Raw genomic sequence first — 113,590 nt, 5'->3', positions numbered from 1 at the left:
CCCTTGAAGTACGGACCCTTGTCGTTGGCCGTGGCGTCCGCCGACGACTTGATCATGGTGGCGGTGGCCGCCACGCGGTCGGCGGCCTTCCCCTTGTACGTCGCCTTGACCTCGACCTGGTCGGCGAACTCTCCGCCCGGCGCGCAGGTCAGCGCCTTGTCGCTGGTCCTGGCCAGGGCGTCGGCCTGACGCGCGGTGACCGTCGCCGTGTAGGCGAGGCCGGGCAGCGAGCGGCCGACGACCGTCGCCCGGACCTTGAAGTCACCGGTCCTCTCGCCCGACTTGAGCGCCGGGGCCGTGGCCTTGCCCGAGGCGCTCGTGGTGACCGTCGCGCTGGTGGCGCCGCCCGGGAAACGCGCGTCGGTGTCGCCGACGATCGTGAACCTCACCTTGGCCTTGGCCACTCCCGCGCCGGACGTGGACTGCGCACGCACCTCGACACGTTCGGCGAAGGCGTCGCCCGCCGTCGCGGTGAGCTTGCCGGTGCCGGCGTCCTTCAGACTCGCGACCCGGTCGGTGGCCGAGGGGGGCTTGGGAGTCTCCGTGCCGCCGTCGCCGCCCGACGGAGGCGTGGTCGGACTGCCACTGCCGTTGCCGGGCTTGGAGGGCTTCGAGGGCTTGGAGGGCTTGTGGTCGCCGGGCTTGGGCGGCTTCGGCGAGGGCGAACCGGACGCCGGGGGCGTGGGCGTGGGGCTCGGGCTCGCACCCGGGCCGTTGCCGTCGCTGCGGTCGCCCGGCAGGTCACCCGTGCCGTCGGGGATCTCGTGGGTGCCCTTGCGGAAGTGCTCCAGCCACGACAGGACCGTGTTCAGGTAGTCCGTCGAGTGGTTGTAGCTGAGGATCGCCTTGTGCAGCTCGGCCTCGACGGACAGATCGCGGTCGCTCGCGCAGAGGTAACTGCCCGCGGCGAGCGCGGCATCGTAGATGTTGTTCGGGTCCTTCTTGCCGTCCGCGTTGCCGTCCTGCGCCCAGGTGTCCCACGTCGAGGGAATGAACTGCATGGGGCCGACCGCGCGGTCGTGCGTCTTGTCGCCGTCGTACGCGCCGCCGTCGGTGTCGGTGATCTTGGCGAAGCCGTCGCCGTTCAGGACCGGGCCGAGGATCCGGGCGTTCGTCGTGCCGTTCGCGTCCACGCGACCGCCACGCGCCTGGCCGGACTCGACCTGGCCTATCGCGGCGAGCAGCTCCCAGGGGAGCTTGCAGCCGGGCTTGGAGGTGGCCAGGGACGCCTCGGCCTTCTTGTACGCGTCCAGGACGGTGGCCGGGAGTCCCGCGTCGGTCTTCTCGTCGCCGCCGGTGGGCGCTCCGGTCGGCGGGACCGGGGTCTTCAGGGGCGGCAGGTCGGTGTAGTAGGGGGAGTTGCCGGTCGCGGAGTCCTCCGGTGGCGGCGTGGAGCCGGACGCCCCCGTCCGCTCGTCGCGAGGGACGTCCGTCACGCCCGGGGCCTGGGACGCCGCGAGCGCGGCCACCGCTGCCGCGGCCACCGCGGTGGTCACCGCTCCCCTGCGCAACCGCCTGCCGAATACCGGCGCCATGACCGTGATCCCCTCCCCTTGACGACTGTGCGTGTCGCCGCCCGCTCTGCTGTGTTCCCCGTTGTGCTCCCCAGCGGGCCGACTCAGGCGACACTACGACAACTTCCGGCGCCCAGACACCCGTTCGTGCCCGTTTTTCACCGGTTGGCCGTGTCCTGTTCGGGTGGGGCCTCGGGCGGGGCGTCGGCCGGGGCCGAGCCGTCGGGCACTTCGCTGATCTCGTTCTCCGGGGTGAGCTCCTGCCCTGCCGCACGCCCCTTGTTGAGGGCGCGGTGCACGGCTTGGGCAACGCGTTCGATGGTACGGACTCCGTACTTCATCGTGGGGTTGTCGTGCGAAAGAACAACGATGCGGTACGTGCGGTCGCGGTCGCGGCTGCTCGCCGCGCCGGCCCCGGAGTTGGCCCCCGCCTTGGTGAACGCGCCGATGCTGTGCACCCGCCAGCCGTGCGTGGAGCGGGGCAGCCAGCCGTTCTTGATGTACGCCTTGGTGCCACGCGGCATTCCCGCGGGCACGCCTCAGCGCTGGTCGCGCCGCACCTCGTTCAGCTGCTTCAGGCCGTACGCGCGTGACGTCGGGCCGAGCGGCTGACCGTACGGATTGAGTGTGGTGGCGGCGGCGCCCGCGCGGCTCAGGAACCGGGCGATGCAGGGCCGGCCAAGGTCGTCCCAGAGGCGCCGGGCCGCGGTGTTGTCCGACCGGGTGATCATGGGATGGATCCAGCGGCGCTCCCAGGCGGTCAGCCCGCGGCCCCAGTCCTGTGCGCGGCGGAGGGTGGCCTCCATGATCATGACCTTGGCGATGCTGGCGGTGTCGTAGCGGTAGCTGCTGCCGAGGGCGCAGCTGAGGCCCGTGGCGGGGTCGTGGAGGGCCACGGCGACGGTGCCCCGCCGGGCGGTGAGGACGGCGCGGATGTCGCGGGAGAGCTGGGCGGCGAGGGGCGAGTCGCTGCGGGCCGTGCAGAAGGCCGCGCGTTGGGCCGTGCTTGCTCTGGCGGCGGTTACGCGGAGGGGGCTGAGGAGGGTGCTGACCAGTGCCGTGGCTATCGCTATTCGGCACTTTCGCAGGTGAAGGGCCATGCGGTCATCGTGGCCGGGGCGCCTTGGCGGGGCCCGGGGGCGGGGGCCACGTGGGTGAGGGGGCTGGCCGGGGGCCTGCCGGGGGGGCTTGTGCGGGCGCCCTCCCGGGGCTGCGCCCCAGACCCCGCTCCTCAAACGCCGGAGGGGCTGAAATACAGAACGCCGGAGGGGCTGAGATGCACCGCGGGCCCGGGGCTGCCGCGGCAGCCCCGGGCCCGCGGTGGATGGGTCAGTGCGCGGCCGACTCCCAGTCCGGGCCCACGCCCACCGAGACGTCCAGCGGTGCCCGCAGCGACGCCGCGCCCGCCATTTCGCGGCGGACGAGCTCCTCCACCTTGGCGCGCTCGCCCGGAGCGATCTCCAGGACGATTTCGTCGTGGACCTGGAGCAGCATGCGGGAGTCGAGCTTCGCCTCCGTCAGAGCGCGGTGCACGTTCAGCATGGCGATCTTGACGATGTCCGCGGCCGTGCCCTGGATGGGCGCGTTCAGGGCCATCCGCTCAGCCATCTCGCGACGCTGGCGGTTGTCGCTGTTGAGGTCGGGGAGATACCGGCGGCGGCCCAGCATCGTCTCCGTGTAGCCCGTGGCGCGGGCCTCGTCGACGGCTCGGCGCAGATAGTCGCGTACACCGCCGAACCGCTCGAAGTACGTGTCCATCAGCGCACGGGCCTCGCCCGCCTCGATGTTCAGCTGCTGGGAGAGGCCGAACGCGGAGAGGCCGTACGCCAAGCCGTACGACATGGCCTTGATCTTGCGGCGCATCTCGGCGTCGACGGCGGAGCCCTCCACGCCGAACACCTGCGAGGCGACCGTGGTGTGCAGGTCCTCGCCCGAGCCGAACGCCTCCAGGAGGCCCTCGTCCTCGGAGAGGTGGGCCATCACCCGCAGCTCGATCTGGCTGTAGTCCGCGGTCATCAGGGACTCGAAGCCCTCGCCGACCACGAAGCCGCGGCGGATCGCCCGGCCCTCGTCCGTACGGACGGGGATGTTCTGGAGGTTCGGGTCGGTGGAGGACAGGCGGCCCGTCGCCGCGACCGTCTGGTTGAAGGTCGTGTGGATGCGGTTGTCCGCGGCGATCGACTTGATCAGGCCCTCGACCGTGACGCGGAGCTTCGCCTGCTCGCGGTGGCGCAGCATGATGACCGGCAGTTCGTTCTCGGTCTGGGCCGCGAGCCAGGCCAGGGCGTCCGCGTCCGTGGTGTAGCCGGTCTTGGTCTTCTTCGTCTTGGGGAGGTTCAGCTCGCCGAAGAGGACTTCCTGGAGCTGCTTGGGCGAGCCGAGGTTGAACTCGTGTCCTGCCGCCTCGTGCGCCTCCTTCACGGCCTGCTGCACCGCGCCCGCGAACTGCTGCTCCATCGCCTGGAGATGGGCGCGGTCCGCCGCGATGCCGTGCCGCTCCAGGCGGGCCAGGAGGGTGGACGTCGGCAGTTCGATGTCCGTCAGGAGATCGCCCGCGCCGACCTCCGGCAGCTTCTCGCCGAAGGCCGTGCCGAGGTCGAGGATCGTGCGGGCCTGCGACATCAGCGCGTCGGCCTCGGCCTGGTCGTCCTCCTCCGTACCGAAGGCGAGCTGGCCCTCGGCCGCCGACGCGGGCGCCAGCTCCCGGCCGAGGTACTCCAGGGACAGGGCGTCCAGGGCGAAGGAGCGGCGGCCGGGCTTGACCAGGTACGCGGCGAGCGCCGTGTCCATGGCGACGCCGTCCACCGTCCAGCCGTGCTCGGGGAAGACCCGCATCGTCGCCTTGGCGTTGTGCAGGACCTTGGGCTTCTTCGGGTCGGCGACCCAGGCCGCGAAGGCGTTCTCGTCCGACTCGTCCAGGCGGGACGGGTCGAACCAGGCCGCCGCTCCCCCGGCCGCCGCGAGGGCCACCTCGGTCACCGAGCCCGTGCCGAGCTGCCAGGTGTCGACCGTGGCCATGCCGAGGACCGCCTTGCCGTGCTCGGCGAGCCACGGGCCGAGCTCGCCCGCGCCGATCACCGTGCCGTCCAGCTCGACGCCGGGCTCCGCCGGGGTCTCCTCGGCCTCCTCCGCGCCGGGGTCGACGGCGAGGAGACGCTCGCGCAGCGAGGGGTTACGGATCTCCAGGGTGTCCAGGACCATGGCGAGGGCCGTGCGGTCGTACGGAGCGCGCTCGAGGTCGGTGACCTCCTTGGGGAGCTCCACGTCGCGCACCATCTCCGTGAGGCGGCGGTTCAGCTTCACCGCGTCCAGGTGGTCGCGGAAGTTCTGCCCGGCCTTGCCCTTGACCTCTTCGGCGCGCTCGACGAGGTCCGCGAAGGAGCCGAACTGGTTGATCCACTTCGCGGCGGTCTTCTCGCCGACTCCGGGGATGCCGGGGAGGTTGTCCGACGGGTCGCCGCGCAGGGCGGCGAAGTCCGGATACTGGCTGGGCGTGAGGCCGTACTTCTCCTCGACCTTCTCCGGGGTGAAGCGCGTCAGCTCCGATACGCCCTTGGTCGGGTACAGCACGGTCACGTGGTCGGTGATCAGCTGGAAGGAGTCACGGTCACCGGTGACGATCAGGACGTCGAATCCGGCCGCCTCCGCCTGGGTGGCGAGCGTGGCGATGACGTCGTCCGCCTCGAAGCCGTCCACCGCGAAGCGCACCGCGTTCATCGCGTCGAGCACCTCGCCGATCAGCTCGACCTGGCCCTTGAACTCGTCCGGGGTCTTGGAACGGTTCGCCTTGTACTCCGGGAACTCCGAGGAGCGCCACGTCTTGCGCGAGACGTCGAAGGCGACCGCGAAGTGCGTGGGCGCCTCGTCGCGCAGGGTGTTCGCCAGCATCGACGCGAAGCCGTAGATCGCGTTCGTCGGCTGGCCCGTCGCGGTCGTGAAGTTCTCCGCGGGCAGCGCGAAGAACGCCCGGTAGGCCAGGGAGTGCCCGTCCATGAGGAGCAGGCGCGGACGCTGCTCGCCACTGGGCTTCGTCGCGGTCTGGGACTTCTTCTGCGCTGCTTTTTCTGCCACGTCCCCGATCCTGCCACGCCCCACTGACACTCAGGCCCAACCCTCACCCGCGACCGCGCCGTCACCGGCACGTGGGAGGATCGGAGACATAGCTCACGCACGTGCTCGAAGGGGAGCCGACCATGGCAAGGAAGTCGCCCAAGGGTGATCCGGTCCAGGACGCGCCGCAGGTCGCGGAGGTCCAGCACGCCGCGGCGGGCATCCCCGCCATCGGGCATTCGCTGCGCATGGCCCAGCAGCAGATGGGTGTGCGACGCACGGCGCTGACCCTGCTGCGGGTCAACCAGAAGGACGGCTTCGACTGCCCCGGCTGCGCCTGGCCCGAGCCGGAGCACCGGCACACGGCGGAGTTCTGCGAGAACGGCGCGAAGGCGGTCGCCGAGGAGGCCACGCTGCGGCGCGTCACGCCCGGCTTCTTCGCCGCGCACCCCGTGGCCGATCTCGCCACCCGCAGTGGGTACTGGCTTGGCCAGCAGGGCCGCCTCACCCACCCCATGTATCTGGCGGAGGGCGCCGAGCGCTATGAACCCGTCTCCTGGGAGCGGGCCTTCGACATCGTCGGCGAGGAACTGGCCGCCCTGGACAGCCCGGACGAGTCCGTCTACTACACGTCGGGGCGCACCAGCAACGAAGCGGCGTTCCTGTACCAGCTGTTCGCCCGCGAGCTGGGCACGAACAACCTCCCCGACTGTTCGAACATGTGCCACGAGTCGTCCGGCTCCGCGCTCACGGAGACCATCGGGGTCGGCAAGGGCAGCGTCCTCCTGGAGGACCTCTACAAGTCGGATCTGATCATCGTCGCGGGGCAGAACCCGGGCACGAACCATCCGCGCATGCTCTCCGCCCTGGAGAAGGCGAAGAACAACGGCGCGAAGATCATCACGGTCAATCCGCTGCCCGAGGCGGGCCTGGAGCGCTTCAAGAACCCGCAGACCCCGCAGGGCATGCTCAAGGGCACCGCCCTCACCGACCTCTTCCTGCAGATCCGCCTCGGCGGCGACCAGGCCCTCTTCCGCCTCCTGAACAAGCTCATCCTGGAGACGGAGGGCGCGGTCGACGAGGAGTTCATCGGCGAACACACCCATGGGTACGAGGAGTTCACCGAGGCCGCGCGCGGCGCCGACTGGGACGAGACCCTCGCCGCGACCGGCCTGACGCGCGAGCGCATCGAGGAGGCGCTCGCCATGGTGCTCGCCTCGAAGCGCACCGTCGTGTGCTGGGCGATGGGCCTGACGCAGCACAAGCACGCCGTGCCGACCATCCGCGAGGTCGTCAACTTCCTTCTGCTGCGCGGCAACATCGGCCGTCCGGGCGCGGGCGTGTGCCCGGTGCGCGGACATTCGAACGTGCAGGGCGACCGGACGATGGGCATCTTCGAGCGGCCCGCGCCGGCCTTCCTCGACGCCCTGGAGAAGGAGTTCGGTTTCGCGCCGCCGCGCGAGCACGGCCTGGACGTCGTCCGGGCGATCGAGGCGCTGCGCGACGGCAAGGCGAAGGTGTTCTTCGCGATGGGCGGCAACTTCGTGGCGGCGTCGCCCGACACGGAGGTGACGGAGGCGGCGATGCGCAAGGCGCGGCTGACCGTCCATGTGTCGACGAAGCTGAACCGCTCGCACGTCGTCACGGGCGCGCGTGCGCTGATCCTGCCCACGCTCGGGCGCACCGAGCGGGACCTCCAGGGCAGTGGCGAGCAGTTCGTGACCGTCGAGGACTCCATGGGCATGGTGCACGCCTCGCGCGGCCGTCTGGAGCCCGCGAGCCCGCAGCTGCTCTCCGAGCCGGCCATCGTGTGCCGCCTGGCCCGCCGCGTCCTCGGCGCCGGTTCGGCCACGCCCTGGGAGGAGTTCGAGAAGGACTACGCCACGGTGCGCGACCGCATCGCGCGCGTGATCCCCGGCTTCGAGGACTTCAACGCCAAGGTGGCCGACCCCGCGGGCTTCGCCCTGCCGCACGCCCCACGCGACGAGCGCCGCTTCCCCACGGCCACCGGCAAGGCGAACTTCACCGCGGCGCCGGTCGAGTTCCCCGACCTGCCGAAGGGGCGTCTTCTGCTGCAGACGCTGCGCTCGCACGACCAGTACAACACCACTATCTACGGCCTCGACGACCGCTACCGAGGCATCAAGAACGGCCGCCGGGTCGTCCTGGTCAACCCCGATGACGCCCGTGAGCTGAACCTCGCCGACGGGTCGTACGCCGACCTCGTGAGTGAGTGGCGGGACGGCGTCGAGCGGCGCGCTCCCGGCTTCAGGATCGTGCACTATCCGACGGCCCGGGGCTGCGCGGCGGCGTACTACCCGGAGACGAACGTACTGATCCCGCTGGACGCGACCGCCGACACCAGCAACACCCCCGCCAGCAAGTCCGTCGTCGTGCGCCTGGAACAATCGGGCACCGACTGAGCGTTCGCTCAGCGACTGGTGAGGACGACGAACGGAGCCGGGCCCGATGGGTGAGCAGCACAGCGTGAAGTTCCCGCAAGAGGTCATCGACGAGTACGCCGCGCTGGGCGTGGACCTGCCCGCCCTCTTCTCCGCGGGCGACCTGGGCAACCGGATGGGCGTCGAGATCGTCGAGGCCTCCGCCGAGCGTGTCGTGGGCACCATGCCGGTCGAGGGCAACACCCAGCCGTACGGCCTGCTGCACGGCGGCGCGTCCGCGGTGCTCGCCGAGACCCTCGGCTCGGTCGGCTCGATGCTGCACGGCGGGAGCACGAAGCTCGCCGTCGGCGTCGACCTGAACTGCACGCACCACCGCGGCGCGCGTTCGGGCCTGGTCACCGGCGTGGCGACGCCCGTGCACCGGGGCCGCTCCACGGCCACGTACGAGATCGTCATCACCGACGAGCAGGACAAGCGGGTGTGCACCGCGCGGCTCACCTGCCTGCTGCGCGACGTGGAGCCCAACGGCTCTGCCGGATAAGGCGGTTGAGGGCGGGAGCCCTACGCATTGTCGGAGCGTGGGGCGCCGGTCTAGCGTCAGTGCATGAGGCACCGGAAACCGCTCTGTGCGCTCGCCTTCGCCGCCCTCGTCGCCGCCGGATGCGGGAGCCCACCTCCCGCCGACTCCCCCGACCCCTCCCCCGCCACGACCTCCCCCAAGGACCTCTGCACGGCCCTGATCACCAAGTGGGGGCGGCAGATCTACGACTCGGGCAAGGAGACCTACGGCGACTACCAGTCGATGGGTCTCTCCAACGGGCAGTACCTGATCCTGCGGGACACCCTCGACCTGGCCCGCGCCGAGCGCAGGCGCCACGGAGCCGACGCGGGACGGAAGTTGCTCACCCGGGAGGCCCGTGAGCGGTGCGCGAAGCGCTACCGCCACGGGCAGCCGAGCGGCGGGCCGTGGGTGTGAACGCCATCGGCCCCATCGAGCCCGGCGACAACACCTACGACACCGGCGCCGCCGCCACGGACCAGAGTCGGGGCCAGGGCCAGGATCTGGACCAGGTCGCCGTCCACCCCATACGGCCCCGTCCGCTGCTCACCCGGCACCGCCGCACCGCCCTGGCCGTCGCCACGGCCGTGGTCGTCGGGGCCGCCGGGCTCAGCCTCTATCTGACCCGCCCCCGGCCTCCGGCGCCGCCGCCACCGCTCTACCCGTCGCAGACCGTGGCCGTGACCTACAGGGGCGACATGACGCACCCACGGGCCGGCGACGGCACGTTCAGCTTCACGGTCTCCGTCAGCCAGGACTCGGGGCCGCCCGTCTCCGTCAGACGGATCACGCAGCCGTCGGAGGCGCTGTCGGTCACCGTCGCCCCCCATACCCCATTCGACGTGAAAACGGGAAGCCCTCGTACGGCACGAATCACGATGCACATTCGCGAATGCCGAAATGTGCAACGGAATGCCGGACTCCCTTTCCTGGCCGTAACACTGCGTAATGTGCGCGCAAAGCAGCTGCAGAGCTTCATCCTCGGTGAGAGGTATGCAAAAGATCTTTCCAGGGCCCTGACAGCCGCATGCCCCCCGAACACTGATGTCATGAGTAAAACACCCTGACAGTCCTGCAAGTTCTCAGCATGCGGGATGCACCGAAGATGGCCTATTCCGCCCCAACCGCCCCCTGAGTTCCAGCCCGGAATACTCCGTGGCATAACAAGAGCGTCACACCTTTGGCCTGACCACTCCACCAGGAACAAAGCGCCCCTTAGAGTCACGGCCAGTCACCGCGCCCACCGGATTCCTGTCAGTTCGGTTCTGCGCTCGACTCGGCCACCCAACAGGGGACGGCCGTGCCAGGGGAAAGGACTGATCGTGCGTCAACGTTCGCTCATAGCCATCACCGCTGCACTCACCGCGGGGGCACTCACCCTCACCGCCTGTGGCTCACGCGACGACAAGGACAAGGATGACGCCGGGGGCGGCGGCACCACCGTGGTCATCGGCGTCGACGCGCCACTGACCGGCGACCTGTCCGCGCTGGGCCTCGGCATCCGCAACTCCGTGCAGCTCGCCGCCAAACAGGCCAACGAGAAAGAGGTCGTCGACGGCATCACCTTCAAGGTGGAGGCCGCAGACGACCAGGGGCAGCCCGCCTCCGGCCAGACCAACGCCACCAAGTTCGTCGCCAACAAGGAAATCCTCGGCGCCGTCGGCCCCCTGAACTCCTCCGTCGGCGAGTCGATGCAGAAGGTCTTCGACGACGCGAAGCTCGTCCAGGTCTCCCCCGCCAACACCAACCCGGCCATGACCCAGGGCCAGGACTGGAACGGCGGCAAGAAGGTGCGCCCGTACAAGGCCTACTTCCGTACGGCCACCACGGACGCCATCCAGGGCCCGTTCGCCGCGCAGTACCTGTACAACAAGGCGAAGAAGAAGAAGGTCTTCGTCGTCGACGACAAGAAGACCTACGGTGCCGGCCTCGCCGCCACCTTCAAGGACGAGTTCACCAAGCTCGGCGGCAAGGTCGCAGGCACCGAGCACGTGAACCCGGACACGAAGGACTTCGGCGCCGTCGCCACCAAGATCAAGAACTCTGACGCGGACGTCGTCTACTACGGCGGCGAGTACCCCGCGGCAGGCCCGCTCAGCAAGCAGATGAAGAAGGCCGGGGCCAAGATCCCGCTCGTCGGCGGCGACGGCATCTACAGCGCCGACTTCGTCAAGCTCGCCGGCAAGGAAGGCAAGGGCGACTACGCCACCTCCGTCGGCCAGCCCGTCGAGGAACTGCCGTCCGCCAAGGAGTTCATCGCGAACTACAAGAAGGCCGGCTACAAGGAGGCCTACGAGGCCTACGGCGGCTACTCCTACGACTCCGCCTGGGCGATCATCGAAGCGGTCAAGAAGGTCGTCGACGACAACGACGGCAAGCTGCCCGACGACGCCCGCGCCAAGATCGTCGACGCCATGCAGGGCGTCTCGTTCGACGGCGTGACCGGCAAGGTCTCCTTCGACAAGTACGGCGACGCCACCAACAAGCAACTCACCGTGTACCAGGTGAAGTCCACCGAGGACCCGGCCAAGGGCTGGAAGCCGGTCGAATCCGGCACGTTCACCGGCTGATCCACCCCGCAGCCCACGACACCACCGCGCGGGGCGCTGCCTCTTGCAGCGCCCCGCGCGGCGTCGCATCCGTCACCTAAGCCGTACGGCCAGCGAGGCCCACCGCCACCGCACGCAGGCCGAACGACACCGAAAGACTCGGAGGACCTGCGGTGCACGAACTGCCGCAACAGCTGGTCAACGGCCTGCTACTGGGATCCATGTACGGCCTGATCGCCATCGGCTACACAATGGTCTACGGCATCGTCCAGCTCATCAACTTCGCCCACGGCGAGATCTTCATGGTCGGCGGCTTCGGCGCCCTCACCGTCTGGCTGTGGCTGCCCGGCGGAACCAGCATGTGGCTCGCACTGCCACTGATGCTCATAGGCGCCGTCGTCGTCTCCACCCTCATAGCGGTCGGAGCCGAACGCTTCGCCTACCGCCCCCTGCGCGGCGCACCCCGCCTCGCACCCCTCATCACCGCCATCGGCCTCTCGCTCGCGCTGCAGCAGGCCGTCTGGGCCTGGTACCCCAACGCGAAATCGTCCCGCACCTTCCCCGAGATGCCCGGCGACTCCATCCACCTCGGGTCCATCACCATCCAGCCCGGCGACATCTTCCTGCTGATCACCGCCCCGATCTGCATGTTCGCCCTCGGCTGGTTCGTGATGAAAACCCGCGTCGGACGCGGCATGCAGGCCACCGCACAGGACCCCGACACCGCCAAGCTCATGGGCGTCAACACCGACCGCGTCATCGTCGTGGCCTTCGCCATCGGCGCCGCCTTCGCCGGCATCGCCGCCGTCGCCTACGGATTCCGCTACGGAGAAGTCCAGTTCCGCATGGGCTTCCTCTGGGGCCTCAAGGCCTTCACCGCCGCCGTACTCGGAGGCATCGGCAACATCTACGGCGCCATGATCGGCGGCCTCGTCCTCGGCATCGCCGAAGCCATGGCCACCGCCTACATGAACGACATCCCCGGCATGAGCCAGCTCGGCGGGCAGTCCTGGGCCGACGTCTGGGCCTTCGTACTCCTCATCGTCGTACTCCTCGTCAGGCCACAAGGTCTCCTTGGCGAGCGCGTCGCGGACAGGGCGTGACAACCATGACCACACAGACCACCGCGGCCGACGCGCCCACCCCCAAGCAGAACCACACCACCACCGGCCTCATCGCCATCCCCGAGGGCCCCGCCCGCGCACTGGCCACCGGCGGCGGCATCCTCACCATCGTCTCCACGTTCATGGCATGGACCTGGACCGCCGCGTTCCCCGGCGACCTCACCGTCTACGGCTACCCCGGCGGCCTCCAGGTGCTCGTCCTGATCGCCGGCATCCTCACCACGGTCTTCGGCCTCGCCTCCTACGGCATCAAGGGTGTACGGGCGCTCGCCCCCGCCGGAGCCGACGCCGCCCTGAAATACGCGGCACTCGCCGCCTTCGCCACCACCTGGTACACGATCATCTCGATCAGCTACCAGCTCGGCGGACTCGCCAACCTGGAACCCGGCGGCTGGGTCGCCGCCATCGCCACCCTCGGCGCCTTCGTCGGCGCCCTCGCCCTGCCCTTCAAACGACCGCACACCTACGCGGTCGACAGCGAGGACAGCGGCAGCGAGCAGTTCAAGCACCGCATGCGCAACGGCATGACCATCTTCAAGGGCGCCTTCGCCGCCGAAGCCCCGCACACCGCGCGCAAGCTCCCCAACTACGTCGAGATCCTGGTCATCGTCGCCGCGCTCGCCGTGGGCCTGCTGGTCTTCACCTACGGCATCGGCACCGAGTACGACGAACTCTTCATCGGCTTCCTGGTCACCGTCGCGTTCAGCTTCGCCGCACTGTCCAAGGCGGGCCTCGTCGCACAGGTCTCCACGTACACCGCACGGCACCGACACGTCACACTCACCGGCGCCTTCCTCGCCGCCGCGGCCTTCCCGTTCACCCAGAGCGACGACCAATACGCCACCATCGGCGTCTACATCCTCATCTTCGCCACCGTCGCACTCGGCCTGAACATCGTCGTCGGCCTCGCCGGCCTCCTCGACCTCGGATACGTCGCCTTCCTCGGCGTCGGCGCCTACGCGGCATCCATGGTCTCCGGCTCACCGTCCTCGCCCTTCGACGTCCACCTGCCGTTCTGGGGCGCGATCCTCGTCGGCGCCGGCGCATCACTGGTCTTCGGCGTGCTCATCGGCGCACCGACCCTGCGACTGCGCGGCGACTACCTCGCCATCGTCACCCTCGGCTTCGGAGAGATCTTCCGGCTCGTCGCCATGAACTCCGACGGCACCTCGGGCCCGGACATCACCAACGGCTCCAACGGCATCTCCTCGATCCCGAACCTGAAGATCCTCGGCTTCGACCTCGGCGTCGAGCACACCATCGCCGGCTTCACCATCGGGCGCTTCGCGAACTACTTCTTCCTGATGCTGCTCATCACCCTCGTCGTCGTGCTCGTCTTCAAGCGCAGCGAGGACTCCCGCATCGGGCGCGCCTGGGTCGCCATCCGCGAGGACGAGACCGCCGCGCTAGCCATGGGCATCAACGGCTTCCGCGTGAAGCTCATCGCCTTCGCGCTCGGCGCCTCGCTCGCCGGACTCGCAGGCACCGTGCAGGCACACGTGACGTACACGGTCACACCCGAGCAGTACCAATTCGCCAACACCGTCCCGCCCAACTCCGCCTTCCTGCTCGCCGCCGTCGTCCTCGGCGGCATGGGCACCATCAGCGGACCCCTGGTCGGCGCGGCACTGCTCTACCTCATCCCGAGCAAGCTGTCGTTCCTCGGCGACTACCAGCTCTTCGCCTTCGGCCTCGCACTCGTACTGCTCATGCGCTTCCGCCCCGAAGGCCTCATCCCCAACCGCCGCCGCCAGCTCGAATTCCACGAGGCCGAACTGGCCCCAGGCGACACGCCGCCACCCACAGTCCTCAGCAAGACAGGGGCCTGAGCCATGACCACCGACACCACCACCAGCAAGGACAGCCCCGCCGCGACACCCGCCGGGGAGACCGTCCTGGACGCCAAGGGCGTCACGATGCGGTTCGGCGGCCTCACCGCCGTACGCTCCGTCGACCTCACCGTCAACAGCGGCGAGATCGTCGGCCTCATCGGCCCCAACGGCGCGGGCAAGACCACCTTCTTCAACTGCCTCACCGGCCTCTACATCCCCACCGAGGGAGAGGTCCGGTACAAGGGCAAGGTCCTGCCCAGCAAATCCTTCAAGGTCACCGCGGCCGGCGTGGCCCGCACCTTCCAGAACATCCGCCTCTTCGCCAACATGACGGTCCTCGAGAACGTCCTCGTCGGCCGCCACACACGGACCAAGGAAGGCCTCTGGTCCGCCCTCCTGCGCGGCCCCGGCTTCCACAAGGCCGAGGCCAAGTCCAAAGCCCGCGCCCTGGAACTCCTGGAGTTCGTCGGCCTCGCCGAGAAGGCGGAACACCTCTCCCGCAACCTCCCCTACGGCGAACAGCGCAAGCTGGAGATCGCCAGGGCACTCGCGAGCGAGCCCGGCCTGCTCCTCCTGGACGAGCCCACCGCCGGCATGAACCCGCAGGAGACCCGCGCCACCGAGGAACTCGTCCTCGCCATCCGGGACATGGGCATCGCCGTCCTCGTCATCGAGCACGACATGCGCTTCATCTTCAACCTGTGCGACCGCGTGGCCGTACTCGTCCAAGGCGAGAAACTCGTCGAGGGCGACAGTGAAACCGTCCAACAGGACGACCGCGTCATCGCCGCCTACCTGGGCGAACCCTTCGAAGGTGCCCCCGGCAGCACGGAAGCCGACGCGACGGGCGACGAGGAGACCAGCCGATGACCGCACTGCTCGAAGTCGAGGACCTCAAGGTCGCCTACGGCAAGATCGAAGCCGTCAAGGGCATCTCCTTCAAGGTCGAGGCCGGCGAGGTCGTCACGCTGATCGGCACGAACGGCGCAGGCAAGACCACCACACTGCGCACGCTCTCCGGACTGCTCAAGCCAGTCGGCGGCTCCATCAAATTCAACGGGAAAGCACTGCGGAAATACCGCGCCGACCAGATTGTCGCCCTCGGCCTCGCACACTCCCCCGAGGGCCGCCACATCTTCCCGCGCATGACGATCGAGAACAATCTGCGCCTCGGCGCATACCTGCGCAGCGACAAGGCCGCCATCGAAAAGGACATCGCGCGCGCCTACGAGCTCTTCCCCATTCTCGGGGAACGCAGAAAGCAGGCGGCAGGCACACTCTCCGGCGGCGAGCAGCAAATGCTCGCCATGGGGCGCGCCCTCATGTCCCAGCCGAAACTGCTCATGCTCGACGAACCCTCCATGGGCCTTTCGCCGATCATGATGCAGAAGATCATGGCGACCATCGCCGAGCTGAAATCCCAGGGCACCACGATTCTGCTCGTCGAACAGAACGCCCAGGCGGCGCTCTCGCTCGCCGACCACGGTCATGTCATGGAAGTCGGCAAGATCGTCCTCTCCGGCACGGGGAACGACCTGCTGCACGACGAGTCCGTGCGCAAGGCGTACCTCGGCGAGGACTAGGACTCCGTCCCGGTATACGAGAAGGCCCGCACCCCCAAGCCGGGGTGCGGGCCTTCTCGTACGTCTACGCTCGGGACCTGGAGCTACTGCCCCTTCGCCGCCTTCTTCTCGTCGGCGTCCTCGATGACCGCCTCCGCTACCTGCTGCATCGACAGACGCCGGTCCATCGACGTCTTCTGGATCCACCGGAACGCGGCGGGCTCCGTCAGGCCGTACTCCGTCTGCAGAATCGACTTCGCACGGTCCACCAGCTTCCGCGTCTCCAGCCGCAGCGTGAGGTCCGCGACCTCACTCTCCAGCGTCTTCAGCTCCGCGAAACGCGAGACGGCCATCTCGATCGCCGGCACCACGTCGGTCTTGCTGAAGGGCTTCACGAGGTACGCCATCGCGCCCGCGTCCCTGGCCCGCTCGACCAGGTCACGCTGCGAGAACGCGGTCAGCATCAGCACCGGGGCAATGGACTCCTCAGCGATCTTCTCGGCCGCCGAGATGCCGTCCATGACGGGCATCTTCACGTCAAGGATCACCAGGTCCGGCTTGTGCTCGCGGGCCAGCTCGACGGCCTTCTCGCCGTCACCGGCCTCGCCGACGACGGTGTAACCCTCCTCCTCGAGCATCTCCTTGAGGTCGAGCCGGATGAGAGCCTCGTCCTCGGCGATGACGACACGGGTCGTCAGCGGAGGCACGTGCGACTTGTCGTCGTCATCGGCTACGGGCTGGGGCGACTCGGGGGAAGTCACGGGGGCTCCTAGGTGCGGGGCAGGCTACTGCTTGCCTTGAGCCTACCTAGCTCCTGTATGTTTGAGACACGGCGGGTCACCGCCGACCTTCGTTCTGAAGGATGCCCCGGTAGCCCAGCGGTAGAGGCAGTGGTCTCAAACACCATCCAGCGTGGGTTCGAATCCCACCCGGGGCACTTTACCTTCGAATCGAAGGCTCCCTAGTAGGTTGGCGATCTTCACTCGTCGCAGTGAACGCACCTACGAATCCCCACAGGGTCAGCAAGATCCAGCGACGCTCAGCCATATGTACGACATCGGCATGCGAAAGCGAGCCCTGGTGCTGGTCGGGCAAGGCCGCAGCCTGAACTCCGTCAGCAAGGAAACCGGCATATCGCGCGCTGCGATCCGCTCCTGGCAGACCCGCGTCGAACCGCTCGACTGGATGAATCGGGCGGCTCCGTGTCCGAGGTGCTGCGACGTTCCCAGAAAGCCCGAAGACTCGGCCGCCTACTCCTACTTGCTCGGCCTCTACCTCGGCGACGGCTGCATCAGCTTCCAGAGGCGAGGTGTCCACTCCCTGCGGATCGCGTGCGCCGACGCGTGGCCCGGTCTCATCGAAGCCTGCGCCAGCGCCATCCAGTCAGTACGTCCGGACAACCAGGTCTGCCGCGTCCAGAGCGAGGGCTGCCAGTACGTCACCTGCTGGAGCAAGCACTGGCCCTGTCTCTTCCCCCAACACGGACCCGGCAAGAAGCACGAGCGCGTCATCGCCCTCGAACTGTGGCAGCAGGAGATCGTCGACGCCCACCCCTGGGAGTTCATCCGCGGCCTCATCCACTCCGACGGCTGCCGGATCACCAACTGGACCACCCGCATCGTCGCCGGTGAGCGCAAGCGCTACGAGTATCCCCGGTACTTCTTCACCAATCTGTCAGGCGACATCATCCAGCTCTTCACCGACACCCTGGACAGGGTCAGCGTCGAATGGAAGGCGGCGAACCACCGCAACATCTCCGTCGCCCGCAAAGCCTCAGTAGCCCTCATGGACACCCACGTAGGCCCCAAGTACTGACCGGAGTACTAACCCCACCCCGCCCGCGCAATATGACGCGTCACTCCCCTCCCCCGCCCTCCCTGGGAGCTGCCCCAAATCCGCGGCGAACCCTTGCCCCGCCCCATACCCCGCTGCGATCTTCGGCCGCATGACTCCCTTGAACCGGCGCAGCTTCGTCGCCGCTGCCGCGGGTGCTGCCGCGGCAGCCGTGGCCATGAACCCGCACACCGCTTCCGCAGTCGACCGCGACGGCACCAGCAAGGGCGGGGACGACTTCGCCGATGCCGACAAGGGGTTCATCGCCGCCCTCGCCCCTGGGGTCGTGAAGAATGCCAAGGGGCAGGTCGTCTGGGACGCCGACGCGTATGACTTCCTCAAGAAGGACGCACCCAGGTCCGCGCACAAGAGTCTGTGGCGGCAGTCGCAGCTCGTGTCGAAGCAGGGGCTCTACAAGGTCACTGAGCGTGTCTATCAGGTGCGTGGGCTTGATCTGTCGAACATGACGATCATCGAGGGCGACACCGGTGTCGTCGTCATCGATCCGCTGATTTCCGCGGAGACCGCGGCCGCCGCGCTCAAGCTGTACCGCGCGCACCGTGGCGACAAGAAGGTCACCGGGCTCGTCTACACCCATCCGCACGTCGATCACTTCGGCGGCTGCCGCGGCGTGCTACCGGACGGGGCCGAGGACGGCGTACCGATCCTCGCGCCCGACGGGTTCATGGAGCACGCCGTCTCCGAGAACGTCTACGCCGGTACGGCGATGCAGCGGCGCTCGGGGTACATGTACGGCGCGCTGCTGCCCAAGTCGCCTGTGGGGCAGATTGGTTGTGGGCTCGGGCAGACCGTGTCCCTGGGGTCGATCGGGTTGATTCCGCCGACCAAGGACATCACCGAGACGGGTCAGGTCGAGACGGTCGACGGGGTGAGGTTCGAGTTCCAGATGACGCCGGGGACCGAGGCCCCCGCCGAGATGAATTTCGTGCTGCCGGAGTTGCGTGCCGTCTGTATGGCGGAGAACGCGACCCACACGATGCACAACATCATCACGCTGCGCGGCGCGCAGGTGCGGGACGCCCGGCAGTGGGCGCACTACCTGAACGAGTCGGTGGTCCTCTTCGACGGGCGGGTGGATGTCGCCTTTGCCTCGCATCACTGGCCGACGTGGGGCGGGGAGACGATCGTGGAGTTGCTTGAGCAGCAGCGGGATCTGTACGCGTACATGCATGACCAGACGTTGCGGATGATCAATGCGGGGATGACGGGGCGGGAGATCGCCGAGGAGATCGAGTTGCCGCCCGCGCTGGCCGGCGTATGGGCGAACCGTGGGTACTACGGGTCGCTGAGCCATAACGTGAAGGGCATTTATCAGCGGTACATGGGCTGGTTCGACGGTAATCCCGCGCATCTGTGGGAGCATCCGCCGGTCGAGGAGGCCAAGCGGTATGTGAAGGCCATGGGGGGCCGTACGGCGACGGTCGCGAAGGCCAAGGCGTTCGCGGGCAGCGGTGATCTGCGGTTCGCGGTGACGCTGCTCAATCACGTCGTGTTCGCGGACCCCGGGCATAAGGCCGCCAAGTCCGAACTCGCCAAGCTCTACGTCATGTTGGGGCAAGCCTCGGAGAACGCCGTGTGGCGCAACTTCTATCTGACGGGCGCCCAGGAGCTGCGCGAAGGCGTGCAGGACTCCCCCACCTCCGTGGCGAGTGCGGACATGCTGATGGCACTCTCCGTGGACCAATTGATCGACTCGGTGGCTGTCCGCGTGAACGGTCCGAAGGCGTGGGACCTGAAGCTGCGCATGGACTGGAGCCTTCCGGCCCTGGGCAAGACCTGGCATCTGACGTTGCGGAACGGCGTGTTGACCTACCGCAGCGACACGAAGAAGGACCCGGACGCGGGCGTCACCCTGACGATGACCAAGCCTCAGCTGCTCGCGATGCTGGGCGGCAAGGGGCTCGGTGACATCAAGGTCGAGGGGGACGCGAAACTCCTCGCCGAGCTGCTCGGCGTGGTGGACAAGCCGGACCCGAATTTCGCGATCGTGACGCCCTAGACTCGCTCGCACAAAAGCGAGGGGCCGCTCCCCCCGAAGCGGCCCCTCGACTCCCGTACACCATCGACTTACTTGGGGCTGTCGTCCTCGCCGATGTGGTGGATGCGTACGAGGTTGGTGGAGCCCGCGACTCCGGGCGGGGAGCCCGCGGTGATGACCACCACGTCGCCCTTCTCGCAGCGCCCGTATTTGAGGAGGAGCTCGTCGACCTGGCGGACCATGGCGTCGGTGGACTCGACGTGCGGGCCGAGGAAGGTCTCCACGCCCCAGGTGAGGTTGAGCTGGGAGCGGGTGGACCGGTCCGGGGTGAAGGCGAGCAGCGGGATGGGTGAGCGGTAGCGGGAGAGGCGGCGGACGGTGTCGCCGGACTGGGTGAAGGCGACGAGGAATTTGGCGCCGAGGAAGTCGCCCATCTCGGCCGCTGCGCGGGCCACGGCGCCGCCCTGTGTGCGGGGCTTGTTCCGCTCGGTGAGCGGCGGGAGGCCCTTGGCGAGGATGTCTTCCTCGGCTGCCTCGACGATGCGGCCCATCGTGCGGACCGTCTCGATGGGGTACTTGCCGACGCTGGTCTCGCCGGAGAGCATCACGGCGTCGGTGCCGTCGATGACGGCGTTCGCGACGTCGGAGGCTTCGGCGCGGGTGGGGCGGGAGTTGTCGATCATCGAGTCGAGCATCTGGGTCGCGACGATGACGGGCTTCGCGTTCCGTTTGGCGAGCTTGATGGCGCGTTTCTGGACGATCGGCACCTGTTCGAGGGGCATCTCGACGCCGAGGTCGCCGCGGGCGACCATGATCGCGTCGAAGGCGGCGACGATGTCGTCGATGGCCTCGACGGCCTGTGGCTTCTCCACTTTGGCGATGACGGGGAGGCGGCGGCCTTCCTCGTCCATGATGCGGTGCACGGCCTCGATGTCGCGTCCGCTGCGGACGAAGGAGAGGGCGATGACGTCGAATCCTGAACGCAGGGCCCAGCGCAGGTCTGCCTCGTCCTTGTCGGAGAGGGCGGGGACGGAGACGGCGACGCCGGGGAGGTTGAGTCCCTTGTGGTCGGAGACCATGCCGCCCTCGACCACGGTGGTGGTGACGCGGGGCCCGTCGACCGCGGTGACCTCCAGGGTCACTTTGCCGTCGTCGACGAGGATGCGCTCGCCGGGGGTGACGTCGTCGGCGAGGCCGTCGTAGGTCGTGCCGCAGGTCTGGCGGTCGCCCTCGACGCCCTCTTCGACGGTGATGGTGAACTCGTCGCCCCGTTCGAGGAGTACGGGTCCTTCGCTGAAGCGGCCGAGGCGGATCTTCGGGCCTTGAAGGTCGGCGAGGATGCCGACGCTGCGGCCCGTCTCGTCGGAGGCCTTCCGTACGCGCTGGTAGCGCTCCTCGTGCTCGGCGTACGTGCCGTGGCTGAGGTTGAAGCGGGCTACGTCCATTCCGGCTTCGACCAGTGCCTTGATCTGGTCGTACGAGTCGGTGGCGGGGCCCAGGGTGCAGACGATTTTTGCTCGGCGCATGTTTCGAGCCTAGGCCTTACCGGCCGGTAGAGAATTGGCTGAGCATGACTACTCAACAACCTCTGCGTGAAAGGTTATTGACAAGTGTTGAATTGTGCGGGGCGCTGCTCTGATGAGCGATTCACGGGGCGCCCCGCGGTGTCCACAACTCTTGCGAGCCCCCGTGACTACAGCCTCGGCGGTGTCATGGTGAAGCGCGCGTTGACTTGTGCGTAGACGTGCTGCCGCTGGGGTTCGAGGTCGAGGGCGGCGGTTTCCTGGCCCATGTCGGGCGCGCCTCCGTACGCGACGGTGCGCATGGCGGGTGCCGGGGCGCCGTAGCCCAAGGGCTGGGCGTTCTCGGCGCCGATGTCGGCGAGCTCGACGAGGGCGGCGAGTGTGGTCCCCAGCGCCTCCGCGTACTCCCTGCCGCGTTGTACCGCTTCCCTGACGGCCTGCTGGCGGGCGTCGCGGCGGGTGGGCGAGTCGGGGCGCAGGGCCCAGTAGGGGCCGTCGACGCGGGTGAGTTCGAGGTCGGCGAGGCGTGTGGTGAGCTCTCCGAGTGCGGTGAAGTCGGTGAGTTCGGCGGTGATGTGGACCCGGCCGTGGTAGGCGCGGATGCGTTCGCCGCGGCCGTGTTTGGTGAGTTCGGGGCTGATGGAGAAGGCGCCGGTCTCCAGGGTCTCGACGGATTCGCCGTAGGTCTTCACGAGGTCGATGACGGTGGCGTTGCGGCGCGTCAGGTCGTTCAGGGCGTCGCGTCGGTCGGTGCCGCGGGCGCTGACGGTGATGCCGATGCGGGCGATCTCGGGGTCGACCTCGAGGTGGGCTTCGCCTTTCACTGCCAGGCGGGGGGCGCCGGGGGTGCCGTAGGGGGCCGGGGTGGGGGTGGTCTCGTCCATGCGGCCACTCTCGCACTGGGGGGCGGCACCGGACAGTCATCGGATCGAAACCTGCGGGGTCTGTTGCCGGTGGTGTGGTCGGGGTCAGAATCTACGCGCGTTACATCGGTCGATCACAGGCCCACAGGGTCCAAAGGGGAGTACGAAATGCCGCTGAACCGCCGGAAGTTCCTGGGCAAGTCCGCCGCCGCCACGGGGGTGGCGCTCGCGGGCGGCGTGGCCGCCGCGCCCTCCGTGTCGGCGCAGGCCTCCGGGAAGCCCGCCCGGCGGAAGAAGCGGTATTCGTTCACCGTCATGGGCACGACGGACCTGCACGGCAATGTCTTCAACTGGGACTACTTCACGGACAAGGAGTTCGACGACAAGGACCACAACGATGTGGGCCTGGCGAAGATCTCCACGCTCGTGAACGAGATCCGCGAGGAGAGAGGCCGCCGCAACACGCTCCTCATCGACGCGGGCGACACCATTCAGGGCACTCAGCTCTCGTATTACTACGCGAAAATCGACCCGATCACGGCCGAGCACGGCCCGGTCCATCCGATGGCGCAGGCGATGAACAGCATCGGTTACGACGCGGCGGCGCTGGGAAACCACGAGTTCAATTACGGCATTCCCGTGCTGCGGAAGTTCGAGGAGCAGTGCGATTTCCCGCTGCTCGGCGCCAATGCCCTGGACGCGAAGACGCAGAAGCCCGCTTTCCCGCCGTACTTCATGAAGCGTCTGCGCACCCCGCACGGCCGTGACGTGAAGGTGGCGGTCCTCGGTCTGACGAACCCCGGCATCGCGATCTGGGACAAGGCGAACGTGCAGGGCAAGATGACGTTCCCGGGCCTGGAGGAGCAGGCGGCGAAGTGGGTGCCGAAGCTGCGCTCCATGGGCGCCGACGTCGTGATCGTCTCGGCGCACTCCGGCTCCAGCGGCACGTCCTCGTACGGTGACCAGCTCCCGTACATCGAGAACGCGGCGGGTCTGGTGGCCGAGCAGGTGCCCGGTATCGACGCGATCCTGGTGGGGCACGCGCACACGGAGATCCCCGAGTACTTCGTGGAGAACAAGAAGACCGGCAAGAAGGTCGTCCTGTCCGAGCCGCTGAAGTGGGGCCAGCGTCTGACGCTCTTCGACTTCGATCTGGTGTGGTCGAAGGGCTGCTGGACGGTGGAGAAGGTCGGCGCGAAGGTCCTCAACTCGAACACGGCGGCGGAGGACAAGAAGGTCACCCGCCTCCTTTCCGACGAGCACAAGAAGGTCGTCGCGTACGTCAACCAGGTCATCGGCACCTCGACGCAGGCGATGAGCACGGCCGAGGGCCCGTACAAGGACGTCGCGATCATCGACCTGATCAGCCACGTCCAGGCGGAGACGGTCAAGGAGGCGCTCAAGGGCGGCCAGTACGCGGCGCTGCCCGTGCTCTCGCAGGCCTCGTGCTTCTCGCGGACGGCGGGGATCCCGGCGGGCGAGGTGACGATCAAGGACGCGGCGGGGCTCTACCCGTTCGAGAACACCCTGGAGGCGCGGCTCATCACGGGCGCGCAGCTCAAGGACTATCTGGAGTTCTCGGCGCGCTACTACGTGCAGACGGCGGCCGGCGCCCCGGTGGACCCGGCGAAGCTGACGAACGCCGGCAACACGCCGGACTACAACTACGACGCGCTGTACGGCGTGACGTACGAGATCGACATCGCCAAGCCGGTGGGCTCGCGCATCGCGAAGCTGAGCTTCGAGGGCAAGGAGCTCGATCCGAAGGCCGAGTTCGTGCTCGCGGTGAACAACTACCGTGCGAGCGGTGGCGGGAACTTCCCGCATGTGCCGGGCGCCAAGCAGCTGTGGGCGAACTCGGACGAGATCCGGAACACGATCATCCAGTGGGTGCGGGCGAAGGGGACGGTCGACCCGGGCCAGTTCGCGTCGGTGGACTGGAAGCTGACCCGGGACGGCACGCCGGTCTTCTAGGCGTTCAGAAGCTGGCGGCCCTTGAGGGTCGTGAGGTCGACGGCGTCGGCGAGGGCCTGTGCGCCGGCGTCGTTGACGTGCAGGCCGTCGCCGCTGTCGTAGTCGTCGTGGATCCGGTCGGGGTCGGCCGGGTCCGCGACGGCGGCGGCGAGGTCGGCGTAGGCGTCGTAGGGGCTTTCGGCGCCCCGGATCCAGTCGTTGACCTCGCGGGCGACGGCCACGCCCTCGGGGGTGGAGTATCCGTCGAAGATCGTGTCCTTGTACGGGCCGACGGTGGTCACGATCGCGGTGAGGCCCGCCGCGTGCAGGCGGTCCGCGAGGGCGGTGAGGCCGGTGATGAGCTCGGCGGCCGAGGGGACGGGCGCGGGGTCGGGGTAGGCCTCCTGGCCCGGGATGCCGAGGTCGTTCAGGCCGAAGTGGACCAGGACGTGGGTGACGCCGGGCACGTCCAGGGCGTCGCGCTCCAGGCGGGCCAGGGCGTGTTCGCCGATCTCGTCGGTGAGCAGCCGGTTGGCGGACAGGCCCTGGTTCACCACCCAGCCCTCGCTCCCGGCCGCCCGCAGCCGGTCGTTGAGCAGGTCGGGGAAGCGGTGGTCGGTGTCGGGCGTGGTGCCCGTGCCCTCGAACCAGGAGTCTCCGAAGGCGACGATGACGGGCGTGCCCGCGGGAGCGAGGACGTCGGCGCCGCTGATGAAGTGGCGGGTCGCGAGCTCCTCCAGGCCTTCGGCGCCGTCGAAGGTGGGTGCGGAGAGCGCGTTGCCGGGCACGGCGTAGCCGGTGCGCAGCGGGACCGCCGAGTAGGTGGACAGGCCGGTGTCCTCGGGCAGCCAGAGGCTGAGGGCCAGTTCGTCACCGGCGGCCACGGCGCCCTCGATGGCGTCGCTGACGACCTCCTCGCCGACCGCGACGGTGAAGTCCTCGGCGCCCCCGACGCGCAGGGGCACATCGCTTCCGGACTCGATGCCGCTGCCTTCGGTGCGTCTGGCGAGGCGGGCGCCGCCGATGTGGAGGGGTTCCTTGCCGTAGCGGTTGCTGAGGCGGATGCGGAGGGCGCTGCCGCCGCCGTCGAGCCGGATGATCTGGCGGAGGGTCTGGCCGGAGAAGGCGCGGAGTTCGAAGAGGTCGATGCGCTCGTGGGAGCTGACGACGGCGGAGCGGAAGGCTGCGGTCCAGGAGGGCGTGGAGTCGGTGATCATGCTCGTCCGAACAGGTCCGACGGCTCCGGTATTTCGCCGTCGGCCGTTTTTCGCGCAGGAATATTCAGCGGCGCGACGGCGCTTGGGGGCGGACAATTCCGGTCATGGATGACGCACTTGGGACAGCACTCGACCCTGTGCTCCGGGATCTCGCGGCCACGTGCGCCGTGCGGGCCACGGTGCGCGAGGAGACGGATTTCCTGGGCCTGGGCGAGGACGTGGTCATGGTGTACGCGTCCGACGGGTCGGGGCAGGGCGTCTCGGTCGCGGCGCACGACAGCGCGGCGGAGCAGGTCGCGGACGTCGCGGACCAGGTGCAGGACTGGGCGGTCGAGGAGCTGTGCGCCCGGCTGAAGCCCGCGGTGTGGCCGGAGTGCCCCGTGCACCCCGACTCGCATCCGCTGCGGGCCGGGGTGGTGAAGGGGCTCGCGGTCTGGTCGTGCCCGAGGACACGGCAAGTGATCGCGCCCATCGGGGAGCTGGAACTCCTCCGGCCATGAGGTCGGCCCTGAGACCGGCCCTGCGGGTCATCCCTTGAGGCGTACGAGATTCCCGCGCTGCTCGCCGATGCGGCCGACGGCGGAGGTGCGGCCCTCCGGCGCCTGGAGGCCGAAGCTGGTGAACGCGGTGCGCTGCGGGAGGGGGTAAGGGGAATCCCCCGTCAGGGCGTTGAGGATGGTGGCGCTGCGCCAGGCGGCGAGGCCGAGGTCGGGGGCGCCGACGCCATGGGTGTGGCGTTCGGCGTTCTGTACGTAGACGTTGCTGCCGGTGCCGGTGACGGAGGGGTCGAGGACGAGGCGGTACCGCTCGTCGACCCGGGGGCGCTCCGAGGAGTCCCGGCGCATGTAGGGGTCGAGGCCCGCGAGGAGCTGGTCGAGGGGGCGTTCGCGGTAGCCGGTGGCGAGCACGACGGCGTCGGTGGTGAGGCGGGAGCGGGTGCCCTGCTGGAGGTGTTCCAGGTGGAGTTCCACGCGGGTGGTGGCGACGCGGCCCGCGGTGCGCACGGAGACGCCGGGGGTGAGGACGGCGTCGGGCCAGCCGCCGTGCAGGGTGCGCTGGTAGAGCTCGTCGTGGATGGCGGCGATGGTGTCGGCGTCGATGCCCTTGTGGAGCTGCCACTGGTGGGGGACGAGTCCGTCACGCACGGCTTCGGGCAGGGAGTGGAAGTAGCGGGTGTAGTCGGGGGTGAAGTGCTCCAGGCCGAGCTTGGAGTACTCCATGGGCGCGAAGGCCTCGGTGCGGGCCAGCCAGTGGATCTTCTCGGCGCCCACCGGGCGGTGCTTGAGCAGGTCGAGGAAGACTTCGGCGCCGGACTGGCCGGAGCCGATGACGGTGATGTGCTCGGCGGCGAGCAGCCGGTCGCGGTGCAGGAGATAGTCCGCGGAGTGGATCACGGGGACGGTGGGGGCGTCCGCGAGGGGCTTGAGCGGTTCGGGGATGTGGGGCGCGGTGCCGACGCCGACGGCGATGTTCTTCGTGTACGTACGGCCGAGCGCCTCGGCCTCCCCTTCGGCGTCGAGCTGCGTGAAGTCGACCTCGAAGAGGTCGCGTTCGGGGTTCCAGCGCACCGCGTCGATCTGGTGCCCGAAGTGCAGCGAGGTCAGGTTCTCGCTGACCCAGCGGCAGTACGCGTCGTACTCGGCGCGCTGGATGTGGAACCGCTCGGCGAAGTAGAAGGGGAAGAGCCGCTCACGGGTCTTGAGGTAGCTGAGGAACGACCAGGGGTTCGCCGGGTCGGCGAGGGTCACCAGGTCGGCGAGGAACGGCACTTGGAGACTGGCGCCGTCGATGAGGAGCCCGGGGTGCCAGTGGAAGGCGGGCCGCTGTTCGTAGAAGGCGGCGTCGAGTCCGGCCAGGGGCTGGGCGAGGGCGGCGAGGGAGAGGTTGAACGGGCCGATGCCGATGCCGACCAGGTCCCGGGGGTCCTCGGGGGTGGTGAGCGGCGGGGCGGGCTTGTCGTTCTGGCCGGTCATCGGGGGGTGGTTCCTTCCACGAGCTTCAGGATCTCGGCGAGGTCGCCGGGCCGGGTGTGCGGGTTGAGCAGGGTGGCCTTGAGCCAGCGGCGTCCGTCGATCGTGGCCCGCCCGAGGACGGCGCGGCCCTGGCCGAGCAGTTCGCGCCTGACGTACGCGATGTGGTCGTCGTCGGCGCCGAGGGGACGGAACAGGACCGTGCTGAGGGCGGGCCGGTCATACAGCTCGAAGCCGGGGTGTGTGGCGATGAGGGCCGCGAACTCCTTTGCCTGGTCGCAGACCTGGTCGACGAGTGCGCCGATGCCCGTCCGCCCGAGGGCCTTGAGGGTGACGGCGATCTTCAGGACGTCGGGTCGGCGCGTGGTGCGCAGGGAACGCCCGAGGAGGTCGGGGAGGCCCGCTTCGGTGTCGTCGTCCGCGTTGAGGTAGTCGGCGTGGTGGCCGAGCGCCGCTAGGTCGTGCGGGTCGCGGACCAGGAGCAGTCCGGCGGCGACGGGCTGCCAGCCCAGCTTGTGCAGGTCGAAGGTGATGCTGTCGGCGCGCTCCATGCCGTGCAGCAGCCCTCTTCGTACGCCGCTGAAGAGGAGCGGACCGCCGTATGCGGCGTCGACGTGCAGTCGGGCGCCGTGCTCCGCGCAGAGGTCGGCGATCTGGTCTAGGGGGTCGATGAGTCCGGCGTCGGTGGTGCCCGCGGTGGCGGCGACGAGGAACGAGCCGGGCGGCCCGGTGAGTTGGGAGAGCGCTTCGTCGAGCGCGGCGGGGTCGAGGGCGCCGGCGGGCGCGGGCACGGTGACGGGGTCCGGCATGCCGAGGAGCCAGGCGGCGCGGCCGAGCGAGTGGTGGGCGTTCTCGCCGACGACGAGCTGGACGGGGCCGTGCGCGGCGGTGCGCTCGCGGGCCAGGAGCAGGGCGAGCTGGTTGGCTTCGGTGCCGCCGGTGGTGACGAGGGCGTCTCCCCTGCCGGTTCCGTTGCCGGTTCCGTAGGCCTCGGCGGCCAGCGCGCGGGTGACCAGGGCCTCGATCTCCGAGGCGGCGGGCGCCTGGTCCCAGGAGTCCATCGAGGGGTTGAGCGCGGAGGCGGCCAGGTCGGCGGCGACGGCCAGGGCGAGCGGCGGGCAGTGCAGATGGGCGGCGCACAGGGCGTCCGCGGGGTCGGCGGCCCCCTCGGCGAGCGCGTGGACGAGCGTGCGCAGGGCCGCTTCGGCGCCCGTGCCCCGGTCGGGCAGGATCTCGCCGGTGGCTTCGCGCACCCGGGCGGCCACCGCGGTGGGACCGCCCGCAGGGAGCGGTCCCCCGCGGGCGGTCGCCCCGGTGCGCAGGGCGTCGAGGGCGGCGGTGAGCAACGGCCGCAGCGCGTCAGGGCCTTGGGCTCCTCCGGCGAGGGGCGGCGGAGTGCTCATGGGCGACGTCCTTCGGGTGCGCTCGGGCGGGGACAACCAGCCTGTCTGCCGAATTGACGGCACGCCCGGGGAGCACAACGATCCGAACCCGAAAGTGGTACTGCCGCGCGGAGAAAGCGTGTCGGCACGGGCAGGGGTGCTAAGCGCCCCTCATGACTCGCCGGTGGCTCAGGCCCGGAAGTCGTCCGCGTGGTCCCCTGCCCACTCGGTGAAGGTCCGCGCCGGTGTGCCCGTCACCGTCTCCACCGTGGAGGTGATCTCCGGCGCGACACCGACGGTGGCGGCGAAGGCCGCCAGGATGGCCGGCAGCATCCCCGCGGGGACGTGCGGGAACATGTCCGCGGTCACGTCCTCCGGCGGCACCTCGACGAATTGCAGGTCGCGCCCGAGTGCCTGCCCGATGGCGTGTATCTGCTCCTCGGTCGACACCGCGGCGGGCCCCGTGAGGCGATGGGCGAGACCGCGGTGCCCGTCGTCCAGCAGGGCGCGGGCGGCGACGGCGGCGATGTCGGCCTCGTGGATCGGCGCGGTCAGGGCTCCCGCGAAGGGGCCGCGCACGGTGTCGCCCGCGCGGATCTGCTCCGCCCACTGGAAGGAGTTGGTGGCGAAGGCGTTGGGCCGCAGGAAGGTCGGGGCGAGACCGCTGCGGCGCACCCGCTCCTCCAGGTCCGCGTGCATGACGTAGATGGGGTTGGTCTCGTCGGCGCCCTTTGCGATGATTCCCGACGACAGCATGACGACGTGCCGGACGCCGCCCTCGCGGGCCGCCGCGAGGACCGCGTCGCCGTGCTCGCCGACGGCCGCCGCGTGCAGGAACAGCGCGGACGCGCCGTCGAACAGCGGGGCGAGGTCCGCGGGTTCGGCGGCGGGGTCGAAGCGCGCCGCCTCGGCGCCGGTGGGCAGGCGTGCCCGCAGCGGATCGCGGGTCAGCGCGCGGACGGGGGCCTCCACGGCGGTGAGCTGGGCGGCGAGGGCGCGGCCCACGTTTCCGGTGGCACCGGTGATGACGATCACTGCGGGCTCCTGAGGATCTCGTGACGGATCTTCGAGCCTAGGCGGGCCCGCGGGCCCGCGCGATCGTCGGCTGGGACCAGGTCCGCATGGGTCCCCGGACCTAGTCCCCCTAACCGGCGGGACGTTAGACCCCCGTCGCCTCCCTCACCCGCAACGCCCGTGCCAGGTCATCCAGTTGGTCGGCCAGCTTGCGGCGCAGGGCGGGGATGAGGTCGGCGCCGCGGAGGCACTCCTCGCCCAGGCGGAGCGTCTCGGCGTCCACCGCGGATGCCGGGAAGGCCCACCGTCCTGCGACGTCGGCGATGGCGGGGCCGCGCCGGGCGGCGACGGCGACCGCGTCCTCGTAGTAGCGGGGGATGTACTCCCGTACGAGATCGGCCTGTTCGGGCTGCCAGAAGCCCTGGGCGGTGGCGGTGAGGAGGTAGTTGGAGAGGTCGTCGGAGGCGAACATCGCCTCCCACGCGCGGCGTTTGGCCTCCGGGTCGGGCAACGCGGCACGGCAGCGGGCCGCGCCCTCCTGGCCGGTGGCGCTGGGGTCGCGCTCCAGCTCGGCGGCGATCGCGGACTCGTCGGCGGTGCCCAGGACGGCGAGGCGGGTCAGGGCGCGCCAGCGCAGCTCGGGGTCGAGCTCGGGGCCGCCGGGGACGGTGCCCTCGGAGAGCCACTCCTGGAGCGGGTCGGGGCGCGTCGCCACGTCGATGAAGCCGCGCACGGCGGTGAGCCGCAGGCCCGGGTGTGAGCCGTCCTCCGTGCGCCGGATCAGGTCGCGGCACAGTTCGGTGAGGGTGGTGAGGGCGACGGCCCGCCGCTCCGGGGTCAGGAAGCGGCCCGCGATGTGGGTGGTGGCGAAGGCGAGGACGCCCTGGACGAGGGCGAGGTCGGTCTCGTCGGGCAGATGCGCGCGGGCCGTCTCCAGGTAGGTCATGCCGTCGAGTTCGCCGTCGCGGACCATGTCGCGCAGGCTGTTCCACAGGACGGCGCGGGTGAGGGCGTCGGGGACGCGGGAGAGGCTGCGCAGGGCCGTCTCCATGGAGACCTCGTCGAGGCGGATCTTGGCGTACGTGAGGTCCTGGTCGTTCGGGACGATCAGGGCGGGGCGGCCGCCGTCGCGGGGTGTGTCGGTCCCGGTGTGCGGGACGTCGCTCTCGTAGCGCTCGCGCAGGACCAGGCCCTGGGTGTCGGTGAGGTCGCGGTCGTACACGCCTACGGCGATGCGGTGGGGGCGGCTGCCGTCGCGGTCGACGGCCAGGGTCCATTCGCGGGCGTCGTGCGTGACGGCCGGGGTGAGGGTGTCGACGCCGGTGGTGCGCAGCCACTGGTCGGCCCAGGCGTGCACGTCGCGGTCGGTGGCGTGGGCGAGGGACTCGATGAAGTCGGCGAGGGTGGCGTTGGAGAACTTGTGCCGGGCGATGTGAGTGTTGATGCCGGCGAGGAAGTCCTTCTCGCCGAGCCAGGCGACGAGCTGGCGCAGGGCGGACGCGCCCTTGGCGTACGAGATGCCGTCGAAGTTGAGCATCGCGGAGGCGGTGTCGGGCACGGCGTCCGGGTCGGGCGCGACGGGGTGGGTGGAGGGGCGCTGGTCGGCGTCGTATCCCCAGGACTTGCGGGCGACGCCGAAGTCCGTCCAGGTGTCCGTGAAGCGGGTGGCCTCGGCCGTGGTCTGGAAGCCCATGTACTCGGCGAAGGACTCGTTCAGCCAGATGTCGTCCCACCATCGCAGGGTGACGAGGTCGCCGAACCACATGTGGGCCATCTCGTGCGCGATGACCATGGCGCGGGTCTGCCGCTCGGTCTCGGTGACGGCGGAGCGGTAGATGAACTCGTCGCGGAAGGTGACGAGCCCGGGGTTCTCCATCGCGCCCGCGTTGAACTCCGGGACGAACGCCTGGTCGTACGAGTCGAAGGGGTAGGGCTCCTCGAACTTCTCGTGGTAGCGGTCGTAGCAGGCGCGCGTCACGTCGAGGATCTCGTCGGCGTCGGCGTCCAGGAAGGGCGCGAGTGAACGGCGGCAGTGGATGCCGAAGGGCAGGCCGCGGTGTTCGGTGTGCACCGAGTGCCAGGGGCCCGCGGCGACGGCGACGAGGTACGTGGAGATCAGCGGGGTGGCGGCGGCGCGCCAGGTGCCGCCGCCGACGTGCTCGGTGACGCCGTTCGCGAGGACGGTCCAGCCTTCGGGGGCGGTGACGGTCAGCTCGAATACGGACTTCAGGTCGGGCTGGTCGAAGGCGGCGAAGACGCGCTGTACGTCCTCCATGAACAGCTGCGTGTACGTGTACGTCTCGCCGTCCGTGGGGTCGGTGAAGCGGTGCATGCCCTCGCCGGTGTGCGAGTAGCGCATGGCCGCGTCGACGCGCAGTTCGTGTTCGCCCGCGGTGAGCCCGGTGAGCGCGAGCCGGTTCCCGTCGAGGCGCGCCGGGTCGATCGCCTGCCCGTCCAGGGTGACGGAGCGCAGCTCGGCGGGCTTGACCTCGACGAAGGTGTCGACCGTGGCCGCGGGCTCCCCGAGCGCCGTGAACCGGATGACGGTACGGGAGTCGAAGGTCTCGGTCCCGCGGGTCAGGTCGAGCTCGACCGTGTACCGCTGGACCTCGATGAGCCGGGCTCGGGTCTGCGCTTCGTCGCGCGTCAGGACGGACATGGGTCCATGCTGCCTGATCCCCGCGCCGGTCATGCGGGGTGCCCGGACATCGGGGCTCAGCCCTGAGCGATGCCGCGGGCCCGCGTCACGACGACTTGGCGATCGTCTCGTGGTGGCGGATGACCTCCGCGATGATGAAGTTCAGGAGCTTCTCGGCGAACGCCGGATCGAGCTTCGCGTTCTCCGCGAGCTCGCGCAGGCGCGCGATCTGGCGGGCCTCGCGGGCCGGGTCGGCGGGCGGCAGGTGGTGGTTGGCCTTGAGGTGGCCGACCTGCTGGGTGCACTTGAAGCGCTCGGCGAGCATGTGGACGACGGCGGCGTCGATGTTGTCGATGCTGTCGCGCAGGCGGGACAGCTCGGCGGCCACGGCTGCGTCCGTGGCGTCTGTGGCCCCGGCGCCGTTCGCGTCACTTGTGTGGCTGGTGGTCATGGTCGACGAGCCTACGTTGCCGGTCCTTCGCCGCCGACGGCGGAAGAGCGCAAAATCGGCGGGTGGTCCGGGTCGGGGATCTGCTGCGACCAGCCGCCCGGGACGGCACGCCCCTGCTGCTCGCGGAAGCGGACGGGTGCCGTGCCCACGCGGCGTGTGAACAGCCGCGAGAAGTACGCGGGGTCGTCGTAGCCGACGCGGCGCGCGACGGCCGCGACCGGCAGTTCCGTGGCGGCGAGGAGTTCCTTGGCGCGGCCCAGGCGGATGCCGAGGAGGTAGTCCTTGGGGCTGCAGCCCGCGCCCCTGCGCACCGCCGTGCGCAGCTCCGCGGGTGTCATGCCGTGCCGTGCCGCGTGCTCGGCGACGGAAAGTGGCTGGAAGGCATCGCGGGCCAGTGCCTGGAGGACGGGGTCGCCGTCGGGGGCGATGTCGGCGCGGGCCCTGCGCAGCGCGACGAGGAGTTCGTGGACGGCGGCGCCCGTCTCGACCTCCAGGAGCGGGTTGCCGCGGCGTGCGGCGCGCGCGATGCGCCCGACGGCGGCCCGCGCCCCGGTGGCGTCGGAGAGCGGCACCACGGGCCGGCTGGGTTCTATGTAGCCGAGTTCGGTGTACGTCGCCGTGGCGGGCCCGGTGAAGTCGACGAAGCACTCGTCCCAGCCGCTCTCCGGGTCGGGCCCGTAGTGGTGGCGCACTCCGGGGGTGAGCCAGATCAGCGCGGGCGCCGTCACCGTCGTGCGCCGGCCGTCGGGGCCCTGGAACCAGCCGCCGCCCGCGCTCACGACGACCGCGACGTGGTGGTCGAGGGTGCGCGGGCCCACGGTCGGCAGGAGGCCGTGCTGCAGGCCGACGCCGAGGCAGGCGAGGCCGAGGCGGTGGTGGGCCGGGCTCGGCGTGAAATACCGCATCCACGTGTGGTACATCCGCTGATGCCCCTTTCATCCGGGCCGCGGCCCGCTCGCTGCGTCCAACCCGCCTAGATCTTTGTCCATGGACCCTGCCGCCCGCCAGAGGTGATCGTGGCGGAGCAGTACGTGAGCGAGAGGGACACGATGAACGGCTTCAGGGTGGGCGAGGACGATTTCGAACTGGACGGGCGGCCCGTACGGCTGCTGTCCGGTGCGCTGCACTACTTCCGGGTGCACGAGGCGCAGTGGGGCCACCGCCTCGCGATGCTGCGGGCGATGGGGCTCAACTGCGTGGAGACGTACGTTCCGTGGAACCTGCACGAGCCGCGCCCCGGGGAGTTCAGGGACGTGGGGGCGCTCGGTCGCTTCCTGGACGCGGCGCACGAAGCGGGCCTGTGGGCGATCGTCCGGCCGGGCCCGTACATCTGCGCCGAGTGGGAGAACGGCGGGCTTCCGCACTGGCTGACGGGTGCGGTGGGTCCGCGGGCGCGGACCCGTGACGCGGAGTATCTGGGGCATGTGGACCGCTGGTTCGGCCGCCTCCTGGGGGAGGTCGTCCCGCGCCAGCACGACCGGGGCGGCCCGGTGGTCATGGTGCAGGTGGAGAACGAGTACGGCAGCTACGGCTCGGACCAGGTCTACCTCCGTCATCTCGCCGATCTGCTGCGCGCCGAGGGCGTCACCGTGCCGCTGTTCACGTCCGACGGCCCCGAGGACCACATGCTGACGGGTGGGTCCGTTCCCGGCATCCTGGCGACGGCCAACTTCGGCTCGCAGGCCCGTGCGGGCTTCGAGACGCTGCGCAGGCACCGTTCCAAGGGGCCGTTGATGTGCATGGAGTTCTGGTGCGGCTGGTTCGACCACTGGGGCGCGGAGCATGTCACGCGGGGGGCCGCCGACGCCGCGGACGCGTTGCGCGAGATCCTGGAGTGCGGGGCGTCGGTGAACCTCTACATGGCGCACGGTGGCACGAACTTCGCCGGGTGGGCGGGGGCGAACCGGGGCGGTGGCGCGCTCCATGACGGTGTCCTGGAGCCGGACGTCACCTCGTACGACTATGACGCGCCCATCGACGAGGCCGGGCGTCCCACGGAGAAGTTCTGGCTCTTCCGCGAGGTGCTCGCCGCGTACGCGGACGGCCCGCTGCCGGAGCCGCCCGCGCCGCTGCCTGCGCTCGGGGAGTCCGCTCGGGTCGCCCTCACGGAGTGGGCGCCGTTGTCCGCGGTCATGGAGTCGCTCGGCGGTCCTCTGGCGGAGTACGCCGTGCCGCCCACCTTCGAGGAGCTCGATGTCGACCGCGGCCTGGTCCAGTACACGGTGACGGTGCCGGGCCCGCGGCGGCCGTATCCACTGCGGGTGCGGGGGCTGCGGGACCTGGCCGTGGTGTACGTGGACGGGGTGCGGGCCGGTGTCCTCAGCGAGGCGGAGCCGGCGCTCCCCGAGCCCGTCGCGGGGCACGCGCGCGTGGAGCTCTGGGTGGAGTCCCTGGGGAGGGTCAACTACGGGCCGCGGACCGGGGAGACGAAGGGCATCACCGGCGGGGTGCTGCACGAGCGGCAGTATCTGCACGGGGTGGCGGCCAGGGGGCTGCGGCTCGACGCGTTCGACGTGCCGTCGGCCGTGCGGGGCGTTCCGGCGTCCACAGATGCGGCTGCGGGTCTGCCCGGCCTGTACCGGGGCACGGTGGAGGTGGCGGGGCGGCCGGGGGACGCGGTCGTCGAACTCCCTTCCTGGAGGCGGGGGTTCGTCTGGGTGAACGGCTTCAATGTGGGCCGCTACTGGTCGGTGGGCCCGCAGGGTTCGCTGTTCGTTCCCGGGCCGGTGCTGCGGGAGGGCGTGAACGAGGTGTGGGTGCTCGAGATGGAGGGGGCGGGTGCCGGGGAGCTCTCGCTCTCCCCGGTCCCGCGCATGCCGTAGGGGCCGTAGGGGACTGGTTGAGCCGGAGAGGCCGCGGAGGGCCTCTCCGGCTTCTTCATGGCGTCTTGGAGGGCGCCTCAGATCTCCCGTACCTCGAAGGCGTCGAGGGTGAACTCCGCGGTGCCGTCGTCCCCGCTCTTGCGCAACCCGACCCACGCCTCGCCCTTGGCGGGTGCGGTGAACTCATAGGTCAGGACGGTGGGTTGGGTCGCGACGGGCAGCTCCTTGCGGTCGGTCTCGCGCGCCGCGGGCTCGTCGACGGCGGTGATCCACGCGTACTGCCCCGCCTTCTCGTTCTCGTAGCGGAAGGAGACGCGGTAGCGCTTGCCCGCCTCGAAACGGACGGTGTGCGGGACGGTGCGGTAGACGAGCCCGGCGTTCTCGCCGCGGGACTTGAGGGACTGGGAGCCGTCGATGACGTCGTCGATGGCCTTGCCGTTCCAGCCGCGCTGCGTGTAGGGGGCGTGGCGTTGCGCGATGTGCGTGCGCGGGTCGGTGACATCCCCCGCGTCGCCCTTCACGAACGGCCCCCAGCCCTGCGGAACGTGCTCGAAGTCCTCGGCGGCGAGCTTGCCCTCCGCGAGTGAGCTGCCACGGGTGGCGGGGACGACGCGTACGTTGTCGAAGCGCACGCGCGCGTCGCCCGCGTCGGCCCGCAGTGTCAGCTCGACCGGTCCGCCGCCGTCGGGGACGGTGAAGGGCACGAACATCCGCTGGAAGCGGGTGCCGTGCTTGCGGTCGGCCGCCACGTAGTTGCCCGCCGTGGAGGTCTGCGTCCAATTGGCGGCGGTGACACCGTCGGCGGTGCGCACCTCCAGGGCGGCCCTGCGCTCGTCGCCGGCCTTCTCCCCGACCTCGACCTGTACGGAGGCGACGTACGCCCCCGCCTTCAGGCGGCGCAGCCGCTGCCCGACGGCGGCCTTGCCGCCCGGGGCGATGACGAGCTCGTGGTCGCCGAGTTTGCTGAGCTCGACGGAGGCGGGCCCGGAGACCTTCCAGCCGCGCAGCGAACCGGAGTTGAAGCCGGGGTCGTGCAGTGGGGTGGCCTGCCCCCAGCCGGGGTCGGGCAGCGCGGCGGCGCGTCGGCGGTAGAGGACGTAGGGCTGCTTGGCCTTGGCGTCGAGGGTGACCTTGCCGCCGCGCACCGGGACATCGGCGACGAAGACCCGGCCCTGGTCGGTGAGCCGGTACAGCGCGACCGTGGAGAGCCCGGACCAGCCGCGGGGCAGCCGCCAACTCCCCTTACCGCCCTGGGGGTTGTAGTGGTAGAGCTTGGCGGGGTCGGTGGCCTTGCGCGGCTCCCAGGGAAGCAGATAGCTGCCCCCGTCGTAGACGACACGGCCGTCGGTCACGATCCGGCGGGTGCCGCCCGTGTCGGAGACCGTCGTCGCGCTCTCCCCGAAGAAACTGATCTCGTGCTCGCCCCAGGACTTGATGGGATAGGCCTGGAGATACTTGGCGGGCAGTGAGTCGGTCCAGATCAGATCGTAGAAATACGACCAGTCCGTCTTGCCGACCCAGCCCTCGAAATTGCCCATGCGGGCAATACCCAGAAGGGTCGGCCATTTGTCGGCGAAAACATCCTTCTGGTGATTCCGGACGAAGCGGATGAGCCGGGAATTGATGCCCCGCGAGGTATCGGGACCGTAATCCGTTTCCGTCGCCCAGTGCGACCAGACGGACGAGCGCTCGAAGCCGTGCCCCCACTCGCTGGTGACGATCCAGCCCTGCTCGCGCAGGGTGCGCTGCAACCGGTCGGAGGTCCATCCGGACTCGCGGAACACGTCGATGTAGAGGGCGTTGAGCGCGCCGTCGGCCTCGTCCCGCAGATCACCGAACCGCTGGGCGATGTCACCCGAGACCAGGTCGCGCCGCTGATCGATGCGATAGCTCTGATCCAGCCAGTCCCACTGCTCATTGCCCTTGTCGACGAGCTTCTCGGAGAAGGCGTTCGCGACGGGATAGGACTCCGTGGCATTCACATGCACGCTGAAGTCGCTGTTCCACTTCTTGCCTTCCCTGACCAGGGTGTTGAGGTCGTCGAGGCCGCCCGCGCGCGTGTTGTAGTTGCCCGCGTAGTCGGGGTGGGCGGAGTCGTGGCCCTCGGACTGGTAGCCCTTGAGCAGCGTGTACTGCCGCAGGCCGTCCGTGGCGAGGTGGATCCGCTTGACGTTGTCGAGGGTCGCGAGGAACGGATTCGTGGCCTGCGAGGCGAAGTTGAACGGGATGTGCGGGACGACGCGCAGATGCTGCTCGTCCGCGCCGAGCGGCTTCACCATGATGTCGCGGAACGCGATGGCGGCGTCCTGCCAGTCGACCTTGCCGTCGCCGTTGCGGTCGCCGGTGATGACGACGGTGGCGTACGGCAGTGGTTCGGTGTCGCCGACGGCGGCGGTGGCCGCGCGGTGCGTCCACTGGCCGGGGGCGAGGCGGGCCTCCACGTAGCCGCTCTTCCTGACGGTCTCCCGCCGGAGCCTGCCGTTGTCCCAGGTGGTCCCGGCCTCGGTGGTGGGCTTGTCGTAGACGGTGTTGGTCTCGACGGCGCCGCCCAGCGTGTCGTGCGCGACGACGGCGTAGGCGCATCCGGTGGCCGCTTCCGCCGCGGTGTCCGGGGTCGGCTTCACCTCCGTGTCGCCGCTCTTGGCCTTGTCGAGCTGGACCTTGGCGGCGAGGAGGGTGGCGCCCGGCTGGTCGCTGCGTACGGCGAGGAGGGTGAGCCCGGGGATGCGCAGCGTGCCGACGCGCAGGGCATCGGTGTCGTCGATCTCCGTCACGCGCCAGTGCACCTGGCGCCCCTTGAGGGCGATCTCGACGGTGAGGGAGGTGCCGCCGCCGAGCGCCAGGACGTATGCGACGCGGTCACTCCCCTGGTGGGTGACGGTCACCGTCGGGGTGTGCGGGACGTCGTCCACCAGCAGCGTGGTGACGGCTTCCGGCTGTGCGTGCAGGACCGCTTTGGATGCGCGGTCCGTGTACGAGACGACGCGGGGGAAGTCGGTGGCGACGCGCACCTCGAGGTCGGCGGAGCGAAGGACGGCTTCGCCCGCCGCCGCGGGCCGCGCCGACGCGGCTGCCGCGCCCCCGAGGCCGACGGCGGCGCCGACCCCGGCCAGCGCGCCCGTGGCGACTACGGCTCTGCGGCTTGGGCCGGACGTGTCTGACGGCTGCATGGCACCCCTCCGTGGGACGGATCTCGGTGCGGTCACCCTGCGCCGGAAGGGACGGGTGCGCCCATGGACAAAGGGGAGGCAGGTCTTGGACTAACGGGGGTCCGCCGCCGGGGGGTGTCCGCCTCGCGGGGCGGACCGTGCCGACACGAACGCGGGGCCGGACCAGTGGCTGGTCCGGCCCCGCGTACAGCGAGAACTCAGAGTTCCGACGCCGCCTTCTCTATGTCACCGGCGAACGTCGACACCTCGGTGTAGACCCCGGGGAACTTCGGGCGCGCACAGCCGTTGCCCCAGCTGACGATGCCGACCTGGACGTACTCCCCGGCCTCGTCCTTGCGGAACATGGGGCCGCCGGAGTCACCCTGGCAGGTGTCCGTGCCGCCCTCCGCCAGGTTCCCGGCGCAGAGCTCCTCACCGGGCGTGAGGTCGGCGCCGTAGGCGGCCTCGCAGTCGGCGTCGCTGATGAAGGGGACCTTCGCCTTGAGGAGGTAGCGCTGCTGCTCGCCGCCCTCCTTGTCGGCGCCCCAGCCGGCGATGTCGAAGTCGCCGTTGTTGAGCTTGTCGTCCTTGGCGATCTTCAGCGTGGGCTGGTCGATGGGCTTCTCGAGCTTGATGAGCGCCCAGTCCTTGCCCTTGCCGTTGTAACCCGGCGCCTGCAGGACCTTCGTGGACTTCACCGTGATCGCGTCGGGGCTCTCCAGGTCCACGACACCACCGGTGGCGGTGATGCTCGTGTTGTCGCCCGAGCCGTCCACGCAGTGGGCGGCGGTCAGCACGATGTCCTTGGCGTACAGCGCGCCGCCACAGCCCATCGACAGACGGACCATGAACGGGAATTCGCCCTGCTCGGCGGGGGTGCCGCCGACCACGCGCTCACCCGGGGTGGGGCCGGGGTGAGGGGCCGCGGAGGCGGCGACGGGCTGGAGACTGACGGTGGCGAGGGCGATGGCACCGAGGGTGGCGGCTCTCTTGACTCCACGCAGCTTGGTGTTCAACGGGCTTCCCTTCGTGGGGGGTTCGTGGGGGGTACGCGCGACGGCGGCCCCGCTGCCTCCCCACGACGAACGCGAGAATGGCATGAGCCCGCCAAAGCGTTGTTGCGGATTATGGAGATCAGTGTCCGCATAGAGCAAGGGGCGGTTTTCGGCCAGCAGCCGTCACGGCGCCCCATCCTGCCGACGAGGACCGGCCTTACAGTGGAGGCGGGTTGAAGACGTCTCCTGGGGGTGCCGGCATGGCGGACGGCGGGCCGGTGGTGCACGGCTACCCCCATCTGGAGACGGTGCGCTCCGCGATCACCGCGCTCTACAAACGCCTGTCGTACGACAGCGTCCACACCTTCGACGCCAGCATCGCCCCCGCCGACGTCGCCTTCTCCGACCAGGACGACCTGTACCTGGGCGTGCAGCGCGTGGCCCGCGAGATGGTGCGGCACCTCCGGCTGCCGGACGCCCGCATGATCGTCGGCTTCCGGGAGATGGAACACGCGGCGAACGTCGAACTCACCGCGGGGCCCGAGTACTTCATCGAGCTCAACGACCGGTTCCGCACGCATCGCAGGGACATCGGCGCGGCGCTCGCCCACGAGGTCATGCACGTGTATCTGCACCGGCTTGATCTGACGTTCCCCGGCACGCGCGACAACGAGATCCTCACGGACACCGCCACCACCTATCTGGGCGCGGGCTGGCTCCTCCTGGACGCCTACCGCGAGGACGGCGCCTCGTCCCAGAAGCTCGGCTATCTCACGCCGGAGGAGTTCGGGTACGTCCTGGCCAAGCGGGCCATCGCCTTCGGTGAGGCGCCGGAGACGTGGTTCACCAGCGCCCAGGCGTACACCGCCTATACGAAGGGACTCGCGCAGGCCAGGCGCGACGAGCAGCAGCCTCCGCTGACGGCCGCGGGCTGGACGGGGCGGCGGCGGTACGCGAAGGACCGGCGGTACGCGCTGGAGCGCGGCCCGGATGGAGCGGGGGTCTCCGGCGCCGGGGGCGGGGCGTACTCGTTCTCCCGTGGACCGGCCGGGGCGGAGCCGCTGCGGGTCTCGTTCCCCTGCCCGACGTGTCAGCAGCGGATCCGGCTGCCTGCCCGGGGGCGGATGCGGGCGCGGTGCACGTTGTGCCGGACGGTGCTTGAGTGCGATACGTGAGGGCGCGGCGCGTTACGTGAGGGTGCGTTCGCGGGGCTTCGCGGAGGCCTGGCCCCAGTGGCCGGGGCGCTCCAGGGACGGCGGCAGCTTCGTGTCGGCGTCGCCCTTCGCCGCGTTCACCTGCGACTGCGTCAGGAAGATACTGCCGGTGAGGTCCGCGCCCCGCAGGTCCGCGTCCCGGAAGTCCGCGCCGATCAGATCGGCCCTGCGGAGGTCGGCGCCACGGAGGTCGGCGGCGATGAGGTAGGCACCGCGCAGGGTGACGCCCCGGAGATCGGCGCCTCGCAACCGGGCGCCGAAGAGGTCGGCTCCTCGGCGGTCCTTCTTCTTACGGCGGATGTCCGCGCGCGCGAGGTCGCTGGTGCGCAGGAGGAGGACGTTGACGTCCTCACGGTGCGCGGCGACGTCCGTCGCGGCCACGGCGGCGGGGGTGCCCTGGGTGAGGTGCTCGGTCCTGTCCAGCGCGCGCTGGAGATCCGCCCGGATCGGGAGGGTCTCGGGAAGGGTGAGCGCCTCGGTCAAGTACCAGAGCAGTTCGTGGAGTTGGCGCATCACCGGGAAGACGTCGAACATCTGGCGGGCGCTGTCGGGGTCCTGCCGCCAGTCGGTGCCGCCGTAGGTCTCCTGGGAAACCTTCTGTCCCGCGCCGAAGCAGTCGTAGACCGTGCAGCCCGAGAAGCCCGTCCGGCGCAGCTTCTGGTGGATGCCGCAGCGGAAGTCCTGCTGGAGGTTGGTGCAGGGGGTGCCGGCCGCCTTGTCGACGGGAAAGTCCGCGGACTTGGAGAAGGTGAGGGCCACGCAGCAGAGCCCGAAGCAACTGCCGCAGTCGGCGCGCAGTTCCGCCCGGTCGTCGCGCTCGACGAGGGGAAGCACCTGCCGCTCGCCGGATTCCGCCCGGGGCTCCATACGGCTCGACTTCTCAGACATCAGGGCCTCCCTCGGGGCAGGTTCCCCACCCGCTCCAACCATCCGCCGCTACGGGGCAATCGGGTGGGGGGGGGTGGGAAAGGCCTGTTCGGTCAGGGTGAATGCGGGGTGATCAGGTGGACGGGCGGGAGAGCCACCCCAGCAGGGGCAAGGCGCCCCCGCCGGGGCACGGACTACGCGGCCCGGCGCCCCGCGCCCCCGCTGGGGCGCCCGCCGCCACGCCTGGCACGGCCACCGCCGGCGGCGCCGCCCCCGGCGGAAGGCCTGCCGCCACCCTGCGACTGGGACCTGGACTGGCCGCCCTGGGACTGGCCCCTGGACTGGCCGCCCTGGGACTGACCCTGCCCCTGGGAGGACGACTGCCCCTGCGGACGAGAGCGACGCTGGCCGCCGCCTCCCTGCCCGGCAGGACGACGGCGCCCCCGCTGCGGCGAAGCCTGCTGCTGCTGCGGAACCTCGACCACGACCGGCACCCCGGACGGCTCGCGCGCACCGGTGATCCGCGCCAGCTCCTCGTCCGTGGACTTCACGCGCGCCGTCTTCGGGCTGATCTCCGCGTCGGACATCAGACGCGTCATCTCCCGCTTCTCGTCCGGGAGGACGAGCGTGACGACGCTGCCGGACTCACCTGCGCGGGCCGTACGGCCGCCGCGGTGGAGGTAGTCCTTGTGGTCGGTGGGCGGGTCGACGTTCACGACCAGGTCGAGGTCGTCGACGTGGATCCCGCGGGCCGCCACGTTGGTGGCGACCAGCGCGGTCACCAGACCGGTCTTGAACTGGTCCAGGGTCCGGTTGCGCTGCGGCTGCGAACGGCCGCCGTGCAGACCCGAGGCCCTTACACCGTTGGCGAGCAGCCGCTTGGTGAAGCGGTCCACCGCACGCTTGGTGTCCAGGAAGAGGATCACCCGGCCCTCACGGGCGGCGATACGGAGGGCCACCGCCTTCTTGTCGGTCTCGTCGGCGACGTACAGAACGTGGTGTTCCATCGTCGTGACCGCACCCGCGGACGGGTCGACCGAGTGCACCACCGGATCCGTCAGGAACATCCGGACCAGGCGGTCGATGTTCTTGTCCAGCGTCGCGGAGAAGAGCATGGTCTGACCGCCCTGCTCGACCTGCTTGAGGAGCGCGGTGACCTGCGGCATGAAGCCCATGTCGGCCATCTGGTCGGCCTCGTCGAGGACCGTCGTCCGCACCTGCGAGAGATCGGCGTCGCCGCGCTCGATGAGGTCCTTGAGACGGCCGGGGGTCGCCACCATGATCTCGGCGCCGCGGCGGAGCGTGTTCGCCTGCTTGGTGATCGAGAGACCGCCGACCACCGTCGACATGCGCAGGTTCACGGACGTCGCGTACGGCGTCAGCGCGTCCGTCACCTGCTGCGCGAGCTCACGCGTGGGGACGAGCACCAGGGCGAGGGGGGAGCGCGGCTCGGCGCGGCGGCCCGCGGTGCGGGCGAGGAGCGCGAGGCCGAAGGCGAGGGTCTTGCCGGAGCCGGTGCGGCCACGGCCGAGGATGTCGCGGCCCGCGAGGGAGTTGGGGAGCGTGGCTGCCTGGATCGGGAAGGGCTCGGTGACGCCCTGCGCGGCCAGCGTCTTCAGGAGGGCCTCGGGCATGTCCAGGTCGGCGAACGCCTCGACCGCGGGCAGTGCGGGCGTGATGCTCTCGGGCAGCGCGAATTCACCGCCGACGGGCCTGGGCTTGGCACGGCCCGGCTTCTTCGCGGCGCCCTTCGCCTGGCCGCCGCCGGCCACCGGGGCCTTTCCGCGTGCGTTCGTGGAGCGCCCGCGGGCAGGACGTGCAGGGCGTTCGGAGCGATTCATACGGAAATGCCTTCCTGGACCTGGTGACAGCACAAGCCGGGACCCGCACCTTTCTGGTGCGGGCCCCGGCTATGAGGTTCGCGTGCTACGACGATCAGGCGGGAACGATGTTCTCGGCCTGCAGGCCCTTCTGGCCCTGCGTGACGTCGAAGGAGACCTTCTGGCCCTCGAGGAGCTCACGGAAGCCCGAGGACGCGATGTTCGAGTAGTGGGCGAAGACGTCGGGGCCGCCGCCGTCCTGCTCGATGAAGCCGAAGCCCTTTTCAGCGTTGAACCACTTAACGGTGCCAGTTGCCATGTCAATCTCCTCAACAGGGGCAGAGTAAGGAAAGCCACGGAATTGTGGATTCCAAGCGCTGCAATGACCCCCATCCCGGAGAGACCGGAAAAAAACAATAATGCGCCCTCGGAGCATTCCCGTCAGGCGCACATAAAGTTCATGGGTACCAAAACTGCGACGCATAAGCCTAACACGGACGAGGGACCCGTTGTTTCCGGGGCCCACGTGCCGCACGACACAAGGCCGCCCCCCTTGCGCCACCCGCCCCATCGCCCGCCGTGACAGCACGCGGCGCAGGCCCCTCCGAGGCGCCGCCGCTGTAACGCTCCGCCGGACAGCAACTAGACGTGCCTTCCCCCTGCCGGGACACCCCGCTACCTTCTGCCAAACAATCGCTTGGTTGATCGACGTGTGGCCATGGCGACCGCTCTCAAAGGAAGGCGGCCCGATGCGCATCACCCGAACCCGTACGGCGGTCGGAGTCACGGTCTCCGCGCTCGCGCTCGGCACCCTGCCCGTCTGGGCGGCCCACGCCGAGCCCGCCGCACCCGAGCGCGGCACGGCCCGGCACGCCCCGCACCACCCCCGCGCCATGGCCGACGGCGTGCGGCAGATACCTCTCCAGGGCGCCGTGAACGTAAGAGACCTGGGCGGCTACCGCACCTACGACGGCGAGCGGGTCCGGTACGGCCAGGTCTTCCGCGCCGACGCCCTGGCCAAGCTCACGGACGCCGATGTCGCCACCCTCTCCGGGCTGCGCCTGAAGAAGGTCGTCGACTTCCGGGTGCCCGCGGAGGTGCGGTACGACGGGGCCGACCGGCTGCCCGCCGGGCTCGCCGTCACGTCCCGGGCGATCAACGACAACGGCCTCTTCACGACGCTGATGACCGTGATCGGCTCCAGGGACCCCGTCAAACAGGAGGAGATGCTGGGCAACGGCAAGGCGGACGCCTTCATGCGCGCCGTCTACCGCACCTTCGTCACCGACGGCCCCAACCGCGCCCAGTTCGCGGCGACCCTGCGCGACATCGCCCAGGGCGGCAAGACGTCACCGCTGCTCTACCACTGCACGGCCGGCAAGGACCGCACCGGCTGGACCAGTTATCTGCTGCTGCGCGCCGTGGGCGTCCCCGAGAGCACCGTCGTCGATGACTTCCTGGCGTCCAACACCTACCGGGCCGCGTACGACGCGAAGGTGCGCGAGGGCCTGAAGCAGAGCGGCCTGATGCAGAACCCCGACCTCCTCATCCCCCTCCAGGAGGTCCGCACCGGCTACCTGGAAGCGGCACTGACCGAGGTCAAGGCGGAGTACGGCAGCCTCAGCGGCTATCTGACGAAGGGACTCGGGCTTGACGCACGGACGATTCTCGCGCTGCGGGAGCGGATGGTCGGCTAGGGCACGCGGCGCGGGAGGACGGCGGGGCTCAGGTGGTCACGATCCCCTGCGCCCGCGCCGCCGCGAGCCAGGCCGGGAACTCGCCCACCAACTGGTCGTACAGGCGGTCGTCGGAGACGGTCCGGGGGTCGTGCCCCGCGTGGAAGAAGCCCGCGTTGTCGACGGCACGCTTGGCGGGGACAGCGAGGTCGTCGAGCTTGCGGAGGTAGTCGAACTGCTTGCTCTTCGCGTCACCGAAGCCGATGAACTGCCAGAACAGCGGCAGCTTCGACGCCTTGCACAGATACCGCTCGGCGGCGAGCTTGTTGATGGGGCCGCCGTCGGTCTGGAAGACGACCAGGGCGGGCGCGGTGGAACCGCTGTCCACGTAGTGGTCGATGACGGCGTCCATCGCCAGGTGGTAGCTGGTCTTGCCCATGTGACCGAGCCCGGCGACGATCTCCTCGATCCGCCCGTGGTGGCGGTCGAGGGCGATCTCCGTGACGGCGTCGACGTCCGTGGAGAAGAAGACCGTGGGCACGTTGCCGTCGTCGTCGAAGTGCGCGGACAGACCGAGGACGCGGTCCGCGAGGGCCTGGACGGTGCCGTCCTTGTAGTACGGCTTCATGGATCCGGAGTAGTCGACGACGAGGTAGACGGCGGCGCGTTCGCCCTCCAGGCCGTACTTGCGCAGGCTGACCCCGGCGGACTTGTAGAGGCTCACGAGCGCGGGCGCCGCCTCTTCCACCTTGCTCAGGCTGATCGCCGGTCCCATGTGCGGCTCCACTCTCCCGTCCGTCCCAAAACGCCGAGCGTACGGGAGAGGCGGGTGGCGTGACGTGATCTCTTACGGACTGGAGGGCAAGGCCGTACTGATCACCGGTGCGGGCCGTGGGCAGGGTGCGGCGGAGGCGCGGCTCTTCGCCGAGGCCGGGGCGCGGGTGGTGGTCACGGACGTGCGCGAGGAGGAGGGGCGCGAGGTCGCCAAGTCCCTGGGCGAGCAGGGCCTTTTCGTACGTCATGACGTCACGGAGGCGGAGAGCTGGGCGTCGGCCGTAGCGGCCGGGGTGGCGGCCTTCGGCCGCCTGGACGCGCTCGTGAACAACGCCGCGCTGTGGCGGACGGCGTCCGTGGAGAAGGAGACGTACGAGAACTTCGAGACGCTGATCCGGGTCAATCTCCTCGGCCCGTTCCTGGGCATCCAGGCGGTGCTGCCCGCGTTGCGGGACGCGGGGGGCGGCTCGATCGTGAACGTCTCGTCGACGGCGGGGCTCGTGGGGATACGGGGGCATGCGGCTTACGGGTCGACGAAGTTCGGGTTGCGGGGGCTGACGCGGAGCGCGGCGCTGGATCTGGCGGAGTATGGGGTGCGGGTCAACTCCGTGCACCCCGGGGCGATCGACACTCCGATGATCTCCTCGGCCTCCGCCGGGCGGGACTGGTCGCATCTGCCGCTCGGCAGGGTGGGCCGCCCCGAGGAGGTCGGGGAGCTGGTCCTCTTCCTTGCGTCGGAGGCGTCGTCGTACATCACGGGGGCGGAGTTCGCCGTCGACGGCGGGTCGACGGCGGGGTAGGGCGGGCCCTGCGGGGCTTTCCCCAATCCCACCCCTTCCCGAAACCGTGGGGCTCCGCCCCTGGACCCCCGAAAGGATGAGGACGAACTCGGCGAAGCCGGTGATGACGGCAGCCAAGGCCCCCGCACCGGCGGGTTTTCGGGAAGGGGCGGGGTTGGGGAAGAGAAATCGCCCTTACCCCACCTGTTCCTGGAACGCCGGCAGCTCAAAGATCCGGGTCTTCGCCTCGTCGTCCATCAGTTCCACCAGCGGCATGACCAGGTCCCACAGGTCCTGCTTGTCGACCTCCCGGGCGAGCGCGTCCAGGTCGGGCGCGGGCAGCGCCCCGGCCGCGTCCGCGACGACCTTCCGGGACTCCTCCGGCAGCAAGCCCACGAGCGGCAGGAACTCCGCCCAGAGCCCCGTCGCCACCACCGCCCGCACCACCCCGCCCAGCACCTCGGCATCCCGCAGGGAAGGGAGCACGGCGACCGCCCGGCGCTCCTCCTCCCCCAGCAGCGCGACCAGCGGCAGCAGCGACTCCCACAGGTCCTGCTCGCTCACCGTCACGACCAGGGAGTCGAGTTGCTCCTGCGGGCGCGCCGCGGCGAGCGAGGCGATGCGGCCACGCTGCTCGCCCGTCACCATCCCGGCGACGGCCAGCGCCTCCGGCCACAGGCCCTCCCCCGGCGCCGAGGCGATGACCGACGCGAGCCGCTCCGCGCCCATCAGGTCGATGATCTGGCCGAGCCGTCCGGGCACGTCGATCATGAAGCCGGTCCGCAGGACGGCGGCGTCGTCCACCTGCGGCAGGATGCGGCTCAGTGCGGAGTCGCGCAGGTAGCCGACGAAGCGGCCCATGGTCAGGTGGTCGCCGCGCTCGGCGAGCGCCACCGCGATCCGCACCACCAGGCCCTCGTCGAGCCGGTCGACGATGCCCTTGATCTTGCGCGGGTCGAGATGCCCGCACGACTCCGCGGTGAACGGCACCGGCAGCTTCTCGATGATGTCCGCGGCCCGCGTCGCTTCCAGGCGCCCGGCGACCCCGGCGGCGAGCCGCGGACCCAGGGCCTTCTGCGAGATCGCGGCGGCGACCCCGGCCGGCACCAGCTTCGTCGCGGACGCGATCCGGTCCAGCATCTCGGGCGTACGGTCGAAGAGCGCCGCGACGCACTGCTCGCGGAAGCGGCGTACGTCCTCGACGGGGAGGGTCCGCAGGAACGCGAGCCCGTCCGGGTCCACGTCCAGAAGACGCGCGATCTTCAGGGTCTCCGCCCTGCTCCGCAGCTTGTCCATGGCCTGTCCCCTCTTCGTGTCGGGCTATCGGAACAGAATCCGGCGCACGGGACCGCGGGCGAGCGCGGGCACCAGTTTCAGCGCCTCCTCGGCGGCTTCGTTCAGACCCGAGGCGCGGCTCTCGCGTTCGCGGTGCAGCGCGTCGGCCAGCAGGGCCGACTGCTCGGGCGCCAACTGCCCGAAGGATTCCGGTGGTTCGTCCCGCAGCTCCTTGCTGAGCTGCTCCCGCGCTTCGGTGCTCATAGGGCCTCCCATGACCGGGTACGGCTCCCGAGACTGGTGCGAAATTGACTAATAGTCAATAGAGCCGGATCCGGAAGGCGCGCTACCGCACAACCGCACGTAATCTTGTGCGAATGAAACGCGCAGGCCTCCTCCTTCTCGCCGTCGCCCCGGTCGCCACGGTCGCCGTGTACCTCCTCGGCGGGGACTCGGACAGCGATGCCCCCGGAGCCGACGGGAAAGGGACCAGCACCCAGCGGCCCTACGACCGGGACAAGTCGGCGGCCGAGATCAAGGCCGACGACGAGCTGATCGCGGACCTCCCCCCGGGCCTCGCGGCGCCCGCCAAGAAGGAGCTGGCCTCGCAGTTGATCGCCAGCGCGGAGAACTCCACGCTGAACTGGCGCGGGCAGTACGGCTACATCGAGGACATCGACGACGGGCACGGCTACACCGCCGGGATCATCGGCTTCTGCACCGGCACGCACGACCTGCTCACCCTCGTCGAGCGGTACACGAAGGACCACCCGGACAACGGCCTGGCCCGCTATCTGCCCGCCCTGCGCAAGGTCGACGGCACCGACTCGCACGAGGGCCTCGACCCCGGCTTCACCAAGGCCTGGAAGGCGGAGGCCGACGAGCCCGGCTTCCGCAAGGCCCAGAACAGCGCGCGCGACCGCATCTACTTCGACCCGGCGGTCCGCCTCGCCAAGCTCGACGGGCTCGGCACGCTGGGGCAGTTCATCTACTACGACGCGATGGTGCTGCACGGCCCCGGCACCGGACCGCGCGGCTTCTACGGCCTGCGCGAGGCGGCCCTGAAGGAGGCGGACACGCCCGCGCAGGGCGGCAAGGAGAAGGCGTACCTCGACATCTTCCTGGACATCCGCCGCTCGGCGATGAAGTCCGAGAAGGCGCACCGCGACACGACGCGCGTGGACACGGCGCAGCGCCAGTTTCTCTACGACGGCAATCTGAGCCTGAAGACGCCGCTGACCTGGAAGGTGTACGGGGAGACGTTCAGGGTTCCGTAGTTCCGCGGCCCTGAACGCCCCCCCGCCGGGAGAGGGGATCAGCCCTTGACGGCGCCCGCCGCCAGGCCCGAGCCCAGCTTCCGGTGCACGATCACGAAGAAGATCATCACCGGCACGGTGACCAGCGTGGAGCTGGCCATGACCGGGCCCCAGGCCGTGGAGTTCTCACCGAAGAACTGGTAGATGCCCACGGCGGCGGTGTACTTGTCGCTGCCCTTCATGAACGTGTACGCGAAGACGAACTCGTTCCACGCCGTGATGAAGGCGAAGATCGAGGTCGCGACGAGTCCGGGCGCCACCAGCGGAAGCAGCACCGACCGGAACATCCGGAACCAGGACGCCCCGTCGATGTACGCGGCCTCCTCGACCTCCTTGGGCACGGTCTGGACGAAGCCGCGCAGGGTCCAGATCGCGAAGGGCAGCGAGAGCGCGACGTAGACGATCGTCAGGCCGAGCAGCGAGTTGAGCATGTCGTAGTCCCGCATCTGGATGAAGAGCGGGATGACGAGCGCCTCCAGCGGCACCATCTGCACTATCAGGACCATGATCAGTACGGAGGTGCGGAACCGGAACTTGAAGCGGGCCACCGCGATCGCCGCGAAGAGCGAGAGCACCCCGGCGGCGAGGATCGTGCCGAAGCCGACGATCGCCGAGTTCAACAGGTACGTGCCGAAGTTGCCCTTCTCGAACACATAGGTGAAGTGCTCGAAGCTGAGGCCGCTCGGCAGCACGTCCGAACCGCGGGTGACCGCCTTCGGGTCGAGCGCCGTGGAGATCATCCAGTACACGGGGAAGAGCGCGAAGACCAGCAGGGCGATGACCCCGACGGGCAGCCCGATGCGTGCGGCGAGTGTGGTGCGACGGACGCTCACAGGTCCTCCTCCCCCTGCCGGAACAGCGTGCGGATGTAGACAACCGTGATGGCCAGGAGCAGCAGGGTCAGCAGTACCGCGGCCGCCGCGCCCGTGCCGTAGTCGTTCTTGGCGAAGGCCTGGATGTAGGAGAAGACGCCGAGGTTGTAGACCTCTTCGTTGGCGCCGTCGCCGCCCGGCATCAGATAGATCTGGGTGAAGACCTTGAAGTCCCAGATGGTGGAGAGGATGGTCACGACGAGGAAGACGGGCTTGATCGTCGGCACCGTGATCCTCCAGAACCGCTGCCAGGCGTTGGCGCCGTCCAGCTCGCCCGCCTCGTAGAGCTCCTTGGGAATCGTCATCAGGCCGGCGAGGACGGTGATGGCGACGAACGGGAAGCCGTGGTGGACGACGTTCAGGGTCGCGATCGCGTAGAACGGCCCGCGCTCGGTGAACCAGTTGGTGGTCTCGGGATCGATGAGCCCCATCGAGCCCGCGATCTGGCTGACCATGCCGTCCTGCGGCTGGAAGAGCCAGATCCAGACGTACGTGCCGGTGACGGCGGGCATCGCCCAGGCCGCGAGGACGGCGATGGAGCAGATGAGCCGCCAGGCCGGGCCGAGGCGGTTGAGGAGCAGAGCGACGAGCGTGCCGAGGGCGACGGTGAGGCCGACGCAGGCGATCGCGAAGAACGCCGTGTTGGGCAGGACCGTCTTCCACAGGAGTGCACTGCCGAGCAGGTCGGTGTAGTGGTCGAATCCCGTGTACGTGCCCACTCCGCCGCCGAACTTGACGGCGTAGTCCTGCATGGAGAGCTTGCCGACCTGGATCAGCGGCCAGAGGAGCAGGCCCGCGAGGACCAGGAGGGAGGGTGCGAGGAGCAGCCACGGCCGGGTGAGGCCGATCAGCTTCTTCTTGCGGAGGGCCGTTTCGTGTTCCGGACGGGGGGCGGGGCGACGGGCCTTCGTTTCTTTGGGCCCGTCGCCGATCAGCGTGTCTTTCACGGTGCCGGCTCGCCCTTGCCTACTTGTCCTTGGCGAAGATCGCGTCCATGTCCTTGGCGGCCTTGTCCGCCGCTTCCTGGACGGAGGACTTCCCGGTCAGGATGGACTGCACCATGCCGGGGATGACCTTCGATGCCTGGATCTCGCCGTACGCCTTGGTCTTGGGGACGGTCGCGCCGGCCTCCAGCATCTGCTTGGCGAACGGCTCGACCAGCGGGTCCTTCTTCGCCTCGATCTTCTTCAGCTCGGAGTTCTGGCCCGGGAAGTAGTTGGTCTCCTCGGCCCACTTGGCCGCGAAGTCACCCGTGGTCAGCATCTTCACGAACTCCCAGGCGAGGTCCTTCTTGTCCGTGTTGAACGTGGACAGGTAGGAGCCGCCGAGGAAGGACTTGCTCATGCCGCCGGTCTGGCCGGGGATCGGCACGGCGCCGAGCTTTCCCTTGAGGTCGGGGTTGGCCTCGACGATGGCCTTCGGGGTCCAGTTGCCGTTGACGGACATGGCGACCTGGCCCTTGCCCCAGGCGTCGCCGACCTCCTTCTCCGTCCAGGTGTTGACCTTGGCCGGGGAGACCTTGTCCTTGGTGGCGAGGCCCGTGTAGAACTCGATGCCCTTCACGGCCTCGGGCGAGTTGATGCCGGACTTCCACTTGCCGCCCTGCTCGGTGGCGAGTTCGCCTCCGGCGCCCCAGATGAAGGGGGTGGCGTACATTTCGGCGCCGCCCGCGACCGGGAAGGGGATCATCCCGGGCTCCTTGTCCTTCAGCGTCTTCGCCGTGGACTGGAGCTCCTTCCAGGTGGTCGGGGCCTTCAGCTTGTGCTTCTCGAAGATGTCCTTGCGGTACACGATGCCGCGCACGCCCGCGTACCAGGGCATGCCGTACTGCTTGCCGTCGAGCGTGCCCGCGTCCTTGAGGCCCTCGACGAGGTCGCCGCCCAGGCCCGACTTCTTGACGTCGTCGGTCACGTCGACGAGGGCGCCGGTCTCGGCGAACTGCGGCACCCAGGTCGTACCGACCTCGGCCACGTCCGGGACCTGGTCCTCGCCGCCCTCGATGGCGGTGGTGAACTTCTTCTGCGCGGTGGCCCACTGCTGGTACTCGACGTGGATCTTGGCGCCGGTCTTCTTCTGGAACGCCTTCCCGGCCTCCTTGAAGAAGGGCCTGGCGTCGGGGTTGGTCCCCTCCATGATCCATACGGTGAGGGTCTTGCCCTTGCCGTCGGTCGCCTTGTCGCCGCTGTCGCTCCCGTCATCGCTGCCGCATGCCGTCGCGGTCAGTCCGAGCGTCATGGCGATACCTGCCGCGATGACCCGTCGCTTCATACCGGCCCCCTCATGGGTACGTGCTGTAACTGCGCCGATCCGTTGTGGGAGCGATTGTGGTCACAGGGGCTCGGTGCGGTCTAGACCCATTCGGCTAAGCGGGGCCGAAACGTGATTTGCGTTGCAAGCAATGCGCGTTGCGCACACTGCAACGCAGGGATGCCCCGCCACCACGGCCCGGAAACGCCACGACGCCCGCCCAGGTCCGGTCGGGGACGAGGCGGGCGTCGCATCAGTTCCGTACGCCGTTGTACGGGACGTATGAGGGGTTGTGCTGGAATCAGACCATCAGAGATCGGTCCGTGGGGCGAATCGGCGACGGGAGGTCACTCGCACCGGTGAGGAAACGGTCCACGCCCCGCGCGGCCGAGCGGCCCTCGGCGATCGCCCAGACGATGAGCGACTGACCGCGGCCGGCGTCACCGGCGACGAACACGCCGGGGACGTTCGTCTGGAACTCCGCGTCGCGCGCGACGTTGCCGCGCTCGTCGAGGTCCAGGGAGAACTGGTCCACCAGACCGTTCTCGCGGTCCGTGCCCGTGAAGCCCATGGCGAGGGTGACCAGCTGGGCCGGAATCTTGCGCTCCGTGCCCGGCTTCGGGGTCAGCTTGCCGTCGATGAACTCGACCTCGGTGAGGTGCAGGAACTGGACGTTCCCGTCCTCGTCGCCCTCGAAGTGGGTGGTCGAGACGGCGTAGACCCGCTCGCCGCCCTCCTCGTGGGCGGAGGTCACCTTGTAGAGCATGGGGAAGGTCGGCCACGGCTGGTTGGCGCTGCGCTCCTCGCCCGGCCGCGGCATGATCTCCAGCTGCGTCACGGAGGCCGCGCCCTGGCGGTGGGCGGTGCCCACGCAGTCCGCGCCGGTGTCGCCGCCGCCGATGACCACGACGTGCTTGCCCTCGGCGGTGATGGGGGGCGCCACGAAGTCGCCCTCCTGGACCTTGTTGGCGAGCGGCAGGTACTCCATGGCGAAGTGGATGCCGTTCAGCTCACGGCCCGGCACCGGCAGGTCGCGGGAGATGGTGGCGCCCGCGGCGATGACCACCGCGTCGTGCCGCTTGCGCAGCTTCACCGCGTCGATGTCGCGGCCGATCTCCACGCCCGTACGGAACTTGGTGCCCTCCGCGCGCATCTGCTCGATGCGGCGGTTGATGTGGCGCTTCTCCATCTTGAACTCGGGGATGCCGTAGCGCAGGAGGCCGCCGATGCGGTCGGCACGCTCGTACACGACGACCGTGTGACCGGCCCGCGTCAGCTGCTGGGCGGCGGCCAGACCCGCCGGGCCCGAGCCGATGACGGCGACGGTCTTGCCGGAGAGCCGGTCGGGCGCCTGGGGCAGCACGTCGTTGGCGTCCCACGCCTTGTCGATGATCGAGACTTCGACGTTCTTGATGGTGACGGCCGGCTGGTTGATGCCGAGCACACACGCCGACTCACAGGGCGCCGGGCAGAGACGCCCGGTGAACTCCGGGAAGTTGTTCGTGGCGTGCAGTCGCTCGGAGGCGGCCGACCAGTCCTCGCGGTACGCGAAGTCGTTCCACTCCGGGATCAGGTTGCCCAGCGGACAGCCCTGGTGGCAGAACGGGATACCGCAGTCCATGCAGCGCGACGCCTGCTTGGAGATGATCGGGAGGAGCGAGCCGGGAACGTAGACCTCGTTCCAGTCCTGGACGCGCTCACCGACCGGGCGGGTCTGCGCGACCTCGCGGCCATGGTTCAGAAAGCCCTTGGGATCAGCCATTGGTCGCCGCCTCCATCATCTTCTCGGTGATCTCGGTCTCGGAGAGACCGGCTCGCTCGGCGGCGTCCTTGGCGGCGAGCACTGCCTTGTACGTGCTGGGGATGATCCTGCTGAAGCGCTCCACGGCGGTGTCCCACTCGGTGAGCAGCTTCTCGGCGACGGTCGAGCCGGTCTCCTCCTGGTGGCGGCGCACGACGTCGTGCAGCCACGTCCTGTCGGAGTCGTCCAGGGCCTCGACGGCGCCCAGGTTGCCGGGGTTGACGTTGTCCCGGTCCAGGTCGATGACGTACGCGATGCCGCCCGACATGCCGGCCGCGAAGTTGCGGCCCGTCTCGCCGAGGACCACCGCGTGGCCACCGGTCATGTACTCGCAGCCGTGGTCGCCCACGCCCTCGGACACGACCGTCGCACCGGAGTTACGGACGCAGAAGCGCTCGCCGGTACGGCCACGGAGGAACAGCTCGCCACCCGTGGCGCCGTACGCGATGGTGTTGCCCGCGATCGTCGAGTACTCGGCGAGGTGGTCGGCGCCGCGGTCCGGGCGGACGATGATCCGCCCGCCGGAGAGGCCCTTGCCGACGTAGTCGTTGGCGTCGCCCTCCAGGCGCAGGGTCACGCCGCGCGGCACGAACGCGCCGAACGACTGGCCCGCCGAGCCGGTGAACGTGATGTCGATGGTGTCGTCGGGCAGGCCCGCGCCACCGAACTTCTTCGTCACCTCGTGGCCGAGCATGGTGCCGACCGTGCGGTTGATGTTGCGGATCGCGACCTGTGCGCGGACCGGCTGGGCGTCGGTCGCGCCGGACGCGGAGAGCGCGTCGGCGGCGAGCTTGATCAGCTCGTTGTCGAGCGCCTTCTCCAGACCGTGGTCCTGGACCGCGATCTGGTGGCGCGCGGCGCCGCCGGGCAGCGACGGCACGTGGAAGAGGGGCTCCAGGTCGAGGCCCTGCGCCTTCCAGTGCTTCACGGCGCGCTCGGTGTCGAGGAGCTCGGCGTGGCCGACGGCCTCCTCGATGGTGCGGAAGCCGAGCTCGGCGAGGATCTCGCGGACCTCTTCGGCGATGAACTCGAAGAAGTTGACGATGTACTCGGCCTTGCCGGAGAACCGCTCGCGCAGCGCCGGGTTCTGCGTGGCGATGCCGACCGGGCAGGTGTCCAGGTGGCAGACGCGCATCATGACGCAGCCGGAGACGACGAGCGGCGCGGTCGCGAAACCGAACTCCTCGGCGCCGAGCAGCGCGGCGATGACGACGTCACGGCCGGTCTTGAGCTGACCGTCCGTCTGGACCACGATGCGGTCGCGCAGGCCGTTGAGCAGCAGCGTCTGCTGGGTCTCGGCGAGGCCGAGCTCCCAGGGACCGCCCGCGTGCTTGAGGGAGGTGAGCGGCGAGGCGCCCGTACCGCCGTCGTGGCCGGAGATGAGGACCACGTCGGCGTGGGCCTTGGAGACACCCGCGGCGACCGTGCCGACGCCGACCTCGGAGACCAGCTTCACGTGAATCCGCGCCTGCGGGTTCGCGTTCTTCAGGTCGTGGATCAGCTGGGCCAGGTCCTCGATGGAGTAGATGTCGTGGTGCGGCGGCGGGGAGATCAGGCCCACGCCCGGCGTCGAGTGACGCGTCTTGGCGACCCACGGGTAGACCTTGTGGCCGGGGAGCTGGCCGCCCTCGCCGGGCTTGGCGCCCTGCGCCATCTTGATCTGGATGTCGTCCGCGTTGACCAGGTACTCCGAGGTCACACCGAAGCGGCCGGAGGCGACCTGCTTGATGGACGAGCGGCGTGCCGGGTCGTACAGACGGTCGGCGTCCTCGCCGCCCTCACCGGTGTTGGACTTGCCGCCCAGCTGGTTCATGGCGATGGCGAGCGTCTCGTGCGCCTCGCGGGAGATCGAGCCGTACGACATGGCGCCGGTCGAGAACCGCTTGACGATGTCGGCGGCCGACTCGACCTCGTCGATGGAGATCGAGGGGCGGTCCGACTTCAGGTTGAACAGGCCGCGCAGCGTCATGAGGCGCTCGGACTGCTCGTTCACGCGGTCCGTGTACTTCTTGAAGATGTCGTAGCGGCGGTTGCGCGTGGAGTGCTGCAGGCGGAAGACCGTCTCCGGGTCGAAGAGGTGCGGCTCGCCCTCGCGGCGCCACTGGTACTCACCGCCTATGTCCAGCGCGCGGTGCGCGGAGGCCACGCCGGAGACCGGGTACGCCTTGGCGTGCCGGGCGGCGACCTCCTGGGCGACGACGTCGATACCGACTCCACCGATCTTGGACGTCGTGCCGACGAAGTACTTCGCGACGAAGTTCTCCTGGAGGCCGACGGCCTCGAAGACCTGCGCGCCGCGGTAGGAGGCGACGGTCGAGATGCCCATCTTGGACATGACCTTCAGGACGCCCTTGCCGAGCGCGTAGATCAGGTTCCGGATGGCCTGCTCGGCTTCGATGCCGGGCAGGAATGTACCCGCACGGACCAGGTCCTCGACGGACTCCATCGCGAGGTACGGGTTGACCGCGGCGGCGCCGTAGCCGATGAGGAGGGCCACGTGGTGGACCTCGCGGACGTCGCCCGCCTCGACGAGCAGGCCCACCTGGGTGCGCTGCTTCGTACGGATGAGGTGGTGGTGGACGGCCGCGGTGAGCAGCAGCGAGGGGATCGGCGCGTGCTCGGCGTCGGAGTGCCGGTCGGAGAGCACGATCAGGCGGGCGCCGGCCTCTATGGCGGCGTCGGCCTCGGCGCAGATCTCCTCGATGCGGGCGGCGAGGGCGTCGCCGCCGCCGCTGACGCGGTAGAGACCGGAGAGGGTCGCGGCCGTCATGCCGGGCATGTCGCCGTCGGCGTTGATGTGGATGAGCTTGGCGAGCTCGTCGTTGTCGATCACCGGGAAGGGCAGCGTGACGCTGCGACAGGTCGCGGCGGTCGGCTCCAGGATGTTGCCCTGCGGGCCCAGCGAGGAATGCAGCGAGGTGACGAGCTCTTCGCGGATGGCGTCCAGCGGCGGGTTGGTGACCTGCGCGAACAGCTGCGTGAAGTAGTCGAAGATCAGCCGCGGGCGCTCGGAGAGGGCCGCGATCGGAGTGTCCGTGCCCATGGAGCCGAGCGGCTCGCCGCCGGTCTTGGCCATCGGCGCGAGGATGACGCGCAGCTCTTCCTCGGTGTAGCCGAAGGTCTGCTGGCGGCGCGTGACGGAGGCGTGCGTGTGCACGATGTGCTCGCGCTCGGGCAGGTCGGAGAGCTCGATCTCGCCCGCTTCCAGCCACTCCTGGTACGGGTTCTCGGCGGCGAGGGCGGCCTTGATCTCGTCGTCCTCGACGATGCGGTGCTCGGCGGTGTCCACGAGGAACATCCGGCCGGGCTGCAGCCGGCCCTTCTTGACGACCTTGGCGGGGTCGATGTCCAGAACGCCGACCTCGGAGCCGAGGACGACGAGGCCGTCGTCGGTGACCCAGTAGCGGCCGGGACGCAGACCGTTGCGGTCGAGAACGGCACCGACCTGGACGCCGTCGGTGAAGGTGACACAGGCCGGGCCGTCCCAGGGCTCCATCATCGTGGAGTGGTACTGGTAGAAGGCGCGGCGGGCCGGGTCCATCGAGCCGTGGTTCTCCCACGCCTCGGGGATCATCATCAGGACCGAGTGCGGAAGCGAACGTCCACCGAGGTGGAGGAGTTCGAGCACCTCGTCGAAGGACGCCGAGTCGGACGCGTCCGGCGTGCAGATCGGGAACACCCGGTCGAGCTTGTCCGTGCTGTCCTCACCGGCGGAGGCGAACAGGTCGGAGGCGAGCTGCGACTCACGCGCCCGCATCCAGTTCCGGTTGCCCTTGACCGTGTTGATCTCGCCGTTGTGCGCGACGAAGCGGTACGGGTGTGCGAGCGGCCAGCTCGGGAACGTGTTCGTGGAGAAGCGCGAGTGGACGAGCGCGACGGCCGTGGCGAAACGGCGGTCGGACAGGTCGGGGAAGAACGGCTCCAGCTGGCCGGTGGTCAGCATGCCCTTGTAGACGATGGTCCGGGCGGAGAGCGACGGGAAGTAGGTCCCGGCCTCACGCTCGGCGCGCTTGCGCAGCACGAAGGCCTTGCGGTCGAGCGCGACGCCGGAGCTCTCGCCGTCGGCCACGAAGATCTGCCGGAAGACCGGCATCGTCGAGCGAGCGGTGGAGCCGAGCAGCTCGGGGGCGACGGGGACGTCGCGCCAGCCGAGGACCGTCAGGCCCTCCTCCGAAGCGATCGTCTCGATCTGTGAGACGGCTCCGTCGGTCGTGCCCGCGGTGTCGACCGGCAGGAAGGCGATGCCGACGGCGTACGCGCCGGCCTCGGGAAGCGCGAAGTCGGAGACCTCGCGAAGGAAGGCGTCCGGCACCTGAAGCAGGATGCCGGCGCCGTCACCGGAGTCCGGCTCGGAACCGGTGGCACCGCGGTGTTCGAGATTGCGCAATACGGTCAGCGCCTGTTCGACCAGCTCATGGCTGGCTACACCGGTGAGGGTGGCCACGAACCCGACACCACAGGCGTCGTGCTCGTTACGGGGGTCGTACATGCCCTGGGGGGCGGGGCGACCGTCCATGGGCGACCAGGCGTGCGTACGCATTGGCTCTCCCGTCGTCGTCGTGGCATATGCAATAAGCGAGGGACGACGTTGGCCCAGGCAAAATTTCGTGCAGGTTACATGATGGAACGCTTCTCGAAAAGCGGATAGCTCATTCCACCATGTGGACACCGCTCATACCCGTGGAGAGCGGTAGGGAGGGGACCCATGCGGACAGATCAATGACCGAAGGCCCGAGCGCGGCACAGGCCTCATTGCCCGCAGCGCTTACGGCTCATGCCCGGTGGTTAAGGATTCGAAACCGCCGAGTAACGGCTACTTATGCAGAGTCCCGCATAGGACTGCAAGCGTTCATCCTACGGCGGTACCGAACAAGCTGCCCAGGGCGTACGTCACACCAGCCGCCGCCCCGCCGAGCGCGAGCTGCCTCAGTCCGCTGAACCACCAGGACCGCGCGGTCACCTTCGCCACTACGGCACCGCAGCCGAAGAGCCCGATCAGCGCGAGCAGCAGCGCGGGCCAGAACGTGTCGGCACCGAGCAGGTACGGCAGGACGGGGAGCAGGGCGCCAAGCGCGAAGGCGCCGAAGGAGGAGACCGCGGCGACGAGCGGGGAGGGCAGATCGCCGGGATCGATGCCCAGCTCCTCGCGCGCGTGGATCTCCAGGGCCTGCTCGGGGTCCTTGGACAGCTGCTTGGCGACCTCACGGGCGAGGCCGGGCTCGACGCCACGCGACTCGTACAGCTCGGCGAGCTCCTTCTCCTCGTCCGCGGGGTGCTTGCGCAACTCGCGCCGCTCCACGTCGAGTTCGGCCTCCACGAGCTCACGCTGCGAAGCCACGGAGGTGTACTCACCGGCCGCCATGGAGAAGGCACCGGCGGCGAGACCGACCAAGCCCGTCACGACGATGGTCCGCTGCGAGACGGCCCCGCCGGCGACACCGGTCATCAGGGCCAGGTTGGACACCAGGCCGTCCATCGCACCGAAGACGGCGGGGCGCAGCCAGCCGCCGTTGACGTCGCGGTGGGTGTGGTTGTCGCGGTGTGCCTCGTGCAGTGCCGCTTCGGTCTCGATGATCGCCATGATGGGCCCCCTCAGTACTTGGACGATCTCGAAAGTACGCGCGAAAAAACGCTCTCGCCAGCAAGGAAGGCCGTACTTACCTGCGCTTGCGCGCATGTGAACGGGGGTTCCTCGAACCGGTGACCGCATGCGTCCTGAGGGGTGACGTCGGCGGTGCGGATGCTCGCGTCAGGGGTGCCGCGTGGCAGGGATACAGCCACACGTCTCGGCACCAGGGAGGCACAGCATGACGGGCTTGACCGGTGTGACAGGAGTGACCGGCGCGATCGGCTTGAGAGAGCGGGCGCGTGGCGCCCTTCTCGGCCTCGCGGTCGGCGACGCGCTGGGCGCGCCCGCCGAGAACATGAAGCCGTCGGAGATCCGCCGCCGCTGGGGACGCATCACCGGTTACGTCGCCGAGCATCCCTCGGGCACGGACGACACCGAGTACGCGATCTTCTCGGGGCTGCTGCTCGCACGGCACGGCTCGGCGCTGACCGTCGCGCATGTCGAGGCGGCCTGGCACGAGTGGATCGCCGACCTCGACGAGGGCCCCTTCCGGGGCGCGGGCTTCAGCGAACGCGGCACCCTGGAGAACCTGCGCCGCGGCCTCGCGGCGCCCATCTCGGCGCAGCACCGGCACGCGTGGAGCGACGGCCTCGCGATGCGGGCCGCGCCATTCGGGGTCTTCGCCGCGGGGCGGCCCGCCGAAGCGGCCCGGCTCGTCGCGATCGACGGCTCGGTCAGCCATGACGGCGAGGGAATCTACGGCGGGCAGGCGGTGGCCGCGGGGGTTTCGGCGGCGATGGGCGGGGCGCCGGTGGACTCCGTGGTGGCCGCTGCCCTGGCCGTCATCCCGGAGGACTGCTGGACGTCGCGTTCGCTGCGGCGGGCGGTGGCGGTGGCCCACCGGGGCGAGCGCGCGGTGCGCTCCGCGGTGGTGATCGGCGGCTATCCCTGGACCGACCTCGCCCCCGAGGCGGTGGGGCTCGCCTTCGGGGCGTACGCGGCGGCCTCCGGCCGGTTCCCCGACGCGGTGCTGACCGCCGTGAACATGGGGCGGGACGCGGATACGACTGCCGCTGTGGCCGGGGCATTGTCCGGCGCGTCCTGTGGGGCTTCGGCGATTCCCCCGCCGTGGGCGGCGGCGATCGGCCCTGCGCGGGGCAGCTGTCTCCCTTCCATGCGGGGTCACCATGTGCTGGATGTCGCGGAGTTGCTTGTTTCTGACCGGGGGGTCTCGTGAGCGCGAACGAGCCCGCCGCTTCGCGGCGGATTTCTCCCGCCCACCCACCCGTTCACCCCGCAGCGGCTCCCGCTGCCGGACCCGCTGTGGGCAGGCGTTCCGCAGGGGGAGGGTGGGCAGGGTGGGCACAGCCCTTGATGCCGGGTGCCAGTCAAAGCGAGGCGCCCGGGTCCCGCATCGAGGGGCTCCTCCTCGGCCTCGCCGCAGGCGACGCCGCAGGATGGCCCGCTGCCAGGCACCGCGCCGCCCGCATGCCCGAGTGGACCCGCAGGCTGACCCGCGAGCTGGACACCTTCGCCGAGCAGAACGCCACCACCACCCTCCCCGTACCCATCGCGCTGAACCAGCCCCCGGAACCCCTGCGCCTGGGCCCCTCCGACGACGCCGAATGGGCCGCCTTCGCCGCCGAGTCGCTGCTCCGCGCGGCGGACGGGACCCTCGACGCCCGGCTGTCCCCGGACCGCCGGGTCCGCGCGGCCCTCGACCTCGCCTGGAACACCCTCGCCAGCGAGATCGCCGCGGCGGCGGCCCGCGCCCCCGAGGTCGAGTCCGCGGTACTCCCCCTGCGCGCCCGCATCTCCGTGCGCGCGGGCCTCGGCAACCTCGCCACCGGCCTGCGCCCGCCCGCCACCGGCCACGACAACCCCCACTTCTTCGACGACGCCGCCTGCGTACGCGCCTGCGTGCTTGCTCTGGTGCATCCGGGCGACCCCGAACAGGCCGCCGCCCTGGCCGAGTTCGACGCCCGCTACACCCAGGACGGCGACGGCGTGCACGGCGCCCGCGCGATGGCCGCGGCGATCGCGGCGGCGCTCGGCGGCGCGGACGTCGACGCGACCGTGGACGCCGCTCTCGCCCAGCTCCCGGAGCACACCGAGATCGGCCGCAACGCCTGGCACGCCGTCAAGCTCGCCCGCACCCAGCCGGAGGACGGCGCCTTCGGTCTCGTCCCGCTCCTGGAGCACCAGATCGTCGACCACGTCTACAGCTACGGCATCGCCGCCGCCGAGACCGTCCCGGTCGCCCTCGCCCTGACCACCGCGGCCCGCGGCCGTATCCGTGACGCGGTGCCCGCCGCCGCCTGCCTCTCCCGGGTCGCCGACTCCGCCCCCGCCCTGGCCGGGGCGCTGACCGGGGCGCTCGGCACGGCCACCGCCGTCCCCGAGGCCTGGCGCGACGCCTGCCGCACCCTCTCCGGCTGCGCGCTCCCCCGTCTCGCGGGCACCGACCTGGTGGAACTCGCCGGGCATCTCGCAGCCACGGAACTGAGCGCTCCGGGAGGACAATTCCGACATGACGTCACCAACGCCCCGGGGCCTCGCCACTGAGCTGCTCCCCACCGACCTGCCCCTCTCCGAGCGCATCACCGCCTGCCTGGTCGGAGCGGCCGTCGGAGACGCACTCGGCGGTCCCGTCGAGGGCTACTCCCCCGAGCAGATCGTCGAACGGCACGGCGGTCGCGTACACGGCATCGTCGGCCCCTGGAACGGCGACCAGTGGCGCACCGCCCGCCCGATCGCGCCCTACCACAAGGGCGACGGACACGTCACCGACGACACCCTGATGACGCACGCGCTGATCCGCGTGTACGCCACCGTCCGCGACCACTTGGACGCCTACGCGGTCGCCGACCACCTGGTCCCCGACCTCATGACGAACCCCCGCTGGATCCCGGAACTGGAGACGGAGGCCATTCCGCTGCACCGCGTCTTCCTCGCCGAGAAGTGGATCGTCGCCCGCATCCACTACGGCCACGTCGACCCGCGCGAGGCGGGCACCGGAAACATCGTCAACTGCGGTGCCTCGATGTACATGGCACCGGTCGGCCTGGTCAACGCGGCGAACCCGGCGGCCGCGTACGCCGAGGCCCTGGACATCGCGGGCGCGCACCAGTCGTCGTACGGGCGTGAGGCCGCCGGAGTCTTCGCGGCGGCGGTGGCGGCGGCCTGCGCGCCGGGCGCGACACCGACCTCGGTGATCGACACCGCCCTGTCCCTCGCGAAGGACGGAACGCGCGCCGCGATCGAGTCGGCGGCCGAAGTGGCCGCGCACCACCGGGACTTCGAGTCGGCACTGGCCCCCCTGCGCACCGCCGTCATCCCCTTCGACACGGTCGGCCAGGACTACCGCGCCCCGTCCCTCGGCGCCCGCCGCCCCTCCCGTCTGCACTCCATCGAGGAGCTCCCGATCGCGCTCGGCATGCTCCTGGTGGGCGACGGCGACTACCGCCATACGGTGCTCGGCTCGGTCAACTACGGCCGTGACTGCGACTCCATCGCGACGATGAGCGGTGCGATCGCCGGCGCCCTGGGGTCGGGCGCCCCGCCCGAGTGGTCGAAGACGGTCGCGGAGGCGAGCCGTCTGGACCTGCACGCCCCCGCGGCTACGCTCACGGAGGTCACCCGGGAGATCTTCACCCGCGACGTGCGGCGCCGCCGCGCCCACGAGTCGGCGTACGCCGCCCTCACGGCCACCCCGTGATCCGCCTCACCTGGGTCCAGCCGGAGGACCTGGTGGGCCACGAGCTGCGCCAGGCGGAGGAGGAGGGCAAGGACGCGCGGGCGATCCGGTCCCGCTGGCTGGCGGCGGGCGGCCACCTGGCGCCCGCCAGAGCGGGCGCGTCCCCGGCCCCGCCCTCTCCGGAGCTACGGGCCTTCGCGGAAGAGCTGCTGACGGAGCTGTCCCAGCTCCCCCCGTTGTGGGCCGCACCGGAGAACAGAGCCCCGCGGCAGGCGGTTTCGGGAAGGAGCGGGATCGGGGAAAGAAGGGCCCTGCGCCACCGCCTGCACGCCGCCTGGCTGGGCAGGGCAGCGGGCTGCCTCCTGGGCAAACCAGTGGAAAAGCTCCCGCTGGAAGGCATCAGGAGTCTCGCCAAAGCCACCGGCAACTGGCCCCTGACCACGTGGTTCACGGCGAAGGGCCTCCCCCCGGAGCTCGCCACGGCCTATCCCTGGAACAAGCGCTCCGCGCCCACCTCCCTCGCCGAGAACATCGACGGCATGCCCGAGGACGACGACCTCAACTACCCCCTCCTCAACCTCCGTCTCCTCCAGCGCCACGGCAGGGACTTCACCACCGCGGACGTGGCGAGGCTCTGGCTGGACGAGCTGCCCGCCGCCCGCACCTTCACCGCCGAACGCATCGCCTACCGCAACCTCCTCGGCGGCATCGAGCCCCCGCACACCGCCACCCACCACAACCCCTTCCGCGAATGGATCGGCGCCCTGATCCGCGCCGACGTCCACGGCTGGACCCACCCCGGCGCCCCCGCGGCGGCAGCCGACAGCGCGTACCGCGACGCGTGCCTCACCCACACCGCCAACGGCGTGTACGGCGCGATGTTCGCGGCGGCCACCATCTCCGAGGCGGCGGCAGGCACCGGAGACGTCCACCACTGCCTGCGCGCGGGCCTCACCGTCGTACCGCCGGACTCACGTCTGTCCCGCGCGGTTCGCCACGGCATCCAACTCGCATCGGGGGAAAGGGACTTCGACCGGGTCGTGGACACCCTGCACGCCGCCTACGGCCACCACCACTGGGTGCACGTCATCCCCAACGCCGCCCTCCTGGCCGCCTCCCTCACCCACGCCGACGGCGACTTCACCGGCTCCATCACGCGCGCCGTCTCCGGCGGCTGGGACACCGACTCGAACGGCGCGACCGCGGGGTCGATCGCGGGTCTGCTCGCGGGCCACCCGGACGCGCTGCCCGACCGCTGGACGTCCCCGCTCAAGAACCGCCTCGCCAGCTCCGTCCCGGGCTTCGACGGCACCGGCTTCGACACCCTCGCCGACCTCACCACCGAACTCGCCACCGCACTCGCCCAGGAGAGACCCCACCCATGACCCACATCGCCGTGCTCGGCAGCACGAACATGGACCTCGTCGCGTACGTCGCCAAGGCACCGCAGCGCGGGGAGACCATCACCGGGCGCGAGTTCCGTACGCTCCCCGGCGGCAAGGGCGCCAACCAGGCCGTCGCCGCGGCCCGCGCGGGCGCCGACGCCGTGTCGATGATCGGCGCGGTCGGCGCCGACGCTTTCGGCGCCCAACTGCGCAGCGCACTCGAACACTCCGGGGTCGACACCGACCTCCTGCGCACCGTCGACACCGCGACCACCGGCACCGCGCACATCGTGGTCGACGACGAGGGCGGCAACGCCATCGTCGTCATCCCCGGCGCCAACGCCACGCTCACCGCGCTCGCCCCCGGCGACGAGGGCCTGATCGCCTCCGCCGACACCCTGCTGCTCCAGCTGGAGATCCCCGTCGAGGGGGTGCTCGCCGCCGCGCGGGCCGCCCGCAGGCACGGCGTGCGCACCGTCCTCACACCTGCGCCCGCCCAGCCGCTGCCTCCCGAACTCCTCGACGCCATCGACTTGTTGGTGCCGAACGAGCACGAGGCGGCCACCCTCACCGGCCTGACCGACCCGCACGCCGCCGCCCGCTCGCTCCTCTCCCAGGTCCCCGAGGTCGTCGTCACGCTCGGCTCGCGCGGCAGCCTGTACGCGGCCCGGGACGCCGAGCCGGTCATGGTGGCGGCCCCGCACGTCACCGCCGTCGACACGACCGGCGCCGGCGACACCTTCGTCGGCACCCTCGCGGTGGCGCTGGCCGAAGGCGGAACCGTGCCGGACGCGCTCGCGTGGGCGTCGTCCGCCGCCGCGCTCTCCGTCCAGCGCCCGGGGGCGTCGGCGTCCATGCCGTTCCGCTCCGAGATCGACACCCAGACGAACGGCGGCGCGTCATGACGTCACCCCTCGGCGGCCTGCGCGTCCTCGATCTTGCGACGCTCTTCGCGGGCCCGCTCGCCGCCACGATGCTCGGCGACTTCGGCGCGGAGGTCATCAAGGTCGAGCACCCGCGCAAGCCCGACCCGTCCCGTGGGCACGGCCCGTCGAAGGACGGCGTCGGACTCTGGTGGAAGCTCCTGGGCCGCAACAAACGCACGATGACCCTCGACCTCTCCACTCCCGGCGGTCGCGAGACCCTCCTGCGGCTGGCCGCGACGGCGGACGTGATCGTCGAGAACTTCCGTCCGGGCACCCTGGAGAAGTGGGACCTGGGCTGGGAGGAGCTGAGCGAGGCGAACCCGCGTCTCGTCCTTACCCGCGTCACGGGCTTCGGCCAGTTCGGCCCGTACTCCCGCCGCCCCGGCTTCGGCACCCTCGCGGAGGCGATGAGCGGCTTCGCCGCGATCACCGGCGAGCCGGACGGGCCGCCGACCCTGCCGCCCTTCGGCCTCGCCGACTCGATCGCGGGCCTGGCGACGGCGTACGCGGTGATGACGGCGCTCGCGGCCCGTGACCGGACCGGCAGGGGCCAGGTGGTGGACATGGCGATCATCGAGCCGATCCTCACGGTCCTTGGCCCGCAGCCCACCTGGTACGACCAGCTCGGCCACGTCCAGCCCCGCACGGGCAACCGCTCCACGAACAACGCGCCCCGCAACACCTACCGCACCGCGGACGGCAGTTGGGTCGCCGTCTCCACTTCGGCCCAGTCGATCGCGGAGCGCGTGATGCGCCTGGTGGGCCGATCGGAGCTGATCTCCGAACCCTGGTTCGCGACGGGCGCGGAGCGCGCGGCCCACGCGGACGAGCTCGACGGCGCCGTCGGCGGCTGGATCGCCCTGCACACCCGCGCCGAGGTGATCGAGGCCTTCGAGAAGGCGGAGGCGGCGGTCGCCCCCATCCAGGACGTACGGGACGTGATGACCGATCCCCAGTACGCCGCTCTGGACACCGTCACCACCGTCGACGACCCGGAGCTCGGCCCGCTGCGCATGCAGAACGTCCTCTTCCGCCTCTCGGAGACCCCGGGCTCGATCGACTGGGCGGGCCGCCCGCATGGAGCGGACACGGCGGAGGTTCTGACCGAACTGGGCCTGACGGAAGGGGAGATCGCGGACCTGCGCGAGGAGGGCGCGCTGTGAAAGACACGCCCTTGACCTGGTTGTACGCGCCCGGCGACCGGCCGGCCGTGGTGGCGAAGGCGCTGCTCGCGGGCGCCGACGCCGTCATCGTCGACCTGGAGGACGCGGTCGGCCCGGACCGCAAGGAGTACGCGCGAGCGGCGACGGCCGAACTGCTCTCCGAGACTCCCGCCGTCCCGGTCCACGTCCGCGTGAACGCCCTGGACGGTCCCTTGGCCGATGCCGACCTCGGGGCGATCGCGCACCTGCCCGGCGTCTCCGGTCTTCGCCTGCCCAAGGTGACCTGCCCCACCGACGTCGTCCGTGTCGCGGAGCGGTCGGCGCCCGCGGACGGCGGCGCCCCCGCCCTGCACGCCCTCATCGAATCGGCCCTCGGCCTGGAGCACGCCTTCGCCATCGCCACCGCGCACCCGGCCCTGCACGGGCTCTCCCTCGGCGAGGCGGACCTCCGCGCGGACCTGGGGGTACGTGACGACGCGGGCCTCGACTGGTCCCGTGCGCGGGTGGTGGTGGCCGCCAGGGCCGCGGGCCTGGCACCGCCCGCGCAGTCCGTGTACACCGACATCCGTGACCTGCGGGGCCTGGCGGCGTCCTGCGCGCACGGCCGCTCCCTGGGCTTCCTGGGCCGCGCCGCGATCCACCCCCGCCAGCTCCCCGCCATCGAGCGGGCCTATCTGCCCACGCCGGAGGAGATCGACCACGCCGAGCAGGTCGTCAAGGCGTCCACCACACAGGAGGGCGCCCTGGCACTCCCGGACGGCACGTTCGTGGACAAGGCCGTGGTGGAGGGCGCGCGGCGGGTCCTGGACCTGGCGCGGCGGCGCCTCTAGCCGTTCATGGCGATGGGGCCGCCGGATCGGTGATCCGGCGGCCCCATCGGCGTACGGGCGTACGGGCGTACGAGGGAGGAGGCGCGTCAGCCCTTCTTGGCGGACTCGGCTCCTGCGCCGTCCTTGTCCTTGGAGTCCTTGGAGTCCTCGGGTTCCTTGGAGTCCTGGGACAGGTCGGCCTTGGCCGCGTCCTTGTTGTGGTCGTCGTCCGAGGCGCCCTCGCCGTCAGGCACGGGCTCGACGATCTCCTCGCGTCCGGGGCGCTTCTTCGCGGAGAGCACGAAGTACACGACGGCGAGGATGAACACCGCGATGGCGGTCCAGACGTTCAGGCGCAGGCCGAGCACGTGGTGCGCGTCGTCGACGCGCATGTACTCGATCCAGCCGCGCCCGGCGCAGTACGAGGCGACGTACAGTGCGAACGCCCGGCCGTGGCCCAGCTTGAAGCGGCGGTCGGCCCAGATGACGAGGAAGCCGACGCCGATGCACCAGAGCGACTCGTAGAGGAACGTCGGGTGGTACGTGCCGGGGACCCGGCCGTCCTCCGCCGACGTGATCTTCAGCGCCCACGGCAGATCCGTGGCCTTGCCGTACAGCTCCTGGTTGAACCAGTTGCCCCAGCGGCCGATGGCCTGGGCGAAGGCGATGCCGGGGGCGAGGGCGTCGGCCCAGGCGGGCAGCGGGATGCCGCGCCGGCGACAGCCGATCCAGGCGCCGACCGCGCCGAACGCGATCGCGCCCCAGATACCGAGGCCGCCCTCCCAGATCTTGAAGGCGTCCACCCAGTCACGGCCCTCGCTGAAGTACAGCTGGTAGTCCGTGATCACGTGGTAGAGACGCCCGCCGACGAGGCCGAACGGCACGGCCCAGACGGAGATGTCGGCCACGGTGCCTGGGCGGCCCCCGCGAGCGATCCACCGCTTGTTGCCGAGCCAGACGGCGACGAAGACGCCGATGATGATGCAGAACGCGTAGCCGCGCAGCGGAATGGGTCCGAGTTCGACCACACCGCGCGACGGGCTGGGAATGAAGGCAAGGTCCATGGCAGGTCCGACGCTACCGTGCCGGGTGGTGCCCGAGGCAACCAGCCCGGCTACGTCTCCATAACAGGACCTCGTGGCGGGGCCCGCGAGGACCCCGCCGCGAGGCGCGAGGCGCGACCAGGCGCGGCTAGCCCTTGCTGGCTTCCTCGACCTTCGCCTTCAGCTTCGCCGGGGTCAGCGGATTCTTCTGGTCACCGAAGATGTCCTTGCCGTCGAGCAGCACGCTCGGCGTGCCCTTCAGGCCCGATTCCTGGAAGGCCTTGTTCGACTTCGTGGCCCAGCTGTCGTGCTTGCCGTCGTCCACGCACTTCTTGAACGTGTCGTCGACGAGCCCGTTCACCTTGCCCGCGAGCTCGATCAGCTTGCTGTTCTTGCTGAACGCGTCGTCCGTCTCCGGCGGCTGGTTCGTGTACAGCACGTCGTGGTACGGGGTGAACTTCCCGGCGTCCTGGGCGCAGGCGGCCGCGTTGGCCGCGCGCAGGGAGCCGCTGCCGCCCATGTTCCCGTCGATGATCGTCGCCAGGTGGTACTCGACCTTGAGCTGACCCTTGTCGGTGAGCTCGTGGATCGTCTTGCGGTACATGTCCTCGAACTGCTTGCAGGCGGGGCAGCGGAAGTCCTCCCAGATGGTGAGGGTGGACCTGGCGCTGTCCTTGCCGACGGGGATCGCGAGCTGATCCTCGCCGGTCGCTCCCTTGGGGACCGCCAAGGGACCCGAAGTGTCCTTGTCGTCACCCGAGTTGGCAGCGACCAGACCGGCCACGGCGGCGAGCGCGAGCACGCCGACGACGGCAGCGCTCACGATCAACACCCTGCGCTGCTTGTCCCGCGACTTCTGCCGCTCTCGCTCTTCCGCCAGCCGGTCGCGGGCCGCGCGCTTTCCCTCACGGTTCTTCTCACTCACACCCCGCCAACGAACCGGGGAGGCACGAGCGTGCCTCCCCGGTCCCAGGTCCACCCGTACGAGTTACGCGTTGCCGCGAACTCCCTGGGCGAGGTCACTCGCGAGCGCACGGACGGCGGCAAGGCCTGCGGCCGTGTCGTTGGCGTTCTCGGCGTCCAGCATCCGCTGGACGAAGGCCGAACCGACGATCACGCCGTCGGCGAAGCCCGCGACCTCGGCGGCCTGGCGGGCGTTGGAGACCCCGAGGCCGACACAGACCGGCAGGTCGGTGGTGGCCTTGGTGCGCCGCACCAGTTCCTGCGCCTGCTCGCCGACGGACTCACGGGTGCCCGTGACGCCCATCAGCGACGCCGCGTACACGAAGCCGGAACCGGCCGCCGTGATGGTGGCGAGGCGCTCGTCCTTGCTGCTCGGCGCGACGACGAAGACCGTCGCAAGGCCGTGCTTCTCGGCGTGCTCCCTCCACAGGCCCGACTCCTGGACGGGCAGGTCGGGCAGGATGCAGCCCGCGCCGCCCGCCTCGGCGAGCTCGGCGGTGAAGCGCTCGACGCCATAGCGGTCGATCGGGTTCCAGTACGTCATGACGAGCACCGGCTTGCCGGTCGCCTCGTACGCCTCGCGCACCGTGCGCATCACGTCGGCGATCTTGAGGCCCGCCTTGAGCGCGATGTCGTCGGCGGTCTGGATGACGGGGCCGTCGAGGACCGGGTCGCTGTGCGGGAGGCCGACCTCCACGACGTCGGCGCCGCCCTCGAAGACGGCCTTGATCGCCGCGATGCCGCCGTCCACGGTCGGGAACCCGGCCGGGAGGTAGGCGATGAGGGCGGAGCGTCCCTCGGACTTCGCCGCCGCGAGGGTGTCGTCCAACAGCCTGATGTTGCCGCTCACTTCGCGTCCCCCTCGATCTCCGCGCCGGTGCCGGCCGCGTCCGCCTCCACGGCGGCGTCCGTGTCGTACAGGCCGAAGTAGCGCGCGGCCGTGTCCATGTCCTTGTCGCCGCGCCCGGACAGGTTGATGATCAGCAGCCCGTCCTTGCCGAGCTCCTTGCCGATCTCCAGGGCCCCGGCGAGGGCGTGGGCGCTCTCGATGGCCGGGATGATGCCCTCGGTGCGCGACAGGAGGCGCAGGGCCTGCATGGCCGCGTCGTCGGTGACCGCGCGGTACTCGCCGCGGCCGCTGTCCTTGAGGTAGGCGTGCTCGGGACCGATGCCCGGGTAGTCGAGTCCGGCGGAGATCGAGTAGGGCTCGGTGATCTGCCCTTCCTCGTCCTGGAGGACGTACGACCGCGAGCCGTGCAGGATGCCGGGCTCGCCGGCGCTCAGCGTGGCCGCGTGCTCGCCGGTCTCGATGCCGTGGCCCGCGGGCTCGCACCCGATGAGGCGGACACCGGCGTCCGGGATGAAGGCGTGGAAGAGGCCGATGGCGTTCGAGCCGCCGCCCACGCAGGCCACGGCGGCGTCGGGCAGGCGTCCGGCGCGCTCCAGGATCTGGCGGCGGGCCTCCACGCCGATGACGCGGTGGAAGTCGCGCACCATGGCGGGGAAGGGATGCGGGCCCGCGACGGTCCCGAAGAGGTAGTGCGTGCGGTCCACATTGGCGACCCAGTCGCGGAACGCCTCGTTGATGGCGTCCTTCAGGGTGCGACTGCCGGACTTCACGGCGATGACCTCGGCGCCGAGCATGCGCATGCGGGCCACGTTCAGGGCCTGGCGCTCGGTGTCGATCTCGCCCATGTAGATGGTGCACTCGAGGCCGAAGAGCGCACAGGCGGTGGCCGTGGCGACGCCGTGCTGTCCGGCGCCGGTCTCCGCGATGACGCGGGTCTTGCCCATGCGCTTGGTGAGCAGGGCCTGGCCGAGCACGTTGTTGATCTTGTGCGAGCCGGTGTGGTTCAGGTCCTCGCGCTTGAGGAAGATCCGGGCGCCACCGGCGTGTTCGGCGAACCGGGGCACCTCGGTGAGGCTGCTCGGGCGGCCGGTGTAGTTGACCAGGAGGTCGTCGAGCTCGCGGGCGAACTCGGGGTCGTTCTTGGCCTTGTCGTACTCGACGGCGACCTCGTCCACGGCGGCGACGAGGGCCTCCGGGATGAACTTGCCGCCGAATGCGCCGAAGTAGCCCTCGGCGGTGGGGACTTGACCCTCTGGGTCTGGGTGGAAGTACTCGCTGGACATGCCTCTACCTCACATGACGTGAATGGGTGATCTGCTATGCGATCGACCCCGCCAGGGGCGCGGGGAACTGCGCGAGCAGGCCCCACCGAGGTGAGGACGGCTACGCGCCGTGAAGGGCGGACGGTTCGTCCGGCCGACGCGACGCCGTGGCTGGTCGCGCAGTTCCCCGCGCCCCTGACGGGGCGCTCGGCCATCGCATCCCGTTCACCTGACCCGGCTCATCGCCGATGACGTACCGCACCCTGCGGCCGTGCACGCGCCGCGCGGGCGCCCGGCAGCCGCGGGGGCGGCAGCCGGGTGCGAGGCGGGCGAAGGCGGTCATCGGGAGGGGTCAGCTCCGCCCGTGGCGGAGTGCCGGGTGTGCGCCCGCGGCGACCAGATCGGAGACCGCGGACTTCGGGTCGCGGCCGGTCACCAGGGACTCCCCGACGAGGACCGCGTCGGCGCCCGCGTTGGCGAACGCGATGAGGTCGTGCGGCCCGCGCACACCGGACTCGGCGATCTTGACGACGCTGTCCGGCAGCTCGGGCGCGACGCGCTCGAAGGTGGAGCGGTCGACCTTCAGGGTCTTGAGGTCACGGTTGTTGACGCCGATGACCCGCGCGCCCGCGTCCACGGCCCGCTCGGCCTCGTCCTCGTCGTGCACCTCGACGATCGGCGTGAGGCCGATCGAATGGGCACGCTCGATGAGCGACTCCAGGGCGGGCTGCTCCAGGGCGGCGACGATCAGCAGGGCGAGGTCGGCGCCGTAGGCACGCGCCTCCCACAGCTGGTACGAGGTGACGATGAAGTCCTTGCGGAGCACCGGGATGTCGACCTTGGCCCGGACGGCCTCCAGGTCGGCGAGCGAACCGCCGAAGCGGCGCTGCTCGGTGAGCACGGAGATGACGGCGGCGCCGCCCGCCTCGTAGTCGGCGGCGAGTCCGGCCGGGTCGGCGATCGCGGCGAGCGCGCCCTTGGACGGGCTGGAGCGCTTGACCTCACAGATGACCTTGACGCCGTCGCCGCGCAGCGCGGCGACCCCGTCCTTGGCCGCAGGAGCCTTCGCCGCGCGCTCCTTGAGCTCGTCGAGGCTGACGCGCGCCTGCCGTTCCGCGAGGTCGGCACGGACTCCGTCGATGATCTCGTCGAGCACACTCACGCGAGCGGTCCCCTTCCCTGACGGTGAAGCTGCTGTTTGAACCTCAGGCTGTTCGGCTGCCTCATCAGGCATTCCGATGGTCACTGCGATGGTATCCGCAGGAGGGCGAAGGCCCCGCATCCGGTTGACGCCAGTCCCACGTCCTGGACACCCCGTACCCCCGCTGCCTGGGCTTTCTCGAATTATCAAGGGTGCAGCCATGCCCCGAACGGCAGATTGCGTACGAGGGTGAAGACCGCGACGAGCACCCCGATCCCGTACAGGTGCGCGGGCCCCAACTCGATCCGCACGCGTTGTCCGCGCACCGCGCGGGCCGCCCAGAGGGTCCACAGGACCGCGAAGACGCCGTACCCGACGACGGCGAGCGCGTTGGCGCCCAGTGCCGTGGCGAGGTCGCCGTGGATGAACGCGTGGGCGCTGCGCAGTCCGCCGCAGCCGGGGCAGAACACGCCGGTGAGCCGGAGCAGCGGGCAGGCGGGGTAGTGGCCCGGCTCGTTCGGGTCGACCGTCCCCACGTAGGCGAAGGCGGCGATCACCGAGCCGAGCACGCCGACGGGCACCGCGAGGCGCCGCAGTGCGGTTCCGACGGGTGGTGCCGCGCTCCCGGGTTCAGCGTTCATCAGCCTTCACCCGATGCATTGTGCCCTTCGGCGGCGGCCCGTGCCCGGCAGGGAAACGCGAAAAGAGGCGGTCCCGGCCACTGCCGGTACCGCCTCCTCGTACGTCTTGGAGAACTCAGCCCTCGGAGTGCGCGAGCTGTCCGGCCTTCTGCTGCGGCTGGCGCTTGGCCTGGCCGAGGCCCGCGGCGCGCATGACCAGGCCCACGACGCCACCGGCGGCGATGATGACCATGCCGGCCCAGAAGCCCATCGGGTTGGCCATCACCATGAAGGCACCCGATACGCAGAAACCGATGAAGGCGATGATGACACCGGTCCAGGCGGCCGGGGTGTGTCCGTGGCTGCTGCCCGCCATGACTTGCTCCTCGTTGCTGTATGCGTGGTGGTGATGCGTGGGGTGAGCCGAACGCTCACCGCTCCATTGTCCCGTACTCGCGGGTGTGCCGTGAGCGCGGGGTCATGCCTCCCGCGTCGGGTCCTCACCGCGGTCGAGGGCCTTCCACAGGTCTTCGGGGCGGTCCGGGTCCACCTTGGGCGGCGCCTTGCGCGGGCGCGGGGCGCCGTCGCGTTCGTAGCGTCCCGACATCGCGGGCCAGGACCTGCCGTACGTCAGGGCGAGGAGCCCGGCGATCAGGATCAGCGCGCCCGCGGCGGCCGCGGCGTACGGCCAGGCCGTGTGGCTGAGGTCACCGATCGTGGCGGCGGTGTCGCCGGAGGCCTCGGCGGCCTTCTCGTCGAGTGCGCCGCTGTCGTTCGCGGCGAGGAGTGCGGCGGCCACGGTGCCCGCGCCGCTCAGCGCGAGCAGCAGCGAGACGAGCATCCGCCCGGCCCTGCGGACGGCGAAGACGGCGACGAGCGCGGCGAGGCCCACTATCGCGAGGGCCGCGGGCACGCCCGTGACGTCGCTGCCCGTGGCGCTCAGCGGCAGGTCGCCGCCCGCCACGGAAGCGGTGCCCTTCGCCCAGGTCTGGCGGGACGCCAGCAGCGCGAGGGCCGCGCCGACAGCGCCGAACAGCAGGGCGACGCCGATGCTGCGCCGACCGCTGCGCTGGGCCCGGGTCTCGGGCTCGGCGTCGGCCTCGGCGGCACCAGCGGGATCAGCAGCCTGGGTGCGGGGCGGTGGTACGGCAGAAGTCACCCCTCCACTATCCCTCACGTCCATCGGGACGCCGCAGCCGGTTCGCCGTGTGGATGGCCCGCAGCACCGCGGCCGCCTTGTTGCGGCACTCGGTGTCCTCCGCCACCGGATCGGAGTCGGCGACGACCCCCGCTCCGGCCTGGACGTATGCGGTGCCGTCGCGCAGGAGCGCGGTGCGGATGGCGATGGCGGTGTCGGAGTCGCCGGCGAAGTCGAGATATCCGACACAGCCGCCGTACAGGCCGCGCCGGGAGGGCTCCAGCTCGTCGATGATCTGCATCGCGCGGGGCTTGGGGGCGCCGGAGAGGGTGCCCGCGGGGAAGCAGGCGGTGAGGACGTCGTAGGCGGTGCGGCCGTCGGCGACCTGGCCGGTGACCGTCGACACGATGTGCATGACGTGGGAGTACCGCTCGATGGACATGAAGTCGACGACCTCGACCGAGCCGGGCTCGCAGACGCGCCCCAGGTCGTTGCGGCCCAGGTCGACGAGCATCAGGTGCTCGGCCCGCTCCTTGGGGTCGGCGAGCAGCTCGTCGGCGAGGGCCTGGTCCTCCTGCGGGGTCGCGCCGCGCGGGCGGGTGCCCGCGATGGGGTGCACCATGGCGCGCCCGTCCTCGACCTTGACGAGGGCTTCGGGAGACGACCCGACGACGTCGAATCCCTCGAAGCGGAAGAGGTACATGTACGGCGACGGGTTGGTGGCCCGCAGCACGCGGTACACGTCCAACGCGCTTGCTTCACAAGGGGTTTCGAAGCGCTGCGAGGGGACGACCTGGAAGGCCTCGCCCGCGCGGATGCGCTCCTTGATGTCCTCGACGGCCTCTTGGTACTGCTCGCCGCCCCACAGCGCGGTGTACTCGGGGAGCTCGGACGGCGGCAGGGCGGCCGGGGGCTGCGAGACGGCCCGCGACAGGTCGGCCTCCATGGCGTCGAGCCGGGCGACCGCGTCGGTGTACGCCTCGTCGACGCCCGTCTCCAGGTCGTTGTGGTTGATCGCGTTGGCGATCAGGAGCACGGAGCCGTCCCAGTGGTCGAGGACGGCGAGGTCGCTGGTGAGCAGCATGGTCAGCTCGGGCAGCTGGAGGTCGTCCCGCTCGCCGGGGCCGATCTTCTCCAGGCGGCGCACGATGTCGTAGCCGAGGTACCCGACCATCCCGCCGGTGAAGGGCGGCATCCCGGACGCCAGGTCGCCCGGGGTGTGCAGGGTCTCGACGGTCGCGCGCAGGGCGTCGAGCGGGTCGCCCGACGTGGGGACGCCGACGGGCGGGGTGCCGAGCCAGTGGGCCTCGCCGTCCCGGGTGGTGAGGGTGGCGGCGCTGCGGACGCCGACGAAGGAGTAGCGAGACCACGACCGGCCGTTCTCCGCGGACTCCAGGAGGAACGTGCCGGGCCGCTCTGCGGCGAGCTTGCGGTAGAGGCCGACGGGCGTGTCACCGTCCGCGAGGAGCCTGCGGCTGACGGGGATCACTCGGCGGTCGCTCGCGAGCTTGCGGAAGGTCTCGAGATCCATGGGAGGAGCTTACGGCCGTGTGGGTGGCGGACGGTGTCGCGGGCCGACAGGCGGAACGTCTGCCACTAGAACGGGACGATGACCAACCGCCGTACGCTGACCGCCTTTGCCCTCCTCCTCGCCTCGACCGCGTTCGCGGCCGCCGCGCCCGGCCCCGTGGTGTGGCCCGCCCCCAAGGACGTGCCCGAGCGGGTCCGCGCCGCGGGCCTGGAGATGCTCGACTCCGAGGCGATGGACATGCACATCCACACCACCCTGAAGGTCTACTCGGGCGGCAGCCCCGTCACGGTCCCCGCGGACATCGGCATCGACCGCTCGGGCCCGAAGCCCCGCTACAGCCCGCTGCACACGCACGACACGACGGGCACCCTGCACGTGGAGTCGGAGCGCTGGCGGGACTTCACCCTGGGTCAGTTCATGACCGAGTGGGGCGTGAGCGGCGTACGGGAGAAGTGCGGCGCCGACGTCGCCGGGCGCCGCTGGGCCGGCGATCCGTCCCGCATCGTGCTGCGGGACGGCGAGACGATCACGCTTCGGTGCCGGTGAAGGTGACCGGGAGGGTGTCGGCGTCGAAGCAGGTGCGGGTGCCGGTGTGACAGGCGGCGCCGAGCTGGTCGACCTGGACCAGGACGGTGTCCGCGTCGCAGTCGAGGGCCACGGACTTCACGTACTGGAAGTGGCCTGACGTGTCGCCCTTGACCCAGTACTCCTGTCGGCTGCGCGACCAGTACGTGCAGCGCCCCGTGGTGAGCGTGCGGTGCAGCGCCTCGTCGTCCATCCAGCCCAGCATCAGCACCTCGCCGGTGTCGTACTGCTGGGCGACGGCGGGGACGAGGCCGTCCGCGCCGCGCTTGAGGCGGGCGGCGATCTCGGGGTCGAGGCTGCTGGGCGGGGGCGTGGCGGTCATGGCCCCATTGTGCCGCGCCCGGGTGACACCGCCGGGCCCTGTCCACTGTGCGGACCGGGGGGCGAGTCGTACGCTGGGGCGTATGTCGACCCATGCCAAGCGTGAACGACTTCTCCTGGCCGATCTGTTGGAGGCCGAGGGCCCCGACGCCCCCACCCTCTGCGAGGGCTGGAACACCCGCGATCTCGCAGCTCATGTGGTGGTCCGCGAGCGCCGCGCGGACGCCGCGGGCGGGCTGCTGATCAAACAGCTCGCCTCGCGCCTCGAACGGGTGCAGGCCGAGTTCGCCGCGAAGCCGTACGAGGAACTGATCCAGCTGATCAGGACGGGACCGCCGCGTTTCTCGCCCTTCTCCCTCAAGCAGATCGACGAGGCGTCGAACGCCGTCGAGTTCTACGTCCACACCGAGGACGTGCGCCGCGCGCAGCCCGACTGGACGCCGCGCGAGCTGGACCCGGTGTTCTCGGACGCCCTGTGGTCGCGCCTCGAGCGGATGGCCCGCCTGGTGGGCCGCAAGGCGCCGGTGGGCGTGGTCCTGCGGCGCCCCGACGGCCAGACGGTGGTGGCGCACCGCGGTACTCCCGTGGTGACGGTGACCGGTGAGCCCTCCGAGCTGCTGATGTTCGCGCACGGGCGCCAGGACGCGGCCAACGTCGAGCTGGACGGCGACAAGGACGCGATCGCCAGGCTGCACGAGACGAAGCAACTGGGCCTCTGATGATCAGGGTCGCGATGGCCGGGGTGTACGTGGACGACGTGGCCAAGGCCCACGCCTTCTACACGGACGTCCTGGGCTTCGAGACCCGCCATCACGTGGTGCCGGGCGGCGGTACGCCCTTCGTCACGGTCGGGGCGGCGGGCGGTCGCGGTGACGTGGAGCTGCTGCTCGAACCGGGCGAGGGGCCCATCGCGGAGCCCTATCACAAGGCCCTGCACGAGGCGGGGATCCCGTGCATCGTCCTCGGGGTCGACGATGTGCGGGCCGAGCACGAGCGGCTGAAGGGGCTGGGGGTCCGGTTCGCGCACGGCCCTCAGGCGCAGGGCCCGGTGATCACCGCGGTGCTCGACGACACGGTGGGCAACCTGGTCCAGCTGATGCAGGCGGCGCCGGGGGCGTAGGGGCGTCAGCGGGGCAGTTCGGCCGCCCGCAGCCCCCGCGAGCTGAGCCCGTAGACACCGGCGAGCGCGCACGTCGCCGCGCTGACGGTGAAGATGGGGGCCGTCCCCCAGATCTCCACGGCCCACCCGGTCAGCGGGAACGTCAGCGGTGCCACGCCCAGGCTGACCAGGCCGCCGACGGCGGTGACCCGGCCGACGTACGCAGGGTCCGCCTCCGTCTGCGCGAGCGCCGAGGCCAGGGCTCCGGTGAGTCCCACCAGGAGGCCGACGAGCAGCGCCGCTCCGGCGGCGGCGGGCAGGCTCGGCACATACGCCACGGCGCCGATCCCCACGGCTCCCACGGCGCACGTCCCGGACAGCACGAGCCCCGCCCTCGGCAGCCGCCCCCGCACGGTCAGCAGGAGCGCCGATCCGCCGGCTCCCGCCCCGAACCCGGCGAGGACGAGGCCCACGCCCGACGCTCCCCAGCCGCGCTCGTCGGCCAGCAGAGTGAGCCCGATGTTCAGGGGTCCTACGAAGCCGAGGTCCCCCAGGGCGACGACCACCATCAGCGGGGCGAGGACCCGGTGCCGCCGGATGTACCGGAGCCCGTCGCCGAGTTCCCTCCACGCGGTCCGCCCGCTGCCCGTCCCCTCTCCGGCGCTCTCCCCGGCTCTCTCTTCGGCGGGCAGCTTCGCGATGCGGACGGACATCAGCAGCGGCAGCGACGCCGCGAAGAGCAGCCCGGCGATGCCGAACGCCGCGGCCGACCCGCCGAGTGCGATGCCGAGCCCTCCGAGGGGCGCCCCCACGACATTGGCGAGGCGGATCACCAGGCCGCGCATGCCCTGCACCCGGGCGAGCTGGTGCCGAGCCGTGATGCGGGCCGGAAGGGCGCCCACCGCGGGCATGAACAGCGCGTCGACGGTGCCGAAGACGAAGCCGAGCGCGGCGAGCGGCCACACTCCGGGGCTCGCGAGGGCCAGCAGCGCCGCCACCGCGAACACCGCGGCGCACCGCACCGCGTCACTGCCGATGACGACCCGGCGGGGCCCGAACCGGTCGGCCACGACTCCCCCGCCGAGCATCAGGAGCGCACGCGGCACTGCGCTGACGGCCATGACCAGGCCCGCCTGCGCGGGGCTGCCGGACTTGATGGCGGCCCAGGACAGGGCGAGGTAGAAGACGTTGTCGCCGATCGCGGACGCGCTGTACGCGCCCAGCCAGCGAAGAACATTGCCGTCCCGGTGCGCGGGTCTCTCCGTCACGGGAGCCGTACGTATGCCGGTGGTGGTCATGTGGGGCGGGCCTCTCAGATCCGGAACGGAAAGCTGGCCAGATGCAGGGCGACGTTCTCGCGCCCCTCGGTGTCGCCCGCCGCCTCGGCGGCCTTGCCCTGCTCCTCGTACGTCTTGATCAGGGCGGAGATCTCGGCGTTGAGCCGTGTGAGTTCGGCGGGGTTCAGGCGGGCGAGGAAGTCCGACTGGTCCGCGGCCCTGCGCCACTCGGCGCCCCAGGCCGACTGCTGGGCGAGGTAGGTGTGGTACTGCTCCTCGCGGTGTGCGATCAGCGTGCGGAGGACGGCCGTGTGCGCGGCGGCACCCTCTGGGGTGTCCTTGAAGTCCTCGTGCCGGAAGCTCACGGTCTCCTGCGCGGCTTCCCACCACCGCTCCCGCGCGTCCCCGCTCTGCACCTCGGCCTCCCTGATGAGGCCGGGCTCGGCGAGCTTCCGCAGGTGATAGCTGACGAGCGAGACCGCCTCGTCGACCTGTGCGGCGATCTGTGAGGCGGTCGCCGGACCCGCGACCCGCAGCGTGCTGTAGATCTTCAGCCGCAGGGGGTGCCCGAAGGCCTTGAGCGTGTCGACATCGGTGATGCGGCGGGGCTCGCCGGGCTCGGGCTGCTTGTCGTTCATGCCTTCACCGTAGGTACGAAAGAAAACTTGCGCAATATAAATTGCGCAAGTTTTCTTTCCCAACAGGGCGGCGAAAAGCCCCGGCCACCCAGTGACCAGGGCTTACGCGCAGAACAAGCTCAGCGGACGGGGTGGCCCGCCTCCCGCAGCGTGTCCTTGACCTCGCCGATCCGCAGATCCCCGAAGTGGAAGACCGACGCGGCGAGCACCGCGTCAGCGCCCGCGGCGATCGCGGGCGGGAAGTGGTCCAGGCGGCCCGCGCCGCCGGAGGCGATGACCGGGACGGTGACGTGCCGGCGTACCGCCGCGATCATCTCGATGTCGTAGCCGTCCTTGGTGCCGTCCGCGTCCATCGAGTTGAGCAGGATCTCCCCCGCGCCCAACTCGGCGGCCTGGTGCGCCCATTCGACGGCGTCGATCCCGGCGGACTTGCGGCCGCCGTGGGTCGTCACCTCGAAGTTCCCGGACTCGGTGCGCCGCGCGTCCACCGACAGGACAAGCACCTGGCGGCCGAACCGCTCCGCGATCTCGCGGATCAGCTCGGGGCGCGCGATCGCGGCCGTGTTGACCCCGACCTTGTCCGCGCCCGCGCGCAGCAGCTTGTCGACGTCCTCCGCCGTACGGACGCCGCCGCCCACCGTGAGCGGGATGAAGACCTGCTCGGCGGTGCGGCGCACCACGTCGTACGTGGTCTCGCGGTTGCCGGAGGACGCGGTGATGTCCAGGAAGGTGAGCTCGTCGGCGCCTTCGGCGTCGTACACCTTGGCCATCTCGACGGGGTCGCCCGCGTCCCGGAGGTTCTGGAAGTTGACACCCTTGACGACCCGGCCGTTGTCCACGTCCAAGCAGGGGATCACGCGTACCGCGAGGGTCATGACGTCTCAGCTCCTCGATCGGCCCGGTCGGACCGGTACGCCTCGACCTCGACCTCGACGACCAGGCTCGGGTCGACGAAGCCGGAGACGATGATCATCGACGCGGCGGGGCGGACATCGTCGAAGAGCTCCTTGTGGGCCCGGCCGACCTCCTCCACGTCACGCGCGTGGGTCAGGTACATGCGGGTGCGTACGACGTGCTCCCGGCCAAGGCCCAGCTTCTTCAGCGCCTCGACGGCGACGTGGAAGGCGTTGGCCGCCTGCTCGTAGGGGGTTCCGGCGTCTATGACGCCGTTCACCACCGACGTGCAACCGGACACCAGGACGAGGCCGTTGGGCAGCTCGACGGCGCGGGAGTACCCGATGGCCTCCTCCCACGGTCCGCCCGAGCTCACCCTGCGGACGATGTCACTCATGACGAGGCCACCGCGGCGAGGGCCTCTTCGAGCGTGAAGGCCTTCGCGTACAGCGCCTTGCCGACGATGGCGCCCTCGACGCCCTGCGGGACGAGCTCGGCGATGGCGCGCAGGTCGTCCAGGGACGAGACGCCGCCGGAGGCGACGACCGGACGGTCCGTGGCCGCGCAGACGTTCTTCAGGAGCTCCAGGTTCGGGCCCTGCAGCGTGCCGTCCTTGGCGATGTCGGTGACGACGTAGCGGGCGCAGCCCTCGGAGTTGAGGCGCTCCAGGGTCTCGTAGAGGTCGCCGCCGTCGCGGGTCCAGCCGCGGCCGCGCAGCGTCGTGCCGCGTACGTCGAGGCCGACCGCGATCTTGTCGCCGTGCTCGGCGATGACCTTGGCGACCCACTCCGGGGTCTCCAGGGCTGCGGTGCCGAGGTTCACGCGGGTGCAGCCGGTGGCCAGGGCCGCGGCGAGCGTGTCGTCGTCGCGGATGCCGCCGGACAGCTCCACCTTGATGTCCATGGCCTCGGTGACCTCGCGGATCAGCGCGCGGTTGTCGCCGGTGCCGAACGCGGCGTCCAGGTCGACCAGGTGCAGCCACTCGGCGCCCGACCGCTGCCAGGAGAGGGCGGCCTCCAGCGGGGAGCCGTAGGAGGTCTCCGATCCGGACTCGCCATGGACGAGACGTACGGCCTGGCCGTCGCGGACGTCGACGGCGGGAAGGAGTTCGAGCTTGCTCACAGAGGTCCCTGACATTCCTAGAGGGTTCCGATCCAGTTGGTGAGGAGCTGGGCGCCGGCGTCGCCGGACTTCTCGGGGTGGAACTGCGTGGCCCACAGAGCGCCGTTCTCGACGGCCGCCACGAAGGGCTCGCCGTGCGTGGTCCAGGCGACCTTGGGCGCGCGGAAGGCGGGGTTGCCGGCCTCGAAGTCCCAGTGGTGCACGGCGTAGGAGTGCACGAAGTAGTAGCGGGCTTCGGCGTCGAGGCCCGCGAAGAGCTGGGAGCCCTCGGGCGCCTCGACGGTGTTCCAGCCCATGTGCGGGACGATGTCGGCCTTCAGCGGCTCGACGGTGCCGGGCCACTCGTCGAGGCCCTCGGCCTCCACGTCGTGCTCGATGCCGCGCGCGAAGAGGATCTGCATGCCGACGCAGATGCCCATCACGGGTCGGCCGCCCGCGAGCCTGCGGCCCACGATCCAGTCGCCGCGCGCCTCCTTGAGCCCCTGCATGCAGGCGGCGAAGGCGCCGACACCGGGGACGAGGAGTCCGTCGGCGTTCATGGCCGTGTCGTAGTCACGGGTGATCTCGACGTCCGCGCCCGCGCGCGCGAGGGCGCGCTCGGCGGAACGGACGTTCCCGAAGCCGTAGTCGAAGACGACGACCTTCTTGCGTGGATTCTGGGGAGTGCTCATTCGCGTACGCCCCTCAGTTCCAGTAGTCGAGCCGCATGATCCCCGCGACGAGGCACATGGCCGCGCCGATGGAGAGCAGCGTGATCAGGCCCTTGGGCATCCCCTGCTTGACGAAGGAGATGATGCCGCCGATCAGGAAGAGCCCGACGACGATGAGGATGGTGTTGAGACCGGTCATGGCTTTACAGCGCGCCCTTCGTGGAGGGGAGGATCCCGGCGGCGCGCGGGTCGCGCTCCGATGCGTAACGCAGCGCGCGGGCGAGGGCCTTGAACTGGCACTCCACGATGTGGTGGGCGTTGCGGCCGTAGGGCACGTGCACGTGCAGGGCGATCTGGGCCTGCGCGACGAAGGACTCCAGGATGTGCCGGGTCATCGTCGTGTCGTACGTGCCGATCATCGGCGCCATGGTCTCGGGCTCGGTGTGCACGAGGTACGGACGGCCGCTCAGGTCGACGGTGACCTGGGCGAGCGACTCGTCGAGCGGGACCGTGCAGTTGCCGAAGCGGTAGATGCCGACCTTGTCGCCGAGCGCCTGCTTGAAGGCGGCGCCCAGGGCGAGGGCGGTGTCCTCGATGGTGTGGTGGGTGTCGATGTGCAGGTCGCCCTCGGTCTTGACCGTGAGGTCGAAGAGGCCGTGGCGGCCGAGCTGGTCGAGCATGTGGTCGTAGAAGCCGACCCCTGTGGATACTGCCACCTCGCCCTTGCCGTCGAGATCGATCTCGACGAGGACCGACGTCTCCTTGGTGGTCCGTTCGACCCGTCCAACGCGGCTCATGCCTGCTGCTCCTTCTTCAGTTCGCGTACCGCATCGAGGAACGCGTCGTTTTCGTCGGGGGTTCCCGCGGAGACCCGCAGCCACCCCGGTACGCCGTTGTCGCGGACCAGGACCCCCCGGTCGAGGATCCGCTGCCAGACCGCGTGGGCATCTTCGAATCGCCCGAACTGCACGAAGTTGGCGTCGGAGTCGGTGACCTCGTAGCCGATCGCACGCAGCTCGCTCACCAGCCGGTCGCGCTCCCGCTTCAGCTGCTCGACGTACTTCAGGAGCGTGTCGGTGTGCTCCAGGGCGGCCAGCGCGGTGGCCTGGGTGACGGCCGACAGGTGATACGGCAGGCGTACGAGCTGTACGGCGTCGACGACCGCGGGGTCGGCGGCGAGGTAGCCGAGGCGGAGCCCGGCGGCCCCGAAGGCCTTCGACATGGTGCGGGAGATGACGAGGTTCGGGCGGCCCGCGAGCAGCGGGAGCAGCGAGTCGCCGTGGCTGAACTCCACGTACGCCTCGTCGACCACGACCATCGAGGGCTTCGCGGCCTGCGCGGCTTCGTAGAGCGCGAGGACGGTGTCGCCGGAGACGGCGTTGCCCGTGGGGTTGTTGGGGGTGGTGATGAAGACGACGTCGGGCCGGTTCTCGGCGATGGTCTTCGTCGCCGCTTCGACGTCGATCGTGAAGTCGTCGCCGCGCGGGCCCGAGATCCAGCCGGTGCCGGTGCCGCGCGCGATGAGCCCGTGCATCGAGTACGAGGGCTCGAAGCCGATGGCGGTGCGGCCGGGCCCGCCGAAGGTCTGCAGGAGCTGCTGGATGACTTCGTTCGAGCCGTTGGCCGCCCAGACGTTGGCGAGGGTGACCTCGTGGCCGCCGGTGTTCGTGAGGTAGCGCGCGAGCTCGGTGCGCAGCTCGACCGCGTCGCGGTCGGGGTAGCGGTTGAGGTCGCGGGCCGCCTCGCGGACGCGCTCGGCGATGCGCTCGACGAGCGGCTCGGGGAGCGGGTACGGGTTCTCGTTCGTGTTCAGACGTACGGGTACGTCGAGCTGGGGGGCGCCGTAGGGGGACTTGCCGCGCAGTTCGTCGCGTACGGGGAGATCGTCGATGTGGGTCACTTGCTCTCCGGAACCTTCCATCCGAACCTCGCCTTGATGGCCGCACCGTGCGCGGGCAGGTCCTCGGCATCGGCGAGCGTCACCACGTGCCGGGCTACGTCGGCGAGCGCGTCGCGGGTGTAGTCGACGATGTGGATGCCGCGCAGGAACGACTGGACGGACAGGCCCGAGGAGTGGCAGGCGCAGCCGCCGGTCGGCAGCACGTGGTTCGAGCCGGCGCAGTAGTCGCCGAGCGAGACGGGGGCCCAGGGGCCGACGAAGATCGCGCCCGCGTTCTTGACGCGGGCGGCGACGGCGGCGGCGTCGGCGGTCTGGATCTCCAGGTGCTCGGCGCCGTACGCGTCGACGACGCGCAGGCCCTCCTCCAGGCCGTCGACCAGGACGATCGCGGACTGGCGGCCGCTGAGCGCGGGGACGATCCGGTCCTCGACGTGCTTGGTCGCGGCGACCTGCGGCTCCAGCTCCTTGGCGACGGCGTCGGCAAGCGCGATGGAGTCGGTGACGAGGACGGCGGCGGCCAGCGGGTCGTGCTCGGCCTGGCTGATCAGGTCGGAGGCGACGTGCACGGCGTCCGCGGTGTCGTCGGCGAGGACCGCGATCTCGGTCGGCCCGGCTTCGGTGTCGATGCCGATGCGTCCCGTGAAGTACCGCTTGGCGGCGGCGACCCAGATGTTGCCGGGCCCGGTGACCATGTTCGCCGGGGCGCAGGTCTCGGTGCCGTACGCGAACATCGCGACGGCCTGGGCGCCGCCCACCGCGTACACCTCGTCGATGCCGAGGAGGGCGCAGGCGGCGAGGATCGTGGGGTGCGGAAGGCCGTCGAAGTCGGCCTGCGGCGGGGACGCGAGCGCCATCGACTCGACGCCCGCCTCCTGCGCCGGAACCGCGTTCATGATCACGGAGGACGGGTAGACGGAGCGTCCGCCCGGTGCGTAGAGGCCGACGCGCTCGACCGGCACCCACTTCTCGGTGACCGTGCCGCCGGGCACGACCTGGGTGGTGTGCGGGGCACGGCGCTGCTCGCGGTGGACGATGCGGGCGCGGCGGATCGACTCCTCCAGGGCCTCGCGCACGACCGGGTCGAGGCCGGTCAGGGCGTCGGCGATGGCGGTCGCGGGGACGCGGACCTGCGTCAGCCGTACTCCGTCGAACTTCTCCGCGTATTCGATCAGCGCCGCGTCGCCACGATGATGCACGTCCTCGCAGATGGGCCGCACCTTCTCCAGGGCGGCCGCGACGTCGAAGTCGGCACGGGGCAGCAGGGCGCGCAGGGCGGGGCCCTCGGGGAGGGCGTCGCCGCGCAGATCGATTCGGGAGATCACGTGGCCAATTCTCTCAGACCCTGATTCCGCGCCGGACGCCGTATCACTGGCTGATATGAATCACGGAAGACCACGTTCACCACTAGCGTTCAGCCCGTCACTGAGCGGGCATGAAACAGGTGTGCGAGGGACCAGCGCACCGCAGCACGGCCAAGCGGCACCGGATCGCGGTGCGGGACGGCAGTACGGGGAGGACAACAGCAGTGGTCGACGACACCGGCATCGGGGACCCGCCGGACGGACTGACCGCCGCCGAGATCGGCATGTGGCAGGCCTTCCGCAACGGCAGCGTGTATGACCTCCGGTCGGGGGACGCGATGGAGGACGATCCCCACGGCGGCCACCCCTGGGGCCCGGAACGCAGCGTGCGCGCGCGCATCGTGTGCTGGCTGCTCCTGGAGGGTCCGCCCGCACTCTCGGGCCGGGTCTCGTCACTGAAGCTCTCGGGCCTCCAGATCACGGACGTACTGGATCTGGCGGGCGGCGAGGTCGTTCCCTACGCCGAGCTGAAGCACTGCCGCTTCGAGAAGGAAGTACTCGTCCCCGAGGCCAAGTTCACCACCCTGCGCCTCGTCAACTGCTCGATCCCGCGCGTCGAGGCGGCCCGCGTGCACACGGAGGGCGACCTGCATCTGCCGCGCTGCCGGATCCACAACGGCATGCGGCTCACGGACGCCCAGATCGGCACCGACCTGCTGATCAACCAGGCGGTGATCTACCGCGACCGGCGCGGCAACTCGATCATGGGCGACGGGCTCTCGGTCGGGCAGGACCTGCAGGCCGAGATGATGGAGTCGCACGGCCAGCTCAGTCTGCGCGGCGCGAAGGTCGGCGTCTCCTTCAGCCTGCGCGGCAGCAAGCTCGCCAATCCGTACGGCCAGCGGGCGCTCAACGCCCCGCAGATGACCGTGGAACGCACGCTCTACATGACGCCCGCCGCGCTCGGCGATCCCCCCATGACCAGCGGCATGACGCCCCCGCGCGGCACCCGCATCCAGCGCTTCGAGTGCCAGGGCGGCGTCCGGCTCGACGACGGGCGCTTCGGGGACGCCGTCGACCTGGCCCAGGCGCGCTTCACCCTGGAGAACGACCAGGAGGTGTCGCTGCGCCGCGTGCAGACCCCCGAGCTGCGCTTCCTCGGCGAGGCCCCGCAGCGCGGCAAGATCATCCTGTCCGGCGCCAAGGTCGTCACCCTCATCGACAAGTCGACCAGCTGGCCGGGTCCCGGCGGCCTCCAGATGGGTGGCTTCAGTTACGAGAACCTCGTGCCGCAGGGCAGCTTCCCGCTCACCCGGCGGCTGGCCTGGGTGGCGGCCGCGACCGCCGAGTACAACCCCGAGCCGTACGAGAAGCTGGCCGCCGTCCTGCGCAACGGCGGCGAGGACGCCGACGCCCGCGAGGTGCTGCTCGCCAAGCAGCGCCGGCGCCGCGAGACCCTGCCGATCGCGGCGAAGCTCTGGGGCTTCGCCCAGGACTGGACCGTGGCCTACGGCTACCGGCCGGGCCGGGCCGCCCTGTGGATGGCGGTGCTCTGGGCGGTGAGCGCGGTGGCCTTCGCGCGCGCCGACCACCCGGCGATCAAACCGGGCGAGCATCCGAACTGGAACCCGGCCCTGTTCTCCCTCGACCTGCTGCTCCCGGTCATCGACCTGGGCCAGGACAGCTACTGGCAGCTGCGCGGCGGCTGGCAGTGGTTCGCGGCGATCCTCATCCTGCTCGGCTGGGTCCTCGCGACGACCGTCGCGGCGGGGGCGACGAGGCTGCTGCGGAGGAACTGAGGAGGGGTGAGGGGCTGAAAGAAGGGCCTCGGAGCCCACCGGGAGCAGAGATTTTACCTTTACTTGACCATGTGTCAGGCAACCGGACGATCGATGCGAAAGCTTCACCCGCCATCCTCTGGCACTGCCCCGACCTGCGGCTTTCAATAACCGCACGATGGCACTCCTGCGCGCCCTGATCCGCACCGCACGCATGGTCAGGAACACCCCCCTCCTCTCCGCCGGTCTGACCCCCGACGACGAGGTGCTCCTCGACGCACCCGACGACCGGCTCGGCCCCGCGCTCGTCGCCGCGGGCCGGGGCGACCACGGCCCCGCCGCGAAACTGCTCGCCATGACCCGCGAGGGCAACGAGTGGGAGACCCGCGACCGCTACACGACGCGTCTTGCCACCTTCGCCCGCTCCCGCCCCGAGTGGTTCGACGACTGGCTCGCCGCCGCTCCGCACGACCCCGACGCGCTGCTCGTCAAGGCCGAGCTCGCGGTGGTCCGCGGCTGGGAGTCGCCGGCCCGCGCCGAACTGCTCCGCGAGACGGCGCCGCTGATCACCGCGGCGGCCGAGGCCGACCCGCGCGACCCCGTGCCGTGGCGGATCGCCCTGGACCACGCGCGCGGCACCCATGCCCCGCACTCGGTCTTCGACGCGATCCGGGCCGAGGCGGTGCACCGCTCCTCGCACCACTACGGCTGCCACGCCTCGGCGCTCCAGTACCTGTCGGCGGCCTGGTACGGCTCGCACCGCCAGTGCTTCGACTTCGCCGAGCGCGCCGCGCGGGACGCGCTGCCGGGATCGCTGATCCAGGCGCTGCCCGCGCGGGCCGCGTTCGCGTATCTCACCAGCGCCTCGGGGAGCGTGCCGCGCGAGCGTCTGGACGCCGCCGCCGACCTCGGGATCGCCGTGTCCCAGGAGTACGAGGCCGGGGATCCCTGGCCCGCGGAGGTCCGCAACGTCCTCACCTTCGTCCTCGTACGCCTGGAGCGATGGAGCGACGCCCTCGAACAACTGCGCCTCATCGGGCCCTATGCGACGTCCTTCCCCTGGGACCGCATGGCCGACGATCCGCTCGGCCAGTTCCTGGAACTGCGCGACGGCATACGCATCGAGGTGGCCGCCGGGACCCCGCTGCGCACCGGCCGCGGACGTCCGGGCTCCGGCGACCATTAGGCTTGAGGCTCGTGACCACCGTCCGGCTTCCGCTCTTCCCGCTCAACTCGGTGCTGTTCCCGGGGCTCGTGCTCCCGCTGAACGTGTTCGAGGAGCGTTATCGCGCCATGATGCGCGATCTGCTCAAGACTCCCGACGAGGAGCAGCGCCTCTTCGCGGTCGTCGCCATCCGCGACGGCCTGGAGGTCGCGCCGAGCGCCCCGGGCCTCCCGGACCCCACCGCGCAGCCCGAGCAGGGCCCGACCGCCGGCTTCGGCGACGACCCGCTCAAGGCCTTCCACGCGGTGGGCTGCATCGCGGACGCGGCGACGATCAGGGAGCGCGCCGACGGCGGCTTCGAGGTGCTCGCCACGGGCACCTCCCGCGTGCGGCTGCACTCCGTGGACGCGTCGGGCGCCTTCCTGACCGCGGAGGTCGAGGAGCTGCCCGAGGAACCCGGCGAGGAGGCGGGCGCGCTGGCCGAGGGCGTCCTGCGGGCCTTCCGCGCCTACCAGAAGCGGCTGGCCGGGGCGCGTGAGCGGTCCCTGTCCACGGGCGCCGAGCTGCCGGACGACCCGTCCGTGGTGTCGTATCTGGTGGCGGCCGCCGCCGTCCTCGACACCCCCACCAAGCAGCGGCTCCTTGAGGCGCCGGACACCGCGTCGCGCCTGCACGACGAGCTGAAAGTCCTTCGCGCCGAGACCGCGATCATCCGTAATCTGCCGTCGTTGCCCGCGACGGACCTCACGCGCGGCACCACGAGCCTCAACTGACGTAAGGCGCGAGCGCTTTGGCGAAGAAGCAGAAGAAACAGCAGGCGGGCGCCGGCGGCACTCCGGCGACGGTGGCCCTCACCGCGGCGGGCGCCGACTACACGGTCCACGCCTACGAACACGACCCCGCGCACCCCTCGTACGGCGAAGAGGCGGCCCAGGCCATGGGCGTCTCCCCCGACCGGGTCTTCAAGACCCTGGTCGCGGAGGTCGACGGCGAGCTGACGGTGGCCGTGGTCCCCGTGGCGGGCACCCTGAACCTCAAGGCCCTGGCCACGGCCGTCTCCGGCAAGCGCGCGGTGATGGCGGACCCGGCGGCCGCCGAGCGCACCACCGGGTACGTACGGGGCGGCATCTCGCCCCTGGGCCAGCGCAAGAAGCTCCGCACGGTCCTGGACGACTCGGCGTCGTCGCACGCCACGATCTGCGTCTCGGCGGGCCGCCGGGGCCTGGAAGTGGAACTGGCACCCGATGACCTGGCACGTCTCACGGCCGCGGTGCTGGCCCCGATCGGGCGTGAATAGGCCCTCGACGGGAGCCGCGGGCTCGACTAGTACCACCCTCATGTCGAAGAAGACGCGCAAGAGGAAGTGGCGGGTGCGCAAGGGCAAGGCGAACCACGGAAGGCGCCCCGCCTGACGCCGGCAGGGCGGGGGACGGCCTCACGCCCGACGGTTAAAGCCCCCTGACGCCCGCCAGAGGCGTTTTCACGCCCGCCTGGGGGGTGCTCACGCCCCTGTGGCGGCTCACGCCCCTGTGGCGTCCGAGCCGCCCTCTGCCCGCCCGGGGTCCCCGTAGGGCAGGGGGTAGGGCTCGGGGTCCCGCGGCCCGAAGAGCCCGGTCAGGCCCAGGTGCACGAGCAGCGCGGCCACCGGCCAGGCCAGCAGCGCGCCCTTGGCCTTGAGCTCCATGGGGGCGTCGAACGCGACGCCCTTGCCCACGGACTCCGCATGGGCGGCGACGTCCGTCTCGGGCCCGAGGAAGATCCCCAGGCGCCAGGCGAGCACGGCCCCCAGCAGACTCCCGGCCGTCAGCCCGACGACCAGCGGAATGCCGCCCCGCCTGCGCAGCAGGAACACCACGACGCCGGTCACCGCGCCGAACGCGAGCGAGAGCAGGGCGAACGTTCCGTCGACCCCGATCGCCTGTTCGCCCTCGGTGTCCTTGAGGTAGACCGCCTCGTTGTCCGCGATCAACGGCACACGCGGCGCGAACCACAGCCACAGCAGGCCGAGCAGGACGCCGCAAACGGCCACCACGACCGCGATCACCGCGGCCTGCCGCACTTCGGTCTTCATCCCGGGACCGTCCTCCTCGTGCGCCGGCATGGGAACGGCTCCGGACGACTGAGCGGCTTGCTGCCAGGGGTCGTGCGGGGGCTGGTCGCGGGGCGGCTGGGAGGGCGTCAGCGGTGCAGTCACCCACACATGGTGCCAGTACTACCTGAGTACCGCTTCACCGCACAGCCGCACGGCGGTAGGCCCAGGTGGCGATGGCGAGCGAGGCGACGCCGACTCCCGCGCAGACGGCGAGGTCGAGGGCCACGGTCGCCCAGTCCGGATGCGGCCCGAAGGTACGGGCGAACGCCTCGACCCCGTACGTCGAGGGCAGCAGATCACGCGCGTACTGCAGGAACTCCGGCATCCGCTCCGCCGGGAGCACCCCGAGGAGCAGCGCCGCCGACATGCCCAACTGCCCGAGCAGCGTGGCCAGTTCGGGCCGGGGTGCGAGCAGCCCGAGGGCGGCGCCAAGGCCGGCGAGGGCGGCACCGGCCAGCGGGATCACCGCGGCGAGCACCCACAGGTTCGCCATCGGGAGCCCGAAGAGGCCGCATCCGACGACCGCGGTGACGAGCGTGCCCGGCACGGTGAACGAGGCGTAGGCCGCCGCGGCGCCGAGGACCACCGATGCGGGCGGCACGGGCAGCGTGGCGTAGTGGTCGAGGCCTCCGTCGGCGCGGAGCTGCCCGAAGTACTGCGCGAGCAGGTTGAGCGCGACGAACGCGACGACGAGCACGGAGGATCCGGCGACGACGGCACGCGCCTCACCGCCCCCGTCCACGACGCCCCGCATCAGGATCATGATCCCGACGGACTGGAAGGTCGCCACGAAGAGCAGCGGAATGCGCGCGACCCGCGCCCGGGACAGCTGCGCCCGGTAGACCGCCGCGAGCGCGGGAAACAGCCGCGCACGGGGCCCCAGGGGCTCGGCGGCGTCGGTCTGCCACTCACGGTCGTCGGCCCGTACGGCCGCTTCCAGGGGAACGGCACTCACCGAACGGCCCTCCTCTTGCTGTTCTTGCGCCCGGTGAAGGTCACGCCTTCACCAGCCCTTCCCCGTTCCCGCCCAGGGCGAGATACACGTCCTCCAAGCTCGGTGTGGCCAGGGTGAAGTCGTCGAGGGCGGAGAACGCGGCTCCGCCGGTGACCGCCGCGACGGCGGCCCGTGCCTCGTCCGGTGCGAGCCGCAGGGACCACTTGCGGCCGGACTCCACGGCGGAGGAGCGCAGCGCGGCGACCTCGGGGACGTCCAGCGGCGCCCGCTCCCGCCAGACGAGCTCGACCCGCACCTCGCCCGCGACCTGCTCCTTCAGCCCCAGGGGGCTGTCGCAGGCGATGACCTTGCCGTGGTCGAGGACGGCGACGCGGTCCAGGACCGTCTCGGCCTCGATGACGTTGTGGGTGACGAGCAGCACCGTGGTGCCCTGCTCGGCCCTGCGCCGGTCGACGGCGCCCCAGACGGCGCGCCGCGCGATGGGGTCCATGCCGGTCGTCGGCTCGTCGAGGACGAGCAGCGGCCGCTCCCCCACCAGCGCGGTGGCGAAGCAGGCGAGCCTGCGCTGCCCGCCGGAGAGCTTCTTCAGGGGCCGCGAGGCGAGCTTGGTGAGCGCGAGCTCTTCCAGTACGCCGTCCCGCTCGGCCCGCGCGGCCCGCACGTCGAGGCCGCGCAGGCGCGCGGTCGTCTCGACGGCGAGCGAGACGGTCAGCTCGTCGAGCGCGGTGGACTCCTGCCCCAGGTACGCGAGGATCCGCGCGGCCCGCTCGGGGTGGCGCAGGATGTCGTGGCCGAGGATCTCGACGCTCCCGCTGTCGGGCCGCATCAGGCCGGTCAGCTGGCGTACGAGGGTGGACTTGCCGGCGCCGTTGGGTCCGAGGAGGCCGAAGATCTCGCCGCGTCTGACCTCCAGGCTGATGCCGTCGGTCGCGCGCACCTCGGGCGTCGCGGGCGTGCCGCGCCTGCCGCGGGCGGCGGGATAGGTCTTGACGAGGTCGCGCACCGCGCAGACGGCATCACTGCCGTGACCCTGTCGGAGCCCCTGTCGGACTGCCTGTGCCGAGCGCGTACTCACGAAGGACGAGGGTACGGGGTCCCGCACCCGGTACGACGCCCGGGGCGCCCCGTACGCCCCGTATCGGTCATCCGCGGTCGTGTTCCGTCACTCGTTCGCGGGCCTGTCACGTCACTCGCCGGAGCGGTCGCCGACCGGTGCGTGCTCCACGGCCGTGTGGACGTCGATCTCGCGCCAGAAGCCCGCCCGGATCGCGTACCGGTCGTGTTCGTCGATCTGGTCGTCCTTGTGGGCGAGCAGGCCGAAGCGGGCCGCGTACCGCAGGAGCTCGCCGTCGACGCGGTGCGGGATGCGCGGGTACATCGTCGAGAGCTTCTGCAGGTTGTGCTGTTCCGGCAGGCGGGCCATCCAGCGGCGCGCGAACACCTGGCCGACCTCGAAGGGGTCACCGCCGACGGTGGTGATGTCCTCCTCGCGGTCCGCCCAGCGCTGCTCGGCCGTCGTCAGCTGGGCGAGCGTGGGCAGGGCGGCGGCCTCCGGGCTCTCCGCGGCGCCGCCGGGGCGCTCGACCCAGCCCTTGTCGGAGGACCAGCGCAGCGTGGCGTTCGTGGGGTGCTGGGCGGCCTGGGTGGTGCCGGGGCCGCGCAGGGCGGCCAGGTCCTTGGGTGTGGGCACGCCCTTGCCCGGGGGCATGTGGTGGGCGCCGCCGCTGTCGCCGTTGGTGCCGGCCTCGGCGTGCTGACCGTGCTCTACGTGCTGCCCGTGCTGGACCCCGGCGGCCTCGTCGGCGGCCCGCTGGGCACTGGCCGCGAGGGCGGACTCCGGCAGGGGCGCGGAGAGGATCGCGGCGATCTCGGGGCGCGGGATCGGGGAGGGCGCGCAGACGCCGGTGAGCTCCTTGGGGCGTACGGCCTTGGTGATCCAGGTGCGGTCCAGGACGCGGCGCTCGTCGGCCTCGGCCACGAGGTCCTCGGACTGGTTGTAGTCCCCGTCGGCGGCCTGGACGGCCCACAGGTGGACGGCGACGCCGTGCTCCTTGGCGGCCATCATGCCGGGCAGCAGGTCCCCGTCGCCGGTGACGAGCACGATGTCCGAGCAGGCGCGGTTGCGGGCCAGCTCCGTCAGCTCGGCGTGCATGGCGGCGTCGACGCCCTTCTGGGCCCACCGGCCGTCGCTCCGGGTCAGCGCGCCGAGCCGGACCGTCACGCGCGGCATGACGCGCAGCCTGCGGTGCTCGGGCTGCGGTACGCGGTCGGGGGCTCCGTCGAACCAGTAGATCCGGAGCAGGGGGCGCTCGGTGTCGGATTCCGCGCGCTCACGGATGCCCTGGATCAGGGCGGTGTGATCGACGGTGATCCGGGACCGCGAGGGCTCGCCCGCGAGGAGACTCGCGGCGGCACCCAGCAGATACCCGGCGTCCACCAGGACGATGCAGCGGTCCACGCGATCCACCCTCTTTCCCTGGAGATTCCCTGGAAGTAATGGTTCGGGTTTCCTTCGAGTCTGCCCGACCCGGCGGAGGTTAACGGCCGGAACTCGATCTTCGGCGTGGCGTATCCCGACTTCACTCTCCGACAGGGCTTATTACGCACGGTAATTCTCTGAAATGCGTAGCTTGTCGCCATATGTGAATCTAGTCGCATCCTGGCCCCCAGATCCCCTTCAGGAGGAAGATCACCATGGCCAAGAACAAGAACCGCAAGCAGGGCGACGACCACAACCGCGCATCGGCCGCGGAGCAGGCCCAGGAGCAGGCCAAGTCGTCCGCGGAGCAGGCCGAGCAGCGGGTGCAGTCCGCCGTTCAGTCGCAGGGCAGCCCGGCCGAGGTCGCGCGCAAGCATCAGCGTCGCTTCGGCCACAACTGACGCCCACACAGGCGTATATGCGTGAAGGGGCGCACCCGGACTTCCGGGTGCGCCCCTTCACTGGGTTCCGGCGGTGTCGCTACCCGGCCAGACAGGACGGGCCGAGCAGCACCTTCAGGTCACCGAAAAGGGCGGGATCCGGTTGTACGCGGTGGCGGTCGAGCCGCAGCACCGTCGTCTTCTGGGCCCCCTGGAGCTTGATCCGCACCTCGCTGTTGCCGCGGTGGTGGCTGAGGATCTCGCCGAGGCGGCTGACCATCGGCGGGGTCACCTTCACCGTCGGGATGGTGATCAGGACGGGCGCGTTGGTGCCCGCGTTCGACAGGTCGGGGACCTGGAGCTCCATCGCGACAAGACGCGGCACGTCCTCACGCTTGTCGAGGCGGCCCTTGACGAACACCACGGCGTCCTCGACGAGTTGGGTCGAGACGAGCTGATACGTCGCCGGGAAGAACATGCACTCGATGGAGCCCGCGAGGTCCTCGACGGTCGCGATCGCCCAGGCGTTGCCCTGCTTGGTCATCTTGCGCTGGAGGCCGGAGATGATGCCGCCGATGGTGACGATCGAGCCGTCCGAGTAGTCGCCGCCGGTGAGTTGCCCGATGCCCGCGTCGGCCTTGTCGGAAAGCACGTGCTCCAGGCCGAACAGGGGGTGGTCGGAGACGTACAGGCCGAGCATCTCCCGCTCCTGGGCGAGCAGATACGTCTTCTCCCACTCGTCGGTGGAGAACTCCACGTCGAGCCCGAAGCCCGGCTCGCCGCCGGTCTCCTCGCCCCCTCCGAAGAGGTCGAACTGCCCTTCCGCTTCCTTGCGCTTGACCTGCACCACGTTGTCGATCATGGGCTCATACTGGGCGGTCAGGCCCTTGCGGGTGTGCCCCAAGGTGTCGAAGGCGCCCGCCTTGATGAGCGACTCCGTGGTCCGCTTGTTGCAGGCGGCGGCCTCGACCTTGTCGAGGTAGTCGGGGAAGGAGGCGAACTTCCCCTTGGCCTTGCGCGAGCGGACGATCGACTCGACGACGTTCGTGCCGACGTTTCGGACCGCCTCCAGGCCGAAGAGGATCACGTCGTCGCCCTGGGCGGCGAAGTTGTGCACGGACTCGTTCACGTTGGGCGGCAGGACCTTGATGCCCATGCGCCGGCACTCGTTCAGGTAGATGGCCGACTTGTCCTTGTCGTCCTTCACCGAGGTGAGCAGCGCGGCCATGTACTCGGCGGGGTAGTTCGCCTTGAGGTAGGCGGTCCAGTACGTGACGAGGCCGTACGCGGAGGAGTGCGCCTTGTTGAACGCGTATCCGGCGAAGGGGACCAGGACGTCCCACAGGGCCTGGATCGCGGCGTCCGAGTAGCCGTTCTTCTTCGCACCCTCCTGGAAGAGGACGAAGTTCTTCGCCAGCTCGTCGGGCTTCTTCTTGCCCATCACGCGGCGCAGGATGTCGGCTTCGCCCAGTGAGTAGCCGGCGATGATCTGCGCGGCCTTCTGCACCTGCTCCTGGTACACGATGAGGCCGTAGGTCAGACCGAGCGTCTCCTTCAGGGGCTCTTCGAGCTCCGGGTGGATCGGCGTGATCTCCTGGCGGCCGTTCTTCCGCTCCGCGTAGTTGATGTGCGAGTTCATGCCCATCGGGCCCGGCCGGTAGAGGGCCGAGACGGCGGAAATGTCCTCGAAGTTGTCGGGCTGCATCTGGCGGAGCAGGGAGCGCATCGGGCCGCCGTCGAACTGGAAGACGCCGAGCGTGTCACCGCGGCAGAGCAGTTCGAAGGTCTTCTTGTCGTCCAGCGGGAGGGAGAGCATCTCCAGGTCGATGCCCTTGTCGTTCCGCACCATCTTGACGGCGTCGTCCATGATGGTGAGGTTTCGAAGGCCCAGGAAGTCCATCTTGAGCAGGCCGAGCGACTCGCACTGGGGGTAGTCCCACTGCGTGATCGTCACGCCGTCCGTGTGCCGCGTCCAGAGCGGGGCGTGGTCCACGATCGGTTCGCTGGACATGATGACGCCGGCCGCGTGCACGCCCATCTGCCGGACCAGGCCCTCGACGCCCTTGGCGGTGTCGATGACCTTCTTCACGTCCGGTTCGTTCTCGTACATCCCCCGGATCTCGCCCGCCTCGCTGTAGCGCGGGTGCTTGGGGTCCGTGATGCCGGAGAGGTCGATGCCCTTGCCGAGGACGTCGGCGGGCATCGCCTTGGTGAGGCGGTCGCCCATCGCGTACGGATATCCGAGCACGCGCGCGGAGTCCTTGATGGCGTTCTTCGCCTTGATCTTTCCGTACGTGCCGATCATGGCGACCTTGTCGGCGCCGTACTTCTCGGTCACGTACCGGATCACTTCGACGCGCCTGCGCTCGTCGAAGTCGATGTCGACATCGGGCATGGAGACGCGCTCGGGGTTGAGGAACCGCTCGAAGATCAGGCCGTGCGTGATGGGGTCGAGGTCGGTGATGCCCATGGCGTACGCGACGATCGAGCCGGCCGCGGAGCCACGGCCCGGGCCCACCGCGATGCCGTTGTTCTTGGCCCACATGATGAAGTCGGCGACCACGAGGAAGTACCCCGGGAACCCCATCTGGATGATGATGTCCATCTCGTACTCGGCCTGCTTCTGCCGGTCTTCGGGGACACCGCCCGGGTAGCGGCGGGCCATGCCGACCCGGACCTCCTCCTGGAACCAGGTGACTTCGGTGAAGCCGTCCGGGATCTCAAACTTGGGCATGAGGTCGCGCTTCTCGAACATCCCGGTGGTGTCGATCTGCTCGGCGACCAGGAGGGTGTTGGCGCAGCCCTCCTGCCAGGCGTCCGAGGAGTCGATGGCGTACATCTCGTCCGTGGATTTCAGGTAATAGCCGGTGCCGTCGAAGCGGAAGCGGTCGGGGTCCGAGAGGTTCTTGCCGGTCTGGATGCAGAGCAGGGCGTCGTGCGCGACGGACTCGTGCGCGTACGTGTAGTGCGAGTCGTTCGTGACCAGCGGCGGGATGCCGAGCTTCTTGCCGACCCGGAGCAGGTCGTCACGGACCCGGCGCTCGATGTCGATGCCGTGGTCCATCAGCTCCAGGAAGTACCGGTCCTTGCCGAAGATGTCCTGGTACTCGGCGGCGGCCTTCACCGCCTCGTCGAACTGGCCGAGGCGCAGCCGGGTCTGCAGCTCCCCGGACGGACACCCGGTGGAGGCGATCAGACCCTCCGACCACTGGGAGATCGTCTCCTTGTCCATGCGGGGCCACTTCTGCAACCAGCCCTCGGCATACGCGTCCGAGGACAGCCGGAAGAGGTTGTGCAGGCCGGTGCTGTTCGACGCCCAGATCGTCTTGTGCGTGTAACCACCCGAACCGGACACGTCGTCGCGCTTCTGATGCGGCTGGCCCCACTTGATCTTCCGCTTGTTGCGGCGGGACTCCGGCGCCACATACGCCTCGATCCCGATGATCGGCGTCACACCCGCCTTCTGCGCCGAGTGGAAGAAGTCGTACGCCCCGTGGAGGTTGCCGTGGTCGGACATGGCGACATGCGTCATGCCCATCTCATTACACGCGTCGAACATGTCCTTGAGCCGCGCGGCACCGTCCAGCAGCGAGTACTGGGTGTGGACGTGGAGGTGCGTAAAGGGCGGCTTGGTCACGGCGGGAGGCCTCCGGGGAACAGTCGGCAACAGTCTGGGGGGACAGCGTGGAAGTCTAATCCGCGACACTGACAACCGACGGGCACTCGGGGGTACCGTCGTGCGTTGGACAGGTCGGAACGCCTGTCCCGAATGTCATGCACCACCTGGCACCACCCGTTACCTGGAGGCACCCCGCGATGTCGGACCCGCAGCCCACCGCTGAGCAGCGCGGCGAGCAGATCCTCTCCGTCTTCGACACCGCGTTCGGTGAGCTGCTCGCAGCGGACCCCGCCGCGTTCCGGGTGAAGTTCCGGAAGATGGCCGCCTCCGCCTTCGCGTTCTACCGCGGCACGGCCTGCCTCTTCTACGGGGACCTGGAGCGCGAGCAGCACGGCGGTCCGTACCTGGACGAGCGCACGGGCCGGGTGTGGATCCACGGCGACCTGCACGCGGAGAACTTCGGCACGTACATGGACGCCCAGGGGCGTCTGATCTTCAACGTGAACGACTTCGACGAGGCGTACGTCGGCCCCTTCACCTGGGACCTGAAGCGCTTCGCCGCCTCCGTGGCCCTGATCGGGTACACGAAGGCGCTCAGCGACGAGCAGATCACCGACCTGGTGCGGGTCTACGCCGCGGCGTACCGCGAGCGGATCCACGACCTGGCGACCGGCGCCAAGAGCGACGAGGTGCCGCCCTTCACCCTGGACACCGCTCAGGGCCCGCTCCTGGACGCGCTGCGCGACGCGCGCTCGCTGACCCGCTTCGGCCTGCTGGAGTCCATGACGGAGATCCGCGACTTCGAGCGCCGCTTCGCCTCCGGCGGCGGCTCCATCGAGCTCGACGCGGCCACGCGGTACAAGGTGCTCGCCGCCTTCGACGGATATCTGGAGACGCTGCCCGAGTCCTCCCTCACCCGCCCCGACTCGTACCGCGTGAAGGACGTCGTCGGGCGTCGCGGCATCGGCATCGGCTCGGCGGGACTGCCCTCGTACAACATCCTTCTGGAGGGCAACAGCGACGCGCTGGAGAACGACGTCGTGATCTACCTCAAGCAGGCGCAGACTCCGGCCGTCTCGCGGCACATCACCGACGGCGCGGTCCGTGACTACTTCCAGCACGAGGGCCACCGCACGGTCATCTCGCAGCGCGCGCTCCAGGCGCACGCCGACCCGTGGCTGGGCTGGACCGAGCTGGACGGCGCCGGGCAGCTGGTCGCCGAGGTCTCTCCGTACGCCGTGGACCTGGACTGGTCGGACATCGACGACCTGGACGAGATCGCCGCGGTCATCGCCGACCTGGGCCGCGCCACCGCCACGATGCACTCCGCCGCGGACGACGAGAGCGGCCACTCGGACCTGGTGCCGTTCTCCACGGAGCGTGCGATCGACGCCGCCATCGCGGCGGACGAAGAGGGCTTCGGGGACCTCCTCGTCGACTTCGCGCACGAGTACGGCGCGCGCGCCCGCAAGGACCACCAGATCTTCGTCGACCTGTTCCGCAACGGCCGGATTCCGGGGCTGCGGGCCGCCGGGTAACTCATAGGCACCCTTTAGGGCTGCCTTATGGGCGCACGTGGCACACTCGCTTGCGCGATGGACATCACCGGGATTCAGCTCAGAACCGTGCGCGCGGCGCTCTTCACGGCGCTCGTCGTGACGCTCTCCGCCGCGTCGCACGTGTTGCTGTCCCGCGCCCCGCTGCCGCTGACCACCGTCGGCGTGATCGCCGCCGCGGTCTTCGTCATCGCGTACGCACTGGCGGGGCGCGAGCGCGGCTACGGCCGTATCGCCGCCCTGCTGATCCCGCTGGAACTGGCCGCCGACACGGTGTTCACCACGGGACAGCACGTCTGTTACGGCCAGGCGGGCGGGCCCGTCGCGGGCCCGCTGCGCTCCGTCGGCTTCGACGTGCTGTGCGGCGGCGCGAGCGTCGGCACCCCGCTGGCCCGGATGACGGGCGGTGAGGCGCACGGCGCCACGGCGCTGCTCGCCGACGCCGATCCGGGCGCCGCCTGGCTGCTGCTCGGCGCGCACATCACGGTCGGCCTGCTCGCGGCGGCCTGGCTGCGGCGCGGTGAGCGCGCGCTTGCCCAGGTCCTGCGCGCGATGGCCGCCGCCACTTTCCGGCCGCTGCTCATCGCCGTCGCCGCGATGAGCACCCGCCCGCGGCCCCTGCGCCGCCTGCCGCGCCCCGCGCGCCGGATACGGACCGCGCGTTCGCGGCTTCTCGTGCATTTCGTGGGACGGCGTGGACCGCCGTGCTCGGCCGTCTTCGCCTGAGCACCACCGTCCCCACGCACGTCACCCCTACGGAGAACACCATCATGAGCAAGCGCAACAGCCAGGCGGCCAAGTCGGCGGCCCGCGAGCGGATCCGCGCCCAGCAGGAAGCCGAGCGCAAGCGGGAGAAGCGGAAGCGGTCGATCATCGTCGGCGTCTCCGTCGTCGCGGTCCTGGCGATCGCGGGCGGCGTCGGCTACGCCGTCATGCAGTCCAACAAGCCCGGTCACTGGGAAGCCGCCAAGGACGAGAAGCTCGTCAAGCCGGCGAACTCCACGGGCGCCGACGGCACGACCGTCGTCCTCGGCAAGGACAGCGCCAAGAAGACCCTCAAGGTCTACGAGGATCCGCGCTGCCCGGTCTGCGCCAGCTTCGAGCAGACGGTCGGTCCGACGGTCGAGAAGGACCTGAAGGACGGCAAGTACAAGATCCAGTTCGTCGGCGCCACGTTCCTCGACCGCAACCTCACCGGTGAGGGCTCCAAGAACGCGCTCAGCGCGCTGGGTGCCGCCCTGAACGTGAGCGACCAGGCCTTCCTCGACTACAAGAAGGCGATGTTCTCCAAGGAGAACCACCCCTCCGAGACCGAGGACAAGTTCAAGGACGACGCGTACCTGACCAAGATCGCGAACGAGGTCCCTGAGCTCAAGAAGAGCAAGACCTTCGCGAAGGACGTCAAGGGCGGCACGTACGACCGCTGGGCCCTGGAGATGGCGAAGAAGTTCGACGACAACAAGGACGGCGTCGACGGCACGCCCTCCTTCGTCATGGACGGCAAGAAGCTGACCGGCCCCGACAAGAAGAACGCGCCCTCGACGGTCGAGGACTACAAGAAGGCCATCGACGCGGCGCTCAAGGGCTGAACAGACGGAAAAGCCGCTCTCTGAACGGCACATGACGAAAGAGCGGGCGAACGTTTCACGGTTCGCCCGCTCTTGGCGATTACTGATCAGTAAGGTAATCGCCCGTGACCAGTCGAATCAGCGCCCAGAGATCGCTCAACTCCACGGCCCCGCGCCGCCGTACGGTCGTCAAGGCCGCCGCCGCCACCGCGGCCCTCGCGCCGCTCGCCGCGGCTCCCCTCGCCCACGCCGCCGAAGGCCCCGCGTTCCACCACGGCGTCGCCTCGGGCGACCCGCTGCCCGACGGCGTCCTGCTGTGGACCCGCGTGACGCCGGTACCGGACGCCACGCCGGGCTCCGGCAAGGGCCCGGACACCACCGTGAGCTGGGAGATAGCCAAGGACAAGGGCTTCACCCAGGTCGTCGGCCACGGCAGCACGACCGCGCGGGCCGCGGCCGACCACACGGTCAAGGCCGACGTAAGGGGCTTGAGCCCTGCCACCACCTATTACTTCCGCTTCTCCGCGGGCGGCTCCGGGAGCGACGGCAGCCCGGTGCACTCCCCCGTGGGCCGCACCCGCACCACCCCCGCACACGAAGCGGCCGCCCCCGGCGTCCGGTTCGGCGTGGTGTCCTGCGCCAACTGGGAGGCCGGCTACTTCTCCGCGTACCGCCACCTCGCGGCCCGCACCGAGCTCGACGCGGTGCTCCACATCGGCGACTACATCTACGAGTACAAGAGCGGCGAATACCCGGCCGCCAAGTACGGCGTGCGTCAGCACGAGCCGCGGCACGAGATCGTCAGCCTCGCCGACTACCGCACCCGGCACGGCGTCCACAAGACCGACCCGGACGCGCAGGCGATGCACGCCACGCACCCCCTGATCGCGATCTGGGACGACCACGAGTTCGCCGACAACACCTGGTCGGGCGGCGCCGTGAACCACTCCCCGGAGACCGAGGGCGGCTGGGCGCAGCGCATGGCGGCAGCCAAGCAGGCGTACTTCGAGTGGATGCCCGTACGCCCTTCTACTGAAGGCACCGTCTACCGCCGTATCCGCTTCGGCAAGCTGGCCGATCTGCACCTGCTCGACCTGCGCTCCTTCCGCTCCGAGCAGGCGGGATTCGGCAGCGGTGACGTGGACGACCCGGACCGTACGATCACGGGCCGCGCCCAGCTCGACTGGCTGAAGGCGGGCCTCGCCTCGTCCGACGCCTCCTGGAAGCTGGTCGGCACCTCGGTGATGATCTCCCCGGTCGCCTTCGGTTCCGTGCCGGCCCATCTCCTCGAACCCATCGCGGAGCTGCTCGGCCTGCCCAAGGAAGGCCTCGCCATCAACGCCGACCAGTGGGACGGCTACACCGACGACCGCAAGGAGCTCATCTCCCACCTGGTCGACAAGGCCATCCGCAACACGGTCTTCCTCACCGGGGACATCCACATGGCGTGGGCGAACGACGTACCGGCCAGGGCCGCCACGTACCCCGGATCGCCCTCGGCGGCCACGGAGTTCGTGGTCACGTCCGTGACCTCCGACAACGTGGACGACATGCTGCACGTCGCCCCGCACACCCTCTCGCTGGTCGCGGTGGGCGCGGTGAAGGCCGCCAACCGCCACGTGAAGTGGCTGGACATGGACTCGCACGGCTACGGCGTCCTCGACGTCACCGCCGAGCGCTCGCAGATGGACTACTACGTCCTGTCCGACCGCAAGGACCCGAAGGCGACCTCCACGTGGGCCCGTTCGTACCGCACCCTCAGCGGCACCCAGCGGGTCGAGCGGGCGTCCTCGCCGGTGCGCTGACAGGTCACCCGCGCCACTGCCGGCGCCGCCCTCTACTCTGACGGCATGAGTGACCCGGGGGACGTGGTGGACAGCCGTTTCGAGCTCATCGAGCGGCTCGGCAGCGGAGGCATGGGCACGGTGTGGCGGGCGCGCGACACCGTGCTGCACCGAGAGGTGGCCGTGAAGGAGGTGCGTCCCGCGGGGCACGAGCTGACGGACGAGCAGTCGCGTGTCCTGCGGGAGCGGGTGCTGCGCGAGGCCAGGGCGCTGGCCCGGCTCAACCACCCGCATGTGGTGACGATCCATCACATCGTGGACGTCGGCCCGCATCCCTGGCTGGTGATGGAGCTGCTGCCGGGGCGCACGCTCCAGGACCTCCTGGAGCAGGGCACGTTGCCGCCGCACGAGGCGGCGCGCATCGGCCGCCAGCTCCTCTCGGCGCTGCGCGTCGCCCACGCGGCGGGCATCCTGCACCGGGACGTGAAGCCCGCGAACATCCTGCTGCGGGAGGAGGCCCACGGCACGGGCCTCTCCGTGGTCCTCACCGACTTCGGCATCGCCTCGCTCCTGGGCTCCACGCAGCTCACCGCCACCGGCGACCTGATCGGCTCGCCGGAGTACATCGCGCCCGAACGCATCCGCGGCACGGACCAGGGCCCGGCGGCCGACCTCTGGTCGCTCGGCGTGGTCCTCTACGTCGCCGTGGAGGGCGTCAGCCCGCTGCGCCGCGCGACGACCCTCGCCACACTCGCCGCCGTGCTCGACGACGCGGTGCCGCCGCCGGTGCGCTCGGGGGCACTCACTCCGGTCCTGACCGCCCTCCTGGTGCGGGACCCGGCGCTGCGCCCGGACGCCGAGCGCCTCGACGCGATGCTCGCCGCGGTGGCGAACGGCATCGCCCGGCAACCGACGGAGATCTCCGACCGGCCGGGGGTCCCGGACAGGCCGGGGATTTCGGACAGGCCGGGGATTTCGGACCGGCCGGGGATTTCGGACCGGCCGGGGATTTCGGACCGGCCGGGGATTTCGGACCGGCCGGGGATTTCGGACCGGCCGGTGGTCGCCGTGGGGCCGCCGCCCGCCGCCCCCCGTGGACGAACGCCCGTCATCGTCGCGGCGGTTGCCGTGGCGCTCGCCCTGGTGGCCGGTGCCGCACTGGTGGTCGCCCTGCGCGGCGGGTCCGGGAACGACGGGGCTGAGGGCAAGGGCGGCGGAACGGCCTCCGCGGGAGCTTCGTCCAAGGCCTCTCCGGGGCCCACGAAGACGTCCGAGGGCCCGGACGGGAGCAAGAGCCCGACCTCGCCGCGTGCGTCCGCCCCCGGCGTCCCGCCCGCCTCGGGAGGCTGGATCGCCCAGCTCTTCTCCGAACCCGTCGGCTCCGGCACGGCAGCCCGCGACCGCCGGCTCGCCGCCGTACGCGAGGACGTGCCGGAGGCGCAGTACCTGCGCAGCGACGACTACGCCTCACTGCGGCCGGGCTACTGGGTGATCTACTCTCCCGGCCCCTTCACGGACGGCCGGGCCGCCCTGCGGTTCTGCGAGGAGCACGGCAGGACCACCGACAAGGAGTGCGCCGGGCGGTATCTCAGCTCCAGCGACTCCGACCTCGGCCTGCTGTGCAAGCCGCCCGCGAGCGCCCCGGTGGGACGCTGCACGCGCACCTGAGCCACGGCGCTCGCGGCCGGAGGACGCCAGAGAGCCTCCAAAAGCCGACTGCCAGAGGTTGCTAGAGGGTCTCCAGGAAACCGATCGCCGTCCGCCACGTCGCCTCCGCCGCCTCGGCGTCGTAGTCGTCGAGGTCGGGGTCGGTGTAGATGTGGCCCGCGCCCGCGTAGCGGTAGACCTCGACGTCGGCTCCGGCACGGCCCATCTGGAGGTACCACGCGCTCAGCCAGTCGTCCGTCTCGAACGGATCCGGCTCGGCGACGTGCAGCTGCACCGGCAGCTCGTCCACCGTCGTGTTCTCCGCGATGTCGGACGTCCCGTGCAGGAGCAGAAGGCCGCGCGCCTTGTCGTCGCCGAGGGCGAGGGTCTGCGCGGTGGCGGCGCCGAACGAGAACCCGGCGTAGACGAGACCCCGCTCGGAGTAGGGCGCGGCGGCCAGGATCGCCCGCTTCAGGAGCTCGTCCTTGCCGAGCTCGTCCTTGAAGGCCATGCCTTCCTCGACGGAGCCGAAGGTGCGCCCTTCGAACAGGTCGGGCGTCCACACCTCGTGCCCCTCGGCGCGCAACCGGTCGGCCGCCGCGTGCACTGCGGGCACGAGCCCGTACGTCGAGTGGAAAAGCATGATGTTCATGGGGCCATCGTGCCACTTACCCTCGGGGGCATGGAGAACGTACTGCGTCCGTTGATCGTGGTCGGCGGCTCGGTCGTGCTCACGCTGGCCGTGGGATGGCTGGCCGATGTGCTGCTGCGCCGGGCCGACGACCGTCACCCCGACAACCCACTGTGGGGCCTGCTCCGCCGCTGCAGGCTGCCGCTCCAACTCGTGATGTGCGCCACCTTGTTGCGCGGCTTCTTCGAACAGGCCAAGATCGCCGAGGACCATTCGGCGGGCATCGGCCAGACACTGACCCTGGTGCTCATCGGGTCGGTCGCCTGGCTCCTCGTCCGCATCGCGACCGCGATCGTGGAGTCCACCTACGCCCGTTATGCCAACGCCCACCGCGATCCCGCCCGGATCCGCAGGGTGCGTACACAGGTCACGCTCATCCAGCGGGTGGTCAGCGCGGTCGTCGGCGTGGTGGCCGCAGGGGCGATGCTGCTGACCTTCCCCGCCATGCAGGCGGCCGGGACGTCCCTGCTCGCGTCGGCGGGCGTCCTGGGCATCGTCGCGGGCGTCGCCGCCCAGTCCACGCTGTCGAACATCTTCGCGGGGCTGCAGATCGCCTTCGGCGACATGGTGCGGATCGGCGACACGGTCGTCGTGGACGGCGAGTGGGGCACGGTCGACGAGATCACGCTGACCTTCCTGGCCGTGCGCACCTGGGACGAGCGCCGGATCACGATGCCGGTGTCCTACTTCGTGTCGAAGCCCTTCGAGAACTGGTCGCGCGGCGGCTCCCAGATGACCGGCACCGTCTTCTTCCAGCTGGACCACACCGCGCCCGTCAGCGAGATGCGCGAGAAGCTCCAGGACATCCTGCGCGAGTGCGCCGCCTGGGACGGCAGGGACTGGGGCCTGGCGGTCACGGACACGACGCCGAACACGATCCAGATCCGCGCCCTGGTCACCGCCAAGGACGCGGACGACATCTGGACGGTGCGGGTCACGGTGCGCGAGCACCTGGTCCGCTGGCTGAGCGAGCACCACGCGTACGCGCTGCCGCGGGTCAACACGGCCTGGGCCGAACTGCCGCCGGAGGACCATCCGCACCCGCCGCCGCCGATCGTGCCCCGCACGGGCCGGGGCTGAACCTCAGGAGCCCTGAGGAACCCTCAGGAGCCCTCAAAAGCCCTCAAGAGCGCAGGCTGCGCACGTCGAGCTGGTGCAGGACCCGGTCGACGATCTCCGGATCGGCGCCGGGTTCGCTGCGTGCGGCGAGGATCTCGTGGCGGGCGGCCGACATCATGTCGCGCTGGATGCGCTGGACCGCCTTGAGGCGGTCGGCACGCTTCGTGTACCGCTCGCGCCGCTCGTCGTCGACGATGTCGGGGCTGATCCTGACCCCGATGTCGAAGGCCCCGCGCAGCAGCCGCTCCGAGAGGTCCTCCGGCAACTCCTCGACCTCCTCGATCTCCTTGAGGCGGCGCTTGGCCGCCTTGGCCGCCCGGATGGCGAGGTCGCGCTCGGCGACCCGCTCGGCGTCGGTGTCCGCACGCACCCCGAGCTTCTTCACGAGCCAGGGCAGGGTCAGCCCCTGGACGACGAGCGTGGCCATGATCACGCAGAAGGCGATGAAGATGATCTCGTCGCGGGCCGGGAAGGGGTCGCCGTTCTCCGTCTTGAGCGGGATGGCGAGGGCCAGGGCGACCGATGCCACGCCGCGCATCCCGGACCACCACATGACGACGGTCTCGCGCCAGGTCGTCGGGATGTCCTCGTCGTAGTCCCGCAGCTTGTGCAGCCGCTTGGCCAGCCAGGTCGCGGGCAGCAGCCACAGCAGCCGTACGCCGACGACGACCGCGACGACCGCCGCGCCCCAGCCGAGCATCTGCATCTCACGGCCGCTGGCCGTGCCGAAGACGTTGTGCAGTTCGAGCCCGATGAGCCCGAACGCGACGCCGGTGACCAGGGTGTCGACGATCTGCCAGAACGTCTGCCCGGTGATCCGGCCCAGCACGTCGTCCGCGTCGGCCGCGTGCTCCGCGAGGTAGAGCGCGGTGGTCAGTACGGCGAGCACGCCCGAGCCGAGCAGCTCCTCCGCCAGCACATAGCTCACGAAGGGCACGAGCAGCGTCAGGCCGGTCTGCAGGGTGGCCTCGCCGAGCAGCCCCATGAGCTTGTTGGTGAGCCAGCCGAGCGCGAACCCCACGGCGACGGCGACCACCGCGGAGAGCACCAGCTGCCGCACCGCCGACGGCCAGGAGAACGTTCCGCTGACCGCCGCCGCGATCGCCACGTGGTAGAGCACGATCGCCGTGACGTCGTTGAAGAGGCCCTCACCCTCCAGGATCGACACGAGCCGCCGCGGCAGCCCGAGCGACCCCGCCACGGCGGTCGCGGCGACCGGGTCGGGTGGTGCGACGAGCGCCCCGAGCGCCACGGCGGCGGCGATCGGAAGACCGGGGACGACCGAGCCCGCGATCGCGGCGACCGCGGCGGTCGTCACGAAGACGAGGGCCACGGCGAGCAGGAAGATGGGGCGTCTGTTGGCCGCGAACTGCCGCCAGGAAGTGCGCTGGACGGCCGCGTACAGCAACGGCGGAAGCACCAGCGGAAGGATGTAGTCCGGCGGGACCTCGACGTTGGGGACCCAGCTCACGAAGGCGAGAACGATCCCGGCCAACGTCATCAGGACGGGCGCGGGCAGCCCGAGCCGCTCCCCCAGCGGCACCGTCACCACGGCACCGAGCAGCAGAATGAGCAGCAACGCCAGTTGGTCCACGGGGCGCCCTCCGGCGGTTCGAGGCGGTCGAGGGGGATCGGGATTCAGACGATCAAGACCTCAACCCTGCCACGCCTTGCCCGTGAACCCCGCTAGGCGAGGGCCTTGCGCATCGCCCGGTGCGGGATCCCGGCGTCCGGGAACTCGGGGCCGTACACCTCGTACCCCAGCCGTTCGTAGAACCCCAGCGCGTGTGTCTGCGCGTGCAGGTCGACGGCGGTGAGGCCACGCGCGCGTGCCGTGTCCTCGATCGCCCGCACCAGGGCCGCACCCACACCGAGTCCGCGTGCCGCCCGCGTCACCGCGAGGCGGCCGAGCGCGCCCACCTCTGCGTCGCCGCCGTTCTTGGCCGCGGCCGCCGCGCCGGTCAGCAGCCGGCCCGTGCCCAGCGGAAGACCGTCGTCGCGGACCGCGATGACGTGCACCGCGTCGGCGTCGTACTGGTCGTACTCAAGGTCCTCGGGGACCTGCTGCTCCACGACGAAGACTTCCTTGCGGACCGCGAAGCAGGCCTCCAGGTCGTCGGTCCCGGCCGCGACCCGGCAGGTGACCCCGGTGCTCACGAGCTCTCTGCCCGGACCCGGTCGAGCGCCTGCTGGAGGTCGTCGGGGTAGGTGCTCTCGAACTCCACCCACTGCCCGTCCCCGGGGTGCTCGAAGCCGAGCCGCACCGCGTGCAACCACTGGCGCGTGAGGCCGAGCCGCTTGGCGAGCGTCGGGTCCGCGCCGTACGTCAGGTCGCCCACGCACGGGTGGCGGTGGGCCGCCATGTGCACGCGGATCTGATGCGTGCGCCCCGTCTCCAGCTTGATGTCGAGCAGCGAGGCCGCCCGGAACGCCTCGATGAGGTCGTAGTGCGTGACGGAGGGCTTGCCCTCGGCCGTGACCGCCCACTTGTAGTCGTGGTTCGGGTGGCGCCCGATGGGGGCGTCGATCGTGCCGCTCATGGGGTCGGGGTGGCCCTGCACGAGCGCGTTGTAGCGCTTGTCGACCGTGCGCTCCTTGAACTGCCGCTTCAGGGAGGTGTACGCGCGCTCCGACTTGGCGACCGCCATCAGCCCGGAGGTGCCCACGTCGAGGCGGTGCACGATGCCCTGGCGCTCGGCGGCACCGGAGGTAGAGATGCGGTACCCGGCGGCGGCGAGGCCGCCGATGACCGTGGTGCCGGTCCAGCCGGGGCTGGGATGCGCGGCCACGCCGACCGGCTTGACGATCACGAGGATGTCGTCGTCGTCATGGATGATCTCCATGCCCTCGACGGGCTCGGCGACGATCTGCACCGGAGCGGGCGCCTGCGGCATCTCCACCTCCAGCCAGGCGCCACCGTGCACACGCTCGGACTTGCCGACCACGCTGCCGTCGACCATCACCTTGCCTGCCGCCGCCAGCTCGGCGGCCTTCGTGCGGGAAAAACCGAACATGCGGGAGATGGCGGCGTCGACGCGCTCGCCCTCCAGGCCGTCCGGCACGGGCAGGGTACGGATCTCGGGAATCGTGCTCACCCATTGAGTATGCAGGAGCGCACCGGCACTCCCGCACCGCGAGCCCCTGCCGGGGGCCCGTCAGTCCTTGTGGACGGTGCCGTCCGGGTCCAGGCCGCGGAAGGACAGGATCACGATCAGGAAGCCGCCGCACACGATCGCCGAGTCCGCGAGGTTGAACACCGCGAAGCCCTTCGGCGCGATGAAGTCGACCACCGCTCCCTCGAACACACCGGGGGCACGGAAGATCCGGTCGGTGAGGTTGCCCAGGGCGCCGCCGAGCAGCATGCCGAGCGCGATCGCCCACGGCAGGCTGTACAGCTTGCGGGCCAGGCGTGCGATCACCACGATCACCGCGGCGGCGATGAAGGTGAAGATCACGGTGAACGCCTCGCCCATCCCGAAGGCCGCGCCCGCGTTCCGGATGGCGTTGAACTGGAGCAGGTCCCCGATGACCTCGATCGGCTCGTGATGTTCGAGCTTCGCGACGACGATCATCTTGCTGATGAGGTCCATGGCGTACGCCAGCACGGCCACCGCGAACAGGGCCAGGAGCTTGCGCTTGCCCTTGGGCCGCTGCTCGTCCTGATCCGCGGGCTCGGCGGAGCCCGAGGCGGACTGCTCCGGCTCGGCCCCGTCGGCCTCAGGGATATCCGGCGTACCGATGATGCGCTCCGCCTCTGCCACGTGAGTCCCTCAACCTAGGTACCTGACTGGGGACGAGGGTACGGCACACACGTACGGCACCAGGTGGTCAGGCCGGGTTCAGTAGCGCCGTTCCTGCTTCTGCTTGCAGTCCATGCACAGGGTCGCGCGCGGGAAGGCCTGCATCCGCGCCTTGCCGATGGGATTGCCGCAGTTCTCGCAGACGCCGTACGTCCCGGCGTCCAGCCGTTCCAGGGCGCGCTCGGTCTGTTCGAGCATTTCGCGCGCGTTGGCGGCCAGCGACATCTCATGTTCCCGCGTGATGTTCTTCGTGCCGGTGTCCGCGTCGTCGTCGCCCGCGCCGTCCCCGGAGTCACGCATCAGGCCCGCCAGGGCGTCCTCGGAGGCGGCGATCTCGCTGCCGAGCCGCAGCGCCTCGCTCTGGAGCTCCGCGCGGGCCTCCCCGGCCTCCTCGGGCGTCCAGGGGTCCTCGCCGGGCCGGACAGCCAGCTCTCCGGGCTCCGCCGCGGCGGCACGCGCCTTGGGCACCGCCGTCGGCTTCTTCGCTGCCGTCGCCGTGCCCGGAGTCTTCTTCGTAACCACTGTCGTGGCTCCTGTCGTCTCCGCGGCCTGAGCCGCACCCTCGGCCGCTGTCGCAGCCGTCTTCTTGGCCGTGCTCTTCTTGGCGGCGCTCTTCTTGGCAGCTGTCTTCTTGGCCGCGGGGGCCTTCTTCGCCGCAGCCGCCGTCTTTGCCGCGGCGGCCTCCCCGGCCGCGCCCTCGCCCGCCCCGGCCGCTGCCTTCTTGCCGATGTCGGCGACCTTGGCGACCGTCTTCTTGGCGACGGCCTTCTTGGCCGCCGCCTTCTTCACCACCGCCTTCTTCGCGGCTGTCTTCTTGGCGGCGGTCTTCTTCGTGGCCTCGCCCGTGGATCTGCCCGACGCCGAATGATGTACGGCGGTCTTCTTCGCCACCATGGCCGCGGCCCCTTCACATTTTGTGATCTTGCACGCGAATCGTGCTGGGACGATAAATCGACTCAGAGCCCGCGGCAACGGGGCACGCCGCCAGATTCGCCCGCCCCACGGGTGCCGTGCGGCGAGCATGCATGCGTTGTGCCCAACTCCCCGCCGGGTAATCCGCCCCGTGCACCGGCCCAGGATCCGGACGGCGGCCATGTCGCCATTCGGGTCAGTGGCGGCGTCCGGCGGGCCTCGGACGCACAACCGCCCGACGGCGGGAATCGGGGCATAAAATAGGACACGACCAAGAAGGTGCGCCATGCGAAGAACTGCCGACTGCCGAGAATTCCCGAGCGAGACCAACTGCACCCTCGCCATCTCCGGCGAGGAGGAGGAAGTGGTCCGCGCCGCCAGCGAGCACGCCGTGTCCGTACACGGCCACACCGACAGCCCCGAGCTGCGGAAGATGGTCCGTGAATCCCTCAGGGACGAGGTCCCCCAGCACGCCTGACCGACCTCGCCCCCACCCCCCGGATAACCGGTCGGCCCCGTCCGCCCCGGGCCCGTACACTGGGCGCAGCGAGAAGCGTGGATGGGGACGAGTAGCGGCGTACGCGGCCATGAGCGACCCGGGGACGGTGTGAGCCCGGGGGCAGGCGCGACGTGAAGATCACCCCGGAGCCGCCGGAAGAACCCCCGCAGCGGGCCCCCGGGCCCGGCGCGGATCAGTAGACCTGGCATCGCGACCCCAATGAGGGGGCTTTCCCGTGCGCCACCCGCGCATCCGGAAGGCCAAGGAGGGTGGTACCGCGGGAGCGCGACAAGCGGCTCTCGTCCCTCCGACGGAACGGAATCGTCCGCCGGAGGAAGCGCGTTGAACACGCAGCCGCAGTACCGCCAGGTGCCCGCCCAGGTCGACCTGCCCGCCCTTGAGCACGCCGTGCTCGACTTCTGGCGCGAGCAGAAGATCTTCGCCAAGAGCCTGGAGCAGTCCGAGGGCCGCCCCGAGTGGGTGTTCTACGAAGGCCCGCCCACCGCCAACGGCATGCCGGGCGCCCACCACATCGAGGCCCGCGTCTTCAAGGACGTCTTCCCGCGCTTCCGCACCATGCGGGGCTACCACGTCGCCCGTAAGGCCGGCTGGGACTGCCATGGTCTCCCGGTCGAGCTCGCGGTCGAGAAGGAGCTCGGGTTCACCGGCAAGAAGGACATCGAGGCGTACGGCATCGCCGAGTTCAACGCCAAGTGCCGTGAGTCCGTGACCCGGCACACCGACGCCTTCGCCGACCTCACGACCCGCATGGGGTACTGGGTCGACCTCGACGACGCGTACCGGACCATGAACCCCGAGTACGTCGACTCCGTCTGGTGGTCCCTGAAGGAGATCTTCAACAAGGACCTCCTGGTCCAGGACCACCGCGTCGCCCCCTGGTGTCCGCGCTGCGGCACCGGCCTCTCCGACCATGAACTGGCGCAGGGGTACGAGACGGTCGTCGACCCGTCCGTCTTCGTCCGCTTCCCGCTGACCTCCGGCCCCCTCGCGGGCGAGGCGGCGCTCCTGGTGTGGACGACGACCCCCTGGACTCTGGTGTCCAACACGGCGGTCGCCGCGCACCCCGACGTCACGTACGTCGTGGCGACGAACGGCTCAGAAAATCCCGAGAAGCTCGTCGTCGCCGAGCCGCTTCTGGAGAAGGCGCTCGGTGAGGGCTGGGAGGTCACCGGCCAGACGTTCACGGGCGCCGAGATGGAGCGCTGGAACTACCAGCGCCCCTTCGAGCTCGTGGAGTTCCCGGCTCCGGCCCACTTCGTGGTCAACGCCGACTACGTGACCACCGAGGACGGCACGGGTCTGGTCCACCAGTCCCCCGCCTTCGGTGCGGACGACCTCAAGGTCTGCCGCGCGTACGGCCTGCCGGTCGTGAACCCGGTGCGCCCCGACGGCACCTTCGAGGAGGACGTCCCGCTCGTGGGCGGTGTCTTCTTCAAGAAGGCCGACGAAAAGCTCACCGAGGACCTCCAGGACCGCGGTCTGCTCTTCAAGCACATCCCGTACGAGCACAGCTATCCGCACTGCTGGCGCTGCCACACGGCGCTCCTCTACTACGCGCAGCCGTCCTGGTACATCCGCACGACGGCCATCAAGGACCGC

Annotated in this window: 101 protein-coding genes and 1 tRNA gene (2 of these 102 only partly in view); 42 read left to right on the top strand and 60 right to left on the bottom strand. The window is 70.4% G+C overall.

Annotated features, from left to right (window positions below):
* The 4 genes from OG302_RS30865 to polA form a co-directional block, all read right to left on the bottom strand.
* Positions 1-1,535 carry the 5' portion of a lytic transglycosylase domain-containing protein gene (locus OG302_RS30865; RefSeq protein ID WP_371529757.1) on the bottom strand. Its footprint begins 175 nt before the window's first position, so only the first 1,535 of its 1,710 coding nucleotides appear in the window; the start codon lies at positions 1,533-1,535; its stop codon lies off the left edge, out of view.
* Between the two features lie 137 nt (positions 1,536-1,672).
* Entirely contained in the window at positions 1,673-2,038 is a 366-nt protein-coding gene (locus OG302_RS30860; protein ID WP_371529756.1) for a hypothetical protein, read from the bottom strand.
* Positions 2,039-2,053: 15 nt separating this feature from the next.
* On the bottom strand, positions 2,054-2,614 hold the full coding sequence (locus OG302_RS30855) for a hypothetical protein (protein ID WP_371529755.1): 561 nt from the start codon (positions 2,612-2,614) through the stop codon (positions 2,054-2,056).
* 229 nt (positions 2,615-2,843) lie between these two features.
* On the bottom strand, positions 2,844-5,507 hold the full coding sequence (gene polA / locus OG302_RS30850) for a DNA polymerase I (RefSeq protein WP_371750284.1): 2,664 nt from the start codon (positions 5,505-5,507) through the stop codon (positions 2,844-2,846).
* A gap of 200 nt (positions 5,508-5,707) precedes the next feature.
* Here polA and OG302_RS30845 point away from each other — a divergent pair, with 200 nt between their 5' ends.
* The 9 genes from OG302_RS30845 to OG302_RS30805 all read left to right on the top strand — a co-directional run bounded on the left by OG302_RS30845 (position 5,708) and on the right by OG302_RS30805 (position 15,613).
* Positions 5,708-7,987, top strand: a complete 2,280-nt coding sequence (locus OG302_RS30845) for an FdhF/YdeP family oxidoreductase (protein ID WP_371529754.1) — start codon at positions 5,708-5,710, stop codon at positions 7,985-7,987.
* 46 nt (positions 7,988-8,033) lie between these two features.
* Positions 8,034-8,507: a PaaI family thioesterase gene (locus OG302_RS30840; RefSeq protein ID WP_371529753.1), complete on the top strand. Its 474-nt coding sequence runs from the start codon at positions 8,034-8,036 to the stop codon at positions 8,505-8,507.
* A 63-nt stretch (positions 8,508-8,570) separates the two neighbouring features.
* On the top strand, positions 8,571-8,942 hold the full coding sequence (locus tag OG302_RS30835; protein ID WP_371529752.1) for a hypothetical protein: 372 nt from the start codon (positions 8,571-8,573) through the stop codon (positions 8,940-8,942).
* The gene (locus OG302_RS30830) at positions 8,939-9,592 is read left to right on the top strand and encodes a Tat pathway signal sequence domain protein (RefSeq protein ID WP_371529751.1); all 654 of its coding nucleotides are present in this window, start codon (positions 8,939-8,941) and stop codon (positions 9,590-9,592) included. The genes OG302_RS30835 and OG302_RS30830 overlap by 4 nt, the downstream gene beginning before the upstream one ends.
* A 255-nt stretch (positions 9,593-9,847) precedes the next feature.
* Positions 9,848-11,095 (top strand): branched-chain amino acid ABC transporter substrate-binding protein, encoded by a 1,248-nt coding sequence (locus OG302_RS30825; RefSeq protein ID WP_371529750.1) that lies wholly within the window; start codon positions 9,848-9,850, stop codon positions 11,093-11,095.
* A gap of 152 nt (positions 11,096-11,247) precedes the next feature.
* Positions 11,248-12,177, top strand: a complete 930-nt coding sequence (locus OG302_RS30820) for a branched-chain amino acid ABC transporter permease (RefSeq protein WP_371529749.1) — start codon at positions 11,248-11,250, stop codon at positions 12,175-12,177.
* Between the two features lie 5 nt (positions 12,178-12,182).
* Positions 12,183-14,027 carry a branched-chain amino acid ABC transporter permease gene (locus OG302_RS30815; RefSeq protein WP_371529748.1) on the top strand — a complete coding sequence of 615 codons (1,845 nt, stop codon included), beginning with the start codon at positions 12,183-12,185 and terminating at the stop codon, positions 14,025-14,027.
* Between the two features lie 3 nt (positions 14,028-14,030).
* Positions 14,031-14,900, top strand: coding sequence for an ABC transporter ATP-binding protein (locus OG302_RS30810; protein ID WP_361826655.1), 870 nt, complete (start codon positions 14,031-14,033; stop codon positions 14,898-14,900).
* The gene (locus OG302_RS30805; RefSeq protein ID WP_361826658.1) at positions 14,897-15,613 is read left to right on the top strand and encodes an ABC transporter ATP-binding protein; all 717 of its coding nucleotides are present in this window, start codon (positions 14,897-14,899) and stop codon (positions 15,611-15,613) included. Before OG302_RS30810 ends, OG302_RS30805 begins: the two co-directional genes overlap by 4 nt.
* Before the next feature lie 83 nt (positions 15,614-15,696).
* Here the strand turns inward: OG302_RS30805 and OG302_RS30800 are convergent, their stop codons facing one another.
* On the bottom strand, positions 15,697-16,353 hold the full coding sequence (locus OG302_RS30800) for a response regulator (RefSeq protein WP_361826660.1): 657 nt from the start codon (positions 16,351-16,353) through the stop codon (positions 15,697-15,699).
* Between the two features lie 103 nt (positions 16,354-16,456).
* On the opposite strand from OG302_RS30800, the gene OG302_RS30795 reads away from it, so the two are divergent.
* The 3 genes from OG302_RS30795 to OG302_RS30785 all read left to right on the top strand — a co-directional run bounded on the left by OG302_RS30795 (position 16,457) and on the right by OG302_RS30785 (position 19,445).
* Positions 16,457-16,529 (top strand) — tRNA-Leu (locus OG302_RS30795).
* Positions 16,530-16,639: 110 nt separating this feature from the next.
* Complete coding sequence (locus OG302_RS30790; protein ID WP_371529747.1) at positions 16,640-17,407, top strand: transcriptional regulator; 768 nt, start codon at positions 16,640-16,642, stop codon at positions 17,405-17,407.
* A gap of 130 nt (positions 17,408-17,537) precedes the next feature.
* Positions 17,538-19,445 carry an alkyl/aryl-sulfatase gene (locus OG302_RS30785; RefSeq protein WP_371529746.1) on the top strand — a complete coding sequence of 636 codons (1,908 nt, stop codon included), beginning with the start codon at positions 17,538-17,540 and terminating at the stop codon, positions 19,443-19,445.
* Between the two features lie 68 nt (positions 19,446-19,513).
* Here the strand turns inward: OG302_RS30785 and pyk are convergent, their stop codons facing one another.
* Complete coding sequence (gene pyk / locus OG302_RS30780; protein WP_371529745.1) at positions 19,514-20,950, bottom strand: pyruvate kinase; 1,437 nt, start codon at positions 20,948-20,950, stop codon at positions 19,514-19,516.
* A gap of 167 nt (positions 20,951-21,117) precedes the next feature.
* Positions 21,118-21,831 (bottom strand): SIMPL domain-containing protein, encoded by a 714-nt coding sequence (locus OG302_RS30775; RefSeq protein WP_371529744.1) that lies wholly within the window; start codon positions 21,829-21,831, stop codon positions 21,118-21,120.
* A gap of 147 nt (positions 21,832-21,978) precedes the next feature.
* Here OG302_RS30775 and OG302_RS30770 point away from each other — a divergent pair, with 147 nt between their 5' ends.
* The gene (locus OG302_RS30770) at positions 21,979-23,784 is read left to right on the top strand and encodes a bifunctional UDP-sugar hydrolase/5'-nucleotidase (RefSeq protein WP_371529743.1); all 1,806 of its coding nucleotides are present in this window, start codon (positions 21,979-21,981) and stop codon (positions 23,782-23,784) included.
* Here OG302_RS30770 and OG302_RS30765 read toward each other — a convergent pair.
* Positions 23,781-24,980 (bottom strand): GDSL-type esterase/lipase family protein, encoded by a 1,200-nt coding sequence (locus OG302_RS30765; protein ID WP_371529742.1) that lies wholly within the window; start codon positions 24,978-24,980, stop codon positions 23,781-23,783. The genes OG302_RS30770 and OG302_RS30765 overlap by 4 nt on opposite strands.
* 104 nt (positions 24,981-25,084) lie before the next feature.
* Here OG302_RS30765 and OG302_RS30760 point away from each other — a divergent pair, with 104 nt between their 5' ends.
* The gene (locus OG302_RS30760; RefSeq protein WP_371529741.1) at positions 25,085-25,480 is read left to right on the top strand and encodes a hypothetical protein; all 396 of its coding nucleotides are present in this window, start codon (positions 25,085-25,087) and stop codon (positions 25,478-25,480) included.
* A gap of 27 nt (positions 25,481-25,507) precedes the next feature.
* On the opposite strand, the gene OG302_RS30755 is transcribed toward OG302_RS30760, so the two are convergent.
* From OG302_RS30755 to OG302_RS30730, 6 genes are all read right to left on the bottom strand, one after another.
* Positions 25,508-26,953 carry a lysine N(6)-hydroxylase/L-ornithine N(5)-oxygenase family protein gene (locus OG302_RS30755; RefSeq protein ID WP_371529740.1) on the bottom strand — a complete coding sequence of 482 codons (1,446 nt, stop codon included), beginning with the start codon at positions 26,951-26,953 and terminating at the stop codon, positions 25,508-25,510.
* Positions 26,950-28,353, bottom strand: coding sequence for an aspartate aminotransferase family protein (locus tag OG302_RS30750; protein WP_371529739.1), 1,404 nt, complete (start codon positions 28,351-28,353; stop codon positions 26,950-26,952). The genes OG302_RS30755 and OG302_RS30750 overlap by 4 nt, the downstream gene beginning before the upstream one ends.
* Positions 28,354-28,521: 168 nt before the next feature.
* Positions 28,522-29,367 carry an NAD(P)H-binding protein gene (locus OG302_RS30745; RefSeq protein ID WP_371529738.1) on the bottom strand — a complete coding sequence of 282 codons (846 nt, stop codon included), beginning with the start codon at positions 29,365-29,367 and terminating at the stop codon, positions 28,522-28,524.
* A 124-nt stretch (positions 29,368-29,491) separates the two neighbouring features.
* Entirely contained in the window at positions 29,492-32,005 is a 2,514-nt protein-coding gene (pepN, locus tag OG302_RS30740) for an aminopeptidase N (RefSeq protein WP_371529737.1), read from the bottom strand.
* A gap of 85 nt (positions 32,006-32,090) precedes the next feature.
* Positions 32,091-32,435 carry a chorismate mutase gene (locus tag OG302_RS30735; protein WP_361826696.1) on the bottom strand — a complete coding sequence of 115 codons (345 nt, stop codon included), beginning with the start codon at positions 32,433-32,435 and terminating at the stop codon, positions 32,091-32,093.
* Positions 32,436-32,446: 11 nt separating this feature from the next.
* Positions 32,447-33,355, bottom strand: coding sequence for an AraC family transcriptional regulator (locus tag OG302_RS30730; protein ID WP_361826698.1), 909 nt, complete (start codon positions 33,353-33,355; stop codon positions 32,447-32,449).
* 129 nt (positions 33,356-33,484) lie between these two features.
* On the opposite strand from OG302_RS30730, the gene OG302_RS30725 reads away from it, so the two are divergent.
* On the top strand, positions 33,485-35,257 hold the full coding sequence (locus OG302_RS30725) for a beta-galactosidase family protein (RefSeq protein WP_371750283.1): 1,773 nt from the start codon (positions 33,485-33,487) through the stop codon (positions 35,255-35,257).
* 77 nt (positions 35,258-35,334) lie between these two features.
* Here OG302_RS30725 and OG302_RS30720 read toward each other — a convergent pair whose 3' ends face one another.
* Positions 35,335-38,427, bottom strand: coding sequence for an endo-alpha-N-acetylgalactosaminidase family protein (locus OG302_RS30720; protein WP_371529736.1), 3,093 nt, complete (start codon positions 38,425-38,427; stop codon positions 35,335-35,337).
* Between the two features lie 197 nt (positions 38,428-38,624).
* A complete protein-coding gene (locus OG302_RS30715; protein ID WP_361826704.1) occupies positions 38,625-39,422 on the bottom strand; it encodes a serine protease in 798 nt (265 codons plus the stop codon).
* Positions 39,423-39,661: 239 nt separating this feature from the next.
* On the opposite strand from OG302_RS30715, the gene OG302_RS30710 reads away from it, so the two are divergent.
* Positions 39,662-40,576, top strand: a complete 915-nt coding sequence (locus OG302_RS30710; RefSeq protein WP_371529735.1) for a hypothetical protein — start codon at positions 39,662-39,664, stop codon at positions 40,574-40,576.
* A 12-nt stretch (positions 40,577-40,588) separates the two neighbouring features.
* Here OG302_RS30710 and OG302_RS30705 read toward each other — a convergent pair whose 3' ends face one another.
* From OG302_RS30705 to OG302_RS30695, 3 genes are all read right to left on the bottom strand, one after another.
* Positions 40,589-41,482, bottom strand: a complete 894-nt coding sequence (locus tag OG302_RS30705) for a pentapeptide repeat-containing protein (RefSeq protein ID WP_371750282.1) — start codon at positions 41,480-41,482, stop codon at positions 40,589-40,591.
* A gap of 194 nt (positions 41,483-41,676) precedes the next feature.
* Positions 41,677-43,323: a DEAD/DEAH box helicase gene (locus OG302_RS30700; RefSeq protein ID WP_371529734.1), complete on the bottom strand. Its 1,647-nt coding sequence runs from the start codon at positions 43,321-43,323 to the stop codon at positions 41,677-41,679.
* A 94-nt stretch (positions 43,324-43,417) separates the two neighbouring features.
* The gene (locus tag OG302_RS30695) at positions 43,418-43,621 is read right to left on the bottom strand and encodes a cold-shock protein (RefSeq protein WP_160504463.1); all 204 of its coding nucleotides are present in this window, start codon (positions 43,619-43,621) and stop codon (positions 43,418-43,420) included.
* A 430-nt stretch (positions 43,622-44,051) separates the two neighbouring features.
* On the opposite strand from OG302_RS30695, the gene OG302_RS30690 reads away from it, so the two are divergent.
* Entirely contained in the window at positions 44,052-44,999 is a 948-nt protein-coding gene (locus OG302_RS30690; RefSeq protein ID WP_371529733.1) for a tyrosine-protein phosphatase, read from the top strand.
* A 28-nt stretch (positions 45,000-45,027) separates the two neighbouring features.
* Here OG302_RS30690 and OG302_RS30685 read toward each other — a convergent pair whose 3' ends face one another.
* A complete protein-coding gene (locus tag OG302_RS30685) occupies positions 45,028-45,753 on the bottom strand; it encodes a VWA domain-containing protein (RefSeq protein ID WP_371529732.1) in 726 nt (241 codons plus the stop codon).
* Positions 45,754-45,820: 67 nt separating this feature from the next.
* Here OG302_RS30685 and OG302_RS30680 point away from each other — a divergent pair, with 67 nt between their 5' ends.
* The gene (locus OG302_RS30680) at positions 45,821-46,552 is read left to right on the top strand and encodes an SDR family NAD(P)-dependent oxidoreductase (RefSeq protein ID WP_371750281.1); all 732 of its coding nucleotides are present in this window, start codon (positions 45,821-45,823) and stop codon (positions 46,550-46,552) included.
* A gap of 174 nt (positions 46,553-46,726) precedes the next feature.
* On the opposite strand, the gene OG302_RS30675 is transcribed toward OG302_RS30680, so the two are convergent.
* Complete coding sequence (locus tag OG302_RS30675) at positions 46,727-47,827, bottom strand: hypothetical protein (protein WP_371529731.1); 1,101 nt, start codon at positions 47,825-47,827, stop codon at positions 46,727-46,729.
* A 24-nt stretch (positions 47,828-47,851) separates the two neighbouring features.
* Positions 47,852-48,070 carry a hypothetical protein gene (locus OG302_RS30670; protein ID WP_371529730.1) on the bottom strand — a complete coding sequence of 73 codons (219 nt, stop codon included), beginning with the start codon at positions 48,068-48,070 and terminating at the stop codon, positions 47,852-47,854.
* A 113-nt stretch (positions 48,071-48,183) separates the two neighbouring features.
* Between OG302_RS30670 and OG302_RS30665 the strand changes: the two genes are divergently transcribed.
* Positions 48,184-49,083 (top strand): chitosanase, encoded by a 900-nt coding sequence (locus OG302_RS30665; protein WP_371529729.1) that lies wholly within the window; start codon positions 48,184-48,186, stop codon positions 49,081-49,083.
* A gap of 38 nt (positions 49,084-49,121) precedes the next feature.
* On the opposite strand, the gene OG302_RS30660 is transcribed toward OG302_RS30665, so the two are convergent.
* The 6 genes from OG302_RS30660 to OG302_RS30635 all read right to left on the bottom strand — a co-directional run bounded on the left by OG302_RS30660 (position 49,122) and on the right by OG302_RS30635 (position 59,623).
* On the bottom strand, positions 49,122-49,955 hold the full coding sequence (locus OG302_RS30660; RefSeq protein WP_371529728.1) for a carbohydrate ABC transporter permease: 834 nt from the start codon (positions 49,953-49,955) through the stop codon (positions 49,122-49,124).
* Positions 49,952-50,941: a carbohydrate ABC transporter permease gene (locus OG302_RS30655; RefSeq protein ID WP_371529727.1), complete on the bottom strand. Its 990-nt coding sequence runs from the start codon at positions 50,939-50,941 to the stop codon at positions 49,952-49,954. The genes OG302_RS30660 and OG302_RS30655 overlap by 4 nt, the downstream gene beginning before the upstream one ends.
* Before the next feature lie 19 nt (positions 50,942-50,960).
* A complete protein-coding gene (locus tag OG302_RS30650) occupies positions 50,961-52,262 on the bottom strand; it encodes a sugar ABC transporter substrate-binding protein (protein ID WP_371529726.1) in 1,302 nt (433 codons plus the stop codon).
* Between the two features lie 280 nt (positions 52,263-52,542).
* The gene (locus OG302_RS30645; protein ID WP_371529725.1) at positions 52,543-54,003 is read right to left on the bottom strand and encodes a glutamate synthase subunit beta; all 1,461 of its coding nucleotides are present in this window, start codon (positions 54,001-54,003) and stop codon (positions 52,543-52,545) included.
* Positions 53,996-58,582, bottom strand: a complete 4,587-nt coding sequence (gene gltB, locus OG302_RS30640) for a glutamate synthase large subunit (RefSeq protein WP_371529724.1) — start codon at positions 58,580-58,582, stop codon at positions 53,996-53,998. Before gltB ends, OG302_RS30645 begins: the two co-directional genes overlap by 8 nt.
* A gap of 309 nt (positions 58,583-58,891) precedes the next feature.
* Entirely contained in the window at positions 58,892-59,623 is a 732-nt protein-coding gene (locus tag OG302_RS30635) for a VIT1/CCC1 transporter family protein (RefSeq protein ID WP_371529723.1), read from the bottom strand.
* Between the two features lie 226 nt (positions 59,624-59,849).
* On the opposite strand from OG302_RS30635, the gene OG302_RS30630 reads away from it, so the two are divergent.
* The 7 genes from OG302_RS30630 (at position 59,850) to OG302_RS30600 (ending at position 67,612) form a co-directional block, all read left to right on the top strand.
* Complete coding sequence (locus tag OG302_RS30630) at positions 59,850-60,848, top strand: ADP-ribosylglycohydrolase family protein (RefSeq protein ID WP_371529722.1); 999 nt, start codon at positions 59,850-59,852, stop codon at positions 60,846-60,848.
* A 137-nt stretch (positions 60,849-60,985) separates the two neighbouring features.
* Positions 60,986-62,176, top strand: coding sequence for an ADP-ribosylglycohydrolase family protein (locus tag OG302_RS30625; RefSeq protein WP_371529721.1), 1,191 nt, complete (start codon positions 60,986-60,988; stop codon positions 62,174-62,176).
* Positions 62,142-63,329, top strand: a complete 1,188-nt coding sequence (locus OG302_RS30620) for an ADP-ribosylglycohydrolase family protein (RefSeq protein WP_371529720.1) — start codon at positions 62,142-62,144, stop codon at positions 63,327-63,329. The genes OG302_RS30625 and OG302_RS30620 overlap by 35 nt, the downstream gene beginning before the upstream one ends.
* Positions 63,326-64,693 carry an ADP-ribosylglycohydrolase family protein gene (locus tag OG302_RS30615; protein WP_371529719.1) on the top strand — a complete coding sequence of 456 codons (1,368 nt, stop codon included), beginning with the start codon at positions 63,326-63,328 and terminating at the stop codon, positions 64,691-64,693. Before OG302_RS30620 ends, OG302_RS30615 begins: the two co-directional genes overlap by 4 nt.
* Positions 64,690-65,598, top strand: a complete 909-nt coding sequence (rbsK, locus tag OG302_RS30610; protein ID WP_371529718.1) for a ribokinase — start codon at positions 64,690-64,692, stop codon at positions 65,596-65,598. The genes OG302_RS30615 and rbsK overlap by 4 nt, the downstream gene beginning before the upstream one ends.
* Positions 65,595-66,782, top strand: a complete 1,188-nt coding sequence (locus OG302_RS30605) for a CaiB/BaiF CoA transferase family protein (RefSeq protein WP_371529717.1) — start codon at positions 65,595-65,597, stop codon at positions 66,780-66,782. The genes rbsK and OG302_RS30605 overlap by 4 nt, the downstream gene beginning before the upstream one ends.
* Complete coding sequence (locus tag OG302_RS30600) at positions 66,779-67,612, top strand: CoA ester lyase (protein ID WP_371529716.1); 834 nt, start codon at positions 66,779-66,781, stop codon at positions 67,610-67,612. The genes OG302_RS30605 and OG302_RS30600 overlap by 4 nt, the downstream gene beginning before the upstream one ends.
* An 86-nt stretch (positions 67,613-67,698) precedes the next feature.
* Here the strand turns inward: OG302_RS30600 and lgt are convergent, their stop codons facing one another.
* The 10 genes from lgt to OG302_RS30550 form a co-directional block, all read right to left on the bottom strand.
* Positions 67,699-68,655, bottom strand: coding sequence for a prolipoprotein diacylglyceryl transferase (gene lgt, locus OG302_RS30595; RefSeq protein WP_371529715.1), 957 nt, complete (start codon positions 68,653-68,655; stop codon positions 67,699-67,701).
* A gap of 127 nt (positions 68,656-68,782) precedes the next feature.
* A complete protein-coding gene (locus OG302_RS30590; protein ID WP_371529714.1) occupies positions 68,783-69,559 on the bottom strand; it encodes a DsbA family protein in 777 nt (258 codons plus the stop codon).
* A gap of 63 nt (positions 69,560-69,622) precedes the next feature.
* Positions 69,623-70,447, bottom strand: coding sequence for a tryptophan synthase subunit alpha (trpA, locus tag OG302_RS30585; RefSeq protein WP_371529713.1), 825 nt, complete (start codon positions 70,445-70,447; stop codon positions 69,623-69,625).
* Positions 70,444-71,730 (bottom strand): tryptophan synthase subunit beta, encoded by a 1,287-nt coding sequence (gene trpB / locus OG302_RS30580; RefSeq protein WP_371529712.1) that lies wholly within the window; start codon positions 71,728-71,730, stop codon positions 70,444-70,446. Before trpB ends, trpA begins: the two co-directional genes overlap by 4 nt.
* 100 nt (positions 71,731-71,830) lie before the next feature.
* Positions 71,831-72,052, bottom strand: coding sequence for a tryptophan biosynthesis modulator TrpM (gene trpM, locus OG302_RS30575; protein ID WP_371529711.1), 222 nt, complete (start codon positions 72,050-72,052; stop codon positions 71,831-71,833).
* 9 nt (positions 72,053-72,061) lie between these two features.
* A complete protein-coding gene (gene trpC / locus OG302_RS30570) occupies positions 72,062-72,871 on the bottom strand; it encodes an indole-3-glycerol phosphate synthase TrpC (RefSeq protein WP_361826768.1) in 810 nt (269 codons plus the stop codon).
* A 185-nt stretch (positions 72,872-73,056) separates the two neighbouring features.
* Positions 73,057-73,491 (bottom strand): DUF2752 domain-containing protein, encoded by a 435-nt coding sequence (locus OG302_RS30565; RefSeq protein WP_371529710.1) that lies wholly within the window; start codon positions 73,489-73,491, stop codon positions 73,057-73,059.
* 115 nt (positions 73,492-73,606) lie between these two features.
* A complete protein-coding gene (locus OG302_RS30560; protein WP_371529709.1) occupies positions 73,607-73,846 on the bottom strand; it encodes an HGxxPAAW family protein in 240 nt (79 codons plus the stop codon).
* Positions 73,847-73,948: 102 nt separating this feature from the next.
* Positions 73,949-74,653, bottom strand: coding sequence for a TIGR02234 family membrane protein (locus OG302_RS30555; RefSeq protein ID WP_371529708.1), 705 nt, complete (start codon positions 74,651-74,653; stop codon positions 73,949-73,951).
* Complete coding sequence (locus OG302_RS30550) at positions 74,637-76,139, bottom strand: anthranilate synthase component I (RefSeq protein WP_361826776.1); 1,503 nt, start codon at positions 76,137-76,139, stop codon at positions 74,637-74,639. Before OG302_RS30550 ends, OG302_RS30555 begins: the two co-directional genes overlap by 17 nt.
* A gap of 78 nt (positions 76,140-76,217) precedes the next feature.
* Here OG302_RS30550 and OG302_RS30545 point away from each other — a divergent pair, with 78 nt between their 5' ends.
* Positions 76,218-76,685, top strand: coding sequence for a hypothetical protein (locus OG302_RS30545; protein WP_361826778.1), 468 nt, complete (start codon positions 76,218-76,220; stop codon positions 76,683-76,685).
* Here the strand turns inward: OG302_RS30545 and hisI are convergent.
* On the bottom strand, positions 76,666-77,046 hold the full coding sequence (gene hisI, locus OG302_RS30540; RefSeq protein WP_371529707.1) for a phosphoribosyl-AMP cyclohydrolase: 381 nt from the start codon (positions 77,044-77,046) through the stop codon (positions 76,666-76,668). The genes OG302_RS30545 and hisI overlap by 20 nt on opposite strands.
* An 82-nt stretch (positions 77,047-77,128) precedes the next feature.
* On the opposite strand from hisI, the gene OG302_RS30535 reads away from it, so the two are divergent.
* Both OG302_RS30535 and OG302_RS30530 read left to right on the top strand, forming a co-directional pair.
* Positions 77,129-77,764, top strand: coding sequence for a TIGR03085 family metal-binding protein (locus OG302_RS30535; protein WP_361826783.1), 636 nt, complete (start codon positions 77,129-77,131; stop codon positions 77,762-77,764).
* On the top strand, positions 77,764-78,165 hold the full coding sequence (locus tag OG302_RS30530) for a VOC family protein (RefSeq protein WP_371529706.1): 402 nt from the start codon (positions 77,764-77,766) through the stop codon (positions 78,163-78,165). Before OG302_RS30535 ends, OG302_RS30530 begins: the two co-directional genes overlap by 1 nt.
* Positions 78,166-78,170: 5 nt before the next feature.
* On the opposite strand, the gene OG302_RS30525 is transcribed toward OG302_RS30530, so the two are convergent.
* The 10 genes from OG302_RS30525 to hisD form a co-directional block, all read right to left on the bottom strand.
* Positions 78,171-79,442 (bottom strand): MFS transporter, encoded by a 1,272-nt coding sequence (locus OG302_RS30525; protein WP_371529705.1) that lies wholly within the window; start codon positions 79,440-79,442, stop codon positions 78,171-78,173.
* A gap of 14 nt (positions 79,443-79,456) precedes the next feature.
* The gene (locus OG302_RS30520) at positions 79,457-80,059 is read right to left on the bottom strand and encodes an ArsR/SmtB family transcription factor (RefSeq protein ID WP_371529704.1); all 603 of its coding nucleotides are present in this window, start codon (positions 80,057-80,059) and stop codon (positions 79,457-79,459) included.
* A gap of 119 nt (positions 80,060-80,178) precedes the next feature.
* Positions 80,179-80,934 (bottom strand): imidazole glycerol phosphate synthase subunit HisF, encoded by a 756-nt coding sequence (gene hisF, locus OG302_RS30515; protein ID WP_371529703.1) that lies wholly within the window; start codon positions 80,932-80,934, stop codon positions 80,179-80,181.
* Positions 80,931-81,350 carry a RidA family protein gene (locus OG302_RS30510; RefSeq protein ID WP_371529702.1) on the bottom strand — a complete coding sequence of 140 codons (420 nt, stop codon included), beginning with the start codon at positions 81,348-81,350 and terminating at the stop codon, positions 80,931-80,933. The genes hisF and OG302_RS30510 overlap by 4 nt, the downstream gene beginning before the upstream one ends.
* Complete coding sequence (priA, locus tag OG302_RS30505; RefSeq protein ID WP_361828456.1) at positions 81,347-82,075, bottom strand: bifunctional 1-(5-phosphoribosyl)-5-((5-phosphoribosylamino)methylideneamino)imidazole-4-carboxamide isomerase/phosphoribosylanthranilate isomerase PriA; 729 nt, start codon at positions 82,073-82,075, stop codon at positions 81,347-81,349. Before priA ends, OG302_RS30510 begins: the two co-directional genes overlap by 4 nt.
* Before the next feature lie 17 nt (positions 82,076-82,092).
* Entirely contained in the window at positions 82,093-82,746 is a 654-nt protein-coding gene (gene hisH / locus OG302_RS30500; RefSeq protein WP_371529701.1) for an imidazole glycerol phosphate synthase subunit HisH, read from the bottom strand.
* A 13-nt stretch (positions 82,747-82,759) separates the two neighbouring features.
* Complete coding sequence (locus OG302_RS30495) at positions 82,760-82,924, bottom strand: hypothetical protein (protein WP_361826800.1); 165 nt, start codon at positions 82,922-82,924, stop codon at positions 82,760-82,762.
* 4 nt (positions 82,925-82,928) lie between these two features.
* A complete protein-coding gene (hisB, locus tag OG302_RS30490; protein WP_371529700.1) occupies positions 82,929-83,522 on the bottom strand; it encodes an imidazoleglycerol-phosphate dehydratase HisB in 594 nt (197 codons plus the stop codon).
* Complete coding sequence (locus OG302_RS30485) at positions 83,519-84,646, bottom strand: histidinol-phosphate transaminase (protein ID WP_371529699.1); 1,128 nt, start codon at positions 84,644-84,646, stop codon at positions 83,519-83,521. Before OG302_RS30485 ends, hisB begins: the two co-directional genes overlap by 4 nt.
* A complete protein-coding gene (hisD, locus tag OG302_RS30480; RefSeq protein WP_371529698.1) occupies positions 84,622-85,947 on the bottom strand; it encodes a histidinol dehydrogenase in 1,326 nt (441 codons plus the stop codon). The genes OG302_RS30485 and hisD overlap by 25 nt, the downstream gene beginning before the upstream one ends.
* Before the next feature lie 263 nt (positions 85,948-86,210).
* On the opposite strand from hisD, the gene OG302_RS30475 reads away from it, so the two are divergent.
* The 4 genes from OG302_RS30475 to ybaK all read left to right on the top strand — a co-directional run bounded on the left by OG302_RS30475 (position 86,211) and on the right by ybaK (position 90,166).
* Complete coding sequence (locus OG302_RS30475) at positions 86,211-87,725, top strand: oxidoreductase (protein ID WP_371750280.1); 1,515 nt, start codon at positions 86,211-86,213, stop codon at positions 87,723-87,725.
* Positions 87,726-87,882: 157 nt separating this feature from the next.
* On the top strand, positions 87,883-88,890 hold the full coding sequence (locus OG302_RS30470) for a hypothetical protein (protein ID WP_371529697.1): 1,008 nt from the start codon (positions 87,883-87,885) through the stop codon (positions 88,888-88,890).
* An 11-nt stretch (positions 88,891-88,901) separates the two neighbouring features.
* Positions 88,902-89,642 carry an LON peptidase substrate-binding domain-containing protein gene (locus OG302_RS30465; protein ID WP_371529696.1) on the top strand — a complete coding sequence of 247 codons (741 nt, stop codon included), beginning with the start codon at positions 88,902-88,904 and terminating at the stop codon, positions 89,640-89,642.
* Between the two features lie 17 nt (positions 89,643-89,659).
* A complete protein-coding gene (ybaK, locus tag OG302_RS30460; RefSeq protein ID WP_371529695.1) occupies positions 89,660-90,166 on the top strand; it encodes a Cys-tRNA(Pro) deacylase in 507 nt (168 codons plus the stop codon).
* Positions 90,167-90,388: 222 nt separating this feature from the next.
* On the opposite strand, the gene OG302_RS30455 is transcribed toward ybaK, so the two are convergent.
* From OG302_RS30455 to OG302_RS30440, 4 genes are all read right to left on the bottom strand, one after another.
* Positions 90,389-91,063, bottom strand: a complete 675-nt coding sequence (locus tag OG302_RS30455) for a DUF2567 domain-containing protein (protein ID WP_371529694.1) — start codon at positions 91,061-91,063, stop codon at positions 90,389-90,391.
* A 34-nt stretch (positions 91,064-91,097) separates the two neighbouring features.
* The gene (locus tag OG302_RS30450) at positions 91,098-91,916 is read right to left on the bottom strand and encodes an ABC transporter permease (protein WP_371529693.1); all 819 of its coding nucleotides are present in this window, start codon (positions 91,914-91,916) and stop codon (positions 91,098-91,100) included.
* A gap of 40 nt (positions 91,917-91,956) precedes the next feature.
* Positions 91,957-92,991: an ABC transporter ATP-binding protein gene (locus tag OG302_RS30445; protein ID WP_371529692.1), complete on the bottom strand. Its 1,035-nt coding sequence runs from the start codon at positions 92,989-92,991 to the stop codon at positions 91,957-91,959.
* A 111-nt stretch (positions 92,992-93,102) separates the two neighbouring features.
* Positions 93,103-94,374, bottom strand: a complete 1,272-nt coding sequence (locus OG302_RS30440; RefSeq protein WP_371529691.1) for an NYN domain-containing protein — start codon at positions 94,372-94,374, stop codon at positions 93,103-93,105.
* Positions 94,375-94,610: 236 nt separating this feature from the next.
* On the opposite strand from OG302_RS30440, the gene OG302_RS30435 reads away from it, so the two are divergent.
* Positions 94,611-94,796, top strand: a complete 186-nt coding sequence (locus OG302_RS30435; RefSeq protein ID WP_361826828.1) for a hypothetical protein — start codon at positions 94,611-94,613, stop codon at positions 94,794-94,796.
* A gap of 79 nt (positions 94,797-94,875) precedes the next feature.
* Here the strand turns inward: OG302_RS30435 and dnaE are convergent, their stop codons facing one another.
* Entirely contained in the window at positions 94,876-98,412 is a 3,537-nt protein-coding gene (dnaE, locus tag OG302_RS30430) for a DNA polymerase III subunit alpha (RefSeq protein ID WP_371529690.1), read from the bottom strand.
* A gap of 179 nt (positions 98,413-98,591) precedes the next feature.
* Here dnaE and OG302_RS30425 point away from each other — a divergent pair, with 179 nt between their 5' ends.
* The 5 genes from OG302_RS30425 to OG302_RS30405 all read left to right on the top strand — a co-directional run bounded on the left by OG302_RS30425 (position 98,592) and on the right by OG302_RS30405 (position 104,970).
* Positions 98,592-99,932: a DUF2252 domain-containing protein gene (locus OG302_RS30425; protein ID WP_371529689.1), complete on the top strand. Its 1,341-nt coding sequence runs from the start codon at positions 98,592-98,594 to the stop codon at positions 99,930-99,932.
* Positions 99,933-99,989: 57 nt separating this feature from the next.
* On the top strand, positions 99,990-100,676 hold the full coding sequence (locus OG302_RS30420) for a hypothetical protein (protein WP_371529688.1): 687 nt from the start codon (positions 99,990-99,992) through the stop codon (positions 100,674-100,676).
* A 44-nt stretch (positions 100,677-100,720) separates the two neighbouring features.
* A complete protein-coding gene (locus OG302_RS30415; RefSeq protein ID WP_361826837.1) occupies positions 100,721-101,539 on the top strand; it encodes a thioredoxin domain-containing protein in 819 nt (272 codons plus the stop codon).
* A 104-nt stretch (positions 101,540-101,643) separates the two neighbouring features.
* Complete coding sequence (locus OG302_RS30410) at positions 101,644-103,323, top strand: alkaline phosphatase (protein ID WP_371529687.1); 1,680 nt, start codon at positions 101,644-101,646, stop codon at positions 103,321-103,323.
* A gap of 45 nt (positions 103,324-103,368) precedes the next feature.
* Entirely contained in the window at positions 103,369-104,970 is a 1,602-nt protein-coding gene (locus OG302_RS30405; RefSeq protein ID WP_371529686.1) for a protein kinase, read from the top strand.
* 61 nt (positions 104,971-105,031) lie between these two features.
* Here the strand turns inward: OG302_RS30405 and OG302_RS30400 are convergent, their stop codons facing one another.
* Positions 105,032-105,601 (bottom strand): dienelactone hydrolase family protein, encoded by a 570-nt coding sequence (locus tag OG302_RS30400; protein WP_371529685.1) that lies wholly within the window; start codon positions 105,599-105,601, stop codon positions 105,032-105,034.
* 30 nt (positions 105,602-105,631) lie between these two features.
* Between OG302_RS30400 and OG302_RS30395 the strand changes: the two genes are divergently transcribed.
* Positions 105,632-106,720: a mechanosensitive ion channel family protein gene (locus OG302_RS30395; protein ID WP_371529684.1), complete on the top strand. Its 1,089-nt coding sequence runs from the start codon at positions 105,632-105,634 to the stop codon at positions 106,718-106,720.
* Between the two features lie 43 nt (positions 106,721-106,763).
* Here OG302_RS30395 and OG302_RS30390 read toward each other — a convergent pair whose 3' ends face one another.
* The 5 genes from OG302_RS30390 to OG302_RS30370 all read right to left on the bottom strand — a co-directional run bounded on the left by OG302_RS30390 (position 106,764) and on the right by OG302_RS30370 (position 111,453).
* A complete protein-coding gene (locus tag OG302_RS30390) occupies positions 106,764-108,353 on the bottom strand; it encodes a Na+/H+ antiporter (RefSeq protein WP_371529683.1) in 1,590 nt (529 codons plus the stop codon).
* Positions 108,354-108,445: 92 nt separating this feature from the next.
* Positions 108,446-108,916 (bottom strand): GNAT family N-acetyltransferase, encoded by a 471-nt coding sequence (locus tag OG302_RS30385; protein WP_371529682.1) that lies wholly within the window; start codon positions 108,914-108,916, stop codon positions 108,446-108,448.
* Positions 108,913-109,854 carry an RluA family pseudouridine synthase gene (locus OG302_RS30380; protein WP_249590444.1) on the bottom strand — a complete coding sequence of 314 codons (942 nt, stop codon included), beginning with the start codon at positions 109,852-109,854 and terminating at the stop codon, positions 108,913-108,915. The genes OG302_RS30385 and OG302_RS30380 overlap by 4 nt, the downstream gene beginning before the upstream one ends.
* A 60-nt stretch (positions 109,855-109,914) precedes the next feature.
* Complete coding sequence (gene lspA, locus OG302_RS30375; protein WP_371529681.1) at positions 109,915-110,520, bottom strand: signal peptidase II; 606 nt, start codon at positions 110,518-110,520, stop codon at positions 109,915-109,917.
* Between the two features lie 78 nt (positions 110,521-110,598).
* Positions 110,599-111,453 (bottom strand): TraR/DksA family transcriptional regulator, encoded by an 855-nt coding sequence (locus tag OG302_RS30370; RefSeq protein ID WP_371529680.1) that lies wholly within the window; start codon positions 111,451-111,453, stop codon positions 110,599-110,601.
* A 304-nt stretch (positions 111,454-111,757) separates the two neighbouring features.
* Here OG302_RS30370 and OG302_RS30365 point away from each other — a divergent pair, with 304 nt between their 5' ends.
* Both OG302_RS30365 and ileS read left to right on the top strand, forming a co-directional pair.
* Positions 111,758-111,949, top strand: a complete 192-nt coding sequence (locus tag OG302_RS30365) for a DUF1059 domain-containing protein (protein ID WP_371529679.1) — start codon at positions 111,758-111,760, stop codon at positions 111,947-111,949.
* A 363-nt stretch (positions 111,950-112,312) separates the two neighbouring features.
* Positions 112,313-113,590, top strand: partial view of an isoleucine--tRNA ligase gene (gene ileS, locus OG302_RS30360; protein ID WP_371529678.1) — the start only. The gene runs 1,872 nt beyond the window's last position; only the first 1,278 of its 3,150 coding nucleotides appear in the window; its start codon is at positions 112,313-112,315; its stop codon lies beyond the right edge, outside the window.

This window comes from Streptomyces sp. NBC_01283 (assembly GCF_041435335.1).
Classification (GTDB): Bacteria; Actinomycetota; Actinomycetes; order Streptomycetales; family Streptomycetaceae; genus Streptomyces.
The sequence above is the reverse complement of the archived record's forward strand: the minus strand, read 5'-3'. Positions and strand labels throughout refer to the sequence as shown.

Excerpts from the sequence above, each read along its gene's own strand:
- OG302_RS30705 (WP_371750282.1), bottom strand. The coding sequence starts at position 41,482 with ATGGAGCCCCGGGCGGAATCCGGCGAGCGGCAGGTGCTTCCCCTCGTC.
- OG302_RS30530 (WP_371529706.1), top strand. The coding sequence starts at position 77,764 with ATGATCAGGGTCGCGATGGCCGGGGTGTACGTGGACGACGTGGCCAAG.
- polA (WP_371750284.1), bottom strand. The coding sequence starts at position 5,507 with ATGGACGGGCACTCCCTGGCCTACCGGGCGTTCTTCGCGCTGCCCGCG.
- OG302_RS30520 (WP_371529704.1), bottom strand. The coding sequence starts at position 80,059 with ATGAACGACAAGCAGCCCGAGCCCGGCGAGCCCCGCCGCATCACCGAT.
- OG302_RS30770 (WP_371529743.1), top strand. The coding sequence starts at position 21,979 with ATGCCGCTGAACCGCCGGAAGTTCCTGGGCAAGTCCGCCGCCGCCACG.
- OG302_RS30785 (WP_371529746.1), top strand. The coding sequence starts at position 17,538 with ATGACTCCCTTGAACCGGCGCAGCTTCGTCGCCGCTGCCGCGGGTGCT.
- hisB (WP_371529700.1), bottom strand. The coding sequence starts at position 83,522 with ATGAGCCGCGTTGGACGGGTCGAACGGACCACCAAGGAGACGTCGGTC.
- OG302_RS30765 (WP_371529742.1), bottom strand. The coding sequence starts at position 24,980 with ATGATCACCGACTCCACGCCCTCCTGGACCGCAGCCTTCCGCTCCGCC.
- OG302_RS30855 (WP_371529755.1), bottom strand. The coding sequence starts at position 2,614 with ATGGCCCTTCACCTGCGAAAGTGCCGAATAGCGATAGCCACGGCACTG.
- OG302_RS30840 (WP_371529753.1), top strand. The coding sequence starts at position 8,034 with ATGGGTGAGCAGCACAGCGTGAAGTTCCCGCAAGAGGTCATCGACGAG.
- OG302_RS30760 (WP_371529741.1), top strand. The coding sequence starts at position 25,085 with ATGGATGACGCACTTGGGACAGCACTCGACCCTGTGCTCCGGGATCTC.
- OG302_RS30475 (WP_371750280.1), top strand. The coding sequence starts at position 86,211 with ATGTGGCAGGCCTTCCGCAACGGCAGCGTGTATGACCTCCGGTCGGGG.
- OG302_RS30650 (WP_371529726.1), bottom strand. The coding sequence starts at position 52,262 with ATGAAGCGACGGGTCATCGCGGCAGGTATCGCCATGACGCTCGGACTG.
- OG302_RS30630 (WP_371529722.1), top strand. The coding sequence starts at position 59,850 with ATGACGGGCTTGACCGGTGTGACAGGAGTGACCGGCGCGATCGGCTTG.
- gltB (WP_371529724.1), bottom strand. The coding sequence starts at position 58,582 with ATGCGTACGCACGCCTGGTCGCCCATGGACGGTCGCCCCGCCCCCCAG.
- OG302_RS30470 (WP_371529697.1), top strand. The coding sequence starts at position 87,883 with ATGGCACTCCTGCGCGCCCTGATCCGCACCGCACGCATGGTCAGGAAC.
- OG302_RS30710 (WP_371529735.1), top strand. The coding sequence starts at position 39,662 with ATGGCGGACGGCGGGCCGGTGGTGCACGGCTACCCCCATCTGGAGACG.
- OG302_RS30720 (WP_371529736.1), bottom strand. The coding sequence starts at position 38,427 with ATGCAGCCGTCAGACACGTCCGGCCCAAGCCGCAGAGCCGTAGTCGCC.
- OG302_RS30845 (WP_371529754.1), top strand. The coding sequence starts at position 5,708 with ATGGCAAGGAAGTCGCCCAAGGGTGATCCGGTCCAGGACGCGCCGCAG.
- OG302_RS30435 (WP_361826828.1), top strand. The coding sequence starts at position 94,611 with ATGGCCAAGAACAAGAACCGCAAGCAGGGCGACGACCACAACCGCGCA.
- OG302_RS30730 (WP_361826698.1), bottom strand. The coding sequence starts at position 33,355 with ATGTACCACACGTGGATGCGGTATTTCACGCCGAGCCCGGCCCACCAC.
- OG302_RS30400 (WP_371529685.1), bottom strand. The coding sequence starts at position 105,601 with ATGAACATCATGCTTTTCCACTCGACGTACGGGCTCGTGCCCGCAGTG.
- OG302_RS30685 (WP_371529732.1), bottom strand. The coding sequence starts at position 45,753 with ATGGGACCGGCGATCAGCCTGAGCAAGGTGGAAGAGGCGGCGCCCGCG.
- OG302_RS30835 (WP_371529752.1), top strand. The coding sequence starts at position 8,571 with ATGAGGCACCGGAAACCGCTCTGTGCGCTCGCCTTCGCCGCCCTCGTC.
- OG302_RS30545 (WP_361826778.1), top strand. The coding sequence starts at position 76,218 with ATGACCAACCGCCGTACGCTGACCGCCTTTGCCCTCCTCCTCGCCTCG.
- OG302_RS30755 (WP_371529740.1), bottom strand. The coding sequence starts at position 26,953 with ATGACCGGCCAGAACGACAAGCCCGCCCCGCCGCTCACCACCCCCGAG.
- OG302_RS30535 (WP_361826783.1), top strand. The coding sequence starts at position 77,129 with ATGTCGACCCATGCCAAGCGTGAACGACTTCTCCTGGCCGATCTGTTG.
- OG302_RS30365 (WP_371529679.1), top strand. The coding sequence starts at position 111,758 with ATGCGAAGAACTGCCGACTGCCGAGAATTCCCGAGCGAGACCAACTGC.
- OG302_RS30555 (WP_371529708.1), bottom strand. The coding sequence starts at position 74,653 with ATGGACGTGAGGGATAGTGGAGGGGTGACTTCTGCCGTACCACCGCCC.
- OG302_RS30620 (WP_371529720.1), top strand. The coding sequence starts at position 62,142 with ATGACGTCACCAACGCCCCGGGGCCTCGCCACTGAGCTGCTCCCCACC.
- OG302_RS30805 (WP_361826658.1), top strand. The coding sequence starts at position 14,897 with ATGACCGCACTGCTCGAAGTCGAGGACCTCAAGGTCGCCTACGGCAAG.
- trpB (WP_371529712.1), bottom strand. The coding sequence starts at position 71,730 with ATGTCCAGCGAGTACTTCCACCCAGACCCAGAGGGTCAAGTCCCCACC.
- lgt (WP_371529715.1), bottom strand. The coding sequence starts at position 68,655 with ATGGACCTTGCCTTCATTCCCAGCCCGTCGCGCGGTGTGGTCGAACTC.
- hisI (WP_371529707.1), bottom strand. The coding sequence starts at position 77,046 with ATGACCGCCACGCCCCCGCCCAGCAGCCTCGACCCCGAGATCGCCGCC.
- OG302_RS30645 (WP_371529725.1), bottom strand. The coding sequence starts at position 54,003 with ATGGCTGATCCCAAGGGCTTTCTGAACCATGGCCGCGAGGTCGCGCAG.
- OG302_RS30725 (WP_371750283.1), top strand. The coding sequence starts at position 33,485 with ATGAACGGCTTCAGGGTGGGCGAGGACGATTTCGAACTGGACGGGCGG.
- OG302_RS30415 (WP_361826837.1), top strand. The coding sequence starts at position 100,721 with ATGAGCAAGCGCAACAGCCAGGCGGCCAAGTCGGCGGCCCGCGAGCGG.
- hisH (WP_371529701.1), bottom strand. The coding sequence starts at position 82,746 with ATGAGCACTCCCCAGAATCCACGCAAGAAGGTCGTCGTCTTCGACTAC.
- OG302_RS30485 (WP_371529699.1), bottom strand. The coding sequence starts at position 84,646 with ATGGAAGGTTCCGGAGAGCAAGTGACCCACATCGACGATCTCCCCGTA.
- pepN (WP_371529737.1), bottom strand. The coding sequence starts at position 32,005 with ATGTCCGTCCTGACGCGCGACGAAGCGCAGACCCGAGCCCGGCTCATC.
- OG302_RS30605 (WP_371529717.1), top strand. The coding sequence starts at position 65,595 with ATGACGTCACCCCTCGGCGGCCTGCGCGTCCTCGATCTTGCGACGCTC.
- trpM (WP_371529711.1), bottom strand. The coding sequence starts at position 72,052 with ATGACCGCCTTCGCCCGCCTCGCACCCGGCTGCCGCCCCCGCGGCTGC.
- OG302_RS30790 (WP_371529747.1), top strand. The coding sequence starts at position 16,640 with ATGTACGACATCGGCATGCGAAAGCGAGCCCTGGTGCTGGTCGGGCAA.
- OG302_RS30425 (WP_371529689.1), top strand. The coding sequence starts at position 98,592 with ATGTCGGACCCGCAGCCCACCGCTGAGCAGCGCGGCGAGCAGATCCTC.
- OG302_RS30565 (WP_371529710.1), bottom strand. The coding sequence starts at position 73,491 with ATGAACGCTGAACCCGGGAGCGCGGCACCACCCGTCGGAACCGCACTG.
- hisF (WP_371529703.1), bottom strand. The coding sequence starts at position 80,934 with ATGACCCTCGCGGTACGCGTGATCCCCTGCTTGGACGTGGACAACGGC.
- OG302_RS30690 (WP_371529733.1), top strand. The coding sequence starts at position 44,052 with ATGCGCATCACCCGAACCCGTACGGCGGTCGGAGTCACGGTCTCCGCG.
- OG302_RS30635 (WP_371529723.1), bottom strand. The coding sequence starts at position 59,623 with ATGGCGATCATCGAGACCGAAGCGGCACTGCACGAGGCACACCGCGAC.
- pyk (WP_371529745.1), bottom strand. The coding sequence starts at position 20,950 with ATGCGCCGAGCAAAAATCGTCTGCACCCTGGGCCCCGCCACCGACTCG.
- OG302_RS30495 (WP_361826800.1), bottom strand. The coding sequence starts at position 82,924 with ATGACCGGTCTCAACACCATCCTCATCGTCGTCGGGCTCTTCCTGATC.
- OG302_RS30695 (WP_160504463.1), bottom strand. The coding sequence starts at position 43,621 with ATGGCAACTGGCACCGTTAAGTGGTTCAACGCTGAAAAGGGCTTCGGC.
- OG302_RS30735 (WP_361826696.1), bottom strand. The coding sequence starts at position 32,435 with ATGACCACCAGCCACACAAGTGACGCGAACGGCGCCGGGGCCACAGAC.
- OG302_RS30665 (WP_371529729.1), top strand. The coding sequence starts at position 48,184 with ATGAAACGCGCAGGCCTCCTCCTTCTCGCCGTCGCCCCGGTCGCCACG.
- OG302_RS30550 (WP_361826776.1), bottom strand. The coding sequence starts at position 76,139 with ATGGATCTCGAGACCTTCCGCAAGCTCGCGAGCGACCGCCGAGTGATC.
- OG302_RS30525 (WP_371529705.1), bottom strand. The coding sequence starts at position 79,442 with ATGACCACCACCGGCATACGTACGGCTCCCGTGACGGAGAGACCCGCG.
- rbsK (WP_371529718.1), top strand. The coding sequence starts at position 64,690 with ATGACCCACATCGCCGTGCTCGGCAGCACGAACATGGACCTCGTCGCG.
- OG302_RS30700 (WP_371529734.1), bottom strand. The coding sequence starts at position 43,323 with ATGAATCGCTCCGAACGCCCTGCACGTCCTGCCCGCGGGCGCTCCACG.
- OG302_RS30670 (WP_371529730.1), bottom strand. The coding sequence starts at position 48,070 with ATGAGCACCGAAGCGCGGGAGCAGCTCAGCAAGGAGCTGCGGGACGAA.
- OG302_RS30420 (WP_371529688.1), top strand. The coding sequence starts at position 99,990 with ATGGACATCACCGGGATTCAGCTCAGAACCGTGCGCGCGGCGCTCTTC.
- OG302_RS30860 (WP_371529756.1), bottom strand. The coding sequence starts at position 2,038 with ATGCCGCGTGGCACCAAGGCGTACATCAAGAACGGCTGGCTGCCCCGC.
- OG302_RS30750 (WP_371529739.1), bottom strand. The coding sequence starts at position 28,353 with ATGAGCACTCCGCCGCCCCTCGCCGGAGGAGCCCAAGGCCCTGACGCG.
- OG302_RS30395 (WP_371529684.1), top strand. The coding sequence starts at position 105,632 with ATGGAGAACGTACTGCGTCCGTTGATCGTGGTCGGCGGCTCGGTCGTG.
- OG302_RS30405 (WP_371529686.1), top strand. The coding sequence starts at position 103,369 with ATGAGTGACCCGGGGGACGTGGTGGACAGCCGTTTCGAGCTCATCGAG.
- OG302_RS30625 (WP_371529721.1), top strand. The coding sequence starts at position 60,986 with ATGCCGGGTGCCAGTCAAAGCGAGGCGCCCGGGTCCCGCATCGAGGGG.
- OG302_RS30560 (WP_371529709.1), bottom strand. The coding sequence starts at position 73,846 with ATGGCGGGCAGCAGCCACGGACACACCCCGGCCGCCTGGACCGGTGTC.
- OG302_RS30775 (WP_371529744.1), bottom strand. The coding sequence starts at position 21,831 with ATGGACGAGACCACCCCCACCCCGGCCCCCTACGGCACCCCCGGCGCC.
- OG302_RS30510 (WP_371529702.1), bottom strand. The coding sequence starts at position 81,350 with ATGAGTGACATCGTCCGCAGGGTGAGCTCGGGCGGACCGTGGGAGGAG.
- OG302_RS30370 (WP_371529680.1), bottom strand. The coding sequence starts at position 111,453 with ATGGTGGCGAAGAAGACCGCCGTACATCATTCGGCGTCGGGCAGATCC.
- OG302_RS30675 (WP_371529731.1), bottom strand. The coding sequence starts at position 47,827 with ATGGACAAGCTGCGGAGCAGGGCGGAGACCCTGAAGATCGCGCGTCTT.
- OG302_RS30810 (WP_361826655.1), top strand. The coding sequence starts at position 14,031 with ATGACCACCGACACCACCACCAGCAAGGACAGCCCCGCCGCGACACCC.
- OG302_RS30815 (WP_371529748.1), top strand. The coding sequence starts at position 12,183 with ATGACCACACAGACCACCGCGGCCGACGCGCCCACCCCCAAGCAGAAC.